Here is a 115343-nt window from a genome sequence, read left to right as displayed (position 1 = left end):
TCTGATCCAGGAGGAGCCACTCGAAGCACAGGGACGAGCAAGGATTCGATGGAGACTGGCACGTTAGGAGCCAGAGGGAGAAATGTGGTCCAAAAAACCTGAGCTTTCCACCCCAATTTTTTGAGCCATGATTGGAGAAGGAACGGTCGTTCCCATTCGGTCCAGGGTCCTTCTTCTGGAATAGGTTCCCGAAGACAGCCCCGACTCTCAGGAATAACCTGACCATCCATGGCTCGCATGAGAGCGACACCCGCAGTGACTCGGTTTGCTTTCTCAAAGAGAGGCTTAAACCGAGACGGAACGGACGGCACAAGCATGGATTTCAACTCTGAAAGCAGGTACAGGAACGAATCTTTCCCAGACCTGAGTCCAAAAGCCAGATACGGATCACCACGGCGAAGCAAGGACGGCCTCTCCCGCGCCGGGAGATTATAGATCGACCAGCGGCGGATGGTCATACCAGCCTTGTTTATGGATTTAGGTGGGTCGAGCCGGTTACTCTGGACATTGAGCTGGGTCCCGGAGGGAACCGAGACCGAGACAGAGCCCTCCCACATGGGAAGATCAGAGGCAAAATGGACGATCCCCCCAACGGAAAACCGACCATCATATACCTGACGAAAACGGAGAACCAAGACCGCTTCGTCGACATCGCCCAAGGTCATAGAACAGGTCGAGTAGCCCTTTTCGTCGTTAATAGAGGCCTCCAGGGATCGAAGTTTCTTTCCCGAAACCGGGTCGTACAGGTCCGCCTCCAGGATCTTGAGGGAGCCAGGATGAGGGACATGGAGCAGGTTTTGAGGCCAGGTTGGATTTAAGGTCTCGGTCACGAGAACGATCCACAGACTGTCTTTCACCATGGCCCCGTCGGGACGAAGTCCGTAGGACTCCTGACGCTGCCAGATCACCGCAGGCGGTTCTCCATAGGTTCCCAAAGGGGGAGCTTCCTGAACAAGCCTGGGTATGTCTATCGGTTCAAAAGCTGTTGCTGCAACAGACCATATAAGAATCAAAAAGAAACTGACACTTGATAGTCGCCAACGATTCATGACATATCCTCCCCTAGTATAGCCTAACGATTAGAACCACAGCAGTTTTTGTATTTTTTTCCGCTTCCACATGGACATTTCTCGTTGCGCCCAATTTTTCGCCCCTGACGTCTGAATGGTTCAGGTCGCCCCTCTCCAGCATGGCTCCCCGGCACGGGTATCCCTCCCGGCGAGGGAAGAGCAAACTCCCGACTCTCTCTGACGTCCTTTCGGGATACAGAAGAACGAGGTTCGGAAGCCACCGCTACGCGGAAAAGAAGCTGAGCGATGGATTCTCGAACTTGAGCCATTGATTCCTGGAACAGAGCATACGACTCGAACTGGTACTCCAACAGGGGATCCTTCTGCCCTACAGCTCGAAGACCAATTCCCTGTCTCAGGGCATCCATGGCTAACAGATGTTCCTTCCAGCTCCCGTCCAGAACGTGCAGAGAGATGAAGCGGAACAGGTCGCTGCACGAATCGGCCCCCATGTCAGCCACTTTTCCGTCATAGCGGGACTTGAGGTCGAGCAGAATAGCCTCCTTGGCCCTGGGCAAAGCCTGTATCGCATCAACACCATCAAGGGGATGCTCCACCCCAGGCCAGAAAAGTGCCTTGAGCCGGATGGCCGCACTCTCAGGATCGGGGTCTCCATTCTCCGGGAAAGCCCCATCCAGAATATCCTCTGTAACGCCCGAGATGATCTCCCACCCATGCTCCACCACATTTTCGTCGGAGAGAATTCGCTGACGCTCGTCGTAGACGGCCTCTCGCTGGCGATTCATAACGTTATCGTACATCAAAAGCTGCCTACGGATATCGTAATGAAGCTGTTCTACTTTTTTCTGTGCCGACTCTATCGCTCGGGTCAGAAGAGAGTGTTCAATGGCCTCTCCTTCCTCAAGCCCCAGTTTGCCCATGAGACCTTGAATACGCTCTGAACCGAAAAGCCGAAGGAGATCATCTTCCAAAGAAAGGAAAAACCGAGAACTCCCGGGATCTCCCTGTCGACCGGAACGCCCTCGAAGCTGGTTATCAATTCGTCGAGCCTCGTGACGCTCAGTCCCCAGAATACACAGGCCCCCAAGTTCCAAAACCTTCTCCTTTTCCGAAGCACAGGTCGTCCGAAACTCGTCCAAAAGCTCTCCGTAGCGATCCAGGGCACTCTCGGTGTCGTGGCCCTCTTTGCGAAGCTCCTCCTGAGCCAGGTACTCAGGATTCCCTCCCAAAAGGATATCAGTTCCCCGTCCCGCCATGTTTGTAGCCACGGTCACGGCGCCAAGCCTACCAGCCTGGGCCACTATGAGAGATTCCTTCTCATGGTATTTGGCGTTCAAGACCTGATGAGGAACCTTCCGAGCCTTCAACAACTTGCTGAGTCGCTCAGATTGCTCAACTGATGTGGTACCCACCAGGATGGGACGCCCCTGCGAGGATATCTCCTGGATCTCATCGGCCACAGCGGCAAATTTTTCGGACTTGGTCTGATAAACCTGGTCGGCCATGTCATCCCGAACAATCGGTCGGTTTGTGGGAACCACCACGACACCTAAACCGTATATTTCCTTGAATTCCTCGGCCTCTGTAGCAGCGGTGCCAGTCATCCCAGCCAGTTTTCGGTACATGCGGAAATAGTTCTGAAGGGTTATCGTAGCAAGGGTCTGACTCTCCTTACCGATCTTCACCCGCTCTTTGGCCTCTATGGCCTGATGGAGCCCGTCCGAGTATCTTCGACCAAACATGAGACGGCCGGTAAACTCGTCCACGATGACAATCTCGCCATCTTTAACCACGTAATGGGTATCCCTCTGGAACAGGGTCCTGGCCTTTATGGCTTGGAGAATTTTGTGAGCCGTGTCGCTGTAGGCCATATCCGTAAACAGGTCTGGAGTCTTCGTAAGGGACTCACACTTGGCAATTCCCCGGGATGTCAGAGCCACAGAACGTTCCTTTTCATCGTACTCGAAGTCCGCATCGGGCTCTGGACACTCCTGAGCATCCAGCAGAGACGGTCGAACCTCGTTAGGATCCTTTGCCACACCCGAGAGACGGCTGGCCACCTGATCTGCCGCTCGATACGGTTCCTCACTGTCCTCCGACGGCCCTGAAATGATCAGAGGCGTTCTGGCCTCGTCCACCAGGATAGAGTCTACCTCGTCGACTATACAGAAATTGTGACCTCTCTGAACCATCTGGTTTTTGGCAAGGACCATGTTATCTCTGAGGTAGTCAAAGCCAAACTCGCTGTTGGTTCCATAGGTTACATCGGCTTCGTAGGCAGCACGTCGCTCCTCGGGATCCATGAAGGAATAGATCACACTCACTGAGAGGCCCAGCCCCCGGTACAGGGGTTCCATCCACGCCGCATCCCGCTTGGCCAGATAATCGTTGACCGTCACCACATGGACCCCTCGGCCAGTCAGAGCATTGAGGATTACCGCCAAGGGAGCCACCAGAGTTTTCCCCTCGCCGGTCTTCATCTCGGCGATATTGCCCTCGTGGAGGGCCATGCCTCCCATAAGCTGGACGTCAAAGTGGCGAAGCCCCAGGGTTCTGACAGAGACCTCCCGAACCATGGCAAAAACCGTAGGAAGGTAGCGATCTAATGCCTCCCGAAGCTCCTGCCCCTCTAAGGGGAAGAGCTCCTCCCGAAGGGCAGCTGCTTTTCGAAGAATATCCTCATCGGACAAGGACTGCATTTGGGGCTCCAGATCATTGATATTGGAGACTCCTCGAGCATATCGCTTTAAAGCTCTCTCGTTAGGATCCAGCCCTAACGCTTTTTTCAATGTGCCAAACACACCGATCCACCTCAAATCCCGTAGATTTCTAGTCAGCCTCCACGATAAGAGACCACCCGGCAGTCAGATAGGACACACCGGACCACACGGTGAACACCAAGGCCAGCCACATGGCGGGCATCCCCAAAGGGACCTTGAAAATGACCATGCTGATAGCCACGATCTGAACGACCGTCTTAACCTTTCCCGTCCAGGACGCCGGAATCACAGCACCCCCGACAGCCGCTACCATCCGAAGACCGCTCACCACAAAGTCCCGGGAGACGATCACCACCACCATCCATGCGGGAAGCCGTCCCAGCTCGACCAGCGAGATGAGCGCTGCCACAACCAGGACCTTATCGGAGAGAGGATCGATAAACATACCAAAATTGGTGACAATCCCCTTTTTTCGGGCGATGTATCCGTCTGCGGTGTCGGTGAGAGCCGCAACGATGAAGATCAACCCAGCGAGAATATCGCCATAGGTGACATCCAGCCCCAGGTTCAACAGATAGGGAATATCGAAATCTATCCTGACGGTCAGGAGAAAGACCACGAGCGGAGCCAGAAAAATTCTGGAGAGACTGAGAATATTGGGCACGTTCAGGGACGACATGGCCTCACCTCCTTTATTCGGATGCTACGCGAAGAGATTCAACATCGTTCAAACTTACCTATTATGACACAAAAGCCGAGGCTATACACAAAAGGCGAACATAAACAAAAAGAAAGGGAGGCCATTTGGCCTCCCTGCGAGAATTTGACGATATTCAGCCTCCGAGGTAAGCGTCCTTGACTTTGGGATTGAGCAGAAGCTCCTGCCCTGTTCCCTGAAGGACAACGGAGCCCACCTCCAGAACGTAGGCATAATGAGCGATTTTCAAGGCAGCGAAGGCGTTCTGCTCGACGAGCAGGACCGTCTTGCCCTGCGAGTTGATCTCCTGGATAATTTCAAAGACCTCCTTCACCAGAAGAGGGGCCAGGCCAAGGGAGGGCTCATCCAACATAATCAAGCTCGGCCGACTCATGAGAGCCCGACCGACAGCCAACATCTGCTGTTCGCCACCCGAGAGGGTTCCCCCCTTCTGCCAAGAGCGTTCCTTCAACCGGGGAAAGAGATCGTAAACCCACCGCATATCTTTCTCTACCCCATCACGATCTGACCGGATGTAGGCCCCCAAATCAAGGTTCTCCTCCACTGAGAGGTGCGGGAAGATACGCCGTCCTTCGGGACACATAACCACCCCAGCCTTGACGATGTCTTCGGGGGATTTCTTCAGGAGATTGACCCCTGGCTCTCCGTACAGAACCTGCCCTTTCGTTTGCCGAAGAAGTCCCGATATGGCTCTGATAGTACTGCTCTTTCCAGCACCGTTGGCTCCGATCAAGGTGACAATCCGACCTTCAGGAACATCAATGGAGATTCCCTTGACGGCGTGAATTCCCCCGTAGTGGACGTTCAAATCTTTGATCTTAAGCATCGGCCAGAAACTCCTCTCCCAGGTATGCCTCGATCACCTTGGGGTTCCCCTGAATATCCTCGGGGCTCCCCTGAGCTATGAGCTTGCCGTAATCCAATACCCAGATGTATTCGCAGACACCCATAACGACCTTCATATCGTGCTCAATGAGGAGCACGGTAAGGCGAAACTCGTCCCGCAGCCTCTGGATAAAGCTCATCAGCACCTGAGACTCCTCGGGGTTCATTCCCGCAGCAGGCTCGTCAAGAAGAAGGAAGCGAGGTTCCGTTGCAAGAGCCCGTGCAATCTCCAATCGTCGCTGTTGCCCGTAGGACAGCGAGTCGGAACGCTCGTGCGCCACCGTATGAAGGTTGACTTTCTCCAACAACTCCATGGCCCGATCCCTGACCACCCGCTCCTCTCGCATAAAAGAAGGCAACATAAGGGGAGCCTGCCACCACCGGCTCTTCTGTCTGAGATGAGCACCGATCATGACATTCTGAAGGACCGTCTCGTTTCTAAAAAGCCGGATATTCTGGAAGGTCCGAGCGATTCCAAGATAACAGACCTTATGGGGCGGTATACCGTTGATTTCCGTACCGTCAAACTGAACCGTACCCTCGGTGGGAGTATAGTATCCAGTGATCATGTTAAACGACGTTGTCTTACCAGCCCCATTGGGCCCGATGAGACCTACAATCCGATGCTCCTGAACGGCCATGCTAAAATCGCTCACCGCAGTGACGCCACCAAAACGCATGGTCAGCCCTTTGGCATCCAATATCACCCTACGGTCACTCATGGGCGGCTCCTCTCTTTCTCCACGACAACAGGCGGTTCCAGGACAACTCCCGAGTCCCCATGACCCCTTCAGGACGATAGAGGATGATAATAATCAGCGCCAGGGCAAAGATGACCATTCTCATGCCCGGAATTCCCGGCATCTCGAAAGAGCCGAGGGAAATGGGATTCTCCACGAAACGAAGCCACTCCAAAAGGACCGTCACGATCACAGCCCCAATGACGCTTCCCGTCAGGGATCCCAGACCTCCGGCCACCACCACCATGAGGACATTGTAGGTCATAATCACCATGAACATCTTGGGATCGATGGTGGTTAAGAGACTCGCCATAAGAGCTCCCCCGATCCCTGCAAAGAAAGATCCCACCGTGAAGGAGATCACCCGATACCGAAAGGTATCGATACCCATAGCCTTGGCTGCCAACTCATCGTCTCGAATAGCTTTCAGGGCGTTACCAAAGTTGCTGTTGACCAACCGGTACATGACGTAGAGGGTGAAGGCCATCCAGCCGTAGTTCCACCAGAGAGTGGCATACCCCGGTATGCCCTTGAGTCCCAAGGCTCCGTTGGTGATGGTCGGCAAGTTGTTGGCCACTACCCGGATGATCTCGGCAAAACCCAAGGTAGCGATACCCAGGTAGTCACCCCCCAGACGGAGCACCGGTACCCCTATGATCAACCCCGCAAGGGCAGCTGCAACTCCACCGGCAAAAACAGCCACCACGAAGGGGGCATGAGCACCGTACAGGACCGGATTCAAGGGTTCAAGGATAAAGATCATGTCCTTTTGCATCTCAGGCAGGATAAGCATGGACGAGACATACGCTCCGATACACATGAACCCAGCCGTTCCCAGGGAGAACATCCCCGTAAATCCGTAGATCAAGTTCAGACTGAGCCCTAGAATGGAGTAGATAGCGATCAGATTCAGGATCTGGATCTTGTAGCCGTCCAGGTGGGTCGGAGCCCACCAGAGGAACACCGCCACGACAGCCAGCAGGGCCAACGTGAGAGATCGGTTTCTCGTGGTGTTGGTCGCCATTATACTTTCTCCTCGATTCTCTCGCCCATCAAACCCGTGGGCCTAGCTAATAAAATAACAATCAGAAGTATAAAAGCAAAGGCATCCTTATACCCTGAGAGCTCCGGGAAAAAGGCCACAGTCATAATTTCAACGAATCCCAGGATCATGCCCCCTGCCACAGCTCCCTGGATTGATCCGATACCACCGACCACCGCAGCGATAAAAGCCTTGATCCCAGGCATGAACCCCATGAGGGGCTGGATCTGAGGATACCGAAGAGCCCACATAATCCCCGAGGCTGCGGCCAAAGCGGATCCCAAGCCAAATGTCAAAGCGATAATGCGATTTACGGAGACCCCCATAAGCCGGGTGGTCTCGATATCCTTGGAGATCGCTCTCATAGCCAGTCCAGGTTTCGTCTTATACACGATAAAAAGCAGCCCTAAGACCAAGACGAGGCAGACTATCGGGACGATAACCGCCAGAGGCAAGACCCGAATTCCCCTGATCACCATGACCTTGACGAAGAAATCTGGACGAACTACAGGACGAGGTATACCGCTAAAGACAACGATAGCCAGATTCTCAATGAGGAAGGACATACCTATGGAGCTTATCAAGGCCGAGATCCGTGGCGCATCCCGCAGGGGTTTATAGGCTACTCGATCCACCATAACCCCACACAGAGCACAGAGAAGAATGGATACAACCGCCCCAACGATCCAGGGAAGATGAAAAAGCGATCCGGCAAAAAATATAAAATAGGCGCCTAACATGAAGATATCACCGTGGGCAAAGTTGATCAGGCGTAAAATACCGTAGACCATAGTGTAGCCAATGGCGATGAGGGCGTATAGGCTCCCTAGGGTAAGAGCATTAAAGAAATGTTGAACGAACATTTGTATTGTCATCGAGAGCCTCCCTAAATAAAGGGGGGAGTCGGAGCTCCCCCCACAGGTTATTCTATCTTGATACTACATCTCGGGCTGAACAGAGGCATCGTAAACCTGGGCACCTTTCCGGACCACCTTGATCCCAACGGGCTTCTCGGCATCGTGAGTAGCGTTGATAGTTGTGGCTCCGGTCACGCCAGGCCAGTTCTTGGCACTGGCAAGAGCCTCGGTTATCTTCTCGGAATCGGTACTCCCGGCACGTTTGATGGCATCGATGACAAACATATAACAATCGTACCCCAAAGCCGAGTTAGCATTGGGCTCAGGCATATCGGTGTCTTTATACTTTTCCCTCCACAGCTTGGTGAAGGTCTCAGCCGCCGGCGTCATATCGGGCATCTCCGGCGCATAGGGGAAGGTCGTATAGGCAAACCCCTCAGCGGACTTGCCCGCAATCTTCACCAAGTCTGGGTTGTCCATAGCGTCACCGCCCATGATGCGGAAGGTGGCACCCAACTCCCGGGCCTGCTTCATGATGATAGCGCCCTCGGCAAAGTAGGAAGGAATATACAGGAAATCAGCTCCTTTGGCGATAGCATCCGTCAGCTGAGCGGTAAAATCCTGGTCGCCGGACTGATACTTGTACACCCCCACGATCTCGCCTTTTTTCTTCAGGAAGGCTTTCTTGAAGAAGTTCCCCAACCCTACCGAGTAATCCTGGGCCACGTCCAGCAATAACGCAGCTTTCCTAACACCAAGGTTGTCATACGCGTATGAAGCAGCCGCAGCTCCCTGGTAGGGATCGATGAAACACATACGGAAGTAATATTTCTTGCCCTGAGTGACCAGAGGGTTGGTAGCGGAGTCGGTGATGCAAGGGATTCCAGACTTCTCGGCGACCTCTCCGCCAGCCATAGAGAGGGATGAACCATAGCTTCCGATAATGGCCACGACCTTCTCCTTCTCAATCAGGCGTTTAACGGCGTTAGCTGCCTCAACCTTGTCGGACTTGTTGTCCACGACGATGAGTTTGACAGGACGCCCCAAGACCTCGGGAACCTGCCCATGAGCCAACTTAACGCCTTCGACAGTGAGCTGACCACCAAAAGCGTTTTGTCCGGTCATCGGCTCATAGACTCCGATACGAACTTCCTCAGCGGCCACGGCAACCCCAACCATCAAAAAACATACGAACAACACAGCACACAGAGTTCTGAACGTTTTCAACGGAAAGTACCTCCTTAAAAAATATATAGTTCGAACAATCTGAATCTATTATACTCTAAAAAGCCCCTGAGATAAAGAGACCACGCCCTTTGGAGAAAGGGCGCGGTCTCTTTGTTTACAACATTGAACGGCGTCTCAGGATATCGGCAATTTCTTTTTGAAAACTCGCCAGGTCCGAGAATTCCCGGTAGACCGACGCGAATCGGACGTATGCCACGTTATCCAACTCAGCCAGCTCCTCCATGACTAGCTCTCCGACCTTGGCGCTGGATATCTCTCCGGCTCCCGCAGCCAAAAGACGATCCTCTACTCGAACGGCCACACCCTCCATCCGTTCCAGAGAGACAGGGAGCTTCTCACAGGCTTTTCGTACTCCCCGTGAAATCTTATCCCTGTCGAAGGCCTCTCGACGCCCGTCTTTTTTCGAGATCCAGATGACCTTTTTCTCCTCGACTCGCTCGTATGTGGTAAAACGAGACGAACAATCGGGACATTCCCGACGGCGGCGAACAATTCGGCCTTCGTCGGCAGTTCGGGTCTCAATGACCCTGGTCTCCGATCCGCCGCATGTAGGACATCTCATGGCCTTCCTCCTCACAAAATGAGCCCGGATTTTTTATCCGGGCTCACGATAATCGCTACCTTCTGCGACGCTTCTTAGCAAGTTCCTGCCGCTTGCGTTTTTTGGCCTCGCTCGGTTTCTCGTAGTGTTCCCTCTGCCGCGCTTCCCGGAGAATTCCAGTCTTGGAGACATCCCTCTTGAATCGCCTGAGAGCATCTTCAAGAGACTCGTTATCGCGTCGAACGATAGTCGTCACACCAAATCCCTCCTTTCTTATTCCACCAACGTCTAGCCCGGGGGCCATCCCATGGGACGACCCGAAAGCAGATGGACGTGAAGGTGGGGGACTGTCTGACCGCCGTCGTCGCCGCAATTAACGACGAGCCGATAGCCGGAATCAGGAGAGATTTGAGAGACAACCTTCTGGACAGCACCCATAAGGGCTACCCAAAGATCGAGATCCTCGACGTGATTCACAGAAGGAATATGCTCCCTCGGAACAATCAGGATATGGGACGGCGCCTGAGGCGCTAGATCCTGGAAAGCGATGCATCGATCATTCTCGTAGAGAACCGATGCGGGGAGCTCACCAGAGACAATTTTGCAAAAGGGACATCCCGAACTCAACCGACTCACCTCTCCATCGTCAGTTTTTGATAGATCACTCGATCAAAAACTAAGGATCATTTTATACCACGGCGCTCCGACACACAATAGCATGAGCCCACGCTTTTACCGCCGGAGAAGACGAGTTTTTCGAAAGCCGTTCCACCCAAGGGAGAAGTGGACCGGAATATTCCCTTCTGTACAGGCCCCGAAGGAGGGGTATAAGGACCTCGTCCTCCTCTCGATTAAGAAGAGACTGAAGCCGGGATCCCGACGGAAAAGGCAGATCCTTGGGCCATTCAGCCAGAAGGAGTCCGACGACCTGCCCAGATATAGGGTCGGGGAGACCTGCGTAGACGGGGAGCCCACCAGGAAGGCTCTTAAGCCATTTCAGATATCGTCTGGCGACGCCCACGGTCATGGATCGAAAGTGGGGAGCGGCAGAGGTCGCCAACCGGAGCCCTGTCAGGGGATCGGCTATAGAGACCACAGCATCTACGCCAAACTCATCCAGGCCATAGCGGGACAGACACTCCTCCACGGCAGCAGCCACCTCAGGGACGACTAAAAATGTACTCAATCCCTGGAACGCCAGTCCTCGAACCTCGGGAAGCGGACTCTCAAGACGTCGAATCAGACGCTGCCGCTCGGAAATCCCCCCCGACTTGTTCAGCCGGGCCAGAATAGTCTCAATGTGGATCTCACCATCACCGATAATCTGGTCCATCAAACGAAAACGGCGAGCATCCTCCTTCTGGCGTCGCCTATCTCGAATTTCCCGCCGTTCCTTACGACGTCGTCTTACATCCTCCACCGTTTGAGAGATCCAAACGGACACCCGAAGCAAGGGTTCAAAAAACCGACGAAAATCAGGACAGAAACGGCGTTTCTTCGAGGGAGTCTCCTGGGCAATGCCTGATCGGAATTGATCCCGAAGAAGCATATAGGCCTCGGATATCCTCTCAAAATCCCGAGCAGATCGTCCCGCCACATCAGGATGAGTCTGACGAGCAAGTCGACGAAAAGCCGCCTTGACCTGAGACCATGACGCCCCAGGGGGCAGACCAAGTCTGAAATAACATTCATGAGTGCTCAAATTATTCATGAATATATCGTTTCCTCTAAAGCATCGACCATACGGGAAAGACCTTTCATACCCTCATCAAAAAACTGTGGTTCCAGATCCCTCAAAAGTCGGGTCTTACGGAACAAGTTTGCCAGACGACCCTGCTGGCCCAACGACAAGCCGGACGCCAGAGCTGCCACCCGTCGTTCCAATACCTCTAAAGACGTTGCTGGTCGTCGTCGACCGGAAACTCCAAGTTCCAAAGGAGCGATAGAGATAGGGTCCCCTGCCTCTCTCGCCAGGTGTACCTGCAACAGGCCCCCCGCATCAATCCGAAAATCCAGATCAACCCGCTCCCCACAACGCATGTTCTGAAGATCTAAGACAGCGATGGTTCGATACCGACGGACTAAACCTGGAGCACCCTGATAGAGTTTCAGGGAAAAGTCGCCGTCAGTCACACTTCTAAAAGCACGAACAGAGCGCGCCGGCAGGGGATGCCCCTTTCGAAGCAGAGGAACCGGCTGACCATCAAAGGCGATGATGCCGAGGCTCTCGGAAAGGACATCCAACAGAAGTTGTCCATCACCGTTGTTTCCGTACAGAGCGGCACCCAGAGCGACGGCCTCGTCGGGAGATCGCCATAACCGAACCGGAACGGGAATTTTCTGGGAAAGGAGACGTCGAAGTAGAGGAATTCGACTGCTTCCTCCCACCATTATGACGCTCTCAGGCTCATAGTAACGACACAGAGACACCGCCAGATCCACCGATTTCTGAAGCCACGGGACAAACAACGTCTCAATCATATCTCGCCGCACCGAGATCTCCCGATCCTGTCCCTCCAATTGAACGGGAAACCGCCAGGTCAACTTTTCCCGAAAAGAAAGATCGCATTTTATTCGCTCCGCCTCATTCAGAAGAACGATCTCCAGAGGACTCCCTAAATCCAGGGAGAGCCCCAACTGATCCTGGAGATAACGAGAGAGCACCCGATCAAGCTCGACACCTCCCAGCTTGGCATCTCCACGGCTCTCCAGAACCTGCCACGTCTGGCCGTCTCGTTCTACAATCGATAGATCCACGGTGCCACCACCGAAATCGAACACCAGGACCCTGCCAGCGCTCTCACAGGCCAGAGCAGCTGCCGTGGGTTCGTTGAGAATGCGAATATCCTCGAACCCCGCCTCCCGTGCGACCCGAGCCATAGCTGACCGTTCCAGAAAGCTGAACTGAGCCGGTACTGTGATGACACACCGTGTCAGAACCATACTGAGATGGGCCTCGCAATCCTCCCGAACAGCAGCGATGAGAGGGACAAGAAGTTCCTGAGCCGAACGATGTCTCCCATCGATCCAGGGTGCCCAATCGCAACCCAGATGTCGCTTGATATCCCAGAAAACCCCTACACCAGATACCTGGGCTCGTGCCAGAGCGTCTTCGCCGACCAGCCACTGTCCGCTATCTCGACAAACCACCGACGGAGTTTTCATCTGGCCTCGACGATTGGGAATCAGACGAGCTCCCTTGCCCGCGCAATGGACGGCGGCCAGAGCATAGCGTGTTCCCATATCGATCCCAAGGACAGGCCCCCCAGGCATCATACGACCACCTGTCCCCTGAGTTCGCCGTGATCTACTCTCTCAACCCGACAGCGAAGGAAAGCCCCCTCACGGCAATTACCCTCAGCTCGACATCGAAGAAACTGGGGGGTATACCCCGACGCTGCCCCCTCCAACATCTCTTCGACCAGCACGTCGACGGTTCGACCAAGCCAACGACGGGCGTATCGATCCAGCAACGTGTCTCCCAGATCGAGAACTCCACGGCACCGTTGTTCCACCAGGGCTCGAGACGGCCGATTAGACATGGTCGAAGCTATTGTCCCAGACCGTGGAGAATAGGAAAAACCATGAATCCGCCCCAGCGTACCGTCTCGAAGAACCGACAGAGTCGACTCATACGCTTGGCTGTCCTCCCCGGGAAATCCGACCATGACGTCCGTCGATATATGGATATCGTCTCCAAGGAGTCTGCGGATTCGTTCCAAAAGACGGAGATATTGGTCTCTCGTATGCCCCCTGCCCATGGCCCGCAGGACGTTATCGTCCCCACTCTGCAAGGGAAGATGAAGGTGGCGACAAAACTGAGGCGTCTCTGCCATAACTCGAAGGAGATCATCTCCCACGGAAAAAGGCTCCAGGGAACCTAATCGAATCCTCGAGACCCCCGGCACCGACGCCACATTGAGGAGCAATGTAGCCAACGTCTCGTCGCTTCCTCGACCATACAGGCCAAGATGAACACCTGTCAGAACAACCTCAGAACACCCCGAATCCACTACAGCTCGAACTTCCTGAAGAACATCCTCCACAGAACGACTTACCGGTTTCCCTCGAACGGAGGGAATGATGCAGTATGTGCAGAAATGATCGCAACCGTCCTGAACCTTCAAAAATGCTCTGGTTCTGAAGCGAGGACGATCGATGACCAGGGGATCCCATTTGGAGCTGGCGCACACGTCACACCGAACCGACGGCACAGCCTCGCCCTGAATCATACGGAGGACAGACGGCACCAACTCGCCTTTGCAGCGATTGCCCACGAGCAGATCAATTCCCAGAGAACGAGCCTCCTCGTCGGAAAGACCCTGTGCCCAACAGCCAGTGGCGACGACAATACAGTGGGGCTCCGTCCGCCGAAAACGACGAACGGCCTGACGACTCTTGCGATCGGCTTCAGCAGTTACAGCACAGGAGACCAGAACAGCGACATCCCAAGGAGCGTTGCGAACGATGGTCGCTCCTGCCGCCTGAAAAGCTGACGCCAATGCGTCCGCTTCGTAGAGGTTGACTCGACAGCCGAGAACCTTGATACAAACCGCAGGTCCGATCACTCCTGGGTCACCGCCAGTCCCAGCCATTGATCGCTGGTGACCTCATCGATGATCGAAAGGCCTACATGGGACAGGCCCGCCTCAAAACGCTCCCTCTCACTCAATGTCAAACCGGAGAACAGAGCTATCCCCGACGGCTTAAGAGCCGATGCCACGCGGGGAATCAAGTTTAAAAGAGGATCGAGCAAAATGTTGGCCACCAACAAATCCACAGCATGATCAAAATCGTCCAGCAGATCCCCCTCCTCCAAAAGGATCCGTCGCTGGTCCAGGTCGTTCAAAGCGATATTGGACACCGCTTCGGTCATGACCGAGGGATCTACATCCCTGGCATAGACAGTCTCCGCCCCCAACTTGACAGCGGCGATGGACAGGATGGCCGATCCGCAACCGATATCGGCAACAGTGATACCGGGCCTGAAATAGCGCTCCATCAGGATCAGCACGTTCTGGGTACTCTCGTGATATCCCGTTCCGAAGGCACTGCCGGGATTGATGTACAGTGGAATACGATCCTCCGGTTCTTTCCCCCTGTGCCATGGAGCCAACACGACAAATCGCTCTCCCACATTCAACGGAGGAAAGGCTTCCAAGGAGAGGGCGTACCACTGGCGATTCTCGATTTTTCCCATATCATGGACCGATATATCGGGCCACTCAGTGACGAGAGGGGCCAGTCGCTCCATCCAGTCTCCCAGATCGTGATTGCTTCGATAGTAGGCCCGAAGCTCCACCGAAACGGAGGACGAACGATCTTCCTCTTCGGAACCTATACATCCCGATGCTTCGGCAAGGGACCGGAGAACTTCTCCCTGACCAGACGGCCCTTTCAGGGTGATATACCACCAATAGCTCTCGGTCTCTGACATAGCTATTCCCTCCATAGCCACCATGGATATCCTTGCTCCATCGGCCTTAAATTGAGCGCATCGTAGCGCTGTTATTTCCCATTATAATCAAGAGGAGACGAAAAGACGAGGTGCGAAAGCTCTTTCCTCGTCGAAGACCGTTGACACACAATTCGTTCGTCTCCTCATTCGAGAAGGACGGGATGGATATATACATAGAGACCCAGAGCAACACAGCGAAAAAGAGGAGGAGCCGCCTTGGTTCGGGACGGCTCCTCCTCTTGTCTTCTATCGTTATACTCCCGATCAGTCTATCCTTCAACGTCTTTAGAAAAAACAGTGGCAGGGCGAGGAACAGAACGGCCGGGGCAAAGCCCGCAGAACAACCGCCACCACCACTGCCAGATGCAGGAGCAGGTCCAGTCTCTTTATACTCGTAGGCTCCAACGTCCGGCGTATCCTGAGGATCACACGCCTCTCCCCTCTGGTATATCCGCGCTCACCGTGCCGGCATCTCTGGCGGGACTCCCCTCTCCTATCGCCATGGTCCATGTGGGGCCGCCGTTATCAGCCAGAGGGCTCAACAGGAGATCTCCACCGCTAGAAGAAGCGATACAACGGCTCGACTCAGTCTCCCGCGTATCGCTCCCGGCAGACCTCGTTCTCATCCCTTCCGAGCATCGGCAGGAAGAGATCGATATAATCACACGCTTCTGTCAGAGTCCATCAATCGATTCACTTCTCGCAAGGGGCGCAAGACTCTCTTCGAGAAGGTTCTGAAAGAACAGGGTATCCGACACAAGCGTATCAGACCATACACACCACGACACAACAGGTTCTGAAATAACTTTCCCATGAGGCCTCTCAAGTGGACGCCCCCATGAAGGTACCTACGATACTCAGGAGAATGGAACATAAGCCCGAACGTGGAGGACTCTCTCGTGTCAAATTTCTTCAAGCAGTCCCCCCCAGGATAATTCGTCGATCGCCAACCCGGCGTGTCAATCCCTTGCCATCCAGATATTCCAGAAGAGGGAGAACGAATTTTCGGCTGCTTCCTGTAATATCACGCACCGAAGCTATGGTGATGCCCCCCTCAACCGATCGCAAAACCTCCATGAGACGAGCCTCAACGGACGAAGAGAGAAGAAATGTCCCGTCCACGACCGAAACGAGTCCCATGTTCCTCGCCTCACTGAGCAATTTAGAGAAATCGTTGGGGACCATGTTCAGGAGTGCTGGGCAGTCAGCCAGGAGAGGCGGTTGAAACCCTGTCTCATCACAGAGGACCAGAAGAGCGTCCAGAGCGATCTGAAGCGCTTGATCGTCCCTGGGCTCAAAATCCGGCAGAGCCAAAACACCTTCCCGAGACACCAGCTCACCTCTCTGAACCATCCTGTCCAGACAGGCCCGCCCCAACTTGCGATCCCCCTCAGGGAAAAGGTGGTTGACCACTATATCAGGGGGGGGACCATCCTGACGGGGATGTTCTTCGTGGTAGGTTTGAACGAAACCGACGATTTCTCCACTGAGGCGCTGAATCTCATCGGCCGACAAGGCAACACCGTTCCCCACAGGCAAAACAGAGATAGCGGAGTTTTCGGACAGGAGAGCGACCAACCCCTTACGGGTTTCCTGAGCCTGTACGATAAGATCGTCCAGTGTCATCCGCCCCCAAAAGGCAAGCAAGGCCTCAACCCTCTCGGATCTGGAACGAACCGACGCGAGACGCTTGAGCCGACGTACAGCCTGAACTCGGGCCTGAGAGCCTCTGGCTTTTCGACCATAGGGAGCAAGGACCTCTCCACCTCCGATGGTTCGAAGGGGACTGTAGAAGCGAATCACAAATCTCTGAGTCACTGTAACTACCACAGGTTCCTCCAGGACCAATTGGGCCGGTGACACATCTCCGGGCTCAAGCTCTTTTCGGTCCAAAAAGGCCACTCGAGCGAGGATATCCGACGTTCCCACGTGAACCCGAAGTCTCTGCCAGTGCTTTACTGGTTCTGGAGCGTGAGGCAACAGGGAAAGGGAAACGTCCAGACAGGTCGAGGAGCGAAAGACTCCGGAAGCACAGACGACGTCACCCCGACTCAGCTGGTCCACCGACAGGGCACTCAGGCTCATCGCCACTCGCTGCCCCGCTTGAGCCTCGTCCACGGACGAACCGTGGACCTGGACGCTACGCACCCTGCTGTTGAGTCCCGACGGAAGAATCTCCACGTTGGCCCCCTGATCCAGCGCTCCCCTGTAGGCCGTGCCAGTCACCACTGTCCCAAACCCCGCCACGGGGAATGCCCGATCCACGGGCATAAAGAAAGCCCCTGCTCGTTCTCGAGGGACGACCCTGTCGACCAGCTTCTCCAACTCTCTCAGAATATCGTCCACACCCCGCCCGGTGGTCGACGACGCCGGGATCATGGGACATCCCTCCAAAAAGGTTCCAGAGACCAGGTCCTCGACGTCGGCCGTTGCCAGTTCCAACATCTCGTCATCCACCAGGTCCGATTTCGTGAGGACGACGAACCCCTCATGAACCCCCAAGAGCTTGATGATATCCAGGTGTTCCCTGGTCTGAGGCATGACTCCTTCGTCAGCAGCCACCACGAGGATTACAGCGTCAAGGCCTGACGCACCGGCAACCATCTGACGGATGAATCGCTCGTGCCCAGGAACGTCCACGACGCTGACGACTCGCTGACTCGGAAGCATTAAGGGAGCAAAGCCCAGCTCGATGGTGATTCCCCGTTTGCGCTCTTCCGAAAGCCTGTCGCAATCGTGACCGGTCAGGGCCTTGACCAAGGAGGTTTTCCCGTGATCGATGTGACCGGCCGTACCGATGACCAAAGCGATTTCCTGATTCACGACCACCCCTCCTCCACTAATAAAGTAAAGGCTCGAACCACCCGCTCATCGTCGTCAGCCAGAAGGGTGCGACCATGGATTAAAAGGGTATCGTCCCTGGCTCCGGCGATCACTGGGGTAGCACACGCCCTCAGCCGTTCCTGAAGGCGACCTGCACTGCAGGAGCCTACACGAACGGCCACGGCGTACCCGAGCATATCCGTGGCAGGGAAGGCTCCGCCACCGACGGCATCCTGCACCTCCGTCACCGAGACCTGTCCATCGGAAGCAACCACCGAGGCCAAGGCGGCGGCCAAACGGTCACACCGCTCCCGAATTGCCTCGGGAGATCTGGCCAGCATATCCAACGTGGGGATCTTTCGCCATTCGCCCCGAAGATAGATGCGCAGTGTCGCCTCGAAAGCGGCCAAGGTCATCTTGTCACATCGAAGAGCTCGGAGAAGGGGGTGGGTTCGAATACGATCCACGAGGGCCTTCCTCCCGACAATACCGCCGATCTGAGGGCCACCCAGAAGCTTATCACCGGAGAAGGTGACCAGATCCACCCCGGCCTCCAGGCACTGCGCCACCGTAGGTTCTCCCGCCAGACCCAAGGGCTCCAGGTCCACCAGGATGCCGCTTCCAAGGTCTTCCATGAATATCAGATCTCTCTCATGCGACAGGCGAGCCAGCTCCTCACGGGAGACCTCCGAGTGAAATCCCAGGATCCTGAAGTTGGAGGGGTGAACCTTCATGACCATGGAAGTGTCATACTCCAGCGCCCTCTCGTAATCCCTGAGATGAGTTCTGTTGGTAGCTCCCACCTCCACAAGCCTGACCCCGGAAAAAGCCATGATATCGGGGATCCTGAACGAGCCTCCGATCTCAACCAACTCTCCCCGAGAGACCATCGCCGATTTGCCACTTCCCAGAGCCGCAAGGCACAGGAGCACAGCCCCGGCGTTGTTGTTCACCACCACAGCGGCCTCGGCCCCGGTCAGGCAGCACAGAAGCCCCTCCACATGCGAGTTTCGATGGCCCCTCTCCCCAGCCTCCAGATCGTATTCCAGGGTGTCGTAGCGACGGGAAACCAGATCGACTACGGAGGCTGCCTCAGGAGCCAGACAGGAGCGGCCCAGGTTGGTATGCACGACAACCCCGGTGCCGTTCACCACAGGGACAAGGCTCGGTCGGGCAACGGCGAGAATTCGACGATCCAATTCACCAAACAGCTCGTCCTCGTCAAAGGATATCCTCTCTCCCTCCAAAATGGACCGTCGGAACTCGTCCAAAACCGAGGAGCACATATTCTTCAAAAGATCCCGATTCACGCTTTTCAGATGTGATACATTGCGTGGGTCGCTGAGCATGATCTCCATAGCTGGAAGAGACCGAAGGAGGACCTGTGTACGTTCGTTCATAATCGAGATGGTCACCATCCGTTCCTGATTTTTCGTTGAAAACGAGGCCGAAGAGGCTTCGTCGATGGTATACTTTTTCTATTCCCCAAGAATCCACCGAGGATCAAGGAGGTCGATCAAGCATGCAGATCGTGGACACCAGAGGGAAACCCTGCCCTGAGCCGGTTATTCTAACCAAAAAAGCCATTGAGAGGAATCGAGAGAACCTTCGGGTCATCGTCGACAACCCTGTAGCAGGGCAAAACGTCTCCCGACTCCTTAAAAGCAAGGGCTTCAACATCTCCCTGGAGGCGGAGAACGATCTGGACATCATCATCACGGGGACCCTCCCTGAAAGTACAACCATCCAGGAGTCGCCTCCCCAACCCAACCCCCTGACGGCTCAGGAGACGACCTTCTCCCCAAGACAATCGCCCTCAACCACCGTCCTCATCTCCAGAGATGTCCTGGGAGGAACGGATCGGGAACTCGGGGAGGTCCTCATCAAGGGATTCCTTGGGAGCATCCACCAGGTCGGGTCCCCCCTGATTCCGAACACCCTGGCTCTCATGAATGAGGGAGTCCGACTGGCCCTGAAGGACAGCTCAGCTTGGGAAAGTCTTCAGGAGCTTCAGTCCAAAGGATGCCGAATCCTGGTCTGCGGGACCTGCGTCAATCACTTTGGGGTGTCTGATCAGGTACAGGTTGGTGAGATATCCAACATGTTTGACATCGCCGAAGCCCTTTTAGAAGCAGACAAGACTCTCACCATCTAGACCCTATATGCGAATAGACAGGAGGCCGGGTCCGTAAGGGGCCCGGCCTCCTCGTACAGGCCCACAGTCTCACCGAAAGACCTTCAGGTTGCGACCGGAAAATATCTCCGACATCTCGGTCTTGATCTTATCGGTGATTATCCTGCGTTTTGACGGTCGGATATCCTCGGCGTTCACGTGAAACAGATAATCGTCGAGATCAAAGTCCCGTAGGGTCATCCTCGTGCAGAAGAGATTTTCCTGATATACGTTCACGTCGTACATAGTATATCGATCCCTGGTGTCTCTCGCTATGAAGTCCTGTATGGAGTTGATGTCGTGGTCGATAAAGTATTTGTTCCCATCCACATCCCGGGTGAACCCCCGCACCCGGTAATCGATGCAGGCAATATCTGGGTTGAAGCGATGGATCAGGTAGTTGAGTGCCCGAAGAGGGGATATACGCCCACAGGTGGACACGTCGATGTCAGCTCGAAAGGTGCTGATGCCGTTGTCGGGATGTTGCTCTGGATAGGTATGCACTGTGATATGGCTTTTATCCAGGTGACCCAGAACCGTGCCCGGCAGAGGGCCAGGCATCGGTTGTTCCCGCTCCGACTCACTTCCTCGAAGCTCTGGAGGAACTGGCTCCTCAGCGATCAGCATGGTAACGCTCGCCCCCTGTGGTTCATAGTCCTGCTTCGCCACATTGAGGATAGTAGCTCCTATAATTTCCGCCACATCGCTGAGGATGGCAGTGACCCGATCGGCCGAGTACTCATCATCGATGTATTTGATGTACTCCCGACGTTCTACCATGCTTTGAGCATAGCAGATATCGTAGAGGTTGAAACACAGGCTTTTGGTAAGATTATTGAAACCGTACAGTTTGATCCGGTCTTCCGTCATCACACACCCCCAGAAAAAATAGGGTTGCCTGGGATCCCAGCGTACGGTCACTTCCAGACACCACCAAATAAACTATACCACTATGAGCAGCAAAACTGGTAGTATTACGCAAAAAAAAGCAAGGAACGGGATGGCCCCATCAGAAAATCCGGTCTAGAGGAAGCACATAGCCCTCAGGCCGAACGTAGCGGACCTCACAAGGAATAAAATCCCCTGTAACCTGGGCCACAACCCTTCGAATCGCTTGAACTAATCCGATTACGTCAGAGGAGGTCGCTCCTCCCAGGTTGAGGATGAAATTAGCGTGCTTGTGGCTCACCATGGCATTCCCCAATCGAAGCCCCTTCAGGCCACAGCTCTCGACGACCTTTCCCGGCGGCCCCCACTTGCTATGGATGACTGGATCGTTGCTGAAGACCGAGCCACAGTTGGGATATTTCAAGGGGAACTTTCCTCGACGTACTCGAAGATCATCCAGCATCTCCCGGCGAACCTCACGACGATCTCGACAGGTCAACCGGAGCCCTGCCGCAACCACGATATCCCGACCATTCTGAAAGACAGAGCGACGATACCCAAACCCGCATTCATCACGGGGTATCTGAAAAACATCCCCACCTCGAACAAAGCGAACCCACTCAACGACGTCGCCCAACGAGTGACGAAGGCTGCCGCCGTTCATCACCACCACCCCTCCGACAGCTCCGGGAATGCCCACAGCATGCTCCAACCCCGACAATCCAGCACATGCGGTGGCTCGGGCGAGACAGGGCATCCATGTCCCTGCTCCGACGGTCACCCTATCCCCGTCAAATTCGATCCCCGACAGACCGGACCGCATCTCCAGCACTGCCCCTCGAAACCCCAGGTCATCGAACAGGAGGTTAGACCCCTGTCCAACCACCATCCAGGGTACTTGAGCTTCATCCAGAAAAGCCGTCGCTCGGGCCACTTCTTGGACCGAGGTCGGTCGGAGGTACATGTCGGCGGGGCCACCGATTTTCCACGTACAGTGTTTTTTCAGAGGTTCATTCAGGGCGACGGGCACCCCCATCCCCCTGAGGCGCTCCACGACCTTCTTCATGTCATCGATCCTCCCCGTCCCTATTCATCCCACAGCAACATCTCCCACAAAGAGTTAGCCACCCTCATCCCTTTAGCCGAAAAGGCCACCCTCTGCCCTGACCAACGCAGGCAATTCTCGGGCATAGCCCTCAGAGCAGCCTCCAAACGATCCAACGCCTCGGAGCCAAACCTGAGACCGTAGTCATGTATATCGATTCCCCAGACGGTCCGAAGGGCCAGGATAGCCGCTTCCGAGGCTGCTGCAAGACCGCCAAGTCGTTCGCTATAGGCCAAGGTAGAAAGGCCCTCCATAAGGGCAGCGACATATCGACCCAGATCAGGCTCGTTGGCATATCGAAACCCCTCAAGATACCCCCATGCACCGGGCCCTACACCAATCACGTTCTCCCGCCGCCAGTACGCTAGATTATGACGAGACGCCGCCCCAGGCAGAGCAAAGCTGGCGACCTCATATTGATCCAAACCACAACGTGACAGATACAACTGAGCCCATCGATACTGCCCGTACCCATCTGCCATCCCTTCAGGAGGGGAGTCCCCCCAACGGGATTGAGACTCGATAGTCAGCTGATATACCGACAGGTGAGAGACACCCAAGGAGAGGACGTTCGAGAGGTCCTGATGCCACAGTCGAAGATCCTGACCTGCGAGACCGAACATAAGATCAGCACTCACAGCGAATCCAGCATCCACCGTCATGGCCAAAGCCCACCGCGCTCTATTCCCATTGTAGATCCGACCCAGCCATCGAAGGATTCCGTCGTCCAGGCTTTGGACTCCTACGCTCACTCGGGAGACTCCCCATGCCTGCCAAAGTCGAAGATGCTCAGCGCTCAGGCTCTCGGGATTCGCCTCCACGGTGAATTCTTCTGGAGAGCCGTGGCTGTAACGATCAAGGATTTTCAGAAGATCAACCCATCGTCGAGGCGGTAGAACTGTGGGAGTTCCGCCTCCTATGTAAATCGTTCGAAACCGAAGAGGGCCTCCTGCCCTGAAACGCCACGCTGCCAAGTCCCTCTCCAACACTGACAGGTAGGCATCCATGTCCCCTTCCCGACAAAGGTCGCTGGGGAAAGCACAATACGGACATTTAGATCGACAAAACGGCACATGGATATAAAGAGAGAGGGGCCTTTTCAGCCCCTCTCTCTCAGCTTCGGTCACCGTCCACATTGAGGAAAGACATGAAGGCATCTGGAGGGATGGAGACTTTCCCGATGAGCTTCATTTTTTCTTTACCTTTCTTCTGTTTTTCCAGAAGCTTTCGCTTTCTGGTGATATCACCACCGTAACACTTGGCCAGCACGTCCTTCCGTAAGGCTTTCACGTTCGATCTCACGATCACCTTCTTGCCAACCGACGCCTGGAGCGGCACCTCAAACAATTGACGAGGGATGAGCTCCTTAAGTTTTTTCACCGCCTGCTGTCCCCTATGGTAGGCGTCATCCTGGTGACATATAAACGAGAAGGCATCCACCGGTTCGTGATTGATCAGCACATCGACCTTGACCAGGTCGGATTCCCTAAATCCGACATGATCGTAATCCAGGGAGGCATACCCTCTGGTCTGAGACTGAAGCTGGTCGTAGAAGTCCACTATAAACTCGGCCAGAGGCACGTCGTAGACAGCCCGAGCCCGATCGGGGGTGAGATAATCAATCGAGATAAAGGTCCCCCGCTTCTCCTGACACAGCTGCATGACCTTACCCACGTACTCGGACGGAACATAGACAGTGAGACGTATCACGGGCTCCGACACGGACGCAACGGCCCCCATATCGGGGAAGTCCGACGGTCTGTGAGCCTCGATCTCCTCGTCCCTCCGACTCAGCACTCGATACACCACGTTGGGAGCCGTGGCCACCAGCTGGACATCGAATTCCCTCTGAAGTCGTTCCCTGGTGATGTCCATGTGGAGAAGCCCCAGGAAACCGCATCGGAAACCAAAACCCAAAGCTGTGGATGTCTCTGGCTCAAAATCGATGGATGCGTCGTTCAGCTTGAGTTTTTCCAGCGCTTCCCGAAGCTGAGGATACTCATCCCGATCCACCGGATAGAACCCGCAGTACACGACGGGCTTCACCGACTGATACCCGGGCAGAGGCGCTTCGGCAGGGCGACCGCCAAGGGTCACCGTGTCGCCAACCCGGGCTTCTTCCAAGGATTTGATACTGGCCGTGAGGTAGCCGACCTCCCCCACGGACAGGGAGTCCGCCGGAGTGAACCCCGGCTTAAACACCCCCACCTCCTCAACTGTGTAGCGACGGCCCGTGGCCATGAAGACCACATCGTCACCAGAGCTGATTCGACCATCCACCACCCGGATATAGCAGATAACGCCACGATAGTTATCGTACACCGAGTCGAAGATCAAGGCCCGCAGAGGAGCGTCCGTTTCCCCCTGGGGGGGCGGCACATCCCGTACCACCCGATCCAGGGCCTCGTTGATCCCTACACCGTTCTTAGCACTGGCTAAGACCACCTCGGAAGCGTCCAGTCCCACCACGTCCTCAATTTCTTGACGGATCTCGTCCGGCCGAGCTGAGGGAAGATCGATCTTGTTGATCACCGGAACGATCTCAAGATCCTGATCGATGGCTTTGTAAGCGTTGGCCAGGGTCTGAGCCTCCACACCCTGAGCTGCGTCCACAACCAGCAAGGCCCCCTCACAGGCCGCTAAAGACCGGGAGACCTCATAACTGAAGTCCACGTGTCCCGGGGTATCGATCAGGTTCAAAACATAGGACTCACCATCGGAGGCCACGTAGTCCATACGAACGGGAACCGACTTGATCGTGATCCCTCGCTCCCGTTCCAGCTCCAGATTATCGAGCACCTGCTCTTTCATATTTCTCTTATCGATGGTCCCGGTCATCTCCAACATCCGATCAGCGATGGTGGATTTTCCGTGGTCGATATGAGCGATGATGGAAAAATTTCGTATCCTTTTGGGATCCATAAACAGCACACACCTCACGAACATAGCCTCTTCTATCCCAAAAAATCATGGGAAACGGATCAATGATAGCAGACTGACGCAAAAATCGCATCGCAGGACAAGCTATCCGGTAGGATCGAAATGATACTCGATCGATAAAACCTTGACATTTACATCGAACAAGTGAATAATGTCAGTAAATTGATGGGGAGGTGGTCTCCATGGAGACGGGCCGCATGTTATACGAGGGCAAGGCGAAAAAACTGTATGAGACCGACGATCCGGGGCTTCTGTACCTGACGTACAAGGACTCTCTGACCGCATTCAACGCCAAAAAGAAGGCCGAGATGGCCGGTAAAGGAGAACTCAACAATAACATCAGCGCGTGGATATTCACATACCTGAAGGATCGAGGTGTTGAAAGTCACTTCATCAAACGAATCGATGATCTGTCCCAGACAGTGCGTCCCGTGACCATCGTGCCGTTGGAGGTGGTGGTTCGGAACGTGACTGCTGGATCCATCTGTCGAAGGCTTGGTGTACCGCAAGGCACTCCCCTTCCTCGCCCCCTGGTCGAACTGTATTACAAGAACGATGATCTGGACGACCCCTTGGTTCTGGAGGATCACGCCCTGCTTTTCGGATGGGCCGATGAGGCTGACTTGAAAAAGATCAAGAGACTGGCTCTTCAGGTCAACGAGCTTCTGATAGAACTATTTTCGTCACTTGACATCGATTTGGTGGACTTTAAGCTGGAATTTGGGAAAGATCGGGACGGACGACTTATTCTCGCCGACGAAATTTCACCAGACACATGCCGTTTCTGGGAAAAGGGCACACAGAACAGTTTGGACAAGGACAGATTCCGAGAGGACCTGGGCGACGTCCTGGGAGCCTATCGTGAGATATGGCGTCGTCTGTCCAAGAGGGGGAGATAATTATGAGCTTTCGAGCGACCGTACTCATCCGGCTCAAGGATGATGTGCTGGACACCCGAGGAAAAGCAGTCGCCGCATCCCTGAAGCGTCTGGGCTACCAAGAACCATCGGTCAGGGTGGGACGTTGCATGGTCATCGACCTGGAGGACCGTGACATAACATCTGCTGAGCAACAAGTACATCGTATGTGTCAGGATCTGTTGGTGAACCCCATCATCGAGGAATACACGATCCGCATGGAGTCTCTGGGATGAACCCGACGGTGGTTGTCTTTCCCGGCAGCAACTGCGACCGGGACGTGTACAGGGCAATTAAGGAAACGGTCGGAATATCTCCGCATATGACCATGTGGCACCGAGACAGACTTCCCGAGGGTACGAACCTGGTGATCCTCCCTGGGGGATTTTCCTATGGTGACTACCTCAGGTGTGGTGCGATAGCGAAAACGGCCCCGATCATGGCCGATGTCCGACGACATGCTGAGAGAGGCGGACTCGTCCTGGGAATATGCAACGGTTTTCAGATCCTCACCGAGGCAGGACTGTTACCGGGAGCGCTGCTGGTAAACCGAGACCTGACATTCATCTGCCGCCCCGTGGTCCTCCGAGTCGAACGGAACGACACAGCCTTCACCGGGGACTACTCCGTGGAACAAAAGGTAACCATCCCCATCGCCCACTACGAGGGGCGGTATCACCTCCCGAAAGATGACTTGAAGACCCTGGAGAGCAACGGCCAGGTGGTCTTTCGATACGACGGAGAAAACCCAAACGGCGCCCTGAACGATATCGCCGGCGTGATTAACGAGGAAGGCAACGTGTTGGGCATGATGCCTCACCCGGAAAGATACACCGAGGCGATCCTGGGCGGAGAGGACGGAGCAGCTATGTGGACATCCCTTCGGAAATGGATTGAAAGGACCGGTGGCTGATATGAAACCATCTCAGGCGGGCCTACGCCCTCAGGAATACGAGGTTCTGGTGGACCGTCTCGGTCGAGAGCCTAACGAGCTGGAGCTTCGGATCATGGGAGTTATGTGGTCGGAGCATTGCAGCTATAAATCGACCAAGGCCCTGCTTCGACTCTTCTCCTCAGAGGGCCCGTCAGTGCTCATGGGGCCTGGTGAAAACGCCGGTGTCGTCGACGCCGGTGACAGCATGGCTATGGCGTTTAAGGTCGAGAGCCATAATCACCCCTCCGCGATAGCTCCCTATCAAGGAGCAGCGACCGGTGTGGGAGGTATCATTCGAGACGTTATGGCTCTGGGAGCCCGCCCCGTAGCTCTCATGGACGGTCTGTTTTTCGGCACACCGGACGACAGGAGCTCCCGTGCCCTGGCGGACGGGATCGTCAAGGGAATCGGCGGCTACGGCAACTGCGTGGGAGTCCCGACAATAGGAGGGATGACGACCTATCACCGTGATTATACCGGGAACCCTCTGGTCAACGCCTTTTGTGCCGGTGTGGCACCAACGGATCGGTTAGTCCGCTCTCAGACGGCAAAACCAGGCCAAGTGGTCCTCCTTCTGGGATCCAAGACGGGGCGGGATGGCATAGCCGGAGCGGCTTTTGCATCATCTGAGCTGGCCGAGGACCGATCAGGAGTACCTTCTATTCAGATTGGAGACCCATTCGCGGAGAAGCTCCTCATTGAGGCATGTCTCTCCCTCAGGGATCAGGGCCTTCTGGTGAGCATGCAGGATATGGGAGCTGCTGGAATACTGTCATCATCCAGCGAGATCGCTGCCAAGAGCGGCGTGTCCATGACCCTGAATTTTGACGCCGTTCCACTTCGAGCTCTCGGGATGGAGCCATGGGAAATTGCTCTTTCCGAATCTCAGGAACGAATGCTTCTGGTCGTCGAGCCTCAATCGGTGGAAGCGGTTATGGAGGTGGCAAACCACTGGGAGCTCGACTGCGCCGTCATCGGCAAAACCGAGGAGGGAGACCGATATCGCATCCTCTGGAAGGGAGAGGTCGCAGCCGATATGCCCGCCTCCGTGGTTGGGAGCGACTGTCCCGAGATCCACTGGGCATCCGAGCGCCCCTCCGACCTGGAAGATCGATGGACGCTGGACCTGAACTCCATTCCTCAACCCGAAAACTGGAACGAGGCCATCCTCGATCTCTTGAGCTCGCCGTCCCACCAATCCCGGAGAGAAATCTACGAGCAGTACGACTCCATGGTCCAGACTAACACGGTGACCGGCCCCGGAAGCCCCGTGAGCGTCATCCGGATCGAGGGATCGTCTCGGTTGGCCGTCATGACCATGGAGGCACGTCCCCTCCTGTGCTCTCTCGATCCCTATCGTGGCTCTGCCGAGGTGGTTGCCAGAGCATGCCGGGCCCTGGCCGTCGCCGGAGCACGGCCTGCCGGAGCCACTGACTGCCTGAACTTCCCATCCCCCGAGCGACCAGATCAGTTCTGGGCCCTGGAACAATCCGTTCGAGGGCTGGCCGATGCGTGCTCGGCCCTGAGCTGTCCCGTGGTGTCGGGAAACGTAAGTCTGTACAACGAGACCTCCAGAGGCCCTATACTCCCCTCCCCTTTGATCGGCATGGTGGGATTCCTCCACGGCCGGGATGAGCTTCTTTCAAGTGGCCGATGGAGCGAGGGAAACAGGCTCTTTCTCGTAGGGACGACTACCCCCGCTCTGGACGGCGGGTCGTACCTGATGGAACATCATGGCATTCTGAAGGGGCGCCCTACGGAGTTCGTCTCCGATTCCGAACAAGAGTTCGCAGAACGGGCGATACATACCGCCCACACTCAGGCCGCCACGTCGGGGCGTCCTATCTCCGGAGGAGGTCTGGTCATGGCTCTCGCTCAGGAGGCCATATTGGGCACCCTGGGAGCTCAGGTTCGATTCCCAACCACTACCAGACGAGATGTCGTGCTCTTCGGAGAAGGAGGCCCACGAGCGCTGTATGCGGTCCCGACCGACCAGATCGATAAATTCCGCTCCATATGGAAGGGGTTCCCCTACGCAGAGATCGGGATCGTTGAGGGAGACAGCCTGATCGTCGAGAATCTGGTGGATATATCGGTGCTCGTGCTCCAAGAACGGTGGGGACTCTAAGGTGTGCGGAGTTTTCGGGGCCTTCTCCCTATCAGGCCGACCGGTGCTGGAGGAGGTGTACCTGGGGCTTTACGCTCTTCAGCATCGAGGGCAGGAGTCGGCAGGGGTTGCCTGGATTGACGGCAACGACCAGATCCGAACCCGTAAAGGACAGGGGCTCGTTCACTTAGCCCTCAATCAGGCTGACCTGGCAACTATACCGGCCCGATCAGCTATCGGTCACGTTCGGTACTCAACAACGGGGGGAGGAAGAACAGCCAACGTCCAGCCTCTCGCGGCCAACTACTGTCGAGGACCGGTTGCTATCGCCCATAATGGTAACCTCTCCAACGCGTCCAGAGTTCGACAGTACCTGGAGAACCGAGGTGCGATCTTCCAGTCGACCACCGACACAGAGGTGGTCCTGCACCTCATGGCTCACCAACCCCACAAGCCGGAACTGGACGCTCTGGCAGATTCGCTCAAAAAACTCAAAGGTGCGTATTCCTTGGCTGTCGCACTAAAAAACCGCCTGGTTGCAGCCCGGGATCCTTGGGGATTCCGCCCATTAGCACTGGGACAACGGGATGACGTGTACTACGTATCATCGGAAAGCTGCGCCTTGGACCTCGTGGGAGCCTCCATGATTCGAGAGCTCGAACCAGGAGAAATTCTGGTGGTCGACGATCAGGGACTGCGGTCCCTCCGAATCCCCGTTACGCCCAAGCGGCGGTTTCTCTGTTCCTTCGAGTTCGTCTACTTTGCCCGCCCCGACAGCGTTCTCTCTGGCAGGTCAGTGTACCAGGTACGAAAAGAAATGGGGAGACTTCTGGCACGCCGGTCACCTTGCAATGGGAACTGCGTGGCCTGTATGCCAGACAGCGGTACGGTCGCAGCCATGGGATACGCCCAGGAGTCCGGTATCCCTTACGAAAAGGCCATCGTGCGAAACCGATACTCGGGACGAACGTTTATCGAACCTACCCAGAGGGTCCGGGAGCTGGGAGTTCGCAAGAAGCTGAACCCCGTCCGAGAGGTCATTCAGGGACAGACACTGGCCGTGGTTGACGACTCCATCGTTCGGGGAACCACGTCCCGGCGAATGGTAGAGCTTCTTCTGAACTACGGAGCCCAGGGAGTCCACGTGAGAGTTTCGTCGCCCCCGGTTCGATTTCCCTGCTATTATGGCATCGACACGCCGACCAGGGAGGAGCTGGCTGCCGCCCGATCCGACGAAGCGACTCTCTGCGCCGAGATTGGCGCAAAATCGCTGGCCTACCTGACCGAGGCAGACCTGCTGCAGGCCATCGGTCTTCCTGATCGAGAGGTCTGTACCGCCTGTTTCAGCGGCAACTATATGGAGGATGGAGAGGACTATGAAGAACTGGACATATGAAGAGTCAGGAGTGAGCATCGACGGGGGGAATCGATGGGTCCAAGACATCGGACGGATGCTCTTGAACGAACCCATCGATCCCTGCGTCGTAGGCGGTATCGGCGGTTTCAACGGACTCTATGATCTTGGAGAGGGGCGTCTTCTGGCAGCCTGTTGTGACGGAGTGGGGACAAAGCTGGAGATCGCGACTTCCGCCGGGGTCGTCCGGGGGCTTGGTCAGGACCTGGTGGCCATGAGCGTCAACGATCTGATTACCTGCGGAGCTCGCCCCTTGTTTTTTCTGGATTATCTTGCCTGTGGCCGTCTGGACTCCCAGAGGTTATTTCCGGTGATCCAGGGAGTGGCTGAGGCCTGTCGCCTCTCAGGATGCGTCCTTCTTGGAGGGGAGACCGCCGAGATGCCCGGCACCTACCCGCCGCAGGGGTTCGACCTGGCAGGTTTCGCCGTCGGTCTGGTGAACCAGCGGAACCTGGTAGATGGCTCCACGGTAACTCGTGGCGATGTGCTGGTCGGCTTACCTAGCTCGGGGATCCACAGTAACGGGTACTCACTGGTCCGCTCAGCTCTTGCCGATGAGCTGACAGGAGACCTGCACCACCCCGTTCCTGAGCTGGGCGAAGCCCTGGCAACGGCGTTGCTCCGGCCAACTCGTCTCTACCCCGACGCTGCTGCTGCAGCCCTGTCCTCGGGGGCCGTGAAGGCCATGGCCCACATCACAGGAGGCGGACTGGAGGAAAATATCGCTCGTTCCCTGCCGGAGGGCCTGTCCCCGATGATCGACTACGGCAGTTGGGACAGACCACCGATCTTTACCTATATCTCCGACCGAGGCGTCGCCGAGGACGAGATGCGCCGGGTGTTCAACCTGGGGATCGGCTTCGTCCTGACAACTGGGAAAGAGAATCTGAACCGACTCGTATCGACTCTGAACGAGACAGGGGAAGAAGCTATCATCATGGGGACGGTGGCATGACGGTTCTGGCCATACTCATCTCGGGCACCGGAAGCAACATGGAGGCATTGATGGACCGCATGGACAGCGGTGAACTGGACGCCAGAACCGCCTTTGTTGGCGCGGACACCCCTGCGGCGTCCGGTCTGAATCGGGCAAAGATCAGGGGGGTTCCGACGCACGTCCTCTCCTACGAAAAAGGTCGTCACAAGGCCGAGGAACGGCTTGAGGAACTGTGGAAGGCTCATGATCTCAACTGGCTCGTCCTTGCTGGGTTCATGAAGGTTCTCTCTCCGAAATTCGTCTCCAGACACCGAGGACGCATCGTGAATATTCACCCGGCGCTCCTTCCTTCCTTTCCTGGCGCTCACGGAATCGACGACGCATGGAATGCGGGGGTCACCGTGACGGGGGTCACCGTCCACCTGGTAGACGCGATGGTGGACCACGGCCCTATCGTGGCCCAGCTTCCGGTTCGAGTTCGCCCTCAGGACAACCGAACTTCCCTGGAGAAGCGTATCCACCGGGCGGAACATCGGCTCTACTGGCGGGCCCTCCGAGGCCTTTTTTCAGGGGGCCTTGCCCCCAGAAAGGACGAATCGGCATGACGAAACGGGCGTTGATATCGGTCTACAACAAGGATGGTATCGGAAGCTTCTCCCAAAAGCTCCAAAGTATGGGGTGGGAGATTATCTCCAGTTCTGGAACCGCTGCGGCCCTCACCGAGGCTGGTGTCTCCGTCAAGGAAATTTCGGACCTTACCGGTGTTCCAGCGATGCTGGGCGGCCGTGTCAAGACCCTCCACCCCACCGTAGCAGGAGGCATACTGGCGCGACGGGACAGACCGGAACACATGGCCGACCTCGAGCGCCATCGGATACCCACCATAGACATGGTGGTCTGCTCGCTCTATCCTTTTGAGGAGACACTTCAATCGGGTGCCGATTTGGACCAGCTCACGGAACAGATCGACATTGGCGGAGTGACTCTTCTTCGAGCTGCAGCCAAGAACTACATCCATGTCGTCGTGATCTCCGACCTGTCGGACTGCACCTCCGTGCTTGAGGAACTCGAACATCGGGGAGATGTGTCGTTGGAAACGAGGCAAAACTTAGCCCTCAAGGCCTTTGCCTCCACTTCCCGATACGATACCATGATTACAACAGGACTGAGAGACTGCTTGGGAATCCAAGAGGAAAGACTGCCTGCTCACATGCCCATGTGCCTCGATAAAGTTCAACCACTCCGTTACGGGGAAAACCCTTACCAGAAGGCAGCCCTGTATGCCTCCGTTCTCGCTCAACAGCCTTGGGAACAGCTGAGCGGCACCCACCTGTCGTACAACAACATCCTGGACATGGACGGTGCCCTCAGGGCCATGGCCATCATGCATAACGACGTAGGGGTTGCTATCTTGAAACACACCACGCCCTGTGGCATGGCCGTGGGAGAGTCAGTGCTCCAGGCATATCACCGAGCCAGAGACTGCGACCCCCTGTCAGCTTACGGAGGAGTCGTCGCAGTCACTCGAACCGTCGACCTGAAAGCCGCTCAGGCAATGGGAGAACACTTCATCGAGGTTCTGGTAGTTCCCGATATAGCCTCCGAAGCTCTCGAATATCTCTCGAACAGGCGGCCCTCCTTGCGCATCGTCAGATGGAGAGGTGGTCGCCCCATGAAATGCCAAATTACCGGCACATGGGGCGGCGTCCTGATCCAGGAGGATCGACTCCCCACGCCCCCATCCCCAAACTCCGGTCGATGGGTAGGCTCCGAGAGACCGGAGCTGTGGGATGAGATACTCCTGGCCTGGCGAGTGGCCGCCATCTCCAAGAGCAACGCCGTAGCTATCGTGAAGGACGGTGCGGCTGTCGGAATCGGGATGGGGTTTTGCAGCAGGCTCTTTGCCGTGGACTTCGCCGTTGCGCAGGCAGGAGAGAAAGCAAAAGGCGCTGTCATGGCATCGGACGCTTTTTTCCCCTTTACCGACGGACTGGAACGGGCTGCCCAGGCGGGTATCACAGCCATCATTCAACCCGGGGGCTCCATCCGAGACGACGAGGTGACTGAAAAAGCCAAAGAGCTGGGAATATCGATGTTTCTCAGCGGTCACCGGACTTTCAGGCACTGATAGGTCATGAAGGTCCTTATCTTAGGTGGCGGAGGCCGGGAACACGCTCTGGCCTGGGCATGTTCTAAATCCCCTCTATGTACCGAGATTCACGGCATGCCGGGTAACCCAGGGATCGCCCATTTAGGTCCGTGTCACCCTGGAGATCCTTGCAGATATCAAGCCGTTCTTGACGTGGTCCGAAAAAATCACATCGACCTGGTGATCATCGGCCCTGAAGCACCGTTGGTTGCCGGGGTAGCAGATGAGCTTCGAGCCAACGGAATCGGCGTCTTCGGTCCCGGGAGACAAGGAGCCACTCTTGAGGGAAGCAAGGCCTACGCCAAGGAGTTCATGTCCCGGCACGCCATTCCCACCGCCCCATTTCAAATATGCCACACCATCGGTGAGGCCAACGCTGCCCTGTCTTGCCGTCAACCGCCCTATGTGGTCAAGGCCGATGGGCTGGCTGGAGGCAAGGGGGTTTTCATCCTCGAGACTATCTCGCAAGCTCAGGAGGTCTGTCAAGATCTTCTGGAACGACACACCCTGGGCGAAGCAGGACAAAGGGTCGTAATTGAGGATGGCCTGATCGGCCGAGAGGTATCGGTCATGATCATCACCGACGGAAAGACCTGGAAGCTCATGCCTCCAAGCCAAGATCACAAGAGAGCTTTCGATGGAGACAGGGGCCCCAACACTGGCGGCATGGGAGCCTATGCCCCAGTCCCGTGGGTGGATCAAGTAATGATGGATGCCATCGAGTCAACTGTGGTGGCCCCCTCTATCCGAGGCCTTGCCGAGGACGGCATTCCCTACCGGGGGACTCTCTATGCCGGTCTCATGATCTCTCCCGACGGAAAGATCGACGTTCTTGAATATAACGTTCGCCTGGGAGACCCCGAGACTCAGGCTCTCCTGCCTCTCTTCAGCAAAGACTGGCTAGCCGTATGCGCTGCCTGTGCTAACTCTGACCTCTCTTCTGCTCACTGGGGCGTACATGACCGATATTCCGTCGCCGTGGTTATGGCATCCCAAGGTTATCCAGGGGACTATAAAACCGAAAAAACTATACGGGGAATGCACGAAGCCGAAGCTCAAGGGGTTCTGACGTTTCACGCAGGGACAGCCATGAACAACGGTGTCCTGATGACAACTGGAGGACGAGTGCTCTCCGTGGTAGGGATGGGAGGCTCCATTCGTGATGCCCGTCAAATGGCCCTGAATGGGGCATCCCTGGTGACCTTTGACGGCGGATGGTTTCGACGGGACATCGCCGGGAACATAGCTCACCCCGGGGATACAACACGCAAAAAAGAGGAGAACTCGAGATGAAAAACGTGATGGTCGGCATCGTCCTGGGCTCAATCAGCGACGAACCTATGGCGGCAAAGGCGACAGGGGTTTTGGACACGCTCGGTATTTCCTACGAAGTAACCGTAGCGTCAGCTCATCGAACCCCTGACGACGTGGAGGCATATGCTCGAAACGCCGAAAAGAGGGGGCTCTCGGTTATCGTCGCGGTGGCGGGCATGTCGGCAGCCCTTCCAGGGGTCATGGCAGCTCACACCACGTTGCCGGTAGTTGGTCTCCCGGTCTCGGCAGGAGCTTTGAGAGGAATCGACGCTCTGTATTCGATGACCCAAATGCCTCCAGGCATCCCCGTGGCTTCTGTGGGGGTGGATGGAGGAAGCAACGCCGCCCTGCTGGCCGCCCGTATGGTCGCCCTTACGGACCCAGACGTTCGATCCCGCTTGGACACGTTCCAAAAAAAACAGGCAGAAAAGGTTCGGCAAAGCCGGTCCGATCTGAAATCTCCCTCCGCTCCTCAGGAGGCCTTCGCCCAGGAATAACCATTTAAGGCTATAATCAGGACGAGAGGGGATGGTTCTATGGACACCATGAGACTGGGACGGACTAATTTGACGGTAACGAGAAGCGGTTTTGGAGCTCTTCCTATCCAGAGACTGCCCAAGGCAGAGGCGGTCACCCTGATCCGGGAGGCATACGATCAAGGGATCACATATTTTGACACGGCCCGATCCTACACCGACAGCGAGGACAAGCTCGGCGCGGCTTTGGTCGACATTCGGGACAGAGTTGTCATTTCCACCAAAAGCCACAGCACAACTCCGGAAGAGCTTCGCCTCCACGTGGAGACGAGCCTGAAGGCTCTGGGCACAGATTGGGTGGACATCCTTCAATTTCATAACCCCAAGACAGTGTATCTACCGGGGGGAGAGGACGGAATGTACGACGAGCTTTTTCTCCTCAAAGAGCAGGGGAAAGTCCGGTACATCGGCTACACAAACCACAGCCTGGATCGAGCCATGGAGGCAGTTCAGTCTAAAGCATACGACACTGTTCAGTTCCCTCTGAACCATCTGAGTGCCCCCAAAGACCTGGAGTTGGTTGACCTGTGTGCCCGCCTGGACGTGGGATTTATCGCCATGAAGGGAATGTCGGGAGGTCTGGTAACAGATGCCCGGCTCTCCTTCGCTTTCTTACGCCAGTTCGAAAACGTGGTCCCCATCTGGGGCATCCAGAGACGTTCTGAGCTTGAGGAGTTTCTCAAGCTGGAGGCATCGCCCCCTCTGCTGTCGGATCTTTGGCAGGCTATCGAAACGGATCGAACCGATCTGGCCGGAGACTTCTGTCGCTCCTGCGGCTACTGTCTTCCGTGCCCAGCGGGAATCGACATTCCGCAAGCAGCCCGAATGTCCCTTCTCCTGGGCCGAATGCCCTGGCGTCCTTTCATGTCCGAGAAATGGAGAAAAAAAATGGAGCAGATCGAGGACTGCATCCTTTGCCGCCAATGCTCAAGCCGCTGTCCTTACGGACTGGATACCCCGGCGCTGCTCCAAAAAAACCTGGCCTTCTATCGATCCTTCTACCAAACCCATCACGACCTTTAATTGACAGGGACCTTCAACCAAAAATCGGGGCTCTAAAGACCCGTTCTCGTCTACAAACGGATTCCACCTTGGAGAATGCCAGGATGATGGCGATCACTCCAGCCACCGAGGGATGTTCTTTCTATAGAGAGTTCGAATCCGAGCAGACACGGGACCGGGGATACCGGAACCTACGGTGATCGTTCCAACCTGGACCACCGGCATAATCTCCTTCACCGATCCAGTTATGAACGCCTCCTGAGAACCTTGCACCTCGCTTAATCTAAGGGGACGTCGTTCCAAAGGAATACGGCTTTCCTCAAGAAGCTGGATGATGAGAGATCGGGTCGTCCCGGCAAGGACCTGATCGTCCGGTGCTGTAATCACGATATCGTCCTTAACCAGAAAAAAGCTGCTATGTCCAGCCTCGGTGATCATGCCTCCAGGACAGTACAGGACTTCCAGGGCTTTGGGATCTGCGCTATTTTTCGCCAGGGCAGCGCTGTAGTCGATGCTCTTGGCCGAGGGCATGAGTCGCTCCCGATCCAGAGGAAAAAGCCGAACTCCCTGAGCATAGAGCTTCTCATCGGGAAGGGACAGCTCCTCAAAAGTCACGAAGTGTCGAGGCTGCGGGAAGCTGCAGCCATCGACAAATCGATCGCCACCGGTGATGTAGAAACAGGCCAGGACCTCCCCGGTTCCGTCCACACGAGCAATACCATCCCGAACGATGGATTTCATGACCTCAAGGCTCATGGATTTCTGAATTCCCAAGGCCAGAGCGGACCGCTGAAGTCGCTCCAGGTGATACGTCATCATCATGGGACGACGGTCGTAGGTCCTGACCAAGTCAAAGACACCGATCCCCCGAAGGATGATGTGATCCGATGCGGGGAGAACCGCTTGATCAAAAGGCATAAAAACGCCATCCATATAACAGATCTTCACTCTTATCATCCTCTCGGATCACGATGAAATTATATTTACAACATAGTTTCAGCCAAGACTACGTCATGCTAAGAACTACGACTCAACACACACACGACAGAATGACTAAATTATATCGATGTATCTTCCGTCGTGAGCTCAAAAACAAAAGTGCCTTCGTAAGGATCATCCTGATACGGGAGATGATCCAAAGCTATCATGGCGACATTCGGTCGATCACTGCCCCATCGTCGTCCACGTCCAGGACGAAAAATCGGGACTGGACCCCAGCTTCGGCAAAGATACGGCGCATGGATTGAGCGATGGTTTCGGGCGACTGTCTGGTAAACGCCAGCATGGTCGAGCCAGAACCGCTGATGGCAACCCCATCACACTCGGGGCTCTCCCGAAGGACCTCCAGAATCTCACGACCACCGGGGAAGAGCTCGGAGCGAAAAGGCTGATGCAGGCGATCCTCCATGGCCCATGAGAGATTATCCCATTGTCCAGTGCCCCAGGAAGCCGCCAGGAGGGCCGAGCGCCCAAGATTAAACACAGCGTCCTCCATGGACACCGTCCTGGGGAGAGCTGTCCGTGCCTGAGGGGTGGGCACTCGAACATCGGGAACGGCCACCACAACGGCAGGTGAAGAGCTCTCCCGAGGGAAACGAACGTATCGAAGGTTCGCCCCATCCCAACAGCTGATCACCATTCCCCCAAGACAGCAAGGAACCACGTTGTCGGGGTGCCCCTCCAGGGCGACCATAATGGGCAGGAGATCCTCTTTGGGCACGGGAATATCCCGAAGCTCGTTAGCCAGCATGACCCCCCCGACGATCGCTGACGACGAGCTTCCCAGGCCCCGACAGAACGGGATGGAGTTCAGGCTCAGGAGATCCAGTCCCGGTGGGGTCATGCCCCACTCACGACAGGCAGCCTCATACCCCAGGATAACCCCGTTCGTTCTGGGGTTTTGAGCTTCCTTGGCCCCCTCTCCAACGATCTCAAGACGATAGGAGCCAACTGGGAGGGTCTCCCGGATGTGAAACTCGTTGTAAAACGTCAGGGCAAGTCCCGCGACGTCATACCCCGATCCCAGGTTTGCGCTGGTGGCCGGAACCCGAACGGAGATCATGACGAAAAACGTTCCCGAAGGATCCCCCAGTCAGCGGGGAGCGGTTTGGGAGGTTTTATCCGGGAGAGAGGCGCATCGGGATCCTTCAAACCGTTGCCCGTAAGGACCATGACGACTTTCAGCTTCTCAGGAAGTTCGCCCTGAGATTGAAGTCGCAGAAGCCCTGCCAGGCCAGAACAGGAAGCCGGCTCGGCGAAGACACCGTCCGAGCTCGCCAGAAGTTGCTGCGCCTCCAGGATCTCATCGTCGTCGACCGCCAGAAAAAATCCTCCACTGTCAGCAACAGCACGTCTGGCTTTGTCTCCGTTAACCGGACGCCCGATCCTGATCGCCGTAGCGACCGTCTCGGGGTTGGGAAACTCCCGCTCCAGGGCCAAAGGAGCCGCTCCGCAGGCCTGGACGCCCACGAGACAGGGAAGCCCCGAGCATCGGCCAAGGGCGGCGTAGTACTCGAATCCCTCCCTGTAGGCCGTGATGTTGCCGGCGTTCCCGACGGGAAGGACCAGCCAATCGGGAGAATTCCCCATCTCGTCGCAGATCTCCCACGACGCGCTTCTCTGGCCCAGAAGCCTGTAGGGGTTGACCGAGTTGACGATAGCCATGCCCAGTTCGTCGGCACCTCGACGGGCCAGGTCGAGAGCTTCGTCGAAGTTGCCCTCGATAGGGATGACGGTGGCCCCATAAGCCATGGCCTGTGCCAGCTTTCCCAAGGCCACGTTACCGGCGGGAAGCAGCACATAACAGGATATCCCCGCCCGAGCCGCATAGGCTGCCGCCGACGCCGAGGTATTTCCGGTTGACGCACAGATCACCGATCTGGAACCGACCTCCAGTGCCTTGGCCACAGCCAGCACCATCCCCCTATCCTTGAAGGACCCTGTGGGGTTGAGACCGTCGAACTTGGCGTACAGGTCAATGCCGAGTTTTTTCCCCAGATTGGACAAGGGGATCAACGGCGTGTCTCCCTCACAGAGCGAGAGAGCTGGAGTTTGATCCGTAAGTGGAAGGTGATCGCCGTATCGTCGCAATATGCCCTGAGTCATCACAAAAACCTCCAGAAAAAGGGTCTCCCGTTTTTACAGGATGTATCAAAAACTCCGGTGTGGAGGCTAAAACATCTCTCCCTCAACACCACCATCACGAAGCAAGGCCATGGTATCGTAATGGGTCATGTCCATATGGACCGGTGTCACGGATACGAAACCGTGAGCCACAGCCCAGACATCGCTTCCCTCCACCAGATCGTCCTCGGGACGACCTGCAACCCAATAGAATGCCCGACCAAAAGGGTCGGTGAGGGGCGTCACCTTATCAGCATACTCCCGCTTGCCTTGGCGGGTAACCTTGATCCCCTTCATCTCGGCCAGAGGAAGGTTAGGGATGTTGACGTTCAGGAGAACACCATACGGGATCGGTGATCGACTCACCCATCTCAGAAGTCGAATAACGATCTCCGCAGCGTCCTCATAACGGCGATCCTCGTGCTCCCTGTGGCAATTCAGGGACACGGCGAGAGCGTGTCGCCCCAAGATAGTGCCCTCCATGGCAGCGGAGACCGTCCCCGAATACGTCAGATCGTCTCCCAGATTGGGGCCGTTGTTGATCCCTGAGATTACCCAGTCTGTCTCAGGAGCAACCTCGTCTACTCCCAGGACCACACAGTCCGACGGCGTCCCATCACAGCAGTAGGCCGGGACATCTGCTGGGTAGACTCTACCCGTCACGGGCCATACACGAAGGGGACGGGTCAAAGTGATGGCATGCCCAACCGAGCTTCTCTCCCGATCAGGAGCCACAACCGTCGGGTTAAGCCCTTCCCGCGCCAAGGCAGCCGTCAGAATCGAGATCCCCGGAGCGTACACGCCGTCGTCGTTCGTCACAAGGGGATTCATGAGAGTTTCCATATTACAGGATAAGCCTCAGAAAGAGGACCATTATGGGTCGCATGATAGCCCCGATGGCTCCAGTAGCAACCAGAAGCAACAGGATAAAAATGCCGTAACGCTCCAAAAAGAACCATCCGGGCATCCACTGCCTCGGCAGCAGAGGATAGATGATTTTGGAGCCATCCAGGGGAGGAACGGGAATGAGGTTGAAGGCAGCCAGTCCTATGTTGACGTACACCATGAGAATCATGACCCGTCCCAGAGCGGGGATAGCCAGGAAGGGACCGGGGATAAGATGCAAGATCAGAGCTGTCACCGTGGCGCTCAGGAGATTTCCGGCAATACCGGCCACCGAGACCAGGACCATATCCCGGCGGGGTTTCCCAAAATACCGGGGATCGACGGGCACCGGTTTGGCCCATCCGAAGTGGAAGATCAGTAGCATGAGAGCTCCAATTACATCGAAATGCGCGAGGGGATTCAACGTAAGCCGACCGGCATTTCGTGCTGTGGGATCCCCCAATTGATAGGCCACCCATCCGTGGCAGAATTCGTGAAATGATATGGCCCACAGCACGGCGGGCAAGGTAAGCAGGATATCGGCTATCTGTCGTGACATGTGTTCATAGTCTCCCTTCATTCTCTCACGTTCTCTGAAATCGACGCACAACCCACTGGATCTCATCGTCCCTGGTATCCACTTCTCCGTCAAGTCGAGCTCGAAGAAGCTCCTCTAGAATCTGCCCCATCTCGGGGCTCTCCCGATACCCCATATCCAGGAGATCACCACCAGAGAGCATAGAAGCCACCTTGGCCAACCTGGTGAGGTACAGAAAAAGCCGACGACGGAAACGCCACCGATCAGTGGCGACAGCCCAGAAAAGGACGGCTACCGGAGAGTGCGTCCTCAGGTTCTGCACAAGCAAGGAAAAAGGCCTCTCCATCCTCCCACCGATTGACTCCTCAGAGGGACCTAATCCATTGAGACAATCCTCCAGGATGACTCGTTCTCGGGTACGCAGATTGAGTCGATCGGCCGCCCGAGAGCACAGGTCGACGGGGCTCTCCCGGAAGAGACAGGCCAGGGCGGCGATCCATCGATCATCTCCCATTGGGATGAGATCTCGATCAAGCCGTCGCAACGCGATCGAGAGACGCCGGAGAGCCTGAGAGACCCGAAGATTCACTCGAATCCCCGGGAAGAGAGGCTCCCAGAGGCCAAGTTCGGCCATACGGCGGACGATAGGCCACGGACGGAGCTCAAGAAGGGACAGCTCGATCTCCGACCGGAGCCGATATCCAGAGAGCCCGGCCCACAGACCACCATGAACGCAGTTGTTCAGCGACCGAAGAGCGTTGTCGTCCAGCTCAAACCCCAGTCGCTGCTCCAGACGAACCCCCCGAAAGATTCGGGTGGGATCTTCCACGAAGCTCAGGTTATGGAGAGTTCGAAGCTTTCTCGATATCAGGTCCCGACGTCCCCCAAAATAATCAAACAAGGTCCCCCACCGCCGTCGATCCACAGCCAGTGCCATGGCGTTGACGGTGAAATCCCTCCGGTACAGATCATGTTTCAACGAATCGCTGGAGACCGTGGGTTGAGCTGAGGGAAATTCATAGAACTCCCGACGAGCCGCCGCTACGTCCACCTTCCGTCCTGATAAGAAGCGAACCGTCCCAGTCTGGAAACGCTCATGGACGGAAACCTGGGCTCCTTCCCTCTCCCAGGATCGGAGGAAGGCTGGAACATCCCCCTCTATAACAAGATCGAGGTCGATCACCGACCGCCCAAGCAAAAGGTCTCGGACACATCCCCCAACGACATAGACGCTCATTCCCAGCTCCTGAGCTCTTTGCCCCATCCGTTCGATCAGAGCACGATCCGACGGAGAAAGGCCGTCGTCCAGCAAAGATGCCAGATTCTCCGTCCAGGGATATTCGCCGCCCACGCTTCGATACTCCGTGGAAACCGAGGCCGGATACAGGGCTCTCAGAAGATCCGTCCTCGTGAGGATACCCCGAAGCTCTCCCCCGTAGAGGACGGGCAGACGACCGATATTATAGGAGACCATGGATCGATGGGCCTCCTCGACGGACGCCTGGGATGAGATAGAAATGACGCCCTCGGTCATGAAGGTCCCCACTGTGGCTTCACCGTACCCGTGAAGCTGGGCCTTATCCAGATCCTTCCTCGTAATGAGACCGATCAGCCCACCAGCCCTGGTGACGGGCAAAGCGGAATGACCGTAGCGAAGCATGGTCCGGTAGGCGTCGTTCACCGAGCTGTCCTCGTCCACTGCCATAACCGGACTCGTCATGACGTCGGCCACGGTGATGGCCGAGACGATGCGCCCTTCCATGCAGCGTTCCAGCTCATCCAGAACATCGCTCGGCACCCGGTCAGAAACGGTTGCCGATGCCGCCTGAGGATGGCCTCCACCGCCAAGCGGTTTCAGAAGGGCCGCCACGTCCAGAATATCCTGACGACTTCGGGCCACCACGTAGGTCCGCCCCTCCATGCGGACCGCTGCCAGGACGACGTCGGCGCTGAAAAAATCCCGAAGCCGATGGACAAACAGGGAGAGCCCCTCGACGTAGTCCTGAACCGTAGCTTTGGTGAGAACCAGCCGTGCTCCGGCCACATAGCGCTCCCAGGCGTTTTCCACCAAAATATCCAGCATTCGCCGTTCCTGGCTGGACATCCCCGACTCCACGGCCGAGGGGATGAGGGTCAGATCGGCCCCAAAAGATCGCATCCGACACATCATATCGTAGTCTCTGTCGGTTGTCCCGCCGAAGATCAGCCCGCCTGTATCCTCATAGATCCCCAGTGCAAACAGGGTGGCCTCCTGAGGGGTAGGGACGAGGCCACGACGAAGGACCTCCTCGAGGATAAGGGTCGCCGCCGCTCCCAATGGCTCGATCAGGCTGAAGGAGGCCGGGATCGGATCGACGCAGGGCGGATGATGATCGTAGACGTGAACATCTACGTCGGGACGCCCTACCAAAGGGGATAGGACTCCCAGCCGACGAATTGAGCGGGTGTCCACAACGATCAGCTGGGTAACCTCATCCATGGGAATTTTCCGGGGCGTCAATACGGACCATCGATCTCTGTGCCGTTTCAGGAAATCCCTGACGTTCCGTTCCGCCGAACCGGAAAAACAAAGGACGCCGTCGGGATAGAGTTTCCCAGCGGCAACCATGCTGGCCAGAGAATCGAAGTCACTGCCGACATGACTGGTGATGATCTTCAACGACAGGCCTCACCGACGGCTCGCATAAAGGGAGGGTCGGCCCGAAAGACGTCGGTCACGACCATAGGCGTCGGAAGCCTCCTCAGCTCCTTCGCCGCGACGCCATGGATATCCCGAACCAGATGAATCAGAGTATATAATCTGACCTCCCAGTTTTCCGTCAGAAACTGGTCATAGCCGGTGTAGGCCGTTTCCACTCGGATCAGGCGAGCCTGGTAGGCCAGCCGACCCCGGAGGAGTGACGAAATGAGGCGACAGGCCTCGTTTCTGAACGAACACTGCATCGTGACGGCACAGACCGATCCCATACGGGCCATCTGAAGACCATGAGGTTCCAGGAGACGTCTCAGATCATTCGGAGTTCCGTCGTTCCAGAGGACCAGATCGGCCAGGGAACGTTTCTCCTCGGATGGCAGCAAGAACCGCTCCCGACGCTCCAACTCCTCCTGGGAAAAGCGCCCCCTGTTACGTTCTATCCGAACCTCCTGAGAAGCCGCCACGTACAAGGTCATATCGCACCAGTGGGGAACGGCGCTCTCGAACAGGAGGGGTATCTCGACGACAACCCACCCTCGTTCCGAGGTCAAAGCCCTCTCAATCTCTCTGCGTACCATGGGATGCACGAGGGAGCAAAGCCATCTATACTCCACCTCGTCCTCAAAAAAACGATTCGATATTTCCGACGGAATACTTCGGCCAGAATCGTCCAAAACACCGTCCCCCCACCGTTCCCGAACGGCATCCAAGAGCTCCGACCGAGTCCAGAGCTCCCGAACAAAGGAGTCGGCGTCAAAGCACCTGGCCCCCATGGAGGCCAGGATGGACGTTGCTGTAGACTTACCAGCCCCGATATCCCCGGTAACCCCCAAAACGAACATGACGCGTACCTCCCTTTCCTCGTACCTCCACATCCCGACACGACTTCGGGATCTCCCAGACGAACCGGGACGCATCGTTGTGCATGATAGATCCGAAAAGTCTCCGAAAGGTGACGTAACTCAGATACAGGCGTTCCTCAGCTCGGGTCATGCCCACGTAGCACAGTCGCCGCTCTTCCTCCAGGTCGTCGCCGGCCCCGTCCAGGGCCCGACTATGAGGGAAGATTCCCTCCTCCATGCCGACCATAAATACCACGGGGAACTCAAGACCTTTAGCAGCATGAAGGGACGAGAGGTTCACCCCATTCACCGAGACTGCCAGTTCCTGGTCGGTGTAGAGGGCAATCTCCGCCAGAATATCCTCCAGGGTCTGAGACCGGAGTGCCAGGGACGTGAGCTCCATGACGTTCTCTCGTCGCTCCTCGGCCTGGTCGGGGTAGGCATTATCCAGATACGCCCCATATCCAACGATGTCCAGAATATATGAGACCGAGGCGTTCAGATCGCCGTCAAAACCGAGAATAGCCAGCATGTGCCCAGCCAAGGAGCACGCCCCGGTGCCGCCCTTACCTTTGAGACCACAGCCTTCATCGGCCACCTTCGACCAGAGGGAGCGGGGATCCAGAGGAGAGGAAACGAGAAACCGCTCCAGGGTCGCACGTCCCTTAGCCCCCAATCCTCGGGCAGGGACGTTTGCGATCCTCTCCAGGGCACTGGTGTCTCTTGGGTTGACGGCAAGACGGAGATACGACACTACATCCTTGATTTCTTTCCGATCATAGAAGGCCATTCCTTTGACGACCCGATAGGGCACACCTCGTCTCATACATTCCTGCTCGAAGTTCCGGCTCAGAGCGTTCATCCTGTAGAGAACCGCCACATCGGAATATCGGTAGCCCCGGTCGATCAGGAATTCAACGGCGTTCATGACCATATGGGCCTCGTCCCGTTCGTCTCCGGCAGATACGATTTTGATGAGCTCACCGCCATCTCTATCGGTCCACAGGCGTTTTTTCGGTCGGTTGAGATTGTTACCGATCACGGAGTTCGCAGCTTCCAGAATAGTCCCGGACGATCGGTAGTTTTGCTCCAGGAGCACCACCGTCGCGCCGGGGAAATGACTCTTGAAATCAAGGATAACCGATAGATCGGCCCCCCGCCATCCATAAATAGACTGATCTGGATCGCCTACGACCATAAGGTTGGGCGATCCTCCGTTCAAAAGTCTGATCAGGGTGAACTGGGGACGGTTGACGTCCTGATATTCGTCCACCATGATCCAGTCGAGACGGCCCCGCTCTCGTTCAAGAAGCTCTCCATCGGTCGTGAGAAGATGAAGGGGCATAAGGATGAGGTCGTCGAAATCGAAGGCTCCCTGAGTCTTAAGAGATAATTGATATCGATCGTACAGGTCGCTCACCAAATCGTCAAGAATTGGCTTCATGGTGGTCGGATCGGCCGCGACCTTGCCCCGAGAAATACATTCAAGAACCCAGGACGGCTCGGTCTCCTCTGGCAGAGGCCCGTGCTCTTTCATGAGTTTCTTCACGAGAGACAGGCAGTCGTTTCGGTCGAAGACCACGAAATTTGGGCGGTATCCTCGTACCTCAAGGATATCTCTGTTTCGAAAGAGCATATGAAGACCGAAAGAATGAAATGTCGAGACCTGGCTGTGTTGGCCGTCCGGCCCCACCATGGACTCCACTCGGTCCCTCATCTCACGAGCGGCCTTGTTGGTGAAGGTCACAGCCAGAATCCGCCAGGCCGGTATCCCTCGTCCGATCAGCCACGCCACCTTGCTGGTCAGCACCCTGGTCTTGCCGCTTCCCGCCCCGGCAAGGACCAAAAGAGGACTCCCCTCGTGAGCGACAGCATCCCTCTGACGAGGGTTGAGGGGGCCGAGAATACGGTTCTCGATCATCCCTTCCGTTTCTCTCGAAGCCACCGATTTAAGAGATCAGGCCACCGTTCCATCCCGTCACCGGAGAGACAGGACAGGCCGAAACGCTCCGCCCTGGGGTTGAGCTTGATCACGTCATCCCAGTAAAGGTCCTGATCGAAAGGGACATGCGGTAACAAATCCGTCTTGGTCAGTATCACCGCCGAAGCCTCGGTAAACAGCAGGGGGTATTTCATGGGCTTGTCCGGTCCCTCAGGAACCGATGAGATGGCCACCTTGTGGTCCTCGCCGATATCGAACTCGGCTGGGCATACCAAGTTCCCCACGTTCTCAACGAAGACGATATCCAGCTCGTCGAGGGGCAACTCGTCCAGGGTATCGTTTACCCAGTGAGCCTCCAGATGGCAGCCGCCATCTGTGTTGATCTGGATGGTCGGGGTCCCCGTAGCCTCAATCCGCTGAGCATCCCTATCGGTAGCCACGTCTCCCTCGATCACCGCCGCTCGAAGACCATCTCGCCCCAGGGTTTTTTCCAGGAGGGTCGTCTTTCCAGATCCCGGCGATCCAATAAGGTTGACCATGAGGACCCCCTTTACGCCAAGACCCTGCCTGATTCTCTCAGCATAGCCCAGGTCTTCGGCCATGACAGCCTGTTGCACGTCGATCTTTTTCGTCGTCATCATTCCTCAACCTCCACAGAATCCAGCTCAAGTTCCATTCCCTGCTCCAGCACCACGTCCATCCCCCCACAGGACGGACAGAGATAGCCCAGTTTCTCCCGGCCCCATCGGGCACCGCATGCCGCGCAGAAAAACCGAACAGGTACGGGAATCAGAACCAGAGTCGCACCATCCAGAGAAGTCCCCCGAACCGAGACCTGAAAAGCAAAGATCATCGTCTCAGGGACCACCTGTCTCATGGCTCCGACCTTCAAGGTAACCGAGATGACAGCTTTCCAGTCATGGGCCTCCTTCATCTCCTGGAGAGAGTCAAGGAGAGCCGACACCAGAGACATCTCGTGCATGCCCGTACTCCCTTCATCGGCAAAATACGAAAAGGGGCCGCCAAGGCCCCTTTGGGATGACAACGACTATTTTGTCACAGGCTCAAGAAGGCCGTACCCTCCGGATTTCCTTTTATACACCACGTTCACAGCCCCATCGTCGGGGTTGGCAAAGATAAAGAAGGAATGCCCCAAAAGATCCATCTGCATACAGGCTTCCTCGGAACTCATAGGCTTCAGGGGAACTTTCTTAACCTTGACGATATCCTCCTGCTGCTCCTCCTCCATTGGCTGGTACACATCAGATAGAACACCGTCCAAGTTGAACGAGATATCGTGCGTCTTGAGATGGGCACGGTCGGTAAGATATTTCTTATGCCTCCGGATCCGCCTTTCCAGGTTTTTAAGCGCGATGTCGAAAGCCTTTCTGAGATCGCTGTCTCGTTCTTCCCCCCTCATGATAACTCCGTTGACGTTGGAGGTCACCTCGACGACATGGATGCCTCGGGTGAGGTTGAGTACAACCTGGTTATCCAGGATTTTGGGGAAAAATTTCTCCAGCTTGGAGAGTTTCCTCTCCATGTATTCCTTCAGTTCATCGGACAGATTGGTGTTGCGAGTTACGAAACGAATGTCCATTTATACTTCCTCCTTCCTCCAACTCTGGTATGTCGACAGACAACATGTGTATCGTCACGTCCGTATAATAAGTATAAACGACTTTCGACGAAAGGACGATATCCCTTGTAGATTTTCCACCCTTTTTTTGTTTAAATGGGTTTGATATACACAGTCCTACGGAGGAGATGAACGACGATATGATTCTTTCCACGAAAGCCAGCAATTTAGAACCTTCAGCTACTTTAGCGGTAGTAGCCAAAGCCAAAACGATGAAACGGGAGGGGAAACCGGTGATCTCTTTCGGAGCTGGTGAGCCCGACTTCACATCACCGGAATCGGCTCTTCGCTACGCCCAAGAGGCCATGGAGGCCGGTCACACCCATTACACACCGGGGACAGGGATCCCCGAGCTTAGAGAGGAGATCTGTCGGTACTACCGAGAGCGATTCGGCCTGAAATATCGTCCAGAGGAGGTTGTCGTGGGGGCAGGAGCTAAGATACTCCTCTACGAGGCCTTAAGCTGCCTGGTTGACCCAGGGGACGAGGTGATAGTGTTTGCTCCCGCATGGGTAAGCTATGTGGAACAGATTCGGCTCTGCGGCGCAAAAGAGGTCGTCGTCGAGACATCGGACACCGACTCCGTACCAAACCTCGAACGGGTTCGAGAGGCAATTCATACAAAGACAAAGTGCATCATGGTCAACACCCCGAACAATCCTACGGGGGCCGTTTACGACCGTGACACCCTCGTCGGTCTGGCACAATTGGCCATAGAGAAGGATCTGATCCTCATCTTCGACGAAATCTACGAATGTCTAGTTTACGGCGACGGGGAGCATCATCAGATCGTCGCTCTGGTCCCCGAGGTTCGGGATCGAACGGTGATCGTGAACGGTGTGAGCAAGGCATACGCCATGACAGGCTGGCGCATCGGTTACGCTCTGGGCCCCTCGAACATCATCTCAAAGGTGGGGGCCATTCAGGGACACCTGACCTCCAACCCCTGCTCTATCGCTCAGTACGCCGCACTGGGAGCCCTCCGCGAAGCCGAGGATGACGTAAAGGCCATGCACAGGGAGTTTGCTGCCCGGCGGAAGCTTATTCTGAAACTCATCGACGCCATGCCTCTGGTTTCCTTCACCGAACCTCAGGGAGCTTTCTACGTCCTGGTGGACATCCGACCATGCCTGGGCAAAGCTTACGAGGGCGAGGTCATCGCCGACGACGTTCACTTCTGTAAGAAGTTCCTGGAATCCTCCTACGTTGCCGTGGTACCGGGCAGCGCTTTCCTGGCACCGGGATTCATTCGAGTTTCCTACTCCAACTCCACGGACGAGATCACCGAGGGGATGAATCGGCTTGAGACCTTCCTGAAGTCCCTTTCCTAGAGGTTTTTCTCACATCTTCTGCATATACAGGCGAAAGAACGAGGTAGTACCGGGATGTGTACCGTCCGGTACTACCTCGCATATAACGGAAATGCTCGGGTTCAGGCTCTCACTGGACAACCCAACGGAAAGATTCGACCGTCTCCAGGTCTCCGATGTTCTCAAGCACTCCATACACCCGAAGCGACGACTTTGGGGGAATTCCCACGTCGAAGACCGCCGTAGCAACGCTCTTTCCTTCTCCATCGTTTAGAGACACTCTTGCTTGAAGGGGCTGAAAAAGCGCGTTATCGTTCATCACCGTCAGGTACAGCCGCCCCGATTTGACGTGGGGTTTCTCCCACCGAAGACCGAACACTCCGTCCACGTGGCCGCTTCGGGGCAAAGACGCCCAACAAGGAGACGCCAACAGTATGACCAACAGCAGAGCACTGATCGTCCTCAACCTTCTCCTCATAGACACTCTCTCCCTTCCCTCGTCTTTAATTCACAGGATTTTTCGGCGAATCTCCATCGAGAACCGCCAACACGTTGGACGCGGCCATGACGGCCATCGCCTCACGAGCCTCCCTTGTAGCACTACCGATGTGAGGCAGTAAGACAACATTGTCCAAACTGAGCAACGGATCATCCACAGCAAGAGGCTCGTCACTATACACGTCCAGACCAGCGGCCATGATATTTCCATCTTTTAAAGCCCTTACTAGACTCTCTTGATCAACTACATCGCCCCTAGCCGTGTTGATAAGTACTCCGTCGGGTTTCATCGCGGCCAGCTCCGCCGCACCGATAAGGTGGTGCGTGGCTTCAGTCAGAGGACAGTGAAGACTCACAAAGTCGCTTTTCCTCAAAAGCTCCTCCAGAGGAACCCAACTGGCATCCTGTACATCGGGCTTGGGGCCACTCGGCGTGTGATAGAGCACCGTCATCCCAAAGCCTCGTGCCCGCCGGGCCACAGCCCGAGCGATTCGTCCATATCCCACGAGTCCCAGAGTTGCCCCGAAGATCTCCCGCCCCAGGAGCATGGTGGAATGCCAACAGAGCCATTGACCAGACCTGAGAAATCGCTCGGCCTCGGAAAAACGTCTGGCAGCTGCCATAAGCAATCCAAAGGCCACGTCGGCCGTAGCCTCGGTGAGAACACCCGGCGTGTTGGTAATCCGAACGCCTCGAGCAATTGCCTCTGCCACATCGACATTATTGTAGCCCACAGCGTAGTTGCTCACCACCTTCACCCGGGGAGCATGATCAAAGAACTCGCCGTCGATCCGCTCGGTCAAGGTAGCGATAACCCCATCAGCGTCGGATACGACATTCAAAAAGACCTCCCTTGGAACAGGACCAGGCCCTTGCCACACCCGAAGCTCCACCCGATCCCGAAGGAGGCTGAGACCGACCTCTGGGATCTGATGACTGACATAAACTTTGTTCATACAAGACCTCCTTTGTAACAACTCATAAGTCAAACCACGCATATGACATTCAAAAACGTGATTCTAACCAACAGCCTCTCCGTTGAAAAACCCCAAAGCTCACGGTACAATAATATTAGCATACTTAAATAAAGCACCATCAATAATTGCATGGGAGGGATTATCGTGACAAGCTGGCTCGATAGGCACTTTCAGGTGAAAGAAGCAGGAAGCGACATTCGCACCGAGATCATGGCGGGGATCACAACGTTCATGACAATGGGGTATATCATCTTCGTAAACCCAGGTATCCTCTCAAAAGCAGGCATGCCCTTCGGCCCGGTAATGGTCTCCACGTGTCTCGCCAGCGCCTTCGCCACCACCCTTATGGCCATCATGGCGAACTACCCCATAGCCCTGTCCAGTGGCATGGGGCTCAACGCTTTCTTCGCTTTCTCCGTGGTCATCGGTATGAAGATATCCTGGGAAGTCGCCCTGGCCGCTATCTTCATCGAAGGAATCATCTTCATCCTTCTCACCCTGACCAAAGTCCGGGAAGCGGTGGTCAACAGCATCCCCAAGTCCCTCAAGATCGGGATATCCACGGGGATAGGTTTTTTCATCGCCCTGATTGGCCTGAAAGGAGCTGGTATTATTGTCGACAATCCAGCCACCCTCGTAGGGCTCGGAAGCCTGGCGGCTAAACCGGCGCTCCTGGCCCTCCTCGGCTTTGTGATTATGATGGGCCTTGAGGCACACCGCATCAAAGGCGCCATTCTCTGGGGAATTCTCGCGATAACTGCCCTCGCTATTCCTCTGGGAGTGGCCCCCATGCCCCAGGGATTTGTATCTATGCCGCCCTCCATCGCCCCGATCTTTATGAAACTCGACTTCTCTCAACTGGCCACCGGCACCTTCTGGATCATCGTCTTCACCTTCTTTTTCGTCGACTTTTTCGACACGGTAGGGACCTTGGTCGGAGTCACCAACCGAGCCGGGATGCTGGACGCCCAGGGCAACCTCCCCAAAGCCAGAAGCGCTCTCTTCGCCGACGCCGTTGGGACCACAGTCGGAGCCATGATCGGAACGTCCACCATCACGTCTTTCGTTGAAAGCGCCAGCGGTGTGGAGCAGGGTGGGCGAACCGGCCTGACTGCCCTGGTCACGGCCTTGTTGTTTCTTCTAGCCATCTTCTTCAGCCCCATCGTCTCCATCGTCCCGGCCTGCGCGACAGCACCGGCTTTGGTTATGGTAGGCGTGTACATGATGATGAGCCTTCAAGACATGGACTTCTCCAGCTTCACCGACCTGGTTCCCGCCGCAGTGGCCGTTTTCATGATGCCCTTCAGCTACAGCATTGCCACGGGCATCGAGTTCGGCATCCTCACCTTCGTCATCCTCAAATTCGTGGCCGGCCGCAGGAACGAGATCAGCCCGATCATGTGGGGACTCTTCGCCGTCTTCCTCCTCAAAGAACTGTTGGTCTAAAGGGCAGAGCCCGGAATCGCTGAGGGACGAGGTGCCTTTCCGCCCTTGTCCCTCTTTTGTCCCTTTTCGGTTGAAAGAGGCCAAAAAGGAAAGGAGTGAGGCAAGGTGAACGTGGCGCACAACCTAGCACAGGCTCGGGGAGACATCCCTGCTGATCTGGTCATCACTAACGTGATGGTGCCCAATCTCTTCAGTTTCGAGATACTCAGGGCCGACGTCGCTGTATCTGGAGATCGGATCGTGGGTATCGGTCAGGATTACGAGGGTGTTGAGACTGTAGATGGGGGCGGAGGGGTTCTCCTTCCCGGCTTTATCGACGGACACTGCCATATAGAGAGTACCATGGTCAGCCCTGAAGGATTCGCCGAACTCGTCCTTCCCAGAGGGACCACGGCCGTCTTTGCTGACCCTCACGAGATCGCCAACACATCGGGGATGGCCGGACTGGAGTACATGCACCGGGCGTCCCGAAAACTCCCCTTGGACGTTTTTCTCAACGCTCCGTCCTGCGTGCCTGCCTCCTCCTTCGAGACCCCCTTTGAGGAACTTGATGCCCTGGCCTTGACCGAAATGTTTCGTAGGGGATGGTGTACCGCCCTCGGCGAGGTGATGAACTATCCGGGGGTACTGAGCGGTGACCCAGCGGTCTGGGCCAAGATCCTGGTCTCGGGAGATCAGATTCGAACGGGACATGCTCCGGGCCTGATGGGCAAAGACCTGTGCGCCTATCTCCTGAGCCGATGCGACTCGGACCACGAGTCCTACACGATCCCCGAGGCCATGGACAAGCTTCGGCTCGGCATGTGGCTCATGATCCGATCCGGTGCCAGCGAACACAACCTGGAGGACCTGGCTCCCATCATAGTTCAAGATGAGCGCCGGTGCTCCCGATGTATGATGGTCAGCGATGACCTGAACGTCCCATACCTGATCGATCGGGGCCACATGGACGAGAAAATACGCATGGCGCAGGATCTGGGAATCAGCTCCCTGGCAGCCCTCCGGATGGTGACCCTCTCGGTCGCCGAGTACTTCGGCCTGAGAGACCGAGGAGCCATCGCACCAGGATACCGAGCGGATATGGTACTGGTGGACTCTCTGAAAACGTGCATCCCATGTTTGGTCTGGAAGGATGGGGTACTCGTCGTCGAAGATGGAATCCTGGTGGAAGGCCCTTTCCCCAGGGAACGACAATACCCATCGCCCAGGAGAGACACGCCGCTTCCCTCCGTGAAGGATCTGCTCATCCCTGCCCGGGGCGAGGCATCCATCCGGGTCATCGGAGTCAAACCAGGCCAGGTGATCACCGACCACCTCACCCTGCCTCCAACGATTCTCGACGGAAGAGTGGTCTCCGATCCAAATCGGGACTTGCTGAAGATGGTCGTTGTGGATCGAAACACAGGAAGCGGTCGGTTTGGCCTAGGTTTCGTACACGGCATGCGATTGAGACAAGGCGCCTTGGCCTCCTCGGTAGCCCATGACGCTCACAATTTCGGGGTCATCGGAACAAACGATCAAGACATGATTGCCGCCCTGACCGCGCTTCGGGAGATGGGAGGAGGTTTCGTCGCCGTAGACGACGGAGACGTGCTGGGCCGCCTGCCTCTTCCTGTAGGAGGGCTCATGAGCGACCAGCATCCCGAGGATCTTGCACAACGCTACCAGGAACTGGAGACGGCGATTCAAGCCCTCGGTTCTCCCCCCGAACATCCCTTCATGGTCATGGCATTTTTGTCTCTGTCGGTTATCCCGGCACTGAAGCTTACCGACCAGGGCTACGTCGACCTGAATGCCGGCGGTGCCCTGGACCTGTTCGTCTGATACAACAAGACGAACCAGGCACAGGGTAAGAAACAGTTCCGCTGAGGCCGCATACAGGATCAAGCCCCAGGATCACGATCAGGGGGGGGAGGGACCAGGAAGGTTTTATCCGCTCAGATGTGGGGTATGCAGAAGGGACGACGTATCAAGATGCAAGAGGGACGGAGCTGTGAATACGCACAAACCCCTACCTGATCACCCCATGCCAGAATCCCTGAGCAGGAGAACTTTACCGTGATTTTCTCTCTGAACACTGAGGGAGGTCTTTGCTTTGGTTATTGACACTCTCGGAGTCCAGGATAAAGCGGCGGGAGACGCCCATGGCATAGTCGAGATCGGCTCGGGCTGAATATGTATCGTACACGGCGTCAACAAGCTGGGTTCTGGCATTGGTCAGTGCTACTCGAGCGTCGAGAACATCTATGTTGGTCCCGACACTGGCAGAGTATCGTTTGACAGCCATTCGATAATCCTCCTCGGCGCTGGCGACCTGACTTCGAGCGACCTCTATCCGCTGAAAGGCTGACTCCAGATTCAACTGAGCCGACGAAATTTCCAGCTCCACCTGTTTTTGAAGATCATCCATCGAGTGAAGCATCTCTGCAGCCGCAGCCCGAGCGCGCCTTTCCTTGGCCTTGCTTTCCCCGCCATCGTAGAGCTCCCACGTGGCAAACAAAGTAACCACCCAATCATCGTCATCGTTGGGGAAAAAAGAATCGTCGGTATTCTTCAACTCCCCCTTGAGGCCGACCTGAGGACCCCGGGTACCAGCAGCAGCTCCAGCCAACGCCAAAGCCGAGCGACGGGAACACTCTAAAGCGACCAATTCGGGACGCTTCGTCATAGCCTGTTCCACCAAATTGCCAGCCAGAGGGGCAACAACCTGGACCTCCGTCTGAGGCTCGGGCATGTGGTGATCCTCGCGAAGATCGATTCCCACAGCCCGCTCCAGAGCCCGCCAGGCTACGTTTACGGCGTTGGAGGCCCGAATAACGTTCAGTTTACCGTCCGCGATGTCCACCTGAACCCGGAGCACTTGATCCTTGGCCACGACTCCATAGGTATAGAAAGACTCCACCTGGGTCAGATGCTTCTCTGCCAGGGACAAAAAATCCTGCGCCACTAAGAGCTTAGCCCTGGCACGCTGAAGACCGTAGTACGCCTTCCGCACAGCGTTCTCCACCGCCTGACCGGTTCGCACCGAGCTGGCCCTCACACCAGAAAATGCCAGTTTTTTAGCCCGGATCGTGCCGGAGACGGCACCGCTGCTGTAGATGATCCAGTTCAGAGAGAGACCTGCCTGATACGCATTTCGGTATCCCGCATAGGCCAACCCCAGAGGACCAGCGGGCCCCACAACGGGATACGTCGCGGCCTCATGTGAGAAACGGGCAACCAAGGAGGCTCCCAAGTGAGGCAGAGCGGCTGCCTCGGCCTGGTTGATCTCCTGCCTGGCCTGTTCCTCTCGTGCAACAGTCGCCATAAGTGACGGGTTATGTTCGTAGGCCAAGCTCAAGACCGCCTCAACTGAGAGCATATCCCCCGAGACCAAGACCTCTCCCAGCCCCACACAGGGAAGAATAACAAGCACGGACAGCGCCAGGCTCGTTCGGTATAAGAGAACGGACAAACGCATACTATACATCCTCTCCTTCGTATCTCTTAAACTCTCAGAACGACCCGAGCGATCTCGAAATAGACAATCAGGCCAAAAACGTCGACTATCGTCGTGATGAAGGGACCGGACATAATAGCCGGATCCAGCTTAAGGAATCGGGCAATCAAGGGGAGCACAGCACCAGCAAGATTTCCCATAAGCACCACGGCAACGATAGCGGCGGTCAATGTGAACGCGACCTCCGGTCCGGTCTCCAACATGAAAGCCCGAGCTAACCCCAAAAGCGCCAAAGCACCGCCCAAAAGCAAGCCGGAGCCGGTTTCCCGAAGCAAAATTCTGCCTATATCTTTCTTTTTTATGTCGCCAATGGTCATGCCTCGGATCATCAATGTCGACGCCTGAGTTCCGGCGTTCCCCCCTGTACCGATAAGAAGGGGGATAAAAAACGTCAGGGACACCACGCTCTGGATCGTACATGAATAATGTTTTAAGACCGATGACGTCAGAGCCTCGGTCAGAATACAGATCACCAGCCACACGAATCGTTTACGAGCCATGGTGAAGAGACCGACGTCCAGATAGCTGTCCTCCACTGGCTGAATACCGGCCATTCGCTCGAAGTCCTCCGTCGCCTCCTCTTCCAGAATATCTAACACATCGTCGAAGGTGACGATACCCACGAGACGCTCCTCCTTATCGGTCACAGGGATCGTATGGATATCATACCGGGACATCAGTTTCGCTACATCCTCCTGATCGGAAGTGGTCAGGGTACAGACGGGATCGTCGTCCATGATGGCCTCCACTCTTGTATGAGGTTCGGCCATGATAAGATCCTCAAGCTCGACCACGCCCAATAGATGTCGAGCCTCGTCGATGACGAAACAGGTGTAGATGGTCTCCTTCTTCCGGGCGGTGGCCCGAATACGAACCACAGCTTCTTCGGCCGTCATCTGACTCTTGAGGTCGATGAACTCAGGAGTCATTATCCGCCCAGCAGAGTCCTCTGGGTAATTTAATAGACGATTAGCCAGGATTCGCTCAGTCGGTGAAAGTTGTCGAAGAAGCTTCTTGACCGTCTTGGCAGGGAGTTCGTCGAAAAGCTCAGTCCGATCATCATCCGACATCTCCTCGATGATCTCGGCAACCTCACTGTCGGTAACGTGCTGGATGAGTTTCTGTTGCTCGTCAGAATCCATAAGCTCGAAGACCTCAATCGCCTGATCCTTAGGGAGAAGTCGGAAATACAGAACGAGATGAGTCGGAGAAAGAGCTTCGAACCCCTCGGCGACATCGGCGGGCTCCATGGAAGAGAGAGCCTCCTTAGCCTTGAGATAGGCTCTCTCCTGTAGATATCCCTCTATGAGGGGGAATTCCTCCTGAAAGCGGTTCATCCCAGTCATGGCAACAGCCTCCTTACGGGCACCGCAGAGCGTCGGCGGCTCCCAAAGGAGAGAGACCGAATCTCAGCGACAACGTGATCTATGCAACAGACAGAGTGCCAATGGTCGATACAACGGAACTGAATCGTGATCCATAATCATCTTCCTTTTTAGAGTCCTCGTCTTCAGCAAACGTGCTGGGCAAAACCTATCATACATCCCTGCCTTTCTCCTGGTCAACGACAACAGCAAAGGACATGCAAAAAATCGGTGGGACCGAGAAATCGGTCCCACCGAAAGAAAAGGATTTCTTTACCGCTTGGAGAACTGGTACTTGGCCCGAGCGCCCTTCTGGCCGTATTTTTTTCGCTCAACCATCCGGGAATCCCGGCAGAGCATTCCAGCTTTCTTGAGAACAGGGCGAAGATCAGGGTTGAGTTTGATCAAAGCCCTTGCAATCCCAAGTCGCACAGCACCAGCCTGGCCCGTCAATCCACCCCCATGAGCGTTGACGAAAACATCGATTTTGCCCTCAACACCAGCCGTTTTGAGAGGTTCAAGGGCTTGAGCCACCCAGCACATCCGAGGAAAGTAGTCGCCAACCTCACGGTTATTCACCCGAATCTGCCCCTCGCCGGGAGCAATCCGGACCCGGGCAATAGCGTTCTTCCTCCTGCCCGTGCCCCAGGTAAAAGAAGTGTCCATGTTCAATATCCCTCCATCTCTCAAACTAGACATCTAGCGCCGTGGGCTTCTGGGCAGAATGAGGATGATTCGGCCCAGCATAGACCTTGAGTTTTCGGTGAAATTGAAGCTTGTTTCGAGGAACCATACCCTTGACGACCCTCTCGATAAGCCGCTCTGGGTATTTGGCAAGGATCTCGCCATAGGTGGCCTCCTTGAACCCCCCGGGATGCCCACTGTGACCGTAGACCTTTTTTTCCACCTTGCGGCCGGTGAGTTTGACCTTCTCGGCGTTGATCACGATAACAAAGTCACCGGTATCGACGTAAGGGGTGTACGTAGGCTTATGCTTACCCATGAGGACCATGGCTACCTGAGTTGCAAGACGACCGAGAGGTTTCTCGGCAGCATCCACAACGTACCAACTTCGCTGATACGTCTCTTTCTTAGCCATGAAGGTGCGGTTGTCGTTCATTACCCAACACTCTCCTTGATTATTGTAGTGTTCAAAAAATACGTCAGGTACGTGTAATGGACCATACTGCATCATACCAATCCAAAAAACAACACAGGACCCTGGGGAGCCTCGTCATCCGACAGGCAGTACAACAAAAGACGAAGGGGAGGGGTGTGGCACCCCTGTCGCATCCGTCGGCGAAGGTTGTCCTTGGAGGCAGCAGATTTATATAATTCGACGAAGCCGAGGATTCTCCTGAACCCCGGGCAAGCGACCCCGTTTGGCAACGGGATGACCGTTCACCTCTTTTATATCCATCGTCATGTCTCGGGGTTCAGCGTTGGAGATATAGCTCCCCACCCCAAAAGCGTCCACACCGGCATCGGAGAGAAGGCGGATCCGCTCGGGATTCAGCCCACCGGACGCCACTATGGATACCTTAGAGAACCCCTCCTGATCGAGACGCCACCGAATCTCTCGGACAAGTTCCGGGGTGACGCCACCTCGCTCCGCCGGCGTATCAAGACGAACCCCCGACAGACGGTCCCTCAGAGCCCGAGCTACTCGAAGGGATTCTTCAGCCTCGTCCTTGAAAGTATCAACTAAAACGAGACGAGGTTCGTCCGGGGACAGGGTCTGATCGTACAGTTCGGCGAGTTTGAGGGTATCGCCCGCAACGAGAATCGCCGCATGAGGCACGGTCCCCGAGGGGGCTTTTCCGGCGAGCTTCGCTCCGAGAATACAGCTGGCAGCATGACATCCTCCGATGGTCACCGCGACCTTCTCCATCACGGGAGCCACCGCAGGATGAACATGCCTGGCGCCGAAACAAAGAACAGGCTTGCCATCAGCAGCCTGGACACACGCCTGAGCTGCCGTGGCCCAGGCAGTCGCACTAGCCAGCATCCCAAGATAGACAGTTTCCAGCATTCCAAAGACCCCATAGGACCCTTTGATTCGGACTAAAGTCTCTCGTTCCCCGAAGTTATCCCCTTCAGCCAGAGCCCACATACTGATATCTCTACCGGCTAAAAGAATTAATATCTCAGAAAGACCGGCAAAGACACCTGGTTTTCTTGTAAAGATCTCGGCTGTCACAGGCGTATCCAGAAGCCCGCCAGCTGTCAGGACATCTCTGGTCTTGACAAAATAGATATCCGTAGTCTCTCCCCTGAGGATCTCGTCGTGAGTCGCACTGGAGAGCCGGTCATCCGACACGGAGAGCTCGGCCACGTCCTTCAGGCGGGATATGGACCGATGAGACATTACGACGCCGTCAGATGATAACCAAGGCCACAGAGGTGATCATGAACAGAGTCGTGACGACCACGGTGATCTTGGTCAAAGCGGTAAAACGTTGCCACTGGCTTGAGCCGCTCATATCGGCCTGACTTCCACCGCCAAAAATCCCACCGAACCCACCTTGTTTCCTGTGCTGCATGAGCACCACAGCCATCAGGATCAGGCACAGAACAACGTGCAGGAGAGATATAGCGATCTTCATAATTTTTTCAAACCTCCCGTTGCGCCGATGACCTTCGAGGTCACAGCCGAGTTATTGTATCATATTTTTCTTCGACGCAAGCCACGAGACAAAACATCTCGCAGCCCTCGCCCTGTGAGAGATCACGGACTTCACGTCCGGCGCCAGCTCCCCAAAAGTCATCTCGTACCCCTGAGGGATAAAAAGGGGATCGTACCCAAAACCGTTCGCCCCCCGAGGCTCAAGAGCGACATCGCCGAAGCAGTGTTCCTCGACGGACCAAGCTATAGAGCCGTCGGGAAGAGCAAGTACCAAAGCAGCGGTGTAGCAGGCCGAGCGGTCATCTATCCCAGCCAGAGCATCCAAAAGCCACTGACGACATGCGGCATCGTCGACGCCGACCCTCGCAGAGCGCACCCCGGGCCGACGATCCAGAGCCGTAACCTCGATACCGCTGTCGTCGGCCAGGGAAGGACGCCCTGTCTCCCATGCCCAGGCACAAGCCTTGAGGGAGGCGTTCTCCAAAAAAGAATTCCCCGTCTCCTCCACATCGACAGAGGCAAAGTCCTTTCCAAACAGAAGAGTCACCCCCAGGGGATACAGCAAACGCTGAAATTCATCGAACTTATGACGATTGCCACTGGCAATAACCATCTCACGAAGACGCAAGGGCCTCGACCTCCTCGTCATCCATGTCAATGACCCTGTCCTGAAGGATCGTCAGTTTCTCCACAGCCCGAGATGCTTGGTCCAGCATCCGGTTCAGCTCGTCTCTGGAGAACGAAGCACCCTCTCCGGTTCCCTGAAGCTCTATAAAACGACCTTGCCCATCAATGACCACGTTCATATCTACGTCGGCCTGAGAATCCTCAAGGTAGCACAGATCGGTCATGACAGCACCGGAAAATCGCCCAACACTCACAGCTGCCACCTGAGCTCTCAGGGGAATGGAGGACAACCGCCCCGAGCGCCATAGCTCCCGCAGAGCATCCACCAATGCGACAAAACCTCCTGTGATGGCCGCAGTTCTGGTTCCTCCATCAGCCTGAAGAACGTCGCAGTCTATCCAGATCGTCCGCTCGCCCAGGGACTTCAAATCGACCGCCGCACGAAGGGATCGGCCTATAAGACGCTGGATTTCGCTACTTCGGCCATTGAGCCGTCCTCGAGTGATATCCCGCATCACCCGAGTGGACGTCGATCGGGGAAGAAGAGAGTACTCGGCTGTCACCCATCCTGAGCCAGTTCCTCGAAGAAAAGGCGGGACCTTCTCCTCCACCGAGGCCGTGCAGAGGACCTTCGTCTTCCCAAAAGACGCAAGACAGGAGCCCTCCGCGTAGCAATTGACACCCCGCTCCAAGCTGACGGAACGGAGCTCATCACACAAACGTCCGTCCTCTCGACGCCACTCGTTATCGGCCATGGCCCCCTCCATCAGGAACTTTTTCTCAGTTCCCACGGCACTGACAGGGAAATCTTTCCTGCTGTTTTCTCCACAGATCCGTCGACGAGAAACTGAACCCGGGTCACCGGGACAAAATTCTCAACGACGGTCCGAACCAAGCCGGTCATCACCAAGGCCCCCTTCTTGGCGGACATCTTGGACAGAGCGATCTTAAAGGACTCGTTGAAATCCAAATACAGCATCTCACCATCTCTGAACACATGCTTGAGCCCCACATCAGAGGCAAACACGCCCTCCTTTTCGAGATGTTCCAATAAAACGTTCACAACCTTAGTTAGATCCTCCTCCATGAGCCCGGACAGGACCTTGACCTCCACTCGGGTCAACTTTCCCTTGGCACCGGGAACATACAGAGGGAAAATCACCCGGCGCCCCATATCAACGAGAGTCTGGACGCCCTCACCGCTTGAGTTCATCAGGTTCTCAACCTGCTCGGGCGAGGACACCACGTCGGGCTGACTCCCTAGACCTCGCTCGTCCATATAGTTGAGAAGCCATCCAGAACAAACATATCCCAGAGCGAAGAAAACAGCCGCCAATGCCCCCCAGGCCATAAGACGAGAAATCCAGCGTAAAGGACCACCAGTCTCATCTCCTCCCCGATTAACCCGGAGTTTTCGTCGGGAGGATCGATACGCCCGAAAAGCCTCATCGTCAAACTGATCCATCTCGGAGCCAACCCCTTTCATCGTAGAAACGCCTTGATACCCTTGGACATACACCTGGCAATCTTATCCTGATACTCTGGATGGGCCAGAAGTCGTGCCTCGGAGCGTTCGCTTATAAAGCCAGTCTCTATGAGCACCGCAGGCATAGCTGCTCCTCGGAGGACAAAAAATGGAGCCTGGGCTACTCGTCGCATGGGCAAATTGCCACTCCGCCCCGCCGCAAATAACGCCTCGGCGAAACTTGTACTTTCCCGGATCTTGTTGTTCTGTTGCATGTCGCCCAGGATGCTAAGCAACATATCTGTTTTGGCATCGCCCCCTCGCCCTTGAGAGCCATCCACCAGCTCGGCGTTCTCGATCCTCGCCAAAGCCATAGCATCTTTGTCAGTGGGCAGGGCCATGATATATATCTCCATTCCCTTCGCGTGACGCCCCTTTGGCAGAGCGTTCAGATGTATGCTCACGAAAACGTCGCCATCCCACTTGTTGGCGAGCGACGTCCTCGTCGCCAGGCGAAGATACCGATCATCCTGGCGGGTCAGCCGAGCGTCCATGCCCATAGCCTGAACGTGCTTAGCCAGCTTCTGAGCGATCTGAAGAGCCAACACCTTTTCCTTATACCCATTCCCCCTGGCACCGGGATCCTTGCCACCGTGCCCGGCATCGATCACGACCAGAGGGCGTTTCTTCTTACTCGGCTGGGGATGGCGAGGGGACGGATTCGACGATGGCAACGGCTTGGATGCCGGAGGCAACGACTCGGATACAGACGGATCGGACGCCGGCGTGGGCTTCGATTCAGAAGGACGAAGAAAATCGGCTACAACACGTGCGGGCTCCGTAAGCTCGAAAACGTGAACCTTCCAGCCTCGGGCCAAAACCGACAGAGTCCATCGTGATCCCGACGGTTTGGTCGAGACCACCACGGCCGGATCGGGAGAGCGAGTCTCTGATTCCGACGACAGATCGAAACGAACGCTGTCCTTAAACACACGATAGCGGGGCTTTTCTGCCCCTTCCAACACCAACCGAACCCGATCAGGATGAACGCCCCACCTGATCTGAACGGGAACCGAGGATCGAGAGGAAGCGGGAGGATTCGAAGAGGGGCAGGAGACGGTCGATTCTGGCGGATCCTCCGTCCTCGCCTCGGGGGAGCCTTGGCCTCGCCATCGGAGAGCCGCCACTGAGCCCGATTTTGCCAGGAGCTTTTCCATCGTAATCAGAGCCGACTGAGCGTCCATCCACCATCTTTGATCAGCCAAAAAAGCCTTTCGACGCAGGGGAATTATCTCATGACCGAGCCAGACCGCTGCGGCATCTGGAATCACCTGAAGCAGAGTCGCCCCCCGCTGAACCCTCAACGTGCCGTTGACCAACTTGGGAGAGCAATCCAACAGACGAGCCATCTCACCGACGGAGACGAAGACCTCACCGTCGTGATCCCGAACCACCACTGTCCCAACGGGCCGCCCATCGCGCATTACCTGCCATGTCTCCCCCCAGGCGGCAAAAGCCCACAGGACGACAAGGACCAAGAGAATCACACGAACAGGCCAACGCCATAGGTCACCCTGCTTGATCAAAACCGCTGGACCTCCTCGTGAATGACGGAAACCGCCGATCGAACGTCTTCCTCCTCCACGCCCAGGTGAAAGACGAGGCGAACTCTTGGTGACTCCGAAGCGTTGAACAACACCCCTCGACGGGCACAGGCCATCGCAAATGCCGGCACGTCCTGAACCTTCTCGGGGAGATTAAAATAGACCATGTTCGTCCGTCGGGTTCCAGGAAAGACTGGTTCCGTCGCCAGCCCTCTCTCCATCAAAAGAGACTCAGCCAGCTCGGCGTTACGATGATCGTCGGCAAGACGAGAGACATGGTGCTTCAGAGCATAGAGCCCTGCCATGGCCATAAAACCCGCCTGCCGAAGCTTACCGCCAAGCCTTTTTCGCTCGAACCTGGCCCGGGCTATAAACTCCTGGGATCCACAGACCAAAGATCCCATAGGTGCGCCCAGTCCCTTGGAGAGACAGAACTGAACAGAGTCCACAGAGACAGTGTACTCCTTGATATCAACCCCCCAAGCGACAGCCGCGTTGAAAATCCGTGCCCCATCCAGATGAACCGCAAGGCCCGCATCACGACCGGACTCAAGTGCCTGAGCAAAATTCTGAGGTGACACGGCCAGACCGCCCCGATCATTATGGGTATTCTCAAGACACAGAAGAGACGGCTGAGCAAAGTGAACATCACGAACGGGACAGGCCGCACGAATCGCCTCAGGCGTCGGAACACCGGCAATATCGTCAACGAGATAGGGCAAAATCCCTGCGAGGACGGCCATTCCGCCCCCCTCGTATCGATACATGTGAGCCCGATCTCCCACCAACACGGCATCTCCACGACGACAGTGACTCAGAATCGCAATAAGATTTCCCATAATTCCCGAGGGGACAAACAGACAATCCTCCTGCCCGGTTATCTCGGCACCCAGTCGTTCAAGTTCATTAACCGAGGGATCGTCACCATAGCCGGCATCCCCAACAGGAGCCTCGGCCAAAACCCGACGCATTTCCTGAGTCGGAAGAGTCACCGTATCGCTCCGTAAATCGACGGTCTTCACGCAAAAAACCTCCCTTATTGTGTCAGGCTTACAGAGAAACCCCGAGTCGAGCCCAGGGCAGAAAATCGTCGTCGACAAGCACTCCAAGGGACACACCCGGCCTATTAGCCCCATGAAAATCCGACCCCGCCGTGGGGAATAGGCCAAGCTCACCGGCCAATTCCATGTACCGAAACACCCATTCAGGGCTATGATGAGCTGAAACACATTCAAGTCCCCACAGTCCCATGTCCTTGAGATTTTTCACGATGGGCCTAAGATCGCCTATATCCCTGGCTGTCTGGATCGGGTGTGCGAGAACCGCCAGACCTCCAGCCGAACGGATCAACTCAATACACTCCTGTGGGGAAAGTCGCACCCTCGGAACGTAACCCGGGGCCCCTCGCTTGAGGTACCGATCGAAACACTCTCTCATCGTGGCACAATATCCTCGCTCCACCATCGCACGAGCCAGATGTGGACGGGCAACGACCGTCCCCCCCGAGTACGCCTGTACCTCCTCCATGGACAGGTCAACACCTATGGACCGAAGACGATCGATAATCTTGTAATTTCGCTGATTTCTCATCGTCCGTATGTCGTTGAGCTTATGAAGAAAACCGGCATGGCCAGGATCGAAGCCATATCCCAGGATATGCATCGTCGAGGGAAATTCGGCGGAGAGTTCCACGCCTGCCAGCCCCCGAACCCCATGCCGCTGGCAGGCAGCAAGAAAAGACGGCACCCCCTCTACCGAATCGTGATCTGTCAGGCTGAGAACAGCCACTGATGACCGACAAGCCAGCTCGACCAGCCTCTGAGGGGAGACCGTCCCATCGGAACAAGTGCTATGGGTATGGAGGTCAACGAGGATCATGCAGCCCTGTTGAAAAACGCCTATCTCTCGTCAACCAGAACCTCGATCTGAAACAGGCCCGGCAAATCCAGAAGGACGATAAGCCGTCCGTCATCCATCTTGGCGACGCCACGCATGAACTCCTGATCCACGGAAGACTCCAGATCGGTCACCTGCTCAATCTGAGATTCATAGATCGTATTGACCTCCCGAACGTTGTCCACGAGGATACCGAAAAGCACATCCGAGTACTCCACGACGATAATCCGAGACTCGGACGTCACCTCGTTGGAGTCGCTGCCTATCCTGATCGAGATATCCAAAACGGGAACAATTGTCCCACGAAGATTGATCACACCCTTTATGTAGCTTGGAGCATTCGGCACACGAGTGATCACGGGCGGAACCCGGACGATCTCCCGAATATCCCGAACATCTAGACCGAAATTCTCCTCGTTCAGGCCGAAGACCAGAATGATCTTCTCCTGCCCCTTCCTCACATCCTCTGCGTACATATCCGCTTCGTTGATCTTCTGCTTTTCCTGAGCGGGGCTCATGGACAGACCTCCTCTGCTCGGTTCGTATCTTAATTGCTCTATCTTACCATCTTTCCAAGCTTACCATCTTTCCAAGTGAAGTTTACCATCTTTCCACATGAAGCTGAAAACCCTCCAGGGTAACGAGCTCCACCGACTCTCGGGTAATTATGGCAACTCCAGCAGGATCACGTCCTCGAGGAGTACTGGCTGAACCCGGATTCAGGTATAAAGTTGGCCCCTCACGAACCAAAGAAGCCACATGGGTATGGCCCGTCACCACCAGGGACGGTGAAAACGCCCGAGCCCAATCCCGCACCTGAGAAAATATCTGACCATGAGCCATGAAAATAGTTCGACCATGCCACCACAGAATCACGTACGGTGACAGGAGCGGCCATCGAAGCCGTTCCTGATCCTCATCTCGATCACAATTTCCCCGGGCGATGAGCAGAGGGACGGGGAGTTCATTCATCTCGTTGGCGAGGTGATCCGATGCCTCTTGGCCTAAATGACCCAAAACGTCACCAGCATGAAGCACTAACTCCACATCACCCCAGAGTTTTCGGGCCTTCTGCCACGAGTACAGATCCCCATGCGTATCGGAAATCACACCGATGGACTCCACAAAGATCGCCTCCCTTACCACCTCTCCATTACAGCTATTGTACCGGAAGGCCCCAAAAGACGAAAGCATAAAGCCCACGACAAAATTGGCAGTCTTAAGCTCATTGGATGCTCGTGTGTTTGATATGTTTAGCGCTTCAGAAAAAACAGCGGCAAACCAAAGAGCAAAGCGGATGGAAGAAAGCCAACGGGGCATCAGCCTCTGGAACTAAAGCTCCTTCTTCGTATGTATCTACGTGTTATCGATATCGACCCCATACGAACGAGGAAGGCACCCGATAAGAGAAAAAACTCTCTCTTCTTCTGACACATACAATGCATATAGTGTATAATTATGATGCATGTTTTTTATACTATGCGAAGGAGGAACTATCCATGGCTCGTCTCACGGAGATGTCTCAGACCAGCGGCTGAGCCGCCAAGATAGGTCCGGCGGACCTGGAAGAGATGCTTCGATCCTTTCCGCTTCCCGAGGATGACCGTCTCATCACGACATGGGACTGCGGAGAGGACGCCGCTTTGTGGACAATTGATGATCGTCGACTGGGAATTTTGACCTTGGATTTCATCACACCTGTGGTGGACGACCCCAGGCAATGGGGCCGGATCGCCGCTGCCAACGCCATCAGCGACGTTTTCGCCATGGGGGGGCGTCCGTTTATCGCCCTGAATATCGTCGCGTTTCCCGTGAAAGCCCTATCTCTTGGCACGTTGAAGGAGGTTATGAAGGGTGGGCACGAAGCGGTTTCGGAAGCAGGAGCTTTTTTGGCCGGTGGGCACAGCGTTGAGGACCAGGAGCCCAAGTACGGCTTATGCGTCTTCGGCGAGGTGGAACGAGAGGCTCTCTGGAGGGTAAGTGGGGCCAGACCCGGGGATCAGCTGCTCCTCACCAAGCCGCTGGGGAGCGGTATCCTCACCACGGCGGTCAAGGCTGACATGTTGGACAATCCCCGATGGGCCGATGAGGCCGCCAGATGGATGGGAAAGTTGAACTGTTTGCCTCTGGATATGCCTCTTGACCTGAGAAGGACAATTCACGCCTGCACCGACGTGACGGGTTTTGGTCTCGTGGGACACTGCCTGGATATGCTCTCGGCAGGTGATGTGGATTTGCTCCTGGATGTCTCGTCACTGCCAATCATGGGCGGGGTCCTGGAGCTCGCTGCCATGGGCTTGGTTCCAGCTGGTGCGTATAGGAACCGTGACCTGTATGGCGAACAGGTGACCGGTCTGAACTTTGCCGAGGAGAGGATAGACGTGTTGTTCGATCCCCAGACAAGCGGTGGTTTGCTTTTAGCGACGCCACCCGACGCTGTCGATCGGGTGATGGATCTGGCCCGGAACTCGGGCTGTGGGGAGTGTACACTCATCGGCCGTTTTGAGCAAGGCGATGGGGCGTTGAGGGTTACGGAAGGCATGTGATGACCTGTAAAGGGCCGATCGACATGTGAGTCGAGCGGCCTTTTTTACGGGAATCTATCAACGTTTTCGAGCCTGGTCGGATCGAAGGACGTTCCACACCGCAAGGTATCTATCGTAGAGGACTACCAGGGGATCGACCGATTCGTCCAGAGGAACGGCTACTATCCACTTGGGGAGTTCGGGGATGAGCTTCAAAATCTTGCCGTTCATCTCCTGGCCCACGACAACGGCATCCATATCCTGGCTCCATCGATTCAACAGGTCGATCAGTTTTTTTTCGGTAAGTCCGCTTTGAGGCTTGAGAGCACTCTGAAGAGCCAGAAGCAAATCCTCCGACGGGAGGGTGACGTTACACCCAGCGGCGACAAAGAGGGGTTCAAGTGTCTCGGAGAATATCAGTATCCTGGCACCTTTGAGAATTCGGCGTCCCATGGAGACGGTACTATCCAGCCGGCTTTGAAATTCGGCAAGGCGACGTTGGTAGTATTCGTATTCATCGGGGTCTAAGCCGGAGATGGCGCCCAATACTCTCTGGCCCAGAAAGGGTAACGTGGCAGGATCGGAGAAAACTTCCTCGATTGGTCGATCAACGGGAAAGTCTCGATAGAGAGTGATGACCACATCAGCGTTCTGATCCAGACCGTAGACAGCAGCATCCCGACGATCTAGGGCCAACGCTGAAAGGCCCTGGAAGTCGGGGTGAAGTCTGACCAGCCGGCCTCTATCCCATCGGGCTAGTGGTTGTACCACAATGTTGGCGCCTCCGATAAAGGCGACCAGAGACGAAAGGCAGGGATGAGTGACGGCAAGAGGCCATCGGGACGCCCACAAGGGAGATGCCATGAGAAGAGATACTATCCACAGAAGGACGGTCCCTTTGAGCACTTGAGAGAAGCGGTGGATCATCGGTCCCCCGGACGGCTGCCGGGTTTGCACAGGGGTTTTCCCTGATCACACAGCGGACAGTTCGACGGAGCGTAGACCGGGAAGGAGGTCGCCCACAGGGAGATGGGGTCGTTGTCAAACCGGTGGGCTCCTCCGCTCCGATCGACGATGCAGGCCGTAGCCTCCCAGATGCAACCACGTTCCCGGAGATGCTCCCCCACCTCGGCAGCCGATCCGCCGGTGGTGATGACATCCTCCACCACCACAAACCGTTGGTTGGGCTCTACCGGGAACCGGCGCAGGGTCATGGCCCCGTTCTCCCGCTCACAGAACAAAAAGGGCACACCCAGCCCTCGAGCGACCTCATGACCGATGATGAGCCCTCCGATGGCCGGCGAGACAACGAAATCCACGGCAATCCCTTCCAGAGCCTGGGCGATGGCCTGACCGGCAAAGGCTGCCTTATCAGGACAGCGAAGCATCATGGCACACTGCATGTAGTGGCCGCTGTGTTTCCCCGAAGAGAGGAGAAAATGTCCCTTGAGGTACGCTTCCGACTGGATCATCATCTCCTCGATTGTATTCTGAACGGTCATGACAGTAGCCCCTCCTTTATGGAACTGGTGATCCGGTCCATGGCCTGGTCCAGATCGTCGGCACGGTAGATTGGCCGCCCCATGACCACATAGTCCGCACCGTTTTTAAAGGCCTGAGCGGGGGTGGCAACCCTGGTCTGGTCGTCCTCCGAGGAGGCCAGACGAACTCCCGGGACGACCTTAAGGAAGCCCTCCCGTCCTTCGCCGATGATAGGCAGATCAAGAGGGGAGCAGACAACCCCGTCCAGTCCAACATCATCACAGAGCCAGGAGCGGCTTCTCAGGGCATCAGTCATGGGACAACCAGGAGTAGCCTCGTTCCAGAGGCGGTCATCAAAGCTGGTAAGGACAGATATGCCAAAGAGTTTCATGGACGACCGGGAGCGGTCCCGAGCCGATACGGCTTCCTCCAGCATCCGGCGTCCTCCGGCAGCATGAAGGGTCAAGGACCAGAGCCCGATGTCGCTGAAGGCCTGGACAGCCAATCGAATTGTGTTGGGGATGTCGTGAAGCTTCAGATCCAGGAAGACCTTAAAGCCGTAGTCCACCATCTCGGTCACGAATGGAACACCTCCCAGAGCAAAAAGCCTGGGGCCTATCTTCACGTATCTGATTCGATCTCGAACGATGTCCAGCGTGCCTCTGGCCCCGGCCAGAGTGTCGAGGTCCAGGGCGAGGATCAACGGCAAGTCTTTATCTCTATCCACAGGGGTTCCTCCTTCCACGTCTTTCATCCTGTTTGTCTCATCTGGCAATACCGATCAGGTCGGCAAGATCGGTCACACCCTCTTCGTCCATGTAGGACGCCACTTGCTCCAATATTCTCTCGGGAAGGTGAAGATCTCCAAAGAGACCGGTTCCCACTTCCACGGCCGTAGCTCCCACCATAACCATGGCCAGAAGATTCTCACCGGAGGAGACGCCGCCGCAGCCTATTACCGGAATGGAGACGGCACCGGCTACCTGCCAGACAAGGCGAAGGGCCAGGGGAAAGACCGCCGGTCCGGAGAGCCCGGCAACGGCCCGCTGAAAGACAGGACGACGATTCTGAACATCGACGGCCATCCCGAGCCAGGTGTTTGCAACCACCAAGGCGTCGGCTCCGGAGTCCTGAGCGGATCGAGCCACGTCTCCAGGATTCGGGGCCTGGGGGGTCATCTTCACCCACAGGGGACCACTCCACAGTTCCCGAACCATGGCTGTCGCCCGAGCCGTCAGGTCGGGACTCACACCCCAGGACATGCATCCGTGGTCCACGTTGGGGCAGGAGACGTTCAGCTCAATGGCGGACACATCGGAGGCCAAAGGGAGGAGCCGCTCTACCATCCGATTTAATCCGGCCTCGTCCTCCATGGACACGTTAGCCACCAGCGGTGTTCCCCGATCTTTCAGCAGGGGGATCACTCGATCCACGAAATCGTCTATACCGGTGTTCTGAAGACCGATACTGTTCAGAAGACCGCAGGGAGTTTCCCAAATCCGAGTCCCGGGATTTCCATCCCGGGGGAGTTCGGTGATGGCCTTGGAGCAGACGGCCCCCACTGAGGTCATGAGGTCCTCTCGCCAAAGGGGCTCATCGTATCCCCAGGTCCCAGACGCGAGGACCACGGGGGATCGGAGCCGTAGAGCGCCGATCCCAACAGACAGATCAGCCATGATGCCTCAACTCCTTCAAGTCGAAAACCGGTCCCTGGGCACACACCCGAAGGTGCCCATACTCAGCGGCAGTTACGCAACCACAGCATGCGCCTATGCCGCAGGCCATACGGTTTTCAAGACTAACCTGGACATCAACCAGATCCATGCTGCTCATGGCGGTCATCATGCCCATGGGGCCGCATGCCAGGATCGGCGACGATTCGCCGGAGCTCATTCCCCGAAGAGCTGACCCTTTGGTGCCTATAGTACCGTCATCGCAGAAAACTTCTACCTCGGGGCACCGCTCAAGGACCCACCGGACAAACGGGGCCCAGGAGGCATCGGGAACACCAAGGATGAAACGTCCGCCACCGAATATTTGACGGGCAAAAAGCAAGGGCGCCACACCCAAGGTACCGGCGACATAAATAGGAGGTGAAGCAGGCGCACGGAAGCCCCTGCCCACAGGGCCCCGAAGGAGAAGTTCGTCCCCTGGGAGGCATCGTGAAAGACGCTCGGTACCTCGCCCAACGGTTCGATAGACGACCTCCAAGCGATCTTCCCAAACTCCAGCAACGGCGAAGGGGCGCATGAGGAGAGGGTCCATCCCCCACGAGGGGTCTCTGATCAGGACGAATTGACCGGGGATGGCCGAGACAGAGGCCGAAGGACAGTGAAGGGACAGGGCATATACTCCCTCCCCTGCCCTCTCTTGTTTGATGACCGTGACCAGTCGGTCGTCAACGGGTAGGGTCATGGTTGATCAGATCCTGAAGCAATAGTCCATCGTCCAGATCGGTCATCCCTAAAAGTCGGGCGGGACCGCTCCTAAGGCAGGACGCCAAGCGCTCTGGAGTCACCCCGTAGCCATCCCGACGCCAGACATCCACCACCGACCGAGCTGCACCCGGAAGGGTTGTATACCCAAAAGGCGCCATCTGGAAAGGGACAACACGATCTTCTGGATCGACATCACTATGTCCACTGGTCACGGCGTCTACCGTGCCATCGGCCACCCCTGCCCAGAGAGCCAACCGATCATCCTCGGACCGGAGGGGGATCTCCCCCTTGAGTGCCGGATTCCACTCGGATCGAATCAGGTCCTCCTCGTTCATACAGAGACTGAGTGCGATCACCGAACAGGTGACATCCAATCCATCAGCCTTCCAGCGACGGACCTGGTCGAGTCCCTCCCTGGTGGAGATCCCATGTAGATGAAGGGGCACGCCATATTCCCGGGCCAGAAGCGCTGCCCGAAATACACCTATTACCTCAGCAATCCTCGGAAATCCGGTCATACCTGAGAGAGACGAGGCTCGTCCCTCGGCAACCTGGGCGTTTCTGGAGAGAGGCTCCTCGTCGGGAATCAGGGCCAGTCGGACCCCGATCCCGGAGCAATAGGCCATGACGTTCCGAAGGACAAGGCTGTTTCCCCCCAGAGAACGGCCACCGTAGATCATGGATGCACCTGTGGCCTCCACCTCACTTCGGATCTCCCTCATAGATCCATCGTCGTTCAAGACCTCTGGAAGAGAAAGAGTTGTCAGGTCTCCATCGGTCCATACCTCAGAGGAGAGAGCCCCTATCACAGTATAGCCGCCCTCTCGAGCCATCGCCACAAGTTTTTGAGGATGTCCCAAGGGAACAAAGAGATCGACAAAACCGATATGGGACATCAGCGCTCACCTCCAAGACACAGCTCCAGAACGGCCATTCGGGCCGCCACACCGCTTCGGACCTGATCCAGAATCAGGCTTTGGGGGCCGTCGGCTACCGAAGACGAGATCTCGACTCCCCTGTTGATAGGGCCGGGATGCATCACCAAGGCATCGTCCCGAAGCTCGTCAGGATCGGCACCGAAGAAGCGATGGTATTCCCGAAAGGAGGGAAAGAGCCCCTGATCCTGGCGCTCTCTCTGGATCCGCAGAAGGTAGACAATTTTAGAGATCCGAAGCGCCTGGCGTGAGTCCTCGACATAGGTTCCACCCAAAGCCTCCACGTTAGCCGGCATCAGAGATCGAGGGCCAGCGAAGAACACCGAGGCTCCCATGGAGGTAAAAGCTTTGGCCACACACCGGGCAACCCGACTGTGCCGAACGTCTCCGACAATCACCATGGGGACACCTTCCAGGTCTCCCAGGGCCTCGTACGCCGATAGGAGGTCCAGAAGAGCTTGAGTGGGATGACTTCTCGCCCCGTCGCCACCGTTGATCACCGCCACCCCGGGAAGAAGCTTCTGGAGAAAAAGGGGGAAACCGGCCATGCTGTGGCGAACCACCAGAGCATCGACCCCCATAGCCTTCAGGGTCCAGACCGTATCCCGAAGGGTCTCTCCTTTGGAGAGACTGGAGCCCGAGGATGACCAGTTCACCACATCAGCGCCCAGAAATTGCTCGGCAATCTCGAAGGATATCCTGGTTCGGGTGGACGGCTCGAAAAAGAGGTTAACCACTGTACGTCCCCGGAGAATTTCCTGCTTACGGGCACGATGGGACAACGATGCCTTATGAGCCAAGCCCAGAGACAGAAAACACCGAAAATCCTCTTTCGTCCAGTCGTTCAGATCGGTCAAACTCGTTCGTTCCCAAGGCATCAGAGAGCCTCCTTTTCACAGATACACACCCGATCCTCGCCGTCCAGCTCCCGGACGTGGACCTCCACCACCTCGTTCTTAGACGTGGTCACCGTCGCACCCAGGTAATCGGGCTGGACAGGCAGTTCCCGATGCCCCCGATCCACCAGAACCACCAGTTGGATGGACGAAGGCCGCCCCAGATCCATTAGAGCTTCCAGAGCCGCCCGGACCGTCCTTCCCGTGAAGATGACATCGTCCACCAGGATCACCGTCTTTCCCGATATATCCGTAGGGACCATGGTACTGTGGAGCACCGGCTCATCGGAAAGGACAGCAAGGTCATCCCGATAAAGAGTGATATCCAGCTCGCCTCCAAGGATCTCTGTGCCCTCCTTCCCCTGAAGGATCTTCCGAAGCCGAGCCGCAAGGTAGACTCCTCGCCTTTGAATCCCCAGGACCACCGGATCTCGGAGCCCTCGATTCCGATCTACAAGCTCCCGGGCGATTCGATGAAGCACCCTGTTCATCTCCTTCCCGGTCATGACCTCCGTTTTTTCCCTAAGTCCCATGTCCCAGTCTCCTTATAGGTCAGCTGGGGAGAGTATAACAGGAAACTAGATGAAGTGCAATCGGTTGCATTTATCTATCCGACCGATAAACCACATGTCCACCGACAACGGTCATAGCGACAGCTCCCTGAACTGGTTTGCCATGAAAGGGGGTATTCCGTCCCTTCGATTTAAAAAGTCCAGCGTCCAGAGTCCATCGTCGATCGAGGTCGATCACGGTCAGATCGGCAGGAGAACCCGGTCGAAGGGTACCACCCTCTATTCCAAAAATGCGGGCAGGGGCACAGGACATCGCTCTGACCATGTCGGAGAGGGAAAGAACTCCGGAGTGAACGAGGTCGGTCAGGATCACGGGGACAGCCGTCTCCAAGCCAACGACACCGTTAGGAGCATCTCCAAGACCTTGGGCCTTCTCGTCGGCGCTGTGGGGCGCATGATCCGTAGCGACGACATCGATCACCCCGTCTCGAAGGGCCTTCCGAAGACACTCCACATCTTCCGAGGTTCGAAGAGGAGGGCTCATTTTAGCCTGGGTACCAAAGGATAGCACCGACTCGTCGGTGAGGGTCAGGTGGTGAGGCGTGGCCTCGGCGCTCACAAGAACTCCTCGCTCCTTGGCTTGGGCGATAAGGCCCACACCACGGGCGCTGCTCACGTGCTGGATGTGGACAGGCACGCCGGCCGTCTCGGCCAGGCAGATATCCCTTTGAATCATGAGCTCCTCAGCCACGGCAGGAACTCCCCGGAGCCCCAAGGATCGGGAGACATCACCCCGATTCACCGATCGATCACCCCACAGGGAGGGATCCTCACAGTGAACCGAGACAGGAAGCCCCAGACTAGCCGCTCTCTCCAGAGCTTCGAGCATAAGAGCAGGATTGACCACTGAGAGACCGTCGTCGGAGAAGCCTGCGGCACCAGCCTGGGCGAGCTCCTCCATGGGGGTCAGTTCCAGTCCCTGAAGCCCCTTGGTAACGGACGCCACAGAGCGGAAACGGATGGGTGTCTTTCTCCCCTTAAAAAGGACCAATCGCAGAGTCTCCACCGATTCGACCGTCGGAGAGGTGTTGGCCATGGCCACAACGGACGTGAAGCCTCCCGCAGCTGCGGCATGACAACCGGTCTCAATGGTCTCTTTGTGTTCCTGACCAGGCTCTCTGAAATGGACGTGAGGGTCGATGAGACCGGGCATGACGATTTTTCCCGTCAAGTTCACAGATCGGACACCGTCCATGGAACAGGGATCTCCCCTGCCAATCCAGGCCACGACACCCGAGTCCGTCAGAATGTCCACAGGTTCGTTCAGGTCCTGGGAGGGATCCACCACCCGTCCTCCGTAAAACAGGCATTTCATGATTTTTCCTCCTTATCGAGGTATCGTTCCCGGGAAACCAACCTATAGACAGCCTCCACCAAAGCCATGTATCCCGAGCGAATTCTTCCCACATCGATCCGTTCCAACGAGCTGTGACTCACACCTCCGACACAGGGAACGAATATCATCGCAGTAGGAATGACCGAGGCCACGTACATAGCGTCGTGACCGGCACCGCTGGGCATCGATTTCCACGGAATCCTCAAGTCGTCGCAGACCCGCCCCAGAAGGGACCTCAGCCCTCCGTCCAGGATGACGGGAACTCCCCGGGAGAGTTCCTCCACGTATATCCGAACGGCTCGACGTTTTTCGAGGGATTGGATATAGTCCAAAAGACCATCACGAACCCTATCGATACTTTGACGGTCAATCCCCCGGATATCGACCTTGAGGCCGCAGCGTCCCGGTATGACGTTCATGACACCGGGAGTGACCTCGCAATCGCCCACTGTAGCCACAGTTCGATGAGTTGCTTCCTCCAGCCCCAGACGCTCGACCTCCAGGACAAGTTCCGCCGAGGCACTCAGAGCGTCCCGTCGATCCTCCATGGGACAGGCACCTGAGTGTCCCGCCTCACCCTGAACATCCAGAAGAAGGCGCGTTGGGGCAGCTATGGCCTCCACCACTCCCACATCGATTTCAGACCGATCCAGCACCGGTCCCTGTTCGATGTGAAGTTCGAAAAAAGCTTTCATCTCCGTGGGCAGAATGCGGACTCTACTATGCCATTCGGGACTCAGGCCGAAGTCCCTCATCGCCCGAAAGAGGGAGATCCCCGCCTCGTCCCTGTACCGGAAAAGATCCCCCAATTTCATAAATCCGGTGGCCATCTTACTTCCTATGTTTGAAACCCCGAAACGGCTGGACTCTTCTCCCGAGAAAACCATGACCTGAAGAGGATGGGTATGATCGGAGCATCGGGACGCCACGTCCACGACAGCGCCGACGCCGGCGGCAACCCCAAGGGTGCCGTCGTAGCCGCCACCGGAGGGAACCGTATCGAGATGGGAACCGATCACCACGGGAGGGCGATGAGGATGAGAGCCCCACCTGGTGGCCCGAATGTTCCCAAGCTCGTCGGTCTCCACGGCCATGCCGTGCTCCTCCATTAAGGTTATAGCGGCCTCCCGACCCCGGCAATCATCGTCAGTGTAGGCCAAACGGGAGTAGCCGCCTCCTGGGGCCCGACCCCATCGGTTAATCCGCTCAAGGACATCAAGACAGAGGGAGAATCCCGAGGACATCTTTACGTAACCGCCCTTCAGGGGTAGACCAGATTGGGCAAGGTGGTGGATATAGCTGGAACATAGGTGATGACCAGAACCGCCACGATGCTGACCAGGATGAACCGGGCCACAGCAGGTATGATCTCCGACATGGGGAGCCCCGTCACACCGCTGGCCACGAAGAGGTTCAGACCAAAGGGGGGCGTGAAGTTTCCGATGGAGAGGTTCGCGACCATTACGATCCCCAGATGAAGGGGGTCGATGCCCATCTTCGAGGCGATAGGGTAAAAGAGAGGGGCGAGGATGATAATGGCAGCGATCCCCTCCATGAACATGCCGACCAGAAGGAGGACGATGTTCACCACAGCCAGAAAGACCCAGGGGGACGAGACGTGAGCGATGACCGACGATGTGACAGCCTGGGGGATACGAGCGACCGTGAGAAACCAACCGAAGGTCTGAGCAGCAGCCACCAAGATGAGGACCTGAGCGCAGGTGATCGCCGATCTAAGACAGACGTGGTAGAGATCCTTCAAGGTGATCTCTCGGTAGATGACGATCCCGACGAACAGGGCGTAGACAACCGATATCCCCGCAGCCTCCGTTGGGGTAAAGATACCGAGATAGATACCGCCCAATATAATGACGGGGACCATGAGGGACCACAGAGCTTCTCTTGTCCTGCCACCGATCTCCTGCCACGTAGAGGGACTGGAAACGGCCAGATCGTGGTTCTTTGAAAAGAACCAGATATAAACAACGCCAGCCAGGCCGTAGACGATCCCCGCACTGATCCCGGCCATGAAAAGGGCGCCCACCGACGTTCCGGTGGCGGCCGCATAAATGATGAGAGTGATGCTCGGGGGGATGATCAGAGCAACGGAGCCGGCGGAGGTAATCAGGCCAACGGAAAATCCCCGAGGATATCCCTCCCGGACCAGCTCAGGATAGAGAAGTTTCCCCATGGCAACGACCGTGGCCGGGCTCGATCCGCATAGAGCGCCAAAGACCATGCAGGTAACCTGGGTAGTGTAGGCCAGACCGCCTTTTTTGCTGCCCACAAGACTCCGGGTCCAGTCCAGAATCCGACGGGAGAGACCGCCAGCATCCATGACATTTGCGGCGAAGATGAAGAAGGGCATGGACATGAGGGCAAATTTGTCGATCCCGCCAAAAATCTTCTGAACCAGGATCATGGGCGGCATGTGGGTAAAGATCAGGATACACAGGAGCACTGAAACGTTGAGAGCGATAAAGATGGGAACGCTCAGGAAAAGGGCCAAAAGAAGGACCGTCGCCAAAAGGAGCGTCATCGTTCGTCCTCCTCGGAGGAACAGGCTTTCTGAAAAAAGCGAAAGGCCATGAGCCCTCCCCCAAGGGGAATGGCTGAATAGACACCCCACATGGGGAGCTTCAGAGCCGGAGAAACCTGGCCGGTCCGCAAGGTGAACAGAACCATACGAAAACCGTAGACCGTTAAGGCCCCACAAAAAAGAGCCGAAGCAACATAAACGGCCACATCAAGTGCACGCTTCCCACGGGGGGAGAACAATCCCACCAGAAAGTCCATCCTGATATGGGCTCCCCGTCTGACGCAGATGCTCCCCCCGATACACGTGATCCAGATCATGAGGTATTTGATAAGTTCCTCAGCCCAACTGGTACTGGCGTTGAAAACGTGACGAAGCGTCACATTGACGAACAAAATCAACGCCGTAGCCAAGAGAGCGGCGGCGCAAAATCCCTCCTCAAGTCGACCCAATAAACGTGACATGATCCACCCCCCATAGCAAAAAAGGCGAGAGAGAGCTCTCGCCTTGTGTCAAACCTATGCTCTGCCCTACTGCCCCAGATCTTGATAGCAGCTCTGCAGGAGTTCTTTCATTTTCTCGGTAGAGGCGAATTGCTCGTGGACTCCACGACTGACGTCCTTAAAAGCACGGTAGCCCTCCTCGGGCAACTCGGAGATGGTTATTCCCGACGAACGAATCTCATCCAGGTATTCGGCCTCTCTCCTGGACTGAACACGTCGTTCTTCAATGCGGGCCTCACGCTCGCCGTCAAGGATGAGTGCCCTAGCGTTCTCAGGAAGGGCATCGAACCATCGTTTGTTCACCACGAACAAGTAGGCGAGGAAGCCGTGATTACTGATGACAAGATGGTCCTGAACCTCATAAAGTTTGTTCATGGCGATGGTCTGGATGGGGTTTTCCTGCCCATCCACGACTCCCTGCTGAAGAGCGTTATAGAGCTCAGCGTATTCGACTGGAATGGGGTTACCTCCCCAAGCTTTATACTGAGCGATCAGAAGAGGCGAGGGCATGACCCGTATCTTGAGCCCATCGAAGTCCTCAGGACGCCGGATGTCGTGCCCCTTGGTCGTGAACTGTTTGAAGCCCGAAGCCCAGAGCCCCAGGACCTGAAAGCCCTTCTCCTCGGCATAGCCGTAAAATTTTTCACCAGTCGGGCCGTCCATCACCCTGTAGAGCTCATCGGCCGAGGGCCAAAGGAAGGGGAAATCGACGATCTGGAGTTCTTCAACAAAGGGGGTAAGAACCGAGATGGGCTGAACGGTCATATCAATGGTCCCCATCTGAACGGCCTCAGCCTGTTCCCTCATGGATCCCATCTGCATCGCGGGGAAAATCTGGACTTTTATCCTGCCGCCGGAACGCTCCTCCACGACGGCACGGAAACGCTCGGCCCCCACGTCCTCTGGACTTCCCACCGGCTGGTTATGGCTTAACCGAATGGTCATCTCAGGATACTCCCCTGCCCAAGCCGAAGAGACGCACAGACACAGCAGACAGAACATCGCTATCAAAACACTACGCTTCAATTGGAACACCTCCACAGATATTCGGAAAAACCCTCGTATTTTAGGGCTTGATGAGAAGTATATCAGGGACGACTCTACGGTGCAACCGGTTGTACCTTCGACAGTGCCTGAGCTGCTGCCTCCATCTCGGCATCCTTGATGGAGGTTCCCTCCCCTCGTGCAAGTTCTACGTCGTCGATTCGAACGGTCACGACAAATCGGAGACGATGGGACGGTCCTTTACGGGTAACTACTTCATAGACGGGCAAGGCCCCGCCGATTTTCTGTTGATACCGTTGAAGCCTTGATTTGGGATCCTGAGGAAAGCGGGCTCCTTCCCTGTTGTAAAAGTTCAGGTAGGCCTCAACGACCTCACACGCCGACTCATAGCCTCCATCCAAGAAAACGGCTCCAAGCAGAGCTTCAACAGCATCGGCCTGGATGGACGGGGAGAGGCAATGCTGTTCTCTTTGAAGACCTCGATTAACCCGTATCAAGTCTGAGAGTTTCAAGTGCACGGCCCACCTATAGAGAGCATCGCCACAAACTGCACCGGATCGGAGGGACGTAAGCCCCCCCTCGTCCTGGTTGGGGTTATGGTCGTACAACCAGACGCTGCTCACGAGCTCCAGTACAGCGTCGCCGAGAAATTCCAGCCGTTCGTTCCAAAAAGGGAGCCCTGACTCATGCGCATACGACGAATGAGTCAGGGCTTCCCAAAGCAGCTCAACACGGTGAAACGTATACCCAAGACGATTCTGGAACAGAGAGAGGTCGGCTTCCCAAGCTGTACCGTACACCGCCGTTTACTCCTCGGCACGCTGGATGGCTAAGACCCCGTTGTGACCTCCAAAGCCGAAACTGTTCACCAATAACCGATCCACCGTAGCCTGGGTGGTCTCGGTGACGACATTGATCCGACACTCTGGATCTTGGTTAAAGAGGTTGAGTGTTTTATGGACGATCCCCTGCTCTATGGATTGCAGTGCAGCGACGGTCTCCAGAGCGCCGGCAGCCCCAAGGCAGTGGCCGATCATGGATTTAGTGGAATTGACCATGAGATCGTCGGCCCTCTTGCCAAAGAGGGTTCGGATGGCAAGGGACTCTATTTTGTCATTGAGGGGGGTGGAGGTGCCGTGGGCGTTGATCAGGTCGACCTGATCGGGCATCCATCCGGCCTGCTCAATAGCCATTTTCATAGCTCGGATAGCCCCATCGCCCTCAGGATCCGGGGCGGTAATATGCCCAGCATCACAGGTAGAGCCGTAACCGACGACCTCCCCGTAGATATGAGCTCCACGCGCCTTAGCTCGCTCTATTGTCTCCAGGACCAGGACACCAGCCCCCTCGCCCAAGACGAATCCATCGCGATCAATCTCAAAAGGACGACTCGCTGTCTCCGGATCGTCGTTTCTCGTGGAGAGCGCTTTCATCGCAGCAAAACCCGCAACACAGATGGATCGAAGGGCTGCCTCAGTACCACCACAAAGCATGACATCAGCATCGCCTCGCTCCATCGTCCTGACGGCCTCTCCGATGCTATGGATGGAGGTCGCACAGGCAGTGACGACACACATGTTCGGTCCCTTGGCCTGATGCCGGATGGCGACGTAGGCCGCTGACATGTTACCGATCATCATGGGGATAAAGAAGGGGCTTATTTTTCGGGGTCCCTTAGTCACCATGGTCTGGAAGCTATCGAAGCAGGTCTCAATGCCTCCCTGCCCCGAACCAATGTAGACGCCGAATCTATGAGGATCCAGATCTTCAGAGCGAAGACCAGCGTCGTCCATAGCCATATCAGATGCAGCAACGGCAAACTGGATGACCCGATCAGCTCTCTTGGCCTCTTTTTTGGGAAGCCATATGGTAGGATCAAAGTCCGAGACTTCGGCCCCCACCTGTACTGAGAAATCAGAGGCATCGAAACACGTAATAGGACCGATACCGTTTTTTCCATCTTTCAGTGCCTGCCAGTACTTCTCACGTCCACTGGCAATGGGACTGACAACGCCCAGGCCTGTTATGACGACACGAGTCTTGTTCATAGGCATCCAACTCCTTGCGGCTCAGGTCTCTCAATTCACCTGGCCGTTATATGAGAGTACGGGGCGACATACACCGCCCCGTATCCGTACAATTGGGCATTAGCCCTCGACTCCTAATTTAGTGCAGGCGTAATTCATGGCCTCACCGACACTGGTCAGTTTCTCGGCGTCCTCATCAGGGATCTCGATGTCAAACTCCTCCTCGATTCCCATGATGAGCTCGACGATATCCAGAGAGTCGGCTCCAAGATCTTCGACAAAGGAGGCTTCCGGCGTTATCAGCCCTTCCTCCACGTCAAGGCGCTCGACGACTATTTCCTTCAAACGGCTCAGTACCTCTTCTTTTTTCATGACACTGTCACCTCCCTTCGTCAAAGTTCAGATCATGGTCATGCCGCCATCGACGGCCAAGACCTGCCCTGTTATGTACGATGCACCGTCGGAGACCAAGAAAGCCACGGCCTTCGCCACATCCTCACCAGTTCCGCTCCGCCCCACCGGGATGTTCTTCAGCATTTCGTCCCGAACGGCGTCGGGAAGCACGTCGGTCATATCGCTGGCGATGAATCCCGGTGCCAGTGCGTTGACAGTGATGCCTCTTTGAGCATATTCCCGAGCTATGCTTTTCGTCAAACCGACAAGCCCAGCCTTCGAAGCACTGTAATTGGCCTGACCGGCGTTGCCGATGAGCCCGACAACCGATGCAAGGTTGACGATGCGTCCCCACCGGGCCCGGGACATTCCCTTGATCGCCTCCCGGGAACACAGAAAGGCAGATCGAAGATTACCGTCAAGTACGTCGTCCCAATCCCTATCCTTCATGCGCATGAGCAAACCGTCCCTGGTGATTCCAGCGTTGTTGACCAGGACCGAGACGGGACCAAGTTCCTGAGCGACGGCCTGAAAGAGCTCGGAGACAACCGCCGAATCGGAGACGTCCCCCTGAAAGGCCTGGGCCTCTCCCCCCACGTCCGTGATCTCCCGAACGACCGCCTGAGCTGATGCCTCCGATTGCCGATAGTTAACCGCTACACGATGGCCGGTGGCAGCGAGCTCCAAAGCTATAATCCTGCCAATTCCCCGACCGGCACCGGTCACCAGTGCGACTCGTTCATTTTTTGGCATTTCAGTGAGCCTCCTCGAGAAATGCGGCAACATCATCCAGCCCCTCCACCGTGCCCACGGAGAGGGTTCTGGAGCCCTTGATGCATTTTTTAGACAACCCTGCCAAGACAGCACCAGGGCCCAACTCCAGGAAGGAGGTGGTCCCCTGAGACGCCATGTACTCCATGGATTGAACCCACAGGACAGGGCTGTAGGTCTGGCGGTAGAGTCCGTCCTGAATAGCGCTCACCGCCGTTTGCGGCGTACCCGATACGTTGGCCACAAGAGGCCACCTGGAGTCAGACCAACTGCACAGCTCCATAGACTGAGCGAGCTTGTCCGCCACGGCAGTCATGAGACGGCAGTGAAAGGGCGCACTCACGTTCAGGGGGAGCGCTCTCTTTGCACCTCGCTCTTTAGCGAGCTTCATTGCCCGTCGAACTGCGTCGTCGTGGCCCGATATGACGACCTGAGAAGGGGAGTTAAAGTTGGCTGCCTCGCAGACACGGTCACCGTCGACCTCGGAACAGAGAGTCTCGACGTCAGAGGGCGACAGACCTAAAATTGCGGCCATAGCACCCTCTCCTTCGGGGACAGCCTCCTGCATGAGTTTTCCCCGCTCGTGAACCAACCGAACCCCGTCGTCCAGAGACAGGCTTCCTGAGACGACCAAAGCCGAATACTCACCAAGGCTATGCCCCGCCACAAAGTCCGGCCTCAGATCAAGCCCCAGTTCATCGACGAGAACACGGTAGACAGCCACACTTACCGTCAGGATGGCCGGCTGCGTGTAGGCCGTCAGGGTCAGGTTTTCCTCGGGACCGTCGAAAATCGTCGCGCTCAGATCGAACCCCAGTGCCCGATCAGCCTGATCGAAGACATCTCTGGCTGCCGAATACCTGCACAAATCCCGTCCCATACCCACGGTCTGAGCGCCCTGACCGGGAAACAACAATCCGTAGCCCATTTTATCGTATCTCCTCTCCGGGAAATGCACATTCGGCAAGCCCAGCGATAACGTCCTCGGCCTCCCGACACATCTCCCGGATGATATCCTCCGCCGGAGAGATACGTGAGACCAACGCCGCAGTCTGCCCCGCCATCACTGATCCCATCTCCACGTCACCATCCACCACCGCTGCTCGAAGCCGCCCGACTCCCAAAGCCTCAATCTCGGCGACGGACGCCCCGGCCCGTTCAATTTCGTCGAATTTGGCGGATAGCTTGTTTCGGATACACCGTACAGGGTGTCCTGTGGAACGCCCTGTGACAGCGGAACTTCTATCCTTGGCGCTGAGGACAGTCTGTTTGTATCGATCATGAACAGAGCTCTCGGCTGCACAGATAAAACGGGTTCCGACCTGTACTCCCTCTGCTCCCAAGGCAAAAGCTGCCGCCATACCCCTGCCGTCGGCGATCCCCCCGGCAGCAATAACCGGGATGGAGACGGCCTGAGCCACCAGAGGGGTAAGAACCATCGTAGTCAGCTCGCCGATATGACCTCCCGCCTCGCATCCCTCAATGATAACGGCGTCGGCTCCCTGGCGCTCAACCCGCTTAGCCAAGGCAGTGGTGGGAACCACTGGGAGAATTTTGGTCCCCAGGGGTTTCAGCCGCTCTATGACTTTACCGGGACTGCCTGCACCGGTGGTGACAACGGGGATCCGATGCCGAGCCACCAACTCCAGGGCATCGTCGGCAGTGACAGACATAAGCATGATATTCACCCCAAAAGGCCGGTCGGTGAGATCTTTCGCCTTTTGAATTTCCCTATCTAAAATGTCAGGAGGCACGTTAGCTGCCGCAATAACCCCCAAGCCACCGGCATTGCTCACAGCTGCGGCCAGAGATGCATCAGCAACCCAGGCCATGCCACCCTGAATCAGGGGATAGGACACCCCGAGAAGATCGCTCACCCGTTTTCCCAGTCTCATATGTAGCCTCCTCACGAACGGTATACCCAAGCACCGTAGGTCATCCCGGCTCCAAAGCTGGCCACGACCACGGTCTGTCCCTGTCCTCGCAGTATACTCCCTTCTCTATACGCCTCGTCCAGCGCAATAAAGACCGACGCCGCCGAGGTATTGCCGTACCGCTCCAGGTTATGGATGCCTCTTTCCTCCGGGACCCCCAGACGACGAAGAACACCGCTGACGATCCGCATGTTGGCCTGATGAAGCACCCACCGGTCGACATCCCCAACAGCGACCCCCAGCTCCTCACAGACACCTCGAAGATAGGACGGAAGGACCCTCTGGGTGAACTTGAAGACGTCGTTACCCCTCATAGATACGTAGTGATCTCTCTGAGAGACAGTATCAGACGACGCCGGACGAGATGACATACCTCCAGGCAGGACGATGTGGTCCCACTTGGTACCGTCAGCCCGCATGTCACAGGCCAGGACCCCCGGGGCTTCTCCTGCCTCAAGAAGAACGGCACCGGCGCCGTCTCCGAAGAGGACACAGGTTCCTCTGTCGTTCCAGTCGATAAGACGGGAGATAACCTCAACCCCACAGACCAGTACCCGATTCCAAAGCCCCGAGGCGATTCCAGATGACGCCAAGGAAAGGGCATAGACCGATCCTGTACAGCCCGCCTGAAGGTCGAAGGCTCCCGCCCGAACGGCTCCCAAAGCACCTTGAACCCGACAGGCAACGCTGGGAAAGAGGGTGTCCGGCGAGTTCGTCCCAACGACGATCATATCGACCGATTCGGGGTCGGTGTCACAGGCCTTCAGGGTCTGTCGACACGCTTCAAGGGCCAAGTCACTGGCGTTCTCGTCCTCCGAAGCGATGTGTCGACGACGGATCCCAGTACGCTCTACGATCCACTGATCGCTGGTATCAACCAGCTCAGCCAGATCGTGATTATCCAATACCCGACGGGGAACGGCTATCCCCGTGGACCGTACAAAAACAGGGCGTCCCTGTAAACGAGACATCAGGCCTTTACTCCCGGGAGGAGTAGTGCCACTTCCTGGTCAATTCGTTGAACTCCGTCTTTACGAACAAAATTCCGACCAACACCCAGAGCGCTGGCGATAGCCGGGGCCTTGGATCTCCCATGAGCCTTGATTACAGCCCCGTTCACGCCCAGAAGAGGGGTCCCGCCGTAGCGCTGATAGTCAAAACGCTGCTGAAGCCCCCGAAGCATCGGAAGCAGGAAAACCAGGCCTAGCTTGGCCAAAAGTCGACGGTCAACCTCGTCCTTAAAAATTTTGAGAGCCAATTCACCCAGCCCCTCGAAGGACTTGAGCATGACGTTGCCCGAAAAACCATCACAGATGACCACATCGGCCATCCCAAAGGGGACGGCATTTCCCTCGATATACCCTCCGAAATGAAGGTGAGATATCTCGACGATGGCGGATCGAGCAGCGGCTATGACCTCGTCGCCCTTGATCTCCTCGGATCCGTTGGAGAGAAGGCGAACATCAGGGTTCTTCACATCGAGAAGATGTTCCATAAACAAAGAACCCATAACCGCAAATTGCGCCAGATTCAGGGGCTTGCACCGAACGGTGGCTCCTGCATCCATCAGCAGGGTGGGTTTGTTCAGCGTTGGGAGGACAACTCCCAACCCAGGACGATCAATACCGGAGATCCGCCCCACGACCAGGACTCCACCGGCCACGATCGCCCCTGTGTTTCCTGCGGAGATACATCCTGCGGCCTCACCAGATCGCACCATCTCCATAGCGACACGGAGGCTAGACCTCTTCTTGGAGCGTATGGCTTTAGCGGGAGATTCACCCATAGCCACGGCCTCATCGGCGTGGACGACATGCAGCCGAGTGCGGACCTCGGGCGACACAGAGGTCAGTTCTCTCTCTATCAGGTCCGAACGACCGACCAAGGCAACCTCCAGATCAGAATGAGATTCACAGGCCATGAGAGCTCCGAGACAGTTCTCTCGGGGGCCATAATCTCCCCCCATAGCATCCAGGGCAAGGATCACGGGGATTCACCTCGAATCTTGTTCTCTTCCCGTGACTCCAGGGCCACGACAATATACCGTCCCACGAAAATCTCCCTTTCTCCTACTCGCGTCCTGACGCTGACGATGTATTTATTCCCTTTGTGAACGCCCACCTTGGCCTTGGCCATGAGGACATCACCGATCCTGGCCGGGGCACGAAAACGACCTCGTACCGATCCGACGATGACCATATCAGCACCAACCACAGCAATAGCAAGAGACGAAGCCTGGGCATAGATATAGTGATCCCAGATAAACTCGGTATGTCGAAAGGCCATCTCCTGCCTGGTCTTGAGCACCGAAAAAGCCCACCGGTTGAGCTCCAAATCCATAAGTTCCCCGATGAACTCCTCCTGCTTTAAGGATTGAAGCTTGCTGGTAGCCCGTTCAGCCATGCGTCGGGCCCGCTCCCGAAGCTCAGGGAATCCCAGAAGAGCCCGGTCCAACCGGACAGTACTCACGCTCACCCCCAGGCTTGCCGCCAGCCCCTCGTCGGAGAGAAGAGGATTCTGCCGAATAAGCTGACTCAGCCTCTCGTGTCGAATTTTTCGATTGATAGACTTCGCCATCGGAGTTCCCCCTTATAAGTTGGTCCTAATAGCAGATTTGAATATACCCCAGTATAGAAATTTTTTTCCCCTCGGTCAAGCCTCAAAAAAACTCATCCGATCACATCGATACTATCCTCTCGTCTTGACAGACAAGGGGACAGCGAGAAATCTATGCTTGAATAAAAAATGAAAGAAAAAAAGAAAGGGACAAGCTCGTTTGGGATAAATACGAGACACTGCACGAAGAGGGCGCACCCTGACTTCCGAAAAACGAAAGCATGAGGGCTCTCTAAAAACGCACATCCCTGCTCAGGTCGTTTCGACTGAGCCCATTCGAGCCCCTATGTTCGACCTTTCGTCGTGGAGTACCGATACATCGCACCAAGCCGAGGGGGGCACAGGAAGTGCCCTTCCAGGCGACGGCTCACAGCAGGTAGGTAAGAATACGTTCGGGCAAGACAGGATTTCGACGGAACGACCACATCGGGGATACATTGGATGTACGTTTCAAGAGATCCCCATAAAGCATGTAGCAAAACAATAATTGTCTTTTTCGACTATTCGATGCTCTATCGTTTTCAGTTTAGGATGTTCCTACCTATGACTTTTTATCAGCAAGATATACCTTTATCGATCCCCAAATGCCTCTGGGAAGCCATATGATGAATAAAATCAACGCCATCCCATAAACGACAAGGCGTAACTCTCCAGCCATACGAAGGAACTCGGGCAAGATGGTCAACGATATGGCTCCAAAGATGGGACCAGCTATAGTGTTCATCCCGCCGAAAATAACCATAACAAGGATGTTGATAGACTCGTTAATCGTGAAGGTAACCGGGCTTATAAACAAAATATAGTGGGCGTAAAAAGAGCCTGCAAGACCTGCGAGCCCCCCTCCCAAGGTAAAGGCAAAAATCTTGCTTTTCATCACGTCTATTCCGACAGACTTTGCAAGCTTCTCGTTTTCTCTCACAGCTATCATGGCATCGCCCAAGCGCGAGCATACGAGTTTATTGATTAAAACAACAACCCCGCCCACGAAGAATAACCCAAGATAATAATACTGAATACGTGTAGTAAAAACAAAGTCCCAACCAAAAAAACTAAAAGGCGTAGGCCGTGGAATGCCCGCGATTCCCATAGGACCGTTGGTCACGTCGATCCAATTATTCATGATAACTGTAACGAGAACTCCGAAAAAGGCCGTCGTTATAGCCAACACATGCCCTCGCAACCTCAAAACGAGTTTGCCTATACAAAAGGACATCAGCCCCGAGAAAAAACCTGCCAGCCAAAATGCAATCCAAAAAGAGACTCCGAAACGAACACTCAAGATCGCGGATATATAGGCCCCCATACCATAGAAAGCTGCATGTCCCAGAGAGACCTGCCCCGCAAAGCCTACGACGAGAGCGAGAGAAAGAGCCAGTACGATGTAGATTTCGGACATAACAAAAATATGCATATAGTAATCCATCGTGAAAAATCGAGGAAGCCAGTATAAAAAGAGGACAAAACAGACTGCAAGAACCACCTTGGCAAATTTATTCATGGGGACCTCCCATCAACCCTTCAGGTTTGAGAATAAAGAGCAAAATCAACAAAAGGAAGGGGTAGGCGTCTTTATAGGCATAACTTATAAATCCTCCTCCAAGACTTTCAACAAGCCCTATAAGCAGTGCCGCCCATATAACACCCTTGATCTTTCCGAAACCTCCAAGAGTAACGATGACAAAGGATTTGAGAGTTACGGAAAAACCCATTTCTGGGGAGACAAAAAACATCGCCCCCACCATAGACCCCGCTGCCGCAGCAAGGGCGCCTCCTATGCCGAAGGTGATCGTATAAATGCGGAAGACGTTGATGCCTGCAAGTTGAGCGGCGATACGGTCTTGTGATACGGCTCTCATGGATCGCCCTATTCTTGTATAACGAATAAACCACGCAAGAAAAGCGACAAGACAAAAGCTCAAGACGAGAATAGCCAAACGTTCACCGGTAAGGAAAAGTCCCATGACATTCAATCTTATCCTTGCCAATCCTGATGTTATTTTATGAGGCTCAGCCTTAAAAAAGAATAGCGCTCCATTAGCCAAAACAGTGGATAAGCCAAAAGATAGAAGCATACTGTTGATTAAAGGTTTTCCAACGATCGGCCTGAACAGAAATCGTTCTATCAACATGCCAAATACCGCCATACCAGCCATAGCGAGAATAATACTGACAAAAAAGGGCACACCACAATAGGTCATGGAGAACAAAGCCATAAATGCCCCTAGCATATAAAATTCACCATGAGCAAAATTTGCCATCTCAAGAATGCCAAAAATCAAGGACAAGCCCAGAGCGATAAGAGCGTAGATGCATCCCAAGATCACACCATTCAGTATTTGTTGCATTAAAACCGTCGTCAAGAGATCATCTCCTCATTCCGAAAGCGAAAACCGCCATATTAAATAAATGGTCATGGCGGTTTTCGCACGGTCTATTTCTAAATCCGTTGATTATTTTACAGAGATGGGGCCTGCAAGAACGATAATTTTGCCGTCTTCTATAGCTATAATGTATTCGTCAATGATAAGTTGATTCTTCGAATCGAAGCAGGCCTTTCCCTGAGGGCCTTGATATTCAATAGCTGCGAGGGCTGAGCGGATTTTTTCGGCATCCAGCGAACCAGCACCTTTGATGGCGTAAGCGACCATACGAGCACAATCATACCCCGCTTGAGCATATTTCTCGGGGAAAACAGCATAGCGCTTTTTGTAGTCTTCGACAAACTTTTGTGCTTCTGGAGTTTGGATGCTGGAGACGAAACGGCTGGCTCCGACAATTCCATTGGCGTTTTCTCCTGCCAGCTCGATAAACTTAGAGTTAAAAACTCCGCCCGTAGAATCCATGATCAACATCTTATCGGAGAGCCCCATCTCGTGGAACTGAGCAATAACCCTTGAAAGATCTACAGTTTCCCCAAAAACACAGAGCCCGTTTGCCTCGGTAGCCGAAAGCTTTGTAACGATGGGATAGTAATCCGTTTCACCTTGGTTAAAATACTCAGTCAAAACTGCTTTAGCGCCAAATGTATCAAGATATTTATTAAAGGCTTCCACCGAGCCTCGACCATAATCGGTGTTAACAGCTATATAGGCCCATTTATCAACCTTTTTCTCCTTCACTGCCCATTGAACAAAAGCCTTTGCAATCATCCCAGAATTATCGCAGCCTCTGAATGTCCAGATATTCCCCATCTCCGTGATTTTCGGGGCCAGAGAAATGGGCGTAATCAGCGGCACCTTGGCCCGTCGCGCTACGTCCATCATCGCAAGAGTACAAGAACTTCCGAAAGCACCGATCACGGCGTTCACTTTTTGCATTTCGACGAGTTTTTCAATAGCTGCCACAGAGGTCGCAGGAACGCCCGCACTGTCCTCTACATGGAGTTCGATTTTATGTCCATCGACTCCCCCTTCGCCGTTTATCTCGTCGATTGCCATCTTAACGCCGTTCAGAGTTAAGCCTCCGTCATATGCCAAAACGCCTGACGTAGGGAGAACAACCCCAATTTTAATCGGCCCCTCCGGGAACGCAGCAAAAGCCATTCCCCCCAAGGCAAAAACCAAGAGCATACCCAGTAAAATTTTTCTCATATCACTGCACCTCCTTTTATTCTGCCCATCTCTCGAAAGCTTGCTTTACCCCCCCTAAGAGATGAATGCCCTTAGAATATCTCCCTCTCCTTCCCCGCAAGACGCCTCTTTGTGTGCCTTGCAAGCGGTAAACTTAGACCCCTAAATACGACTTGCGAACCGTATCGTTCTCAAGCAGCTCTGAGGCCTTCCCCGACAGAGCGATGCTGCCGTTCTCAAGAACATAGGCATAGTCCGCTATCGATAAAGCCATAAAAGCATTTTGCTCCACGAGGATTACTGTCGTTCCATTTTGAGAAATATTCTTAATGACAGACATTACTTTTTCCACAATGATGGGAGCAAGGCCAAGAGAAGGTTCATCAAGCATAAGTAACTTAGGTTCTGGCATAACAGCCCTTGCTATAGCAAGCATCTGTTGCTCTCCACCGCTGAGGCTTCCAGCTACTTGATTTTTTCTTTCCTCAAGCACCGGGAAATACTCAAAAGCCCACTCAAGGCGTTCCCGTACCTTCTTTTTGTTTTTGATGGAGATAGCTCCGGTTTCAAGATTTTCCAACACGGACATCCCCGCCCAGACTCGGCGTCCTTCTGGACATTGAGATAAACCCAGAGCGACGATTTTGTCGGGCGACAGTTTTTCAATGGATTGCCCTTCAAGTATGATTTTGCCCGCTGTAGGACGAACGACACCGGACATACACATCATAAACGTGCTTTTTCCAGCTCCGTTTGCTCCGATAAGGGCGACTATGGAGCCCTTCTCCACAGCCATGGAAATGCCATGTAAAACCTTCACTTTACCGTAGCAAGCTTCAAGCCCTTCAACTTTTAAGAACATTTTGCCCCTCTGCTCCCCAGATATGCCTCAATCACCTCAGGATTTTGAGAGACCTCCTCGGGTTTACCCTCCGTGAGCTTTTTCCCATAATTGAGAGCAGCTATTCTATCGGAAATTGATACGACGAGTCTCATGTTGTGTTCGATCAGGAAAACGGTTATACCTCTCTCCGACCGTATTCGAAGAATAATATCGATCAGTTCCTGAGTTTCTACCGGATTCAGCCCAGTTGCCGGTTCGTCGAGCAACAGAAGCGATGGGGAGGTTGCCAACGCAAGGGCAATCGAAAGCATGCGTTGTTTGCCGTACGGGATGTTTTTGACAAGGTAGTGTTTCCACGGCGCTAAACCGGTGAACAAAAGAACGTCCTCGCCCCAATCATGAATCTGCTTTCGCTCTTCACGAAGGACCTTGCCGTTACACAAAATATCCAGTAACGTCGATTTATGGTGCATGTTGAACCCTATCCGTACGCTTTCCGCCACAGAGATATCAGCAAAAATATTCGTTTTCTGGAAGGTACGAACCAAACCATTTCTGGCTATCTTATGTGGAGCCATAGCGGTCACATCTCGGCCCATAAAAAAGGCTTTCCCTGACGAAGGCTTTAAAAAACCGCTCACAAGATTGAAAAAAGTCGTCTTCCCCGCACCGTTTGGACCGATGAGCGAAAAAATTTCACCCTTATTGATGCTAAGATCAACGTCTTGAACAGCTTTAAGGCCTCCAAAACTCACAGAAATACCTTGAGCCTGTAAAATGGGAGAGGTCATGCAATCACTCCTTGATTCGTTAAGGTTGAGGGGAAGCGACCTCGGCGACACCTATCGTCAGCTCCTCTAAACTGAGGGCGTATCCCTTCTCTCGAATTTCTCGGATCTCATCTTGTAACGTCAATGGATCCGTGACCGTGTACTGTGTAAAGGCCTTCAAAGGTGAGGATAGAACTTTTTGCTGTAGATAAGCCTGAGCATGCGCGAGCAGAACTTTTCCGCATGCCGCAGCGTGGAGGGGAAAGGTCTTGCCGATATCTGCCACAAGTTTGATGGTTCGCTTGGGCTCGACCTTGTGCAGGCAAACACCACGAGTGCCATCAAGCACCAGGAGCAAGACCGTTGGCTGACACTCTTCGCATAGTTCAAATACAACTTCCTGCGCCTGCTGGATCAACTCGCATTGCAAGCGCCAGGAATCCGCCAAAGCACGTACCCGTAAACTTATAGAATAGTTTTTTCTCATCTCAATACAGCCACCCAGTTTTTTCCAAAGACATAAGCAACCTCTGAATGCTGCTTCTTGGTATGTCCACCTCTTTTGCTATTTCTCGTATTCCTCTCCCTTCAGAGCTCTGTAAAAGACATTCGATGATGGACGTTATGCGTTCTACGCTATCCAACTTTGCGACACTCCTTCTTGAAAATGGGACAAGCGCACCACTTTATGATTATCAATCTACCGCTTCTCGATGATAAAGTCAATTAAGATACATCCATTTGTCGTTGCCCATTTATACCGTAACGCCGTATCCAGCACCAGACTCCTATGACTGACACATTACCGCAAAGCCAGACAGTCCCTCCATCGATAACCTGGGCAGAGAACACAGTTATCTCCTACGACGTGTCATCAGGCTTCGTCGTCAAAAGATCAGACAGCGTCTCGTGGGGATCCATGACCTAGAGTAGCCTGAATACCTCATCTCCACTCTCTACACAGCTCCATGAGCTGATTTTCCTTCCTCCACAAGGAGTTCACTCTCATCCAGTAGGATGAACAGAGAAAACAAGAGACGACAAAGCCCCTTCGCATATGCGAAGGGGCTTTCAGTTCACGAAGTACGATCACTGCTCTTTGTTGGACGCGACCTTGACTGCTTCTCGGCCTCTGTAGTGGCCACATTCGGGGCAGGCGTGGTAGTTCTGGATGGTCTCGCCGCAATGAGGACAGGCAGTGAGGCCCGGGACGCTGAGCTTACCCAGCCACTGAGCCTTTCTGGTATGAGTCCTCCGGTGAGATACTCGGGACTTAGGGGTTGCCATGGGGTTTCCCTCCTTTACGTGACGAGGTTCCGAACTCGTCGGCTAAGATCTGGAATCGGGGATCGACGGCTTCCCCTTCTTCTCTGGTTGTGTTGGGGCCGATGAGATCGCACCCCTCGGGGCAGACTGGATACAGAGGCATGGACACGACAAGGCATTCCCACAGATCGTCGGCCACGTCCAAAGAGCCATTCACGTCAGCGACTACCGTCACCGAACCATCGTCTTTGATATCGTCGCTTTCGTCGTTCTCGGTCTGCGACGTATAACAATACTCGAAAATCTCGTCGATTGCAACCTCCAGATGCGAAAGACATCGGGAACACTCTGAGATCACGGAGGTTCGAAGCCGGAAGGTCCCCCTCAGAGCCATTCCCGTCAGGATAAATCGACAAGTACAATGGACGGGAGTCGGACATCGGTAGGGGACACCCCCCATTCGGATTTCGTCGTGAAAATCCAGGAACCACTCTTGATCCACTGGCACCAAAGGATCATCAGGAACTTCCAGGATACACCGCCACCCCGGCGGACGCTGAACCGTCATAAGATCTCTTTTATCGGAGCACACCTTACGCTGAGACTAGGCTCTTGGTGTCCCGAGCGATGACCAGTTCCTCATTGGTAGGGATCACCATGACCGAGACCGGAGATCCATCGGGGCTGATGACCCGCTCCTCACCCCGGAAGTCGTTCTTGTCAGGATCCACCGAGATACCCAAAAACGCCAGGTCCCGGGTTGCGGTTTCCCGGATCATGGTGCAGTTCTCACCGATACCAGCCGTGAAGACCAGGGCATCCACCCCACCCATGGCAGCGGCATAGGCTCCGATATATTTGGTGATACCGTACGACAACATGGAAAAAGCCAGGTCAGCCCGTTCATCTCCCTTGGCCATGCCGTCCTCGATGTCCCGAAGGTCACTGCTGATACCCGATACGCCGTGAACGCCGCTTTCCTTATTCAAGACGGTGTCGGCCTTTTCGACACTACCTTCTTTGTCAGCCATGAAGCGGACGATGGACGGATCGATGTCACCGCATCTGGTTCCCATAAGGACACCGGCCAGAGGGGTAAATCCCATTGACGTATCCACGCACACACCGTTTTTCACTGCGGCGATGGAACTTCCGTTTCCAAGGTGACAGGTGATGATCTTCAGGTTCTCAATGGGGCGACCCAGGATCTCGGCGCAGCGATGGGCCACGAAGAAGTGACTCGTGCCGTGGAAGCCATAACGGCGGACCTTGTGTTCCTCGTAGTACCGGTAGGGAACGCCGTACATATAGGCGTGCTTCGGCATGGTTTGGTGAAAGGCCGTGTCGAAAACTCCAACTTGGGGGACCTGAGGTAAGGCCGCAGTGATGGCTTCAATACCAGTGATGTTCGCCGGATTGTGCAGGGGCGCCAGAGGTATGCACTCTTTGAGAGCCGCCATAACGACGTCGTCTAAGCGCACCGAGCAGGCGAACTTTTCCCCGGCGTGGACCACTCTGTGCCCCACAGCGCTCAGTTCGTCCAAACTGGACAGGATCCCATGGTTCTCGTTCAACAGGGCCTCCAGAACCAACTTGACAGCCACCTTGTGATCGGGAATAGGCGTCTCGGTGGTCACCGAGTCCTGCCCCGTCTTTGTGTGTTTGATCCGCGATCCATCGATGCCGATTCGCTCGACCAATCCCTTAGCTAAAGGGGATTCGGTCTCCATGTCGAAAAGCTGATACTTGAGGGAGGAACTGCCGCAGTTGATGACCAAAACCTTCATGTCGCCTGTAGCCTCCTTGACCGTTGTGACGCCTATGGCGTATGTTGTCCCCGATGCGAGATACACAAGGGGGTTCATATGATGAGAAAGGCGATCGGAATCGTCGCCGAATACAACCCGTTTCATCGGGGGCACCTCTACCATCTGAAAAAAGCGACCGAATCAGGAGCTCCTGTGATAGTGGCCCTGTCGTCGTGTTTCGTCCAGCGAGGCGAACCAGCATGTCTTGACAAGGGAAGCCGAACCGAGATGGCCCTTCTCTCTGGAGCAGATTTGGTTCTGGAGCTCCCCAGCGTCTTCTCCTGCCACAACGCCGGGGTCTTCGCCGCCGGGGCTGTGGATATTCTGGAGAGCACCGGAGTGGTTGGACACCTGTCCTTCGGAATGGAAACGTTTCCGGCCAACCTAGAGAACATCATAGCTATTGTAGTGGAGGAACCTCAGCCTTTCAAGGATCGTCTCCGAGCTCTTTTGGACAGAGGGTTTTCCTACGTAAATGCCAGGGCTCAGGCCGCCGAGTCTGTCATACCCGGAGCGGGGGATGTCCTCTCAAGACCGAACAACAGCCTCGCCGTAGCCTATATGTCCCGGATCGCCAGCAGGGGATACACTATGACACCTTCCCCAATCCTCAGAAGTGGATGTAGCTATCATCAGACAACCCTGGGCGAGACGTTTCCCAGTGCCACAGCGATCCGGGAAGCGCTTCGGAAGAACGACAACTGGCGACCTGCCCTTCCGAAAGGACCTGCCGCGATCGTAGATCGAGAGCTCGGTCGAGGTCGCTGTTGTCTGGATTTTAAAAGACTCTGGGAGGCTCTCCGAGTTCTCCTTATGAGGTCAAACCCTCAGGAGCTCAGGACATACGCTGAGTTCGGCGAGGGCATTGAGCACCGATTCCTCAGGGAAGCTGTCATGTCATCAAGCTGGAACGACTTTATGAATCGTTGTGTCACTGGACGATACCCACGAGGGCGCCTTCAACGAAACATGATCCATTTTTTTCTTGGTATACAACACGACACAAACCGTAACATCCAACGCCTTGGACCAGCCTACATCAAGCCTCTGGGGGCTACTGGACGAGGCCGAAAGCTCCTGGACGAGATGGGGAAATCAGCAAGACTCCCCGTGGTGACCCGCGGGCGAGATCTCCGGGGAAACCCCTATGGCCAGGCCATGTGGAATTTGGAGCAACGGGCCTGTGATCTTTGGGAGCTTTTGATCTCCGGAGGGGAGATCGGACGGGATCGCCGAAGGCCCCCTCTCATGATATACCCCCTCAAGAAGGATACCGGGGAAATCGTTCCCGCAGACGACGATAGGCCCCGGGAGGAACCATGTCCTGGACCGCCCCTCCAAAGCTGAATATCTCCTTGACAGCGTGACTGGAGAGATAGGAGTACTGTGCGTCGGTAACGATGAAGAGGGTCTCTATCTCTGGGGCAAGCTGACGGTTCATCTGGGCCAGTTGAAACTCGTACTCAAAATCGGAGAGCGCCCGAAGCCCTCGTATTATAATCCGGCTTCGTTCCTGACGGAGAAAGTCCACTAAGAGCCCCGAGAACGAGTCGATAGAGACGTTGGGAAGATGGGACAGAGCCTCAGCTGCCATGGTTTTTCGTTCGTCAACACTGAAGGTCGCCTGTTTCTGAGGATTCAGGAGCACCGAGACGGTCAGTTCGTCGAACAGGCCGGCAGCCCGCTCGGCAATGTAGATATGGCCGTTGGTTATGGGGTCGAAGGAGCCTGGGTATACCGCCTTGATGGATTTTTTCACATCGTTCCCTCCTCGGTGACAGATCTATCCTCAAGAGCCAGAAAGGCCAGGGCGCTTCGGCCATAAACACGTTCCTGAAGAACTCGCCACGGCGCTGAAGCCATGAGAGGCTCGTCCACGCTATGCTCGATCACGACAGTCCCCTCGGGAACGAGGACAGACCTCCGAGCCAGGATAACCTCGGGCAACCGACGTCCCCAGCCATCGCCGTAAGGAGGGTCAGCGAATATCACATCAAAGGCCATTTGCCGCCGGGCCACCCAAGAGAGCCCCTTGCGGACATCCATGGACAGATGGGTGTGGCCGTCGAATCGTTTGGCGGCCCAGATGGCTTTGGACCGACCACGAAGGAGTTCCACTGAGATCACCGGAGATGCCCCCAGACGGCATGCCTCAAAAGCGACACGCCCCGTACCGGCGAACAGATCAAGGAAAGAGCGCCCCTGCATATCCCCCAGAATATTAAACAGAGCCTGAAGGACTAATCCCGTGGTGGGACGAATGCCCCTCATCCCTTGACGAGACGACCGGCCAGGTCATGAACCGCCTGCCGGACAGCTGGCGTGAGGTAGGGAACACACACGCCATCGACCTTGACCAAAGCCCCTTGCTCCCTTAGAAGCACTCGGAGGTACATCTGCTGCTGATAGCCGTCGTCGGACGTGACGGCCCGGACCAACCATGTCCTCTCACCATCGCTGTAGACGTTTCCAAACGCCCAGCGAACGCCCCCCTCTCCGCCTGAGATTCCAAGCTCACGAGCAGCCAGAGCCGTCAAATCTAAATTCTCTCTGTCCACCGTTACGTGCATCTCGTCGCTCCTTCCTGATACGATCCGTTCGACGCTGCACGTCGAGCATTTCTCGAACTCCAGGATAAAAATATCCTTGCCCTCGGCCAACCATTTTCTCTCGTACTTGGTAGTCACCGGACGCCTACGGTTCACGTCAAAGGAGGAGAGGTTCAGGGCCACGTGATCTCCCAATACCTGAGCCACCTCCCTGGCGTACCATGCCTCGTCGGTGGCCAGTTCAAAACGGCACCCCATCCTGAGCACCGAAGCGACCGTATCGGCAAAGCCCGGTGCTGTCACCCGGCGTCTGGCGTGACGTTCCTTGGGCCACGGACAGGGAAAACTCATATATACCCGATCGAGCCAATCATCGGCAAAACTCTCTCTAAGAAGGAAACGAGCATCCCCGAAGAGGAGCCGGACGTTGTCAAGTTCCTCTCGAATCACTCGCTTCAGAGACTTCTCCACGCAGGTCATGGATATCTCCAGCCCATAAAAAATTGATCGTGGCTCCATCTGGGCCAAGTGAACCAGGAATTCCCCGTTGCCAAATCCTATCTCAGCAATCCGACGCCGACCATCGGGTTCGCCCACAGGAGCTCCGGAAATCGCCGGGTTCAAAAGGACATCCTCTCGTCTCAGCATAACACCCTCCACAAAAAAAGGAAACGAATACAACACTATCCTTATCGTCCGAAACAGATCGCATTATACCTCATTCGGTGATTACCTACGCAAGTAGCCTCTCTTCGTACTCTGTGTGAGGTCATTAACCAGACGCACTTTTTATGGTTAATGATCTCACAGAACTCTTTGCTTTTATGATCTCAGATGTTATTATGTGCTGTATGGGGTATACATAGAGTCTCATGTTTTTATCAGTACCTCAAGAGGGGGTTATTTTTATGGCTAAACAATGGAAAACAATGGACGGGAATATGGCGGCTGCCCATGTATCCTACGCATTCACCGAGGTAGCGGCTATCTATCCGATTACGCCGTCGTCTCCTATGGCGGAGTACGTGGATGAGTGGGCGGCTCACGGTCGCAAAAATATCTTTGGCAAGGTCGTCGAGCTGGCCGAGATGCAGTCCGAGGGGGGGGCTGCCGGAGCGGTTCACGGTTCTCTGTCCGCAGGATCTCTGACAAGCACCTTTACGGCATCACAGGGGCTTCTGCTCATGCTGCCCAACATGTACAAGATCGCAGGAGAGCTCCTGCCCGGCGTTTTCGACGTCAGCGCCAGAGCGGTTGCGGGACACGCCCTGTCTATTTTCGGCGATCACAGTGACGTGACGGCCTGCCGTGCCACAGGCTTTGCCATGCTGGCATCGGGAAGTGTTCAGGAGACCATGGACCTGACGGCGGTAGCACACCTGTCAGCCATTCGGTCTAGCATTCCCTTTCTCAATTTCTTCGACGGATTCAGAACCTCTCACGAGATCCAGAAAATCGAGGTCCTGGACTACGACGATCTGGCTCAGTTGGTGGACTGGGAGGCCGTTCGAAACTTCAAGGAACGGGCTCTGAACCCCGAACACCCCTACCACAAGGGGACAGCCCAGAACCCCGATATCTACTTCCAGGCCAAGGAGGCAGGCAACAGCTTCTACCTGGATATTCCAGACATCGTTGAGGAATATATGGAGGAGATCTCCAAGCTCACCGGTCGGAACTACGCTCCTTTCGTCTACTACGGCCATCCCGAAGCTGACCGGGTCGTCGTCGTCATGGGCTCAGCCACGGAGGCCAGCGAGGAAACGGTGGATTATCTCATGGCCAAGGGCGAAAAAGTGGGCGTCCTGAAGGTCCATCTCTATCGCCCCTTCTCAGCTCGGCATTTCTTCAATGTCCTCCCAGCTACTGTGCAGCGCTTGGCCGTGCTGGACCGCACCAAGGAGCCCGGAGCTCTGGGAGAACCTCTTTATGAGGACGTCTGCGCCCTGTTCAACAACCGTGCAGAGCGTCCCATCATCGTCGGCGGTCGGTACGGTTTGGGCTCCAACGACACCACTCCAAGCTGGATCAAAACGGTTTTCGACAACCTCAAGCTCTACGAGCCCAAAAACAACTTCACCATCGGCATCGTGGACGACGTGACCAGGCTCTCCCTGGAGCTCAAAGAAGAGATCGACGCCGCTCCAGAGGGGACCATCCGATGCAAGTTCTGGGGCTTGGGATCCGACGGGACGGTGGGTGCCAACAAGAACGCCATCAAGATCATCGGAGACAATACGGATATGTACGCTCAGGGGTACTTCTCCTACGACTCGAAGAAGTCGGGTGGAGTAACGGTCTCCCATCTTCGTTTCGGCAAGACTCCCATCAAGTCAACGTACCTCATCAAGGAGGCGGACTTCATCGCCTGTCACAAGCAGGAGTACGTCTATCTCTACGACGTCACAGCAGGACTCAAGGAAAATGGCACGTTCTTGCTCAACACCCAGTGGACCGATATGGCTACCCTGGAGGAAAAACTCCCGGTGGATCTCAAAAAATACCTGGCCAGAAAAAAGATAGACTTCTACGTCATCAACGGCGTGGACCTGGGAGTCGAGATCGGCTTGGGCAACCGAACCAACATGATCATGATGTCGGCCTTCTTCAAGCTAGCCAAGGTCATCCCATTTGAGGACGCCGTCCGGTTCATGAAAGAGGCAAACGAAAAGACCTACGGAAAAAAGGGCGAAAAAATCGTGGCCATGAACGACAAGGCTGTGGACAGGGGAGCCGGAGGCCTGATCAAGATCGACGTCCCCGAGGCCTGGGCCGATCTCGAATCTCCCCTGCTGATCTCCTGCGATGCCTCTCCTAAATGCAGGGAAAACGTTCCTCAGTTCATCCAAGATGTCTGTCGCCCCATCAACGCCCAAAAGGGCGAGGACCTTCCGGTCAGCGCCTTTCTGGGACGAGAGGATGGGCATTTCCCCAGCGGTACGTCGGCTTACGAAAAACGAGGAGTGGCGGTGAGCGTACCAGAGTGGATCATGGACAAGTGCATCCAGTGCAACCAGTGCGCCATGGTCTGCCCCCACGCCTCAATCAGGCCGGTACTTCTGGACGAAGCCGAGAGAAGCGAGGCCCCCGAGACCTTTGCGACCATGGACGCCAAAGGCAAGGAGTTGGCGGGACTGGCATTTCGCATGCAGGTCAGCCCTCTGGACTGCCTCGGGTGTGGCAACTGTGCCGATATCTGCCCAGTCAAGGCCCTGGAGATGAAGCCTCTGGATACTCAGATCGATCCTCAGGCCGAAAACTGGGAGTTCGGCGTCACGGCCACGGACAAGTCAGACCTGGTCAACGTGAACACCGTCAAGGGAAGTCAGTTTGCCCAACCGTTCCTGGAGTTCTCGGGAGCCTGTGCCGGCTGCGGCGAGACACCCTACGCCAAGCTTATCACTCAGCTCTATGGCGACAGAATGATCATCGCCAACGCTACGGGGTGCTCCTCCATCTGGGGTGGTTCGGCCCCCAGCATGCCCTATTCTACCAACACCAAGGGACAAGGACCTGCATGGGCCAACTCCCTCTTTGAGGACAACGCCGAGTACGGTTACGGCATGGCCCTCTCGGTGAAGAACACCGTCAAGGGACTGGAGAATACCGTCCGAAACCTGGTTGAGATGGATATAGACGACGACGTAAAAGAAGTGCTCACCTTATGGCTGGACAATCACGAGGACGGCCAGGCCTCCAAAGCAGCAGCCAAGGGAGTTCAAAGCATCCTTGACAGGGACCTCGGATCAGATCAGGCCAACTCCCTGTTGAACGAGATTGCCGAGAGAGAGGACTACCTGGTTAAAAAATCAGTGTGGATCTTCGGCGGAGATGGTTGGGCCTACGACATCGGCTACGGCGGTCTGGACCACGTGTTGGCCTCCGGCGAGAACATCAACGTCATGGTCTTCGACACGGAGGTCTATTCCAACACCGGCGGTCAGTCATCCAAATCCACCCCCATAGCAGCGGTAGCCAAGTTCGCAGCCTCTGGGAAAAAAGTCGCAAAGAAAGATCTGGGCCGGATGGCTATGACGTACGGCTACGTTTACGTAGCCCAGGTTGCCATGGGAGCCGATAAGAACCAGCTCATGAAAGCCGTTACCGAGGCAGAGGCCTATAATGGACCGTCCCTGATTATCGCCTACGCCCCCTGCATCAACCACGGTTTAAAGGAGGGCATGGGGCGAAGCCAGAATCAGGAAAAGAGGGCCGTGGAGTCCGGATACTGGCACCTGTTCCGGTACAATCCGACTGTCGAGGAAGGGAAGAACCCCTTTAAACTTGACTCAAAGGCACCCAAAAGCTCCTTCCGGGAGTTCATCCTCAGCGAGGTCCGCTACTCGTCCCTGATGAAAACCTTCCCGAAGGAGGCTGAGGAGCTCTTCGAAGCAGCAGAGATCTCAGCCAAACAGCGATACGAGACGTACAAGAAACTCTCTGATGGGTACAAGGTCTGAGCTGTATAAAATCCCTGATTGCGCTCATGTTTTGGGGTGTTGACCACCAACATAGCCTCATGTATAATGCTCCTTGTTACGGACGGGACGTAGCGCAGCCTGGCTAGCGTACCTGAATGGGGTTCAGGTGGTCGGAGGTTCAAATCCTCTCGTCCCGACCAGAGTGTTCAACGGGAAGCCTTTTGGCTTCCCGTTTTTTTGTCCATAGGCAGGTGAAGCACTATACATCAACGTACGTTTACACCGAACACCAATCTGGGGCAGAACTTCCTGATCAACCGGGAGATCGTCCGGCAAATCATCGTTCGGGCAAACTTGAATTCCAACGACGTGGTGCTGGAGATCGGCCCCGGTCAGGGCGTTCTGAGTCGAGCGATACTGGAGTCTCCGTGTTCCCATCTCCACTCGGTTGAGATCGATCGCCGGCTAGAGTCGTACCTCCGGGACTGTGAGGGGCCTCGTTTCTCCCTCCACTGGGGTGACGGAGTCACCTTCCCATACGAGACCTTGACCCCATGTCCCAACAAGGTAGTGGCGAATATCCCCTACCACGTCACCACACCTCTTTTATGGGCACTCCTGGAGAAACTGGCCCCTCTCGGATTGCAGTACCTCATTCTCATGGTACAAAAGGAGGCTGCCGATCGTCTCGTGGCCCATGAGGGAACCAAGGACCGATATCCTCTGGGCATCGCAATCGAAGCCATGGGACAAGCTAAGGTATACATGAAGGTCTCTCCTGGTTCCTTTCGCCCGATCCCCAGGGTCCACTCGGCTTTGGTGGAGATTTGGATTGATGATCAGAGAGAGCTGGCCCAGGACTCAATCTGGAGACGTATCCTTCGCGGAGGATTTGCCCAGAGACGGAAAAAACTGACCAATAACCTGACGGTCTTGGGGTACGAGAAAAACGAACTCCTGAGCGCTTTTGAACAGGCAGGGATCTCCCCCTCCGCTCGAGCAGAGGATCTCACAAGCGATCAATGGCTCGCCCTTCGGCGAGCCATACAATAAACGAGAGGGAAGGCACGGACTCCTCGTCCTTTTGCCTTCCCTCTTTGAGTCTTCATACGAATCTCAATACCGTCAGTTTACCCGATCCTTCAAAGCCTTCCCAGGACGAAAAACCGGGACTTTCTTCGCGGGAATCTGGATGGTCTTATCAGGATTCTGAGGATTTCGGCCAGTCCTCGCGGCCCTTTCCCGGACCTCGAAGGTACCGAATCCCACAAGCTGAACTTTTTCCCCCCTAACCAAGGCTTCCTCGACAGCCTCTACGACGGCCGATACCGCCTCACCCGCTGCCTTTTTGCTCAGCTCTGCGGATTTGGCCACTGCTTCGATAAGTTCGGTCTTGGTCACGACAGACTACCTCCTCAAAAGATTGGATAAAAATGCTGCGTGGAATTCACCACACGCCTGAAACAGTTTTATCAGCTCATCCAGCACTGGTCAAGTCTCCAGAGCTTTTTTGATCATGGAAGAGCTCTCTTTTTTCTTGAAGAAGAAAATTTATTCTCGATACGAAGGAGAAAGTTCCTTCTCTGAGACAAATTTCACGGCTGATTTCAAGAAAAATCCCCCTTGTCAAAGGGGTTCTCTTCGGATACAATGCCTTTTATTCCAAGAAGGTCCCTTCGTCTAGTGGCCTAGGACGCCGGGTTCTCAGCCCGGTAACAGGGGTTCGAATCCCCTAGGGACTGCCAACTCAAAAAACAAAGACCGAGGACAAACTCTTCGGCCTTTCTTCATGTGACGAGAGAGCGGTGGATCCGATCACAAACCGATCCACCGCTCTCCTTACGTCTCAGGGACTTGGTCGTCAGGCCTGAACATCCAGATTCTGACCGACCCCCATGGAGGCCATCATCTCCTGGAGCATCTGGCCCTGCATCTCCATCAGATCCATGGTTTTTTTCTGGACTGCCAGACCGACCTTGGTCATCGTCTCGGCGTGTTTCATGGCTGAGATACCCCCAATCATACTCATATCCATAGGCATCACCTCCTCAGGTTCGTTCTTTTTTCTTTTCGGCCATCCTGCCTATATGCATGAATTATTTTTCGTCAAGGATTCGGAAGAGGGCGTCCTTGAAACACTCGCTCAAGGTGGGATGAGGATGCACCGTGTAGGCCACCTCTCGCACCGTGAGGCCACGGTTCACAGCCAAGGCTGCCTCAGAAATGAGGGCAGAGGCCTCGGGCCCGATGATATGGACACCGAGGATCTTTCCCGATACTCTCTCGGAAATGACCTTCACGAAGCCATCGGAATGCCCCATAGCCAAGGCCATCCCGTTGGCGGCGAAGAACACCCGACCAACAGCGATATCAATCCCCTCGTCCCGGGCCTCCTGTTCGGTACGTCCCACGTAAGCGATCTCGGGGTCAAAGAAAATACAGGAGGGAACATTATCAGGCTCCACAACCATGTCTCGACCAAGCATATCCTCGACAGCGGAGAGAGCCTGGTATTCTGCCAGATGGGCAAGCATCATACCTCCGGTACAGTCCCCAACAGCGTAGACCCCTTCGACAGAAGTTCTCATGTGCTTGTCCACGGTGATACCTTTATCGGTGAAGGCAATACCGCTGTCCTCAAGGCCGTAGCCCGAGAGAACCGGGACCATACTGGCCGCGAGGATGAGACGATCGCACACCAGGGAGATCTCCTGATCCTGAGCCGTGCCCCGAACACAGAGACGCCCGTCCTCGCGAACGACCTCCTGAATGCACATGTAGTCTACCGTAGCTATTTTTTTCTTCTTGACAATCTGTTTGACTTTTTTCTTGACGTCCTCGTCGCACCGACGAAGGATCTGGTCCGAGTGCTTGAGCATGGTGACGTCCTTGCCAAGGTCTTTGAGGATCCCGGCAAACTCGACAGCGATAACACCTGCCCCCATAACGGCCACCGAGGTGACCTTGTCAGACATGGATGAGTCCCAGAGCCCCTGATCGGTCACGGCCCAGTCGCCACCGATGATGCCGTCCAAGTCAGCTCCGGGAAAATCCAATAGACGAGATACAGCCCCCGTGGCGATAAGCAATCGACGAGCACCGACGATTTCCTCCCGACCGTCGGTCGTCACGAGAAGACGTTTTTCGTCACCTCGAACATCTGCGATGGACGCCTCACCTTGAAGAACGGTGACGCCTTCTCGATCCATCAATGTCTCGATGCCTTTTTTGAGCTTTTTCACCACCGCTTCTTTCTTAGCCCACATCGCCTCGACCGGCCCGAGTTTTGAGACAGCGTCAGCGTAATAGGCTTTGGTGGGAATGCACCCACGATTGAGGCAGGTACCTCCTAGGCAATCTTTTTCGACCAGAACCGTTTTCATACCGGCTCTGGCGGCGAGCTCGGCGGCTCTGCAGCCACCGGGCCCGCCGCCCAGAACCATCAGATCATAGATCATCAGCCCTACTTCTCAGGAGTCCACCGCAGGACGGGGTGCCTGGCAGCCTGGGTCTCGTCCAGTCTGGAGACGATGGTCGTATACGGCGCATCGTGGAAGATCTCAGGAGTTTTTTCGGCCTCGTCGGCGATCTCGAACATGGCGCTCACAAACCGATCCAGCATCTCCTTACCCTCGGTCTCGGTGGGTTCCACCATCATGGCTTCGTGGACGATAAGAGGGAAGTAGACCGTCGGGGGATGGAAGCCATGGTCCATGAGCCTCTTGGCCATATCCAGGGTCGAAACGCCATGGGCTTTATGCTGCTTCTCGCCGGAGATAACGAACTCGTGCTTGCATATGACATTGGATAAAGGTATATCGAAACGCTCGCTAAGCCGTTTCATCAGGTAATTGGCGTTGAGCACAGCGTTCTCGGATACGGCTCTCAAGCCTTTGGGGCCCATGGTTCGGATGTAGGCGTACGCCCGAACGAGGACTCCAAAGTTCCCGAAGAAAGAGCGCACCTTGCCAATACTGTCAGGGCGGTCATCGTCTAACGTATAGCTTCCGTCCCTTTCCACGATCAACGGGGTCGGAAGGAAAGGCAGAAGCTTCTCGCTGACACCCACAGGCCCCGAGCCGGGGCCACCACCACCGTGAGGTGTACTGAAGGTCTTGTGGAGGTTCAGGTGGAGCACGTCAAACCCCATGTCCCCCGGACGGATTTGTCCCAAAATAGCGTTGGCATTGGCACCGTCGTAATACAGAAGGCCACCGGCGTCGTGAACGATCCCGGCGATCTCCAGGATATCCTTCTCAAAAAGCCCCAGGGTGTTCGGGTTCGTGAGCATGAGCCCAGCCGTATCAGGGCCAACAACAGCACGAAGGGCCTCCAGATCGACATTCCCTCGGTCGTTAGAGGCCACCTCAACCACATCGTATCCCGCCATCGACGCCGTGGCAGGATTGGTCCCGTGAGCCGAATCGGGAACGATCATCTTAGTTCTAGTCCCCTCATCGCCGTTTTTCCTGTGGTAGGCCTTGATGAGGAATATACCCGTAAGCTCACCATGAGCTCCAGCTGAGGGCTGAAGAGTCATCCCCACCATACCGGTGATCTCGGTCAACATGACCGACAGATCGTACATAAGCTTCAGAGCTCCTTGACAGGTAGCCTCGGGCTGGAAAGGATGAACGTTGGAAAAACCACACAGTCGAGCGGCGTTTTCGTTGATCTTGGGGTTATACTTCATGGTACAGGAACCCAGAGGATAGAAGCCCTCATCCACACCGAAGTTGAGCTGAGACAGGTTGGTGAAATGACGGACCACATCGACCTCGGTCATCTCAGGAATCATGGCATCTTGAGTACGGCCATAGCCCTGAGGCAAGAGTTTTTCAGGATCGCCAGGTACGTCACAAGCAGGTAAGGCAACACCTCTCCGACCTGGTTGACTTTTTTCAAACATGAGGTCAACTTTATTTAACATACTACTTCCCCCTCGCTATAGACGCAAAACGGTCGATCTCCGATCGGGTCCGTTTCTCGGTAACGGCAACCAACCACGTCGATTCGAGCTCAGGATAATCCTTCGAGAGGTCATACCCCCCCAGAATTCCATTCTCTAAAAGCCGATTGTTGATCGTCTCCGGGGACTCCTTCTTTGCGGTGACGGCAAACTCCCTGAAGAAAGGCCCCGAGAACCGGGGTTCAAAAGCTCCACCTACAGTCAGCTGATCCCGAGTGTAAGCGGCCTTGAGCAAGCTCTGGGTAGCCGCCTCTTTAAGTCCTTCTCGTCCCATGAGAGACATGTGGATAGTCGCAGCCAAAGCGTTCAGGCTGTGGTTAGTGCAGATGTTGGATGAGGCTTTCTCTCTTCTAATATGTTGTTCCCGAGCCTGGAGGGTCAACACATAACAGCGCTTACCCTGACGATCAACGGTCTGTCCCACGATCCTGCCGGGAATTTTCCGAACCAGTTTCTGGGTGGCTGCGAAAAAGCCAAAATGAGGGCCACCAAAGTTCATGCTGGAGCCCATGCTTTGCCCATCGCCTACAACGACATCGGCTCCCAAACGCCCGGGGGCTTCCAGGATTGATAAGGCCAGCAGATCGGTGGAGACAACAAAGAGAGCCTTGGCCTCGTGAGCAGCCTCGCCGATGGCCTTCAAGTCTTCAAGAGACCCAAAAAAGTTGGGGGACTGCACCACAACTGCAGCGACACCGTCTCCCAGGTTGGACTTCAAGTCATCCATATCCAGAGTTCCATCGCCATAGCCAATTTCCTTTATGGACAACCCCCGAAGGCTCGCGTATGTTTTAAGAACCGCCCTGCAGTGAGGATGGACTGAACGAGCCACCAAGATGGTCTGCCTCTTGGTGGAGACACTGGCCATGAAAGCGGCCTCAGCTATGGCAGAGGCACCATCGTACATGGAGGCATTGGCAACATCCATGCCAGTCAGCTCGGCCACCATGGTCTGAAATTCGAAAATAGCCTGAAGCGTCCCCTGACTGATCTCAGGCTGATACGGCGTGTAGCTGGTGGTGAACTCCTCCCGAGAGATCAGGTGATCCACCGCCAATGGGATAAAGTGATCGTACACGCCAGCCCCGAGAAAACACGGGGCTGTACAGGCATCCACGTTGCGCCCGGCTAGCTTATGAAGATGGGCCATCAGCTCCATCTCGGAGAGAGGCTCAGGGAGATTCAGATCTCTGTCAAACCTCGCGCTAGCCGGAAGATCGGCAAACAGATCGTCTACCGAAGAGACACCAATGATCTTCAGCATCTCTGCCCGCTGCTCGTCGGTGTTGGGTATATACCTCATTCAGATAACCTCCTGAATTATGTTCATATGTTCAGACGATGGGAATAAACATTTCCTCGTCGGTACACCAAAGGCCCCTGACATAGGGGCCTTTGGTAGATGGTCACAGCTTTTTTAGTCCTGGCTATCGCAGAAAGCCTTGTACGCAGCGGGGTCCATGAGAGCATCGACCTCGGAGGCATTTGAAAGCTCAACCACGGCAATCCAGCTCCCATAGGGGTCCTCGTTGATGGCCTCGGGAGAATCATCCAGGGCTTCGTTGATCTCAACGACTTTACCGGAAGCCGGAGAGTATACGTCGTTGGCACCCTTGACCGACTCGACAACGCAAAGGTCACCGCCAGCAGAGACATCCTGTCCCACTTCGGGAAGCTCGACAAAAACGATATCGCCCATCGCATGCTGGGCGTAATCCGAGATTCCAACCCGTCCCTTACCTCCCTCGACCTTAATCCACTCGTGCTCCTTGGTGTATCTCAGCCCGTCCTTGATCTCAGCCATAGCAACGTCCTCCTCTTATTTTTTGTAGTTTTTCTTATAGTAAGGCTTTTTAACGACTACGGCTTTTTTAGCCTTGCCTCGAACCATAATATCGAGGTGACCACCAACCTGGGCAACTCCTTGCTTAATCAAGACCGTGGCGATATTTTCCTCCAAGGTCGGCGAATAGCCACCAGTAGTCACCCGACCAACTTCCTCACCATTGGAGAACACGGAGTACCCATGACGAGGAACCCCCTTATCCACCATCTTAAGGGCCAGGGTCACACGGGGCAAGCCTTGGGCCTTCATAGCCCGCAGGGGCTCCGCCCCGATAAAGTCGTCGACATCAAGCTTGACGAAGAAGCCCAACCCAGCCTCAAGAGGAGTAATATCCTTGTCAATCTCGTGTCCGTACAGGGGCAAGCCTGCTTCGAAGCGGAGGCTATCCCTGGCGCCAAGTCCAATGGGTAAAACGCCATCGTCCTTCCCCGCCTCCAGGATAGCACGCCAGACCACGGGGCCCTTATCCCAGTCCACATAGACCTCAAAACCGTCCTCACCGGTGTAGCCGGTTCGAGAAACCAAAGCAGGAACTCCAGCGACAGTGACGTTTTCCTTGAAAAAGAAAAAAGGGATCGAGGAGAGATCGGTATCGGTGAGTCTCTGCAAAATAGTCTCGGCCAAGGGGCCCTGGAAAGCGACCTCCGCAGTCTTCATAGAAGCATTCTCAAGCTGCACATCACCAACGACATGATCCTTAACCCAGGCGAAATCTTTGTCCACGTTGGAGGCGTTGACGACCAGGAGAATACGGTCCTCGGATGCACGATATACCAAAAGGTCGTCCACGACCCCACCATCAGGGTAGCACATCAGATTGTACTGAACCTGCCCATCCACCATGGTCGACACATCGTTGGTCACCAGATTCTGGACAAATTTCAGAGCATCAGGACCAGTCACCCAGAACTCCCCCATATGAGAGACATCAAATAATCCCGCCTTGGTCCGGACCGTCTGATGTTCCTCCTTGATACCGGCGGGGTATTGGACCGGAAGATCCCATCCGCCGAAATCAACGATGGTACCACCGAGTGCCACATGCTCCTCGTACATGGGTGTGTGCATAACCTCACCTCCGTAATCTTTGGCCATCATGGACGGCACATCCTGCGAACCCCCTGGGGTTCCCATCAACATCAGTGCTTTACAAAAAGCTTGGACGGAAGTAGCCGAACTTCGCGAACCTTCCGTTCAAACCAATCAAACCAACGTAACGGCACGCTTGCCTTTTATTTTGCCTTGAGAGTTCCGTCAGCCTCATACTCGTCCAAAGCCTTGCTCACAACCTTGGCCAAACCTATAAGAGCAATGAGGTTCGGAAGAACCATGAGGCCGTTGAACATATCGGCCAATTCCCAGACCAGACCGACCTTCTGAGTGGCACCTAGAACGATGAAGCCCATGACCAGAAGTCGATAGGGGAATAGGCCCTTAAGCCCAAAGAGATACTTGATGTTGGCCTCACCGAAGAAATACCACCCGATGATCGTCGAGAAGGCAAAGAACAGAAGGCAGATGGCGATAAACGGATTACCGAAAGAGCCCAATCCGGTCACAAAAGCCTTTTGCGTCAGAGCGATACCCGTCGTCTGCCCATCAATGGCCCCCGTTGCGAAGATGACCAGAGCCGTCATGTTGAGGACGATAAAGGTGTCGATAAACACACCCATGATGGCAACGAGCCCCTGTTGGGCAGGATGCTTGACCTTGGCCACAGCGTGGGCGTGGGGCGTGGAACCCATACCAGCCTCGTTTGAGAACAGACCTCTGGAAACACCGTAGCGAACAGCCTCTTTCACGCCGACCCCGATAAGCCCTCCAGTGGCCGCCCTGGGATCAAAGGCCCCTACGAAAATCATCTTGATGGCCGGTATGAGGTGAGACGCCTGGGTGATCAGGATGTACAGTCCTCCCAGGAGATACATAAGCGCCATAAGTGGAACGACCTTCTCGGTAAAGGAAGCGATCCTGCGGATCCCGCCGAAGAAAATCATGCCGGCAAGGATCGCCAGTCCGATACCGACGTATAGCGTGGGGATATTAAAGGCAGTTTTAAAAGCGTCGGCGATGGAGTTGGACTGAACCATGTTGCCGATAAAACCCAGGGCCAGGATGATGGTCACCGCAAAGAAACCGGCTAAGATCTTGCTTCCAAATCCGTCTCGGATGTAGTACGCCGGACCACCGGTCACCTGACCGTGTTCGTCACGAACCTTGTATGTCTGAGCAAGCACGGCCTCGGCGAAGATCGTCCCCATGCCGAAAAAGGCCGCCAACCACATCCAGAAAATGGCTCCAGGTCCTCCAGAAGCGATAGCCGTAGCAGCCCCCGCCAAGTTCCCCGTTCCCACCTGAGCAGCAATGGCTGTCGCCAGAGACTGGAAAGAACTCATACCCTCTTTACCAGCAGCCTCGCCCTTCAGGGTCAAACCACCAAAAGTCTGGCGGATGACAGCACCGAATTTACGAACCTGAACAAAACGAAGGCGAAACGTGTAGTACAGACCGGTACCACAAAGCAGGACAACAAGAAGTTTTCCCCAGAGAATGCTGTTAATATCCTGAATTATCTGTAGTAGCTGATCCATTACGAATACCTCCAATCCTTATTAAAAATACATAAAAACCTTTAGGCTATATTTGCTGCCCCACCATCATCTTTATGTGGTCTCGCAAGAGCAAGCTATATGATTTTTTTAACAAGGCTTCTGTATATTATACCCTAGACGGGTACACAAACAAAACTACAGAAGTGACTTTGCCCAAAGTCTTTATTGCTTGCCTTTTCTCTCTTCTCAGACAAAACCCACAGGACCATGGGTTAAAAAATCAAGGGACACCTTTCGGTGTCCCTTGATTTTTTAAGATCCTGCAGCAAAGATCCTTAAAATTTAGTCCTCGTCCTTGAAGACGGTCTGTTCAGTGACATCGGTCTCCAGAGCCTTCAGTGCCTTATCCACCAAGCGGCGACGAAGTTCCTTCTCCTTATCGGGAGTCTCTGCAGGATTGCCTAGGGGATAAGGAATGGCGACCGTAGGAATAATACGATTGGCTCCGACACTCAGAGAGATAGGAACGATGGTGGCCATATGAACCACCGGCACATCTGCACCGTCCTCAATAGCTTTTACCAACGTTGCACCGCAACGCGTACAAGTGCCTCAGGTGGACGTCAGAATAACGGCATCCACACCGTCTCTCTTGAGTCGTTGAGCGATCTCCTGCCCGAACTTTTTGGCGTTAGCCACAGCGGTACCGTTGCCCACAGTGGCATAGAAGAGATTATGGAGTTTGCCGATCCGGCCTTCTTTCTCCAGGTCACGCAAGACATCAACGGGGAGAACCCGATCAGCATCCTGGTTGGCGTATGTCTGATCGTATCCACCATGAGCCGTCTGGTACTCACCTTCCTTCAGGTCCATAACACCGTCGATGTCGTATTCACCGAAATTCTGGGCGCTGGACGCAGCGATGTGATCTGGATTGCCAAAGGGAACAATGCCACCAGAGGTGACGAGGGCAACCTTGGCTTTGCTCATGTCCTTCACAGCAGGCCGGGGATCAACCCGGTCGAAGACGGGCATCTTGTACTCTGTCTTGAAAGATTCACCTTTGATCTTCTTGATGAGCATGTCAACAGCCCGCTCAGCACCGATCTTTTCGTAGAAACAGTTGATCCGAACGCCTCTCTCGATGTAGCCCTCTTCCTCAGGGCTTCCAATGGACTCTCCCTTGAGCTGCTTGAGCAGTAAAGCAGCCATGGCCGGAACGGCCTTGCTCATACCCCTGGCACTGTCAGCAGCCTCAACGATGTAGGTGCCTTTCTTGTACATCTCAGCTCCAGGGTTCTCGGGGTAGAGAGCCGTCACCGTGGGGAGCCCCAGGGCCTCGCCTACTGCCGTGCAGACGGCACCACAGGCAGTGCCATACCGACCGGCGTTGAATCCGGGACCGGCAACAAAAGCATCGGCCTTATGTTTTTTGACCGCCTCAACGACGAAAGCTGAAGCGTCCTCTATATTGTCAGCAAAGTAGTTATCACCGCAGATCACGGTAGCAACGATCTCAGCTTCCCCATTAAAGGCCGCATTGAGCCCCATCCCGGGGCCAACGACGCCTTCCCGTATTTCCGGTTTGATATCAGCCTTCTCCTCGCCGCCGATACCGGCAAAAAACTGGTTGATGTAATGAACAACACGATAGCTCATGTACGCTCCTCCTCTACTTCGGTCCTGACGACCTAAACGGTGTAGGCGCCGATGGTGTTGAAGCCAAGCTCGTTGGTAGCGCCCAAGATGGCCTGAATTTCAACCTCAAGGCTGCCGTCGTCCTTCAGAGTTCCAAAGAACCCGCCGGCGATGATGTCGGCTGTCGGCAACTCGCCGATGATCTTCTTCATCGGAGGCAACAGGACCAGCTCGTTAGCGTTACCGGCGGTGACACAGGCGTCGCCCTCGGGGCAAGAGTCGGCCAGAGACTGGCTGGCGCCGTCTCGTCCAGCGTACTCGTCGGTCACCAGAACGGTCTTGATGCCAGCTCGTTCAGCCTTCCAACAATTCATCACCAAGTCTGCATCGGGGTTGCCGAAGCCCTCTTCAGAGATGATGACGGCGTCAACACCCAGCATTGAGGCTAACTTGATCGCGTAGGAGGAGCTTCGTTTCTTGTCGGCCAAGGTCACGTTCTCGTTGGTTATGATAACGCCGACAAAGTTGAACTCCTTGCCATGGTGGGCATAGAGATGCTTGATTATGGGGTTGTTCTGATGAACGTAGGTATTATTCTTATCACAGGCTGAAACACAGTTCCCCGAGATAATAGCTCCATCCATGGTCTCAGTCGGACTGATGAGGGACGGCAGGATCTTCTTGGCATCCACACCGTACACCCAGGTATCGTGAAGCAGCCCCTGAGACTGAAGCATGTAGACGTATGCCACCTTGGGAAGACCAGGATGGGCTTTCATGGCCTCGGCAAGAGGCGGGAAGTCGTACGTTTCGACGTGATCGGCAGAAGCAGCCTTACAGCAGCTCGCCAGATAGTGGGCTGCCTTGAGGCCGGCCTGACGACATGCAGCCTCTCTGGAATGAAGCTCAACGCCGTCGGCAGGGGTCAGGACCACCACCAGGTTGTTGGTCTTGGAAAACGGCGTGTACTCGGCCCCAGGACCAGTCATGTCGACAATCCCCTCCTGAGGGGCAACCAAGCGACCAGTGGTCAAGACAACAGCGCCCTCCAGGACAAGAGTCTTGCCCTCACCGACGGGATCGACATCACCGATCCATCCGGGGAACACCTCGTTGCCATCGTCCAGCTTACACCGGGGCTCAATGGCATCTTTCACCGGCAGAATACGGACCTCTTCGCCGGGATGAGCCAGATCCAGATCAACTCCGGCAAGACGATCATCTTCGGAAAGAAGTTCGATCAGTTCCTGTTTGTTGATACTGAGGACTCCGTCCTTAACGGAGGTCTCAGATCCGAAAGTCAGTTTACGCACCTGCACCTTATGGAGTTCAAGTTTCAAAGCGACTCCCCCCTTATACTGTTTCGCTCGTCCCGACGGATGGGACGGCGTACCAAAAACATCGACAACAGAGTTGTCTATCGACATTATCACCTTACGACAGCACGAGCATCCCGATATGCCTGAAAACGAGAAAGTCCTCGAAACTCACAGCAGGAGCCCTGATAGAGGCAACCAGTACGCAGATCGGCTCTCATCGTGTCGTCGTACGACAAGCATCGTACGTCTTGCAGTAACAGAACATCAAGTTACAGAAGGGCCTCCGCTTTCTCTCGAATCGCCTCAACAGTACACTCGCCACCGTTCAGACGGGCAGCCTGCTCGCCCCCCTTATAGAAGAGGAACGC

114 protein-coding genes and 2 tRNA genes (1 of these 116 running past the window's edge) are annotated in these 115343 nt (G+C 55.4%); 21 read left to right on the top strand and 95 right to left on the bottom strand.

What is annotated here, in order from left to right; genetic code table 11:
- The 18 genes from CSA35_04315 to CSA35_04230 form a co-directional block, all read right to left on the bottom strand.
- Positions 1–1049, bottom strand: the 5' portion of a protein-coding gene (locus CSA35_04315; protein PIE54844.1) for a hypothetical protein. Its footprint begins 736 nt before the window's first position; 1049 of the gene's 1785 nt are visible here — the first part of the coding sequence; it begins with the start codon at positions 1047–1049; its stop codon lies off the left edge, out of view.
- A 23-nt stretch (positions 1050–1072) separates the two neighbouring features.
- Positions 1073–3832 (bottom strand): preprotein translocase subunit SecA, encoded by a 2760-nt coding sequence (locus CSA35_04310; GenBank protein PIE54843.1) that lies wholly within the window; start codon positions 3830–3832, stop codon positions 1073–1075.
- A gap of 28 nt (positions 3833–3860) precedes the next feature.
- Entirely contained in the window at positions 3861–4430 is a 570-nt protein-coding gene (gene pgsA, locus CSA35_04305) for a CDP-diacylglycerol--glycerol-3-phosphate 3-phosphatidyltransferase (GenBank protein PIE54842.1), read from the bottom strand.
- A 154-nt stretch (positions 4431–4584) separates the two neighbouring features.
- Entirely contained in the window at positions 4585–5295 is a 711-nt protein-coding gene (locus CSA35_04300; protein PIE54841.1) for an ABC transporter ATP-binding protein, read from the bottom strand.
- A complete protein-coding gene (livG, locus tag CSA35_04295; protein ID PIE54840.1) occupies positions 5288–6076 on the bottom strand; it encodes a high-affinity branched-chain amino acid ABC transporter ATP-binding protein LivG in 789 nt (262 codons plus the stop codon). The genes CSA35_04300 and livG overlap by 8 nt, the downstream gene beginning before the upstream one ends.
- Positions 6069–7118: a branched-chain amino acid ABC transporter permease gene (locus CSA35_04290; GenBank protein ID PIE54839.1), complete on the bottom strand. Its 1050-nt coding sequence runs from the start codon at positions 7116–7118 to the stop codon at positions 6069–6071. The genes livG and CSA35_04290 overlap by 8 nt, the downstream gene beginning before the upstream one ends.
- Entirely contained in the window at positions 7118–8011 is an 894-nt protein-coding gene (locus tag CSA35_04285; GenBank protein PIE54838.1) for a branched-chain amino acid ABC transporter permease, read from the bottom strand. Before CSA35_04285 ends, CSA35_04290 begins: the two co-directional genes overlap by 1 nt.
- A gap of 63 nt (positions 8012–8074) precedes the next feature.
- On the bottom strand, positions 8075–9172 hold the full coding sequence (locus CSA35_04280) for a branched-chain amino acid ABC transporter substrate-binding protein (GenBank protein ID PIE54883.1): 1098 nt from the start codon (positions 9170–9172) through the stop codon (positions 8075–8077).
- A gap of 163 nt (positions 9173–9335) precedes the next feature.
- Entirely contained in the window at positions 9336–9803 is a 468-nt protein-coding gene (nrdR, locus tag CSA35_04275) for a transcriptional regulator NrdR (protein PIE54837.1), read from the bottom strand.
- A gap of 55 nt (positions 9804–9858) precedes the next feature.
- On the bottom strand, positions 9859–10038 hold the full coding sequence (locus CSA35_04270) for a 30S ribosomal protein S21 (protein PIE54836.1): 180 nt from the start codon (positions 10036–10038) through the stop codon (positions 9859–9861).
- Positions 10039–10070: 32 nt separating this feature from the next.
- The gene (locus CSA35_04265; protein PIE54835.1) at positions 10071–10409 is read right to left on the bottom strand and encodes a histidine triad nucleotide-binding protein; all 339 of its coding nucleotides are present in this window, start codon (positions 10407–10409) and stop codon (positions 10071–10073) included.
- 61 nt (positions 10410–10470) lie between these two features.
- A complete protein-coding gene (locus tag CSA35_04260; protein ID PIE54834.1) occupies positions 10471–11493 on the bottom strand; it encodes a hypothetical protein in 1023 nt (340 codons plus the stop codon).
- Positions 11490–13058 carry a heat-shock protein Hsp70 gene (locus CSA35_04255; protein PIE54833.1) on the bottom strand — a complete coding sequence of 523 codons (1569 nt, stop codon included), beginning with the start codon at positions 13056–13058 and terminating at the stop codon, positions 11490–11492. Before CSA35_04255 ends, CSA35_04260 begins: the two co-directional genes overlap by 4 nt.
- Positions 13055–14350 carry a tRNA (N(6)-L-threonylcarbamoyladenosine(37)-C(2))-methylthiotransferase MtaB gene (locus CSA35_04250; GenBank protein ID PIE54882.1) on the bottom strand — a complete coding sequence of 432 codons (1296 nt, stop codon included), beginning with the start codon at positions 14348–14350 and terminating at the stop codon, positions 13055–13057. The genes CSA35_04255 and CSA35_04250 overlap by 4 nt, the downstream gene beginning before the upstream one ends.
- Positions 14347–15219 carry a 50S ribosomal protein L11 methyltransferase gene (locus CSA35_04245; GenBank protein ID PIE54832.1) on the bottom strand — a complete coding sequence of 291 codons (873 nt, stop codon included), beginning with the start codon at positions 15217–15219 and terminating at the stop codon, positions 14347–14349. Before CSA35_04245 ends, CSA35_04250 begins: the two co-directional genes overlap by 4 nt.
- A gap of 46 nt (positions 15220–15265) precedes the next feature.
- Positions 15266–15691 (bottom strand): hypothetical protein, encoded by a 426-nt coding sequence (locus tag CSA35_04240; protein ID PIE54881.1) that lies wholly within the window; start codon positions 15689–15691, stop codon positions 15266–15268.
- Positions 15692–16152: 461 nt separating this feature from the next.
- Positions 16153–18063 (bottom strand): selenocysteine-specific translation elongation factor, encoded by a 1911-nt coding sequence (gene selB / locus CSA35_04235; GenBank protein ID PIE54831.1) that lies wholly within the window; start codon positions 18061–18063, stop codon positions 16153–16155.
- Positions 18060–19463 (bottom strand): L-seryl-tRNA(Sec) selenium transferase, encoded by a 1404-nt coding sequence (locus CSA35_04230; GenBank protein ID PIE54830.1) that lies wholly within the window; start codon positions 19461–19463, stop codon positions 18060–18062. Before CSA35_04230 ends, selB begins: the two co-directional genes overlap by 4 nt.
- A 122-nt stretch (positions 19464–19585) precedes the next feature.
- Between CSA35_04230 and yedF the strand changes: the two genes are divergently transcribed.
- On the top strand, positions 19586–20218 hold the full coding sequence (yedF, locus tag CSA35_04225) for a sulfurtransferase-like selenium metabolism protein YedF (GenBank protein ID PIE54829.1): 633 nt from the start codon (positions 19586–19588) through the stop codon (positions 20216–20218).
- 69 nt (positions 20219–20287) lie between these two features.
- Here yedF and speD read toward each other — a convergent pair whose 3' ends face one another.
- The 4 genes from speD to CSA35_04205 all read right to left on the bottom strand — a co-directional run bounded on the left by speD (position 20288) and on the right by CSA35_04205 (position 25151).
- Positions 20288–21106 (bottom strand): adenosylmethionine decarboxylase, encoded by an 819-nt coding sequence (gene speD, locus CSA35_04220; protein PIE54828.1) that lies wholly within the window; start codon positions 21104–21106, stop codon positions 20288–20290.
- Positions 21107–21245: 139 nt separating this feature from the next.
- Positions 21246–22190 (bottom strand): UDP-N-acetylenolpyruvoylglucosamine reductase, encoded by a 945-nt coding sequence (locus tag CSA35_04215; GenBank protein PIE54827.1) that lies wholly within the window; start codon positions 22188–22190, stop codon positions 21246–21248.
- A 20-nt stretch (positions 22191–22210) separates the two neighbouring features.
- A complete protein-coding gene (locus CSA35_04210) occupies positions 22211–23386 on the bottom strand; it encodes a coproporphyrinogen dehydrogenase (protein PIE54826.1) in 1176 nt (391 codons plus the stop codon).
- Positions 23343–25151, bottom strand: coding sequence for an elongation factor 4 (locus tag CSA35_04205; GenBank protein ID PIE54880.1), 1809 nt, complete (start codon positions 25149–25151; stop codon positions 23343–23345). The genes CSA35_04210 and CSA35_04205 overlap by 44 nt, the downstream gene beginning before the upstream one ends.
- Positions 25152–25351: 200 nt before the next feature.
- Here CSA35_04205 and CSA35_04200 point away from each other — a divergent pair, with 200 nt between their 5' ends.
- Genes CSA35_04200 through CSA35_04150 form a run of 11 tightly spaced genes read left to right on the top strand, consistent with a single transcriptional unit; the run spans position 25352 to position 36500 of the window.
- The gene (locus CSA35_04200) at positions 25352–26068 is read left to right on the top strand and encodes a phosphoribosylaminoimidazolesuccinocarboxamide synthase (protein PIE54825.1); all 717 of its coding nucleotides are present in this window, start codon (positions 25352–25354) and stop codon (positions 26066–26068) included.
- Positions 26069–26070: 2 nt separating this feature from the next.
- Positions 26071–26322, top strand: a complete 252-nt coding sequence (locus CSA35_04195; protein ID PIE54824.1) for a phosphoribosylformylglycinamidine synthase — start codon at positions 26071–26073, stop codon at positions 26320–26322.
- Complete coding sequence (locus tag CSA35_04190; GenBank protein PIE54823.1) at positions 26319–26999, top strand: phosphoribosylformylglycinamidine synthase I; 681 nt, start codon at positions 26319–26321, stop codon at positions 26997–26999. Before CSA35_04195 ends, CSA35_04190 begins: the two co-directional genes overlap by 4 nt.
- A gap of 1 nt (position 27000) precedes the next feature.
- A complete protein-coding gene (locus CSA35_04185; protein ID PIE54822.1) occupies positions 27001–29148 on the top strand; it encodes a phosphoribosylformylglycinamidine synthase II in 2148 nt (715 codons plus the stop codon).
- Between the two features lies 1 nt (position 29149).
- A complete protein-coding gene (gene purF / locus CSA35_04180; protein ID PIE54821.1) occupies positions 29150–30523 on the top strand; it encodes an amidophosphoribosyltransferase in 1374 nt (457 codons plus the stop codon).
- Positions 30504–31496, top strand: a complete 993-nt coding sequence (locus CSA35_04175) for a phosphoribosylformylglycinamidine cyclo-ligase (GenBank protein ID PIE54820.1) — start codon at positions 30504–30506, stop codon at positions 31494–31496. Before purF ends, CSA35_04175 begins: the two co-directional genes overlap by 20 nt.
- Positions 31493–32083: a phosphoribosylglycinamide formyltransferase gene (locus CSA35_04170; protein ID PIE54819.1), complete on the top strand. Its 591-nt coding sequence runs from the start codon at positions 31493–31495 to the stop codon at positions 32081–32083. Before CSA35_04175 ends, CSA35_04170 begins: the two co-directional genes overlap by 4 nt.
- A complete protein-coding gene (locus CSA35_04165; GenBank protein PIE54818.1) occupies positions 32080–33606 on the top strand; it encodes a bifunctional phosphoribosylaminoimidazolecarboxamide formyltransferase/IMP cyclohydrolase PurH in 1527 nt (508 codons plus the stop codon). Before CSA35_04170 ends, CSA35_04165 begins: the two co-directional genes overlap by 4 nt.
- A gap of 6 nt (positions 33607–33612) precedes the next feature.
- Positions 33613–34920: a phosphoribosylamine--glycine ligase gene (locus tag CSA35_04160; protein ID PIE54817.1), complete on the top strand. Its 1308-nt coding sequence runs from the start codon at positions 33613–33615 to the stop codon at positions 34918–34920.
- Entirely contained in the window at positions 34917–35438 is a 522-nt protein-coding gene (gene purE, locus CSA35_04155) for a 5-(carboxyamino)imidazole ribonucleotide mutase (GenBank protein ID PIE54816.1), read from the top strand. The genes CSA35_04160 and purE overlap by 4 nt, the downstream gene beginning before the upstream one ends.
- 39 nt (positions 35439–35477) lie before the next feature.
- Positions 35478–36500: an aldo/keto reductase gene (locus tag CSA35_04150; protein PIE54815.1), complete on the top strand. Its 1023-nt coding sequence runs from the start codon at positions 35478–35480 to the stop codon at positions 36498–36500.
- 93 nt (positions 36501–36593) lie between these two features.
- Here the strand turns inward: CSA35_04150 and CSA35_04145 are convergent, their stop codons facing one another.
- The 11 genes from CSA35_04145 to raiA form a co-directional block, all read right to left on the bottom strand.
- Complete coding sequence (locus CSA35_04145; protein ID PIE54814.1) at positions 36594–37427, bottom strand: branched-chain amino acid aminotransferase; 834 nt, start codon at positions 37425–37427, stop codon at positions 36594–36596.
- Positions 37428–37623: 196 nt separating this feature from the next.
- On the bottom strand, positions 37624–38541 hold the full coding sequence (gene thrB / locus CSA35_04140) for a homoserine kinase (protein PIE54813.1): 918 nt from the start codon (positions 38539–38541) through the stop codon (positions 37624–37626).
- The gene (locus CSA35_04135) at positions 38538–39584 is read right to left on the bottom strand and encodes a threonine synthase (protein PIE54812.1); all 1047 of its coding nucleotides are present in this window, start codon (positions 39582–39584) and stop codon (positions 38538–38540) included. The genes thrB and CSA35_04135 overlap by 4 nt, the downstream gene beginning before the upstream one ends.
- A gap of 66 nt (positions 39585–39650) precedes the next feature.
- Positions 39651–40433 carry a 5'/3'-nucleotidase SurE gene (locus tag CSA35_04130; GenBank protein PIE54879.1) on the bottom strand — a complete coding sequence of 261 codons (783 nt, stop codon included), beginning with the start codon at positions 40431–40433 and terminating at the stop codon, positions 39651–39653.
- Between the two features lie 13 nt (positions 40434–40446).
- Entirely contained in the window at positions 40447–41046 is a 600-nt protein-coding gene (locus CSA35_04125) for a site-2 protease family protein (protein ID PIE54811.1), read from the bottom strand.
- A gap of 25 nt (positions 41047–41071) precedes the next feature.
- Positions 41072–43684: a hypothetical protein gene (locus CSA35_04120; GenBank protein ID PIE54810.1), complete on the bottom strand. Its 2613-nt coding sequence runs from the start codon at positions 43682–43684 to the stop codon at positions 41072–41074.
- The gene (gene coaE, locus CSA35_04115) at positions 43681–44595 is read right to left on the bottom strand and encodes a dephospho-CoA kinase (GenBank protein ID PIE54809.1); all 915 of its coding nucleotides are present in this window, start codon (positions 44593–44595) and stop codon (positions 43681–43683) included. Before coaE ends, CSA35_04120 begins: the two co-directional genes overlap by 4 nt.
- Positions 44522–46483, bottom strand: a complete 1962-nt coding sequence (locus CSA35_04110) for an ATP-dependent DNA helicase PcrA (protein ID PIE54808.1) — start codon at positions 46481–46483, stop codon at positions 44522–44524. Before CSA35_04110 ends, coaE begins: the two co-directional genes overlap by 74 nt.
- On the bottom strand, positions 46480–47142 hold the full coding sequence (hypB, locus tag CSA35_04105; GenBank protein PIE54878.1) for a hydrogenase accessory protein HypB: 663 nt from the start codon (positions 47140–47142) through the stop codon (positions 46480–46482). Before hypB ends, CSA35_04110 begins: the two co-directional genes overlap by 4 nt.
- Entirely contained in the window at positions 47142–47486 is a 345-nt protein-coding gene (locus CSA35_04100) for a hydrogenase expression protein HypD (GenBank protein ID PIE54807.1), read from the bottom strand. The genes hypB and CSA35_04100 overlap by 1 nt, the downstream gene beginning before the upstream one ends.
- Positions 47487–47552: 66 nt before the next feature.
- On the bottom strand, positions 47553–48104 hold the full coding sequence (raiA, locus tag CSA35_04095) for a ribosomal subunit interface protein (protein ID PIE54806.1): 552 nt from the start codon (positions 48102–48104) through the stop codon (positions 47553–47555).
- 179 nt (positions 48105–48283) lie between these two features.
- Between raiA and CSA35_04090 the strand changes: the two genes are divergently transcribed.
- The gene (locus tag CSA35_04090) at positions 48284–49474 is read left to right on the top strand and encodes an aspartate aminotransferase (GenBank protein ID PIE54805.1); all 1191 of its coding nucleotides are present in this window, start codon (positions 48284–48286) and stop codon (positions 49472–49474) included.
- Positions 49475–49583: 109 nt separating this feature from the next.
- On the opposite strand, the gene CSA35_04085 is transcribed toward CSA35_04090, so the two are convergent.
- Entirely contained in the window at positions 49584–49931 is a 348-nt protein-coding gene (locus tag CSA35_04085) for a hypothetical protein (protein ID PIE54804.1), read from the bottom strand.
- 25 nt (positions 49932–49956) lie between these two features.
- Positions 49957–50907 carry a D-glycerate dehydrogenase gene (locus CSA35_04080; GenBank protein PIE54803.1) on the bottom strand — a complete coding sequence of 317 codons (951 nt, stop codon included), beginning with the start codon at positions 50905–50907 and terminating at the stop codon, positions 49957–49959.
- A gap of 165 nt (positions 50908–51072) precedes the next feature.
- On the opposite strand from CSA35_04080, the gene CSA35_04075 reads away from it, so the two are divergent.
- Together CSA35_04075 and ade are read left to right on the top strand one after the other, a co-directional pair.
- On the top strand, positions 51073–52374 hold the full coding sequence (locus tag CSA35_04075; GenBank protein ID PIE54802.1) for a guanine permease: 1302 nt from the start codon (positions 51073–51075) through the stop codon (positions 52372–52374).
- 105 nt (positions 52375–52479) lie between these two features.
- Entirely contained in the window at positions 52480–54198 is a 1719-nt protein-coding gene (ade, locus tag CSA35_04070; GenBank protein PIE54801.1) for an adenine deaminase, read from the top strand.
- A 229-nt stretch (positions 54199–54427) separates the two neighbouring features.
- Here the strand turns inward: ade and CSA35_04065 are convergent, their stop codons facing one another.
- From CSA35_04065 to CSA35_04000, 14 genes are all read right to left on the bottom strand, one after another.
- The gene (locus tag CSA35_04065; protein ID PIE54800.1) at positions 54428–55834 is read right to left on the bottom strand and encodes a transporter; all 1407 of its coding nucleotides are present in this window, start codon (positions 55832–55834) and stop codon (positions 54428–54430) included.
- Between the two features lie 26 nt (positions 55835–55860).
- The gene (gene mgtE, locus CSA35_04060) at positions 55861–57219 is read right to left on the bottom strand and encodes a magnesium transporter (GenBank protein ID PIE54799.1); all 1359 of its coding nucleotides are present in this window, start codon (positions 57217–57219) and stop codon (positions 55861–55863) included.
- Positions 57220–57510: 291 nt separating this feature from the next.
- Entirely contained in the window at positions 57511–57903 is a 393-nt protein-coding gene (locus CSA35_04055; GenBank protein ID PIE54798.1) for a 30S ribosomal protein S9, read from the bottom strand.
- A 25-nt stretch (positions 57904–57928) separates the two neighbouring features.
- Complete coding sequence (locus tag CSA35_04050) at positions 57929–58357, bottom strand: 50S ribosomal protein L13 (protein PIE54797.1); 429 nt, start codon at positions 58355–58357, stop codon at positions 57929–57931.
- A 207-nt stretch (positions 58358–58564) separates the two neighbouring features.
- Positions 58565–59605, bottom strand: coding sequence for a nicotinate phosphoribosyltransferase (locus CSA35_04045; protein PIE54796.1), 1041 nt, complete (start codon positions 59603–59605; stop codon positions 58565–58567).
- A gap of 10 nt (positions 59606–59615) precedes the next feature.
- Positions 59616–59843, bottom strand: coding sequence for a preprotein translocase subunit SecG (gene secG / locus CSA35_04040; protein ID PIE54795.1), 228 nt, complete (start codon positions 59841–59843; stop codon positions 59616–59618).
- A gap of 51 nt (positions 59844–59894) precedes the next feature.
- Positions 59895–60512 (bottom strand): non-canonical purine NTP pyrophosphatase, encoded by a 618-nt coding sequence (locus CSA35_04035; protein PIE54794.1) that lies wholly within the window; start codon positions 60510–60512, stop codon positions 59895–59897.
- A complete protein-coding gene (locus CSA35_04030; protein PIE54877.1) occupies positions 60478–61245 on the bottom strand; it encodes a ribonuclease PH in 768 nt (255 codons plus the stop codon). The genes CSA35_04035 and CSA35_04030 overlap by 35 nt, the downstream gene beginning before the upstream one ends.
- Before the next feature lie 11 nt (positions 61246–61256).
- Complete coding sequence (locus CSA35_04025; protein PIE54793.1) at positions 61257–61976, bottom strand: hypothetical protein; 720 nt, start codon at positions 61974–61976, stop codon at positions 61257–61259.
- Positions 61973–63541, bottom strand: a complete 1569-nt coding sequence (locus CSA35_04020; GenBank protein ID PIE54792.1) for an N-acetylmuramoyl-L-alanine amidase — start codon at positions 63539–63541, stop codon at positions 61973–61975. Before CSA35_04020 ends, CSA35_04025 begins: the two co-directional genes overlap by 4 nt.
- On the bottom strand, positions 63538–64695 hold the full coding sequence (locus tag CSA35_04015) for a low-specificity L-threonine aldolase (GenBank protein PIE54791.1): 1158 nt from the start codon (positions 64693–64695) through the stop codon (positions 63538–63540). Before CSA35_04015 ends, CSA35_04020 begins: the two co-directional genes overlap by 4 nt.
- On the bottom strand, positions 64610–65437 hold the full coding sequence (locus CSA35_04010) for a phosphatase (GenBank protein ID PIE54790.1): 828 nt from the start codon (positions 65435–65437) through the stop codon (positions 64610–64612). Before CSA35_04010 ends, CSA35_04015 begins: the two co-directional genes overlap by 86 nt.
- A gap of 20 nt (positions 65438–65457) precedes the next feature.
- The gene (locus tag CSA35_04005) at positions 65458–65973 is read right to left on the bottom strand and encodes a chemotaxis protein CheW (GenBank protein PIE54789.1); all 516 of its coding nucleotides are present in this window, start codon (positions 65971–65973) and stop codon (positions 65458–65460) included.
- A gap of 82 nt (positions 65974–66055) precedes the next feature.
- Positions 66056–66580, bottom strand: coding sequence for a YfcE family phosphodiesterase (locus CSA35_04000; GenBank protein ID PIE54876.1), 525 nt, complete (start codon positions 66578–66580; stop codon positions 66056–66058).
- Positions 66581–66894: 314 nt separating this feature from the next.
- Here CSA35_04000 and selD point away from each other — a divergent pair, with 314 nt between their 5' ends.
- Entirely contained in the window at positions 66895–68001 is a 1107-nt protein-coding gene (gene selD / locus CSA35_03995; protein ID PIE54788.1) for a selenide, water dikinase SelD, read from the top strand.
- Positions 68002–68058: 57 nt separating this feature from the next.
- On the opposite strand, the gene CSA35_03990 is transcribed toward selD, so the two are convergent.
- The 32 genes from CSA35_03990 to CSA35_03835 all read right to left on the bottom strand — a co-directional run bounded on the left by CSA35_03990 (position 68059) and on the right by CSA35_03835 (position 95660).
- Positions 68059–68907, bottom strand: coding sequence for a hypothetical protein (locus CSA35_03990; GenBank protein ID PIE54787.1), 849 nt, complete (start codon positions 68905–68907; stop codon positions 68059–68061).
- Entirely contained in the window at positions 68904–69482 is a 579-nt protein-coding gene (locus CSA35_03985) for an orotate phosphoribosyltransferase (GenBank protein ID PIE54786.1), read from the bottom strand. Before CSA35_03985 ends, CSA35_03990 begins: the two co-directional genes overlap by 4 nt.
- Entirely contained in the window at positions 69479–70216 is a 738-nt protein-coding gene (locus CSA35_03980; protein PIE54785.1) for an orotidine-5'-phosphate decarboxylase, read from the bottom strand. The genes CSA35_03985 and CSA35_03980 overlap by 4 nt, the downstream gene beginning before the upstream one ends.
- A 10-nt stretch (positions 70217–70226) precedes the next feature.
- Positions 70227–71138 carry a dihydroorotate dehydrogenase B catalytic subunit gene (locus CSA35_03975; GenBank protein ID PIE54784.1) on the bottom strand — a complete coding sequence of 304 codons (912 nt, stop codon included), beginning with the start codon at positions 71136–71138 and terminating at the stop codon, positions 70227–70229.
- Positions 71131–71877 carry a dihydroorotate dehydrogenase gene (locus CSA35_03970; protein PIE54783.1) on the bottom strand — a complete coding sequence of 249 codons (747 nt, stop codon included), beginning with the start codon at positions 71875–71877 and terminating at the stop codon, positions 71131–71133. Before CSA35_03970 ends, CSA35_03975 begins: the two co-directional genes overlap by 8 nt.
- Positions 71861–72796, bottom strand: coding sequence for a hypothetical protein (locus CSA35_03965; GenBank protein ID PIE54782.1), 936 nt, complete (start codon positions 72794–72796; stop codon positions 71861–71863). Before CSA35_03965 ends, CSA35_03970 begins: the two co-directional genes overlap by 17 nt.
- On the bottom strand, positions 72796–73713 hold the full coding sequence (gene pyrB / locus CSA35_03960; GenBank protein PIE54781.1) for an aspartate carbamoyltransferase catalytic subunit: 918 nt from the start codon (positions 73711–73713) through the stop codon (positions 72796–72798). Before pyrB ends, CSA35_03965 begins: the two co-directional genes overlap by 1 nt.
- Positions 73713–74264, bottom strand: a complete 552-nt coding sequence (locus CSA35_03955) for a bifunctional pyr operon transcriptional regulator/uracil phosphoribosyltransferase (GenBank protein PIE54780.1) — start codon at positions 74262–74264, stop codon at positions 73713–73715. The genes pyrB and CSA35_03955 overlap by 1 nt, the downstream gene beginning before the upstream one ends.
- A 70-nt stretch (positions 74265–74334) precedes the next feature.
- Positions 74335–75618: a dihydroorotase gene (locus CSA35_03950; GenBank protein ID PIE54779.1), complete on the bottom strand. Its 1284-nt coding sequence runs from the start codon at positions 75616–75618 to the stop codon at positions 74335–74337.
- Positions 75615–76883, bottom strand: a complete 1269-nt coding sequence (locus CSA35_03945; protein ID PIE54778.1) for a Zn-dependent hydrolase — start codon at positions 76881–76883, stop codon at positions 75615–75617. The genes CSA35_03950 and CSA35_03945 overlap by 4 nt, the downstream gene beginning before the upstream one ends.
- Positions 76884–76900: 17 nt before the next feature.
- On the bottom strand, positions 76901–78178 hold the full coding sequence (locus tag CSA35_03940; protein ID PIE54777.1) for a C4-dicarboxylate ABC transporter permease: 1278 nt from the start codon (positions 78176–78178) through the stop codon (positions 76901–76903).
- Complete coding sequence (locus CSA35_03935) at positions 78175–78639, bottom strand: C4-dicarboxylate ABC transporter substrate-binding protein (GenBank protein PIE54776.1); 465 nt, start codon at positions 78637–78639, stop codon at positions 78175–78177. The genes CSA35_03940 and CSA35_03935 overlap by 4 nt, the downstream gene beginning before the upstream one ends.
- Before the next feature lie 66 nt (positions 78640–78705).
- Positions 78706–79680, bottom strand: coding sequence for a C4-dicarboxylate ABC transporter substrate-binding protein (locus tag CSA35_03930; protein ID PIE54775.1), 975 nt, complete (start codon positions 79678–79680; stop codon positions 78706–78708).
- A gap of 98 nt (positions 79681–79778) precedes the next feature.
- Complete coding sequence (gene rnc / locus CSA35_03925; protein PIE54774.1) at positions 79779–80483, bottom strand: ribonuclease III; 705 nt, start codon at positions 80481–80483, stop codon at positions 79779–79781.
- 6 nt (positions 80484–80489) lie between these two features.
- Positions 80490–81731, bottom strand: coding sequence for a beta-ketoacyl-[acyl-carrier-protein] synthase II (fabF, locus tag CSA35_03920; protein PIE54773.1), 1242 nt, complete (start codon positions 81729–81731; stop codon positions 80490–80492).
- Between the two features lie 99 nt (positions 81732–81830).
- A complete protein-coding gene (acpP, locus tag CSA35_03915; GenBank protein ID PIE54772.1) occupies positions 81831–82082 on the bottom strand; it encodes an acyl carrier protein in 252 nt (83 codons plus the stop codon).
- Between the two features lie 27 nt (positions 82083–82109).
- Positions 82110–82856: a beta-ketoacyl-ACP reductase gene (locus CSA35_03910; protein ID PIE54771.1), complete on the bottom strand. Its 747-nt coding sequence runs from the start codon at positions 82854–82856 to the stop codon at positions 82110–82112.
- Between the two features lies 1 nt (position 82857).
- Positions 82858–83802 carry a [acyl-carrier-protein] S-malonyltransferase gene (gene fabD / locus CSA35_03905; protein PIE54770.1) on the bottom strand — a complete coding sequence of 315 codons (945 nt, stop codon included), beginning with the start codon at positions 83800–83802 and terminating at the stop codon, positions 82858–82860.
- A 1-nt stretch (position 83803) separates the two neighbouring features.
- Entirely contained in the window at positions 83804–84769 is a 966-nt protein-coding gene (locus tag CSA35_03900) for an enoyl-[acyl-carrier-protein] reductase FabK (GenBank protein PIE54769.1), read from the bottom strand.
- 11 nt (positions 84770–84780) lie between these two features.
- On the bottom strand, positions 84781–85779 hold the full coding sequence (locus CSA35_03895; protein PIE54768.1) for a 3-oxoacyl-ACP synthase: 999 nt from the start codon (positions 85777–85779) through the stop codon (positions 84781–84783).
- Positions 85779–86795 (bottom strand): phosphate acyltransferase PlsX, encoded by a 1017-nt coding sequence (locus tag CSA35_03890; protein PIE54767.1) that lies wholly within the window; start codon positions 86793–86795, stop codon positions 85779–85781. Before CSA35_03890 ends, CSA35_03895 begins: the two co-directional genes overlap by 1 nt.
- Positions 86792–87385, bottom strand: a complete 594-nt coding sequence (locus CSA35_03885) for a transcription factor (protein ID PIE54766.1) — start codon at positions 87383–87385, stop codon at positions 86792–86794. The genes CSA35_03890 and CSA35_03885 overlap by 4 nt, the downstream gene beginning before the upstream one ends.
- 580 nt (positions 87386–87965) lie before the next feature.
- On the bottom strand, positions 87966–88922 hold the full coding sequence (locus tag CSA35_03880; protein PIE54765.1) for a branched-chain amino acid ABC transporter permease: 957 nt from the start codon (positions 88920–88922) through the stop codon (positions 87966–87968).
- Positions 88915–89769, bottom strand: coding sequence for a branched-chain amino acid ABC transporter permease (locus CSA35_03875; GenBank protein PIE54764.1), 855 nt, complete (start codon positions 89767–89769; stop codon positions 88915–88917). Before CSA35_03875 ends, CSA35_03880 begins: the two co-directional genes overlap by 8 nt.
- Before the next feature lie 105 nt (positions 89770–89874).
- Positions 89875–91014 (bottom strand): branched chain amino acid ABC transporter substrate-binding protein, encoded by a 1140-nt coding sequence (locus tag CSA35_03870; GenBank protein ID PIE54763.1) that lies wholly within the window; start codon positions 91012–91014, stop codon positions 89875–89877.
- A 133-nt stretch (positions 91015–91147) separates the two neighbouring features.
- Positions 91148–91855 carry an ABC transporter ATP-binding protein gene (locus CSA35_03865; GenBank protein ID PIE54762.1) on the bottom strand — a complete coding sequence of 236 codons (708 nt, stop codon included), beginning with the start codon at positions 91853–91855 and terminating at the stop codon, positions 91148–91150.
- Positions 91846–92628 carry an ABC transporter ATP-binding protein gene (locus CSA35_03860; GenBank protein PIE54761.1) on the bottom strand — a complete coding sequence of 261 codons (783 nt, stop codon included), beginning with the start codon at positions 92626–92628 and terminating at the stop codon, positions 91846–91848. The genes CSA35_03865 and CSA35_03860 overlap by 10 nt, the downstream gene beginning before the upstream one ends.
- A 19-nt stretch (positions 92629–92647) precedes the next feature.
- Positions 92648–93094: a hypothetical protein gene (locus CSA35_03855; GenBank protein PIE54760.1), complete on the bottom strand. Its 447-nt coding sequence runs from the start codon at positions 93092–93094 to the stop codon at positions 92648–92650.
- A 1-nt stretch (position 93095) separates the two neighbouring features.
- Positions 93096–93251: a hypothetical protein gene (locus CSA35_03850; protein ID PIE54759.1), complete on the bottom strand. Its 156-nt coding sequence runs from the start codon at positions 93249–93251 to the stop codon at positions 93096–93098.
- A gap of 445 nt (positions 93252–93696) precedes the next feature.
- The gene (locus CSA35_03845; GenBank protein PIE54758.1) at positions 93697–93894 is read right to left on the bottom strand and encodes a 50S ribosomal protein L32; all 198 of its coding nucleotides are present in this window, start codon (positions 93892–93894) and stop codon (positions 93697–93699) included.
- Positions 93881–94441, bottom strand: a complete 561-nt coding sequence (locus tag CSA35_03840) for a hypothetical protein (protein PIE54757.1) — start codon at positions 94439–94441, stop codon at positions 93881–93883. Before CSA35_03840 ends, CSA35_03845 begins: the two co-directional genes overlap by 14 nt.
- A 25-nt stretch (positions 94442–94466) precedes the next feature.
- Positions 94467–95660, bottom strand: a complete 1194-nt coding sequence (locus tag CSA35_03835; protein ID PIE54756.1) for an acetate kinase — start codon at positions 95658–95660, stop codon at positions 94467–94469.
- Positions 95661–95738: 78 nt separating this feature from the next.
- On the opposite strand from CSA35_03835, the gene CSA35_03830 reads away from it, so the two are divergent.
- Positions 95739–97028 carry a nucleotidyltransferase gene (locus CSA35_03830; GenBank protein PIE54755.1) on the top strand — a complete coding sequence of 430 codons (1290 nt, stop codon included), beginning with the start codon at positions 95739–95741 and terminating at the stop codon, positions 97026–97028.
- Here CSA35_03830 and CSA35_03825 read toward each other — a convergent pair.
- The 3 genes from CSA35_03825 to trmB are packed head-to-tail and all read right to left on the bottom strand — an operon-like array spanning position 96943 to position 98875.
- Positions 96943–97440: a pantetheine-phosphate adenylyltransferase gene (locus tag CSA35_03825; protein ID PIE54754.1), complete on the bottom strand. Its 498-nt coding sequence runs from the start codon at positions 97438–97440 to the stop codon at positions 96943–96945. The two genes, CSA35_03830 and CSA35_03825, sit on opposite strands and share 86 nt — an antisense overlap.
- Positions 97437–97952, bottom strand: coding sequence for a DNA methyltransferase (locus CSA35_03820; GenBank protein PIE54753.1), 516 nt, complete (start codon positions 97950–97952; stop codon positions 97437–97439). The genes CSA35_03825 and CSA35_03820 overlap by 4 nt, the downstream gene beginning before the upstream one ends.
- Complete coding sequence (gene trmB, locus CSA35_03815; GenBank protein PIE54875.1) at positions 97949–98875, bottom strand: tRNA (guanosine(46)-N7)-methyltransferase TrmB; 927 nt, start codon at positions 98873–98875, stop codon at positions 97949–97951. The genes CSA35_03820 and trmB overlap by 4 nt, the downstream gene beginning before the upstream one ends.
- A gap of 263 nt (positions 98876–99138) precedes the next feature.
- On the opposite strand from trmB, the gene nifJ reads away from it, so the two are divergent.
- From nifJ to rsmA, 3 genes are all read left to right on the top strand, one after another.
- On the top strand, positions 99139–102690 hold the full coding sequence (gene nifJ, locus CSA35_03810; GenBank protein ID PIE54752.1) for a pyruvate:ferredoxin (flavodoxin) oxidoreductase: 3552 nt from the start codon (positions 99139–99141) through the stop codon (positions 102688–102690).
- A gap of 83 nt (positions 102691–102773) precedes the next feature.
- Positions 102774–102851 (top strand) — tRNA-Pro (locus tag CSA35_03805).
- A 61-nt stretch (positions 102852–102912) separates the two neighbouring features.
- Entirely contained in the window at positions 102913–103704 is a 792-nt protein-coding gene (gene rsmA / locus CSA35_03800) for a ribosomal RNA small subunit methyltransferase A (GenBank protein ID PIE54751.1), read from the top strand.
- A gap of 72 nt (positions 103705–103776) precedes the next feature.
- Here rsmA and CSA35_03795 read toward each other — a convergent pair whose 3' ends face one another.
- A complete protein-coding gene (locus CSA35_03795) occupies positions 103777–104052 on the bottom strand; it encodes a DNA-binding protein (GenBank protein ID PIE54750.1) in 276 nt (91 codons plus the stop codon).
- Positions 104053–104320: 268 nt separating this feature from the next.
- Between CSA35_03795 and CSA35_03790 the strand changes: the two genes are divergently transcribed.
- Positions 104321–104396, top strand: a tRNA-Glu gene (locus CSA35_03790).
- A gap of 116 nt (positions 104397–104512) precedes the next feature.
- Here the strand turns inward: CSA35_03790 and CSA35_03785 are convergent.
- From CSA35_03785 to CSA35_03740, 10 genes are all read right to left on the bottom strand, one after another.
- Positions 104513–104692 carry a hypothetical protein gene (locus tag CSA35_03785; GenBank protein ID PIE54749.1) on the bottom strand — a complete coding sequence of 60 codons (180 nt, stop codon included), beginning with the start codon at positions 104690–104692 and terminating at the stop codon, positions 104513–104515.
- 55 nt (positions 104693–104747) lie between these two features.
- Complete coding sequence (locus CSA35_03780; protein ID PIE54874.1) at positions 104748–106106, bottom strand: acetoin dehydrogenase; 1359 nt, start codon at positions 106104–106106, stop codon at positions 104748–104750.
- An 8-nt stretch (positions 106107–106114) separates the two neighbouring features.
- On the bottom strand, positions 106115–107581 hold the full coding sequence (locus CSA35_03775; protein ID PIE54748.1) for a glycine dehydrogenase (aminomethyl-transferring): 1467 nt from the start codon (positions 107579–107581) through the stop codon (positions 106115–106117).
- 1 nt (position 107582) lies between these two features.
- On the bottom strand, positions 107583–108923 hold the full coding sequence (locus CSA35_03770; GenBank protein ID PIE54747.1) for an aminomethyl-transferring glycine dehydrogenase: 1341 nt from the start codon (positions 108921–108923) through the stop codon (positions 107583–107585).
- A 114-nt stretch (positions 108924–109037) separates the two neighbouring features.
- Entirely contained in the window at positions 109038–109424 is a 387-nt protein-coding gene (gene gcvH / locus CSA35_03765; protein ID PIE54746.1) for a glycine cleavage system protein H, read from the bottom strand.
- Positions 109425–109439: 15 nt separating this feature from the next.
- Positions 109440–110534: a glycine cleavage system protein T gene (gcvT, locus tag CSA35_03760; protein ID PIE54873.1), complete on the bottom strand. Its 1095-nt coding sequence runs from the start codon at positions 110532–110534 to the stop codon at positions 109440–109442.
- A gap of 164 nt (positions 110535–110698) precedes the next feature.
- Positions 110699–112057 carry a sodium:alanine symporter family protein gene (locus CSA35_03755; GenBank protein PIE54745.1) on the bottom strand — a complete coding sequence of 453 codons (1359 nt, stop codon included), beginning with the start codon at positions 112055–112057 and terminating at the stop codon, positions 110699–110701.
- A gap of 303 nt (positions 112058–112360) precedes the next feature.
- On the bottom strand, positions 112361–113677 hold the full coding sequence (gene grdB / locus CSA35_03750; protein ID PIE54744.1) for a glycine reductase complex selenoprotein B: 1317 nt from the start codon (positions 113675–113677) through the stop codon (positions 112361–112363).
- A 32-nt stretch (positions 113678–113709) separates the two neighbouring features.
- Positions 113710–114996 (bottom strand): beta-aspartyl-peptidase, encoded by a 1287-nt coding sequence (locus CSA35_03745; GenBank protein ID PIE54743.1) that lies wholly within the window; start codon positions 114994–114996, stop codon positions 113710–113712.
- Positions 114997–115244: 248 nt separating this feature from the next.
- Positions 115245–115343 (bottom strand): thiol reductase thioredoxin (locus tag CSA35_03740; protein ID PIE54742.1); only part of this gene is annotated, 99 nt, incomplete at its 5' end.

Source organism: Dethiosulfovibrio peptidovorans (assembly GCA_002748665.1).
In the GTDB taxonomy this organism is placed as follows: domain Bacteria; phylum Synergistota; class Synergistia; order Synergistales; family Dethiosulfovibrionaceae; genus Dethiosulfovibrio; species Dethiosulfovibrio peptidovorans_A.
Note: the sequence above shows the minus strand (reverse complement) of the source record. Positions and strands in the feature narration are given on the sequence as shown.

Excerpts from the sequence above, each read along its gene's own strand:
- CSA35_04055 (PIE54798.1), bottom strand. The coding sequence starts at position 57,903 with ATGGACACTTCTTTTACCTGGGGCACGGGCAGGAGGAAGAACGCTATT.
- CSA35_04210 (PIE54826.1), bottom strand. The coding sequence starts at position 23,386 with ATGCCTTCATGTCTTTCCTCAATGTGGACGGTGACCGAAGCTGAGAGA.
- CSA35_04065 (PIE54800.1), bottom strand. The coding sequence starts at position 55,834 with ATGCGTTTGTCCGTTCTCTTATACCGAACGAGCCTGGCGCTGTCCGTG.
- CSA35_04025 (PIE54793.1), bottom strand. The coding sequence starts at position 61,976 with ATGAAAGGGGTTGGCTCCGAGATGGATCAGTTTGACGATGAGGCTTTT.
- hypB (PIE54878.1), bottom strand. The coding sequence starts at position 47,142 with ATGACGACGAAAAAGATCGACGTGCAACAGGCTGTCATGGCCGAAGAC.
- CSA35_04285 (PIE54838.1), bottom strand. The coding sequence starts at position 8,011 with ATGACAATACAAATGTTCGTTCAACATTTCTTTAATGCTCTTACCCTA.
- acpP (PIE54772.1), bottom strand. The coding sequence starts at position 82,082 with ATGAAAAAAGAAGAGGTACTGAGCCGTTTGAAGGAAATAGTCGTCGAG.
- CSA35_04290 (PIE54839.1), bottom strand. The coding sequence starts at position 7,118 with ATGGCGACCAACACCACGAGAAACCGATCTCTCACGTTGGCCCTGCTG.
- CSA35_04110 (PIE54808.1), bottom strand. The coding sequence starts at position 46,483 with ATGATCGAGAACCGTATTCTCGGCCCCCTCAACCCTCGTCAGAGGGAT.
- CSA35_04160 (PIE54817.1), top strand. The coding sequence starts at position 33,613 with ATGAAGGTCCTTATCTTAGGTGGCGGAGGCCGGGAACACGCTCTGGCC.
- CSA35_03885 (PIE54766.1), bottom strand. The coding sequence starts at position 87,385 with ATGGCGAAGTCTATCAATCGAAAAATTCGACACGAGAGGCTGAGTCAG.
- CSA35_04090 (PIE54805.1), top strand. The coding sequence starts at position 48,284 with ATGATTCTTTCCACGAAAGCCAGCAATTTAGAACCTTCAGCTACTTTA.
- CSA35_04170 (PIE54819.1), top strand. The coding sequence starts at position 31,493 with ATGACGGTTCTGGCCATACTCATCTCGGGCACCGGAAGCAACATGGAG.
- CSA35_03845 (PIE54758.1), bottom strand. The coding sequence starts at position 93,894 with ATGGCAACCCCTAAGTCCCGAGTATCTCACCGGAGGACTCATACCAGA.
- CSA35_03770 (PIE54747.1), bottom strand. The coding sequence starts at position 108,923 with ATGAGGTATATACCCAACACCGACGAGCAGCGGGCAGAGATGCTGAAG.
- purE (PIE54816.1), top strand. The coding sequence starts at position 34,917 with ATGAAAAACGTGATGGTCGGCATCGTCCTGGGCTCAATCAGCGACGAA.
- CSA35_03935 (PIE54776.1), bottom strand. The coding sequence starts at position 78,639 with ATGTCACGTTTATTGGGTCGACTTGAGGAGGGATTTTGCGCCGCCGCT.
- CSA35_03980 (PIE54785.1), bottom strand. The coding sequence starts at position 70,216 with ATGAAAGACGTGGAAGGAGGAACCCCTGTGGATAGAGATAAAGACTTG.
- CSA35_04130 (PIE54879.1), bottom strand. The coding sequence starts at position 40,433 with ATGAATCCCCTTGTGACGAACGACGACGGCGTGTACGCTCCGGGGATC.
- gcvT (PIE54873.1), bottom strand. The coding sequence starts at position 110,534 with ATGCACACACCCATGTACGAGGAGCATGTGGCACTCGGTGGTACCATC.
- CSA35_04205 (PIE54880.1), bottom strand. The coding sequence starts at position 25,151 with ATGGATCCCAAAAGGATACGAAATTTTTCCATCATCGCTCATATCGAC.
- CSA35_04005 (PIE54789.1), bottom strand. The coding sequence starts at position 65,973 with ATGAGCCCCGCTCAGGAAAAGCAGAAGATCAACGAAGCGGATATGTAC.
- CSA35_03775 (PIE54748.1), bottom strand. The coding sequence starts at position 107,581 with ATGTTAAATAAAGTTGACCTCATGTTTGAAAAAAGTCAACCAGGTCGG.
- fabD (PIE54770.1), bottom strand. The coding sequence starts at position 83,802 with ATGGGCTACGGATTGTTGTTTCCCGGTCAGGGCGCTCAGACCGTGGGT.
- CSA35_04260 (PIE54834.1), bottom strand. The coding sequence starts at position 11,493 with ATGAATAATTTGAGCACTCATGAATGTTATTTCAGACTTGGTCTGCCC.
- CSA35_04030 (PIE54877.1), bottom strand. The coding sequence starts at position 61,245 with ATGGCCGATAACGAGTGGCGTCGAGAGGACGGACGTTTGTGTGATGAG.
- CSA35_03895 (PIE54768.1), bottom strand. The coding sequence starts at position 85,779 with ATGTCTCGTTTACAGGGACGCCCTGTTTTTGTACGGTCCACGGGGATA.
- mgtE (PIE54799.1), bottom strand. The coding sequence starts at position 57,219 with ATGACTGGGATGAACCGCTTTCAGGAGGAATTCCCCCTCATAGAGGGA.
- CSA35_03755 (PIE54745.1), bottom strand. The coding sequence starts at position 112,057 with ATGGATCAGCTACTACAGATAATTCAGGATATTAACAGCATTCTCTGG.
- CSA35_03900 (PIE54769.1), bottom strand. The coding sequence starts at position 84,769 with ATGAGACTGGGAAAACGGGTGAGCGATCTTCTCGGGGTGTCCTATCCC.
- CSA35_04135 (PIE54812.1), bottom strand. The coding sequence starts at position 39,584 with ATGACTCAGGGCATATTGCGACGATACGGCGATCACCTTCCACTTACG.
- fabF (PIE54773.1), bottom strand. The coding sequence starts at position 81,731 with ATGAACAAGACTCGTGTCGTCATAACAGGCCTGGGCGTTGTCAGTCCC.
- CSA35_03865 (PIE54762.1), bottom strand. The coding sequence starts at position 91,855 with ATGTTCTTAAAAGTTGAAGGGCTTGAAGCTTGCTACGGTAAAGTGAAG.
- CSA35_03940 (PIE54777.1), bottom strand. The coding sequence starts at position 78,178 with ATGACGCTCCTTTTGGCGACGGTCCTTCTTTTGGCCCTTTTCCTGAGC.
- CSA35_03820 (PIE54753.1), bottom strand. The coding sequence starts at position 97,952 with ATGAGGGGCATTCGTCCCACCACGGGATTAGTCCTTCAGGCTCTGTTT.
- CSA35_03950 (PIE54779.1), bottom strand. The coding sequence starts at position 75,618 with ATGAAATGCCTGTTTTACGGAGGACGGGTGGTGGATCCCTCCCAGGAC.
- CSA35_04185 (PIE54822.1), top strand. The coding sequence starts at position 27,001 with ATGAAACCATCTCAGGCGGGCCTACGCCCTCAGGAATACGAGGTTCTG.
- raiA (PIE54806.1), bottom strand. The coding sequence starts at position 48,104 with ATGGACATTCGTTTCGTAACTCGCAACACCAATCTGTCCGATGAACTG.
- CSA35_03860 (PIE54761.1), bottom strand. The coding sequence starts at position 92,628 with ATGACCTCTCCCATTTTACAGGCTCAAGGTATTTCTGTGAGTTTTGGA.
- CSA35_03785 (PIE54749.1), bottom strand. The coding sequence starts at position 104,692 with ATGCCTATGGATATGAGTATGATTGGGGGTATCTCAGCCATGAAACAC.
- CSA35_04245 (PIE54832.1), bottom strand. The coding sequence starts at position 15,219 with ATGTCAGAGACCGAGAGCTATTGGTGGTATATCACCCTGAAAGGGCCG.
- pgsA (PIE54842.1), bottom strand. The coding sequence starts at position 4,430 with ATGTCGTCCCTGAACGTGCCCAATATTCTCAGTCTCTCCAGAATTTTT.
- CSA35_03975 (PIE54784.1), bottom strand. The coding sequence starts at position 71,138 with ATGGCTGATCTGTCTGTTGGGATCGGCGCTCTACGGCTCCGATCCCCC.
- CSA35_04195 (PIE54824.1), top strand. The coding sequence starts at position 26,071 with ATGAGCTTTCGAGCGACCGTACTCATCCGGCTCAAGGATGATGTGCTG.
- CSA35_03970 (PIE54783.1), bottom strand. The coding sequence starts at position 71,877 with ATGACCCTACCCGTTGACGACCGACTGGTCACGGTCATCAAACAAGAG.
- CSA35_03990 (PIE54787.1), bottom strand. The coding sequence starts at position 68,907 with ATGATCCACCGCTTCTCTCAAGTGCTCAAAGGGACCGTCCTTCTGTGG.
- CSA35_04190 (PIE54823.1), top strand. The coding sequence starts at position 26,319 with ATGAACCCGACGGTGGTTGTCTTTCCCGGCAGCAACTGCGACCGGGAC.
- CSA35_04255 (PIE54833.1), bottom strand. The coding sequence starts at position 13,058 with ATGATGCCTGGGGGGCCTGTCCTTGGGATCGATATGGGAACACGCTAT.
- CSA35_03870 (PIE54763.1), bottom strand. The coding sequence starts at position 91,014 with ATGAGAAAAATTTTACTGGGTATGCTCTTGGTTTTTGCCTTGGGGGGA.
- secG (PIE54795.1), bottom strand. The coding sequence starts at position 59,843 with ATGAAGATCGCTATATCTCTCCTGCACGTTGTTCTGTGCCTGATCCTG.
- thrB (PIE54813.1), bottom strand. The coding sequence starts at position 38,541 with ATGATCTCCGTTCGGGTTCCGGCCACCAGCGCAAACCTGGGATCGGGG.
- CSA35_04230 (PIE54830.1), bottom strand. The coding sequence starts at position 19,463 with ATGAACGAACGTACACAGGTCCTCCTTCGGTCTCTTCCAGCTATGGAG.
- CSA35_03955 (PIE54780.1), bottom strand. The coding sequence starts at position 74,264 with ATGGGACTTAGGGAAAAAACGGAGGTCATGACCGGGAAGGAGATGAAC.
- CSA35_03855 (PIE54760.1), bottom strand. The coding sequence starts at position 93,094 with ATGAGAAAAAACTATTCTATAAGTTTACGGGTACGTGCTTTGGCGGAT.
- nifJ (PIE54752.1), top strand. The coding sequence starts at position 99,139 with ATGGCTAAACAATGGAAAACAATGGACGGGAATATGGCGGCTGCCCAT.
- CSA35_04200 (PIE54825.1), top strand. The coding sequence starts at position 25,352 with ATGGAGACGGGCCGCATGTTATACGAGGGCAAGGCGAAAAAACTGTAT.
- nrdR (PIE54837.1), bottom strand. The coding sequence starts at position 9,803 with ATGAGATGTCCTACATGCGGCGGATCGGAGACCAGGGTCATTGAGACC.
- CSA35_04035 (PIE54794.1), bottom strand. The coding sequence starts at position 60,512 with ATGACGAGGAGGTCGAGGCCCTTGCGTCTTCGTGAGATGGTTATTGCC.
- CSA35_03910 (PIE54771.1), bottom strand. The coding sequence starts at position 82,856 with ATGCCAAAAAATGAACGAGTCGCACTGGTGACCGGTGCCGGTCGGGGA.
- CSA35_04100 (PIE54807.1), bottom strand. The coding sequence starts at position 47,486 with ATGCACGAGATGTCTCTGGTGTCGGCTCTCCTTGACTCTCTCCAGGAG.
- speD (PIE54828.1), bottom strand. The coding sequence starts at position 21,106 with ATGACGGAAGACCGGATCAAACTGTACGGTTTCAATAATCTTACCAAA.
- CSA35_04175 (PIE54820.1), top strand. The coding sequence starts at position 30,504 with ATGAAGAACTGGACATATGAAGAGTCAGGAGTGAGCATCGACGGGGGG.
- coaE (PIE54809.1), bottom strand. The coding sequence starts at position 44,595 with ATGTGGAGGTACGAGGAAAGGGAGGTACGCGTCATGTTCGTTTTGGGG.
- CSA35_03985 (PIE54786.1), bottom strand. The coding sequence starts at position 69,482 with ATGACCGTTCAGAATACAATCGAGGAGATGATGATCCAGTCGGAAGCG.
- CSA35_04125 (PIE54811.1), bottom strand. The coding sequence starts at position 41,046 with ATGTCACGACAGATAGCCGATATCCTGCTTACCTTGCCCGCCGTGCTG.
- CSA35_03840 (PIE54757.1), bottom strand. The coding sequence starts at position 94,441 with ATGACGGTTCAGCGTCCGCCGGGGTGGCGGTGTATCCTGGAAGTTCCT.
- CSA35_04015 (PIE54791.1), bottom strand. The coding sequence starts at position 64,695 with ATGGGGCTAATAGGCCGGGTGTGTCCCTTGGAGTGCTTGTCGACGACG.
- CSA35_04050 (PIE54797.1), bottom strand. The coding sequence starts at position 58,357 with ATGAACGACAACCGCACCTTCATGGCTAAGAAAGAGACGTATCAGCGA.
- CSA35_03965 (PIE54782.1), bottom strand. The coding sequence starts at position 72,796 with ATGTCCCATATCGGTTTTGTCGATCTCTTTGTTCCCTTGGGACATCCT.
- CSA35_04080 (PIE54803.1), bottom strand. The coding sequence starts at position 50,907 with ATGAACAAAGTTTATGTCAGTCATCAGATCCCAGAGGTCGGTCTCAGC.
- CSA35_04300 (PIE54841.1), bottom strand. The coding sequence starts at position 5,295 with ATGCTTAAGATCAAAGATTTGAACGTCCACTACGGGGGAATTCACGCC.
- yedF (PIE54829.1), top strand. The coding sequence starts at position 19,586 with ATGCAGATCGTGGACACCAGAGGGAAACCCTGCCCTGAGCCGGTTATT.
- gcvH (PIE54746.1), bottom strand. The coding sequence starts at position 109,424 with ATGGCTGAGATCAAGGACGGGCTGAGATACACCAAGGAGCACGAGTGG.
- CSA35_03930 (PIE54775.1), bottom strand. The coding sequence starts at position 79,680 with ATGTTCTGTCTGCTGTGTCTGTGCGTCTCTTCGGCTTGGGCAGGGGAG.
- CSA35_04280 (PIE54883.1), bottom strand. The coding sequence starts at position 9,172 with ATGGTTGGGGTTGCCGTGGCCGCTGAGGAAGTTCGTATCGGAGTCTAT.
- CSA35_04085 (PIE54804.1), bottom strand. The coding sequence starts at position 49,931 with ATGAGGAGAAGGTTGAGGACGATCAGTGCTCTGCTGTTGGTCATACTG.
- CSA35_04010 (PIE54790.1), bottom strand. The coding sequence starts at position 65,437 with ATGATCCTCGTTGACCTCCATACCCATAGCACTTGTTCCGATGGGACG.
- CSA35_04045 (PIE54796.1), bottom strand. The coding sequence starts at position 59,605 with ATGTCTCATCGGTCCATATCCCGCCTGAAGGACGTGGCCGAGCTCTCC.
- CSA35_03835 (PIE54756.1), bottom strand. The coding sequence starts at position 95,660 with ATGAAGGTTTTGGTCATCAACTGCGGCAGTTCCTCCCTCAAGTATCAG.
- pyrB (PIE54781.1), bottom strand. The coding sequence starts at position 73,713 with ATGCCTTGGGAACGAACGAGTTTGACCGATCTGAACGACTGGACGAAA.
- CSA35_04150 (PIE54815.1), top strand. The coding sequence starts at position 35,478 with ATGGACACCATGAGACTGGGACGGACTAATTTGACGGTAACGAGAAGC.
- livG (PIE54840.1), bottom strand. The coding sequence starts at position 6,076 with ATGAGTGACCGTAGGGTGATATTGGATGCCAAAGGGCTGACCATGCGT.
- CSA35_03875 (PIE54764.1), bottom strand. The coding sequence starts at position 89,769 with ATGCAACAAATACTGAATGGTGTGATCTTGGGATGCATCTACGCTCTT.
- CSA35_04215 (PIE54827.1), bottom strand. The coding sequence starts at position 22,190 with ATGAAGAAGGTCGTGGAGCGCCTCAGGGGGATGGGGGTGCCCGTCGCC.
- CSA35_04165 (PIE54818.1), top strand. The coding sequence starts at position 32,080 with ATGACGAAACGGGCGTTGATATCGGTCTACAACAAGGATGGTATCGGA.
- CSA35_03945 (PIE54778.1), bottom strand. The coding sequence starts at position 76,883 with ATGTCCTCGGGATTCTCCCTCTGTCTTGATGTCCTTGAGCGGATTAAC.
- CSA35_03830 (PIE54755.1), top strand. The coding sequence starts at position 95,739 with ATGATGAGAAAGGCGATCGGAATCGTCGCCGAATACAACCCGTTTCAT.
- CSA35_03880 (PIE54765.1), bottom strand. The coding sequence starts at position 88,922 with ATGAATAAATTTGCCAAGGTGGTTCTTGCAGTCTGTTTTGTCCTCTTT.